The 102,431-nt window shown below is 56.1% G+C and carries 99 protein-coding genes, 4 tRNA genes and 1 pseudogene (1 of these 104 only partly in view); 64 read left to right on the top strand and 40 right to left on the bottom strand.

The genetic code is table 11. From position 1 onward, the window contains the following. Positions 1–304 precede the first annotated feature (304 nt). A tRNA-Phe gene (locus SPG90_RS17580) sits at positions 305–380 on the bottom strand. A gap of 169 nt (positions 381–549) precedes the next feature. On the opposite strand from SPG90_RS17580, the gene SPG90_RS17575 reads away from it, so the two are divergent. Then, entirely contained in the window at positions 550–1,395 is an 846-nt protein-coding gene (locus SPG90_RS17575; RefSeq protein WP_126303733.1) for an AraC family transcriptional regulator, read from the top strand. 36 nt (positions 1,396–1,431) lie between these two features. After that, positions 1,432–2,022: a LysE family translocator gene (locus tag SPG90_RS17570; protein ID WP_023310109.1), complete on the top strand. Its 591-nt coding sequence runs from the start codon at positions 1,432–1,434 to the stop codon at positions 2,020–2,022. Here SPG90_RS17570 and SPG90_RS17565 read toward each other — a convergent pair. The 5 genes from SPG90_RS17565 to aspA all read right to left on the bottom strand — a co-directional run bounded on the left by SPG90_RS17565 (position 2,019) and on the right by aspA (position 7,601). After that, positions 2,019–2,594, bottom strand: coding sequence for a transcriptional regulator (locus tag SPG90_RS17565; RefSeq protein ID WP_023310110.1), 576 nt, complete (start codon positions 2,592–2,594; stop codon positions 2,019–2,021). The two genes, SPG90_RS17570 and SPG90_RS17565, sit on opposite strands and share 4 nt — an antisense overlap. A gap of 49 nt (positions 2,595–2,643) precedes the next feature. Continuing rightward, complete coding sequence (locus SPG90_RS17560; RefSeq protein ID WP_126303731.1) at positions 2,644–4,335, bottom strand: protein-disulfide reductase DsbD; 1,692 nt, start codon at positions 4,333–4,335, stop codon at positions 2,644–2,646. Further along, positions 4,311–4,634, bottom strand: a complete 324-nt coding sequence (gene cutA, locus SPG90_RS17555; protein ID WP_014168278.1) for a divalent cation tolerance protein CutA — start codon at positions 4,632–4,634, stop codon at positions 4,311–4,313. Before cutA ends, SPG90_RS17560 begins: the two co-directional genes overlap by 25 nt. A gap of 113 nt (positions 4,635–4,747) precedes the next feature. Next, the gene (locus SPG90_RS17550) at positions 4,748–6,049 is read right to left on the bottom strand and encodes an anaerobic C4-dicarboxylate transporter (protein WP_023334226.1); all 1,302 of its coding nucleotides are present in this window, start codon (positions 6,047–6,049) and stop codon (positions 4,748–4,750) included. 115 nt (positions 6,050–6,164) lie between these two features. Further along, positions 6,165–7,601: an aspartate ammonia-lyase gene (aspA, locus tag SPG90_RS17545; protein WP_003855923.1), complete on the bottom strand. Its 1,437-nt coding sequence runs from the start codon at positions 7,599–7,601 to the stop codon at positions 6,165–6,167. A 335-nt stretch (positions 7,602–7,936) separates the two neighbouring features. On the opposite strand from aspA, the gene SPG90_RS17540 reads away from it, so the two are divergent. Next, positions 7,937–8,401 carry an FxsA family protein gene (locus tag SPG90_RS17540; protein ID WP_023616652.1) on the top strand — a complete coding sequence of 155 codons (465 nt, stop codon included), beginning with the start codon at positions 7,937–7,939 and terminating at the stop codon, positions 8,399–8,401. Between the two features lie 24 nt (positions 8,402–8,425). Here the strand turns inward: SPG90_RS17540 and yjeH are convergent, their stop codons facing one another. Then, complete coding sequence (gene yjeH / locus SPG90_RS17535; RefSeq protein WP_126303727.1) at positions 8,426–9,676, bottom strand: L-methionine/branched-chain amino acid transporter; 1,251 nt, start codon at positions 9,674–9,676, stop codon at positions 8,426–8,428. A 179-nt stretch (positions 9,677–9,855) separates the two neighbouring features. On the opposite strand from yjeH, the gene SPG90_RS17530 reads away from it, so the two are divergent. The 3 genes from SPG90_RS17530 to SPG90_RS17520 all read left to right on the top strand — a co-directional run bounded on the left by SPG90_RS17530 (position 9,856) and on the right by SPG90_RS17520 (position 12,312). After that, positions 9,856–10,149: a co-chaperone GroES gene (locus SPG90_RS17530; RefSeq protein WP_003855929.1), complete on the top strand. Its 294-nt coding sequence runs from the start codon at positions 9,856–9,858 to the stop codon at positions 10,147–10,149. Between the two features lie 31 nt (positions 10,150–10,180). After that, on the top strand, positions 10,181–11,824 hold the full coding sequence (gene groL, locus SPG90_RS17525; RefSeq protein WP_023310114.1) for a chaperonin GroEL: 1,644 nt from the start codon (positions 10,181–10,183) through the stop codon (positions 11,822–11,824). Between the two features lie 134 nt (positions 11,825–11,958). Beyond that, positions 11,959–12,312 carry a DUF4156 domain-containing protein gene (locus tag SPG90_RS17520; protein ID WP_023310115.1) on the top strand — a complete coding sequence of 118 codons (354 nt, stop codon included), beginning with the start codon at positions 11,959–11,961 and terminating at the stop codon, positions 12,310–12,312. Between the two features lie 47 nt (positions 12,313–12,359). Here SPG90_RS17520 and epmB read toward each other — a convergent pair whose 3' ends face one another. Continuing rightward, positions 12,360–13,388 carry an EF-P beta-lysylation protein EpmB gene (gene epmB / locus SPG90_RS17515; RefSeq protein ID WP_115876640.1) on the bottom strand — a complete coding sequence of 343 codons (1,029 nt, stop codon included), beginning with the start codon at positions 13,386–13,388 and terminating at the stop codon, positions 12,360–12,362. Between the two features lie 40 nt (positions 13,389–13,428). On the opposite strand from epmB, the gene efp reads away from it, so the two are divergent. The 3 genes from efp (at position 13,429) to ecnB (ending at position 14,440) form a co-directional block, all read left to right on the top strand. After that, on the top strand, positions 13,429–13,995 hold the full coding sequence (gene efp, locus SPG90_RS17510; RefSeq protein WP_008502940.1) for an elongation factor P: 567 nt from the start codon (positions 13,429–13,431) through the stop codon (positions 13,993–13,995). Positions 13,996–14,053: 58 nt separating this feature from the next. Further along, the gene (locus tag SPG90_RS17505) at positions 14,054–14,185 is read left to right on the top strand and encodes an entericidin A/B family lipoprotein (protein WP_024907352.1); all 132 of its coding nucleotides are present in this window, start codon (positions 14,054–14,056) and stop codon (positions 14,183–14,185) included. 108 nt (positions 14,186–14,293) lie between these two features. Further along, positions 14,294–14,440 carry a lipoprotein toxin entericidin B gene (ecnB, locus tag SPG90_RS17500; protein WP_003025482.1) on the top strand — a complete coding sequence of 49 codons (147 nt, stop codon included), beginning with the start codon at positions 14,294–14,296 and terminating at the stop codon, positions 14,438–14,440. A 36-nt stretch (positions 14,441–14,476) separates the two neighbouring features. Here the strand turns inward: ecnB and SPG90_RS17495 are convergent, their stop codons facing one another. Further along, positions 14,477–15,076, bottom strand: coding sequence for a helix-turn-helix transcriptional regulator (locus SPG90_RS17495; protein WP_023310118.1), 600 nt, complete (start codon positions 15,074–15,076; stop codon positions 14,477–14,479). 261 nt (positions 15,077–15,337) lie between these two features. Here SPG90_RS17495 and sugE point away from each other — a divergent pair, with 261 nt between their 5' ends. Beyond that, a complete protein-coding gene (gene sugE / locus SPG90_RS17490; RefSeq protein ID WP_213751745.1) occupies positions 15,338–15,655 on the top strand; it encodes a quaternary ammonium compound efflux SMR transporter SugE in 318 nt (105 codons plus the stop codon). Here sugE and SPG90_RS17485 read toward each other — a convergent pair. Together SPG90_RS17485 and blaACT are read right to left on the bottom strand one after the other, a co-directional pair. Further along, positions 15,652–16,182, bottom strand: coding sequence for a lipocalin family protein (locus SPG90_RS17485; protein ID WP_023310119.1), 531 nt, complete (start codon positions 16,180–16,182; stop codon positions 15,652–15,654). The two genes, sugE and SPG90_RS17485, sit on opposite strands and share 4 nt — an antisense overlap. 137 nt (positions 16,183–16,319) lie before the next feature. After that, positions 16,320–17,462, bottom strand: coding sequence for an ACT family cephalosporin-hydrolyzing class C beta-lactamase (gene blaACT / locus SPG90_RS17480; RefSeq protein WP_045404828.1), 1,143 nt, complete (start codon positions 17,460–17,462; stop codon positions 16,320–16,322). A 132-nt stretch (positions 17,463–17,594) separates the two neighbouring features. Between blaACT and ampR the strand changes: the two genes are divergently transcribed. After that, positions 17,595–18,470, top strand: coding sequence for a LysR family transcriptional regulator AmpR (gene ampR / locus SPG90_RS17475; protein WP_023310121.1), 876 nt, complete (start codon positions 17,595–17,597; stop codon positions 18,468–18,470). Between the two features lie 29 nt (positions 18,471–18,499). Here ampR and frdD read toward each other — a convergent pair whose 3' ends face one another. Genes frdD through frdA form a run of 4 tightly spaced genes read right to left on the bottom strand, consistent with a single transcriptional unit; the run spans position 18,500 to position 21,793 of the window. Continuing rightward, complete coding sequence (gene frdD / locus SPG90_RS17470) at positions 18,500–18,859, bottom strand: fumarate reductase subunit FrdD (protein WP_023310122.1); 360 nt, start codon at positions 18,857–18,859, stop codon at positions 18,500–18,502. A 10-nt stretch (positions 18,860–18,869) separates the two neighbouring features. Beyond that, complete coding sequence (gene frdC / locus SPG90_RS17465) at positions 18,870–19,265, bottom strand: fumarate reductase subunit FrdC (protein ID WP_023310123.1); 396 nt, start codon at positions 19,263–19,265, stop codon at positions 18,870–18,872. A 10-nt stretch (positions 19,266–19,275) separates the two neighbouring features. After that, complete coding sequence (locus SPG90_RS17460; RefSeq protein WP_023310124.1) at positions 19,276–20,010, bottom strand: succinate dehydrogenase/fumarate reductase iron-sulfur subunit; 735 nt, start codon at positions 20,008–20,010, stop codon at positions 19,276–19,278. Then, positions 20,003–21,793, bottom strand: coding sequence for a fumarate reductase (quinol) flavoprotein subunit (gene frdA / locus SPG90_RS17455; RefSeq protein WP_023310125.1), 1,791 nt, complete (start codon positions 21,791–21,793; stop codon positions 20,003–20,005). The genes SPG90_RS17460 and frdA overlap by 8 nt, the downstream gene beginning before the upstream one ends. 310 nt (positions 21,794–22,103) lie before the next feature. On the opposite strand from frdA, the gene epmA reads away from it, so the two are divergent. Beyond that, positions 22,104–23,081, top strand: coding sequence for an elongation factor P--(R)-beta-lysine ligase (gene epmA, locus SPG90_RS17450; protein WP_024907345.1), 978 nt, complete (start codon positions 22,104–22,106; stop codon positions 23,079–23,081). A gap of 44 nt (positions 23,082–23,125) precedes the next feature. Here the strand turns inward: epmA and mscM are convergent, their stop codons facing one another. The 3 genes from mscM to rsgA form a co-directional block, all read right to left on the bottom strand. Next, positions 23,126–26,449: a miniconductance mechanosensitive channel MscM gene (gene mscM / locus SPG90_RS17445; RefSeq protein WP_064791203.1), complete on the bottom strand. Its 3,324-nt coding sequence runs from the start codon at positions 26,447–26,449 to the stop codon at positions 23,126–23,128. A 19-nt stretch (positions 26,450–26,468) separates the two neighbouring features. Further along, positions 26,469–27,437, bottom strand: coding sequence for an archaetidylserine decarboxylase (gene asd, locus SPG90_RS17440; protein ID WP_029739893.1), 969 nt, complete (start codon positions 27,435–27,437; stop codon positions 26,469–26,471). Positions 27,438–27,534: 97 nt separating this feature from the next. Next, entirely contained in the window at positions 27,535–28,587 is a 1,053-nt protein-coding gene (rsgA, locus tag SPG90_RS17435) for a small ribosomal subunit biogenesis GTPase RsgA (RefSeq protein WP_023334242.1), read from the bottom strand. A gap of 107 nt (positions 28,588–28,694) precedes the next feature. On the opposite strand from rsgA, the gene orn reads away from it, so the two are divergent. The 4 genes from orn to SPG90_RS17415 all read left to right on the top strand — a co-directional run bounded on the left by orn (position 28,695) and on the right by SPG90_RS17415 (position 29,736). Then, positions 28,695–29,240 carry an oligoribonuclease gene (gene orn / locus SPG90_RS17430; protein ID WP_023310130.1) on the top strand — a complete coding sequence of 182 codons (546 nt, stop codon included), beginning with the start codon at positions 28,695–28,697 and terminating at the stop codon, positions 29,238–29,240. 196 nt (positions 29,241–29,436) lie between these two features. Next, positions 29,437–29,512, top strand: a tRNA-Gly gene (locus SPG90_RS17425). Positions 29,513–29,548: 36 nt separating this feature from the next. Next, positions 29,549–29,624 (top strand) — tRNA-Gly (locus tag SPG90_RS17420). A gap of 36 nt (positions 29,625–29,660) precedes the next feature. Further along, positions 29,661–29,736 (top strand) — tRNA-Gly (locus tag SPG90_RS17415). 270 nt (positions 29,737–30,006) lie between these two features. Here the strand turns inward: SPG90_RS17415 and queG are convergent. Then, positions 30,007–31,146 carry a tRNA epoxyqueuosine(34) reductase QueG gene (gene queG, locus SPG90_RS17410; protein ID WP_032662410.1) on the bottom strand — a complete coding sequence of 380 codons (1,140 nt, stop codon included), beginning with the start codon at positions 31,144–31,146 and terminating at the stop codon, positions 30,007–30,009. Between queG and nnr the strand changes: the two genes are divergently transcribed. From nnr to rlmB, 14 genes are all read left to right on the top strand, one after another. After that, a complete protein-coding gene (gene nnr / locus SPG90_RS17405) occupies positions 31,145–32,668 on the top strand; it encodes a bifunctional ADP-dependent NAD(P)H-hydrate dehydratase/NAD(P)H-hydrate epimerase (protein ID WP_064791202.1) in 1,524 nt (507 codons plus the stop codon). The two genes, queG and nnr, sit on opposite strands and share 2 nt — an antisense overlap. Next, positions 32,661–33,122, top strand: a complete 462-nt coding sequence (gene tsaE / locus SPG90_RS17400; protein WP_013095283.1) for a tRNA (adenosine(37)-N6)-threonylcarbamoyltransferase complex ATPase subunit type 1 TsaE — start codon at positions 32,661–32,663, stop codon at positions 33,120–33,122. Before nnr ends, tsaE begins: the two co-directional genes overlap by 8 nt. A gap of 16 nt (positions 33,123–33,138) precedes the next feature. Then, the gene (gene amiB / locus SPG90_RS17395; protein WP_032668030.1) at positions 33,139–34,479 is read left to right on the top strand and encodes an N-acetylmuramoyl-L-alanine amidase AmiB; all 1,341 of its coding nucleotides are present in this window, start codon (positions 33,139–33,141) and stop codon (positions 34,477–34,479) included. A 9-nt stretch (positions 34,480–34,488) separates the two neighbouring features. After that, complete coding sequence (gene mutL, locus SPG90_RS17390) at positions 34,489–36,333, top strand: DNA mismatch repair endonuclease MutL (protein ID WP_126303723.1); 1,845 nt, start codon at positions 34,489–34,491, stop codon at positions 36,331–36,333. Then, complete coding sequence (gene miaA, locus SPG90_RS17385; RefSeq protein WP_045402253.1) at positions 36,326–37,276, top strand: tRNA (adenosine(37)-N6)-dimethylallyltransferase MiaA; 951 nt, start codon at positions 36,326–36,328, stop codon at positions 37,274–37,276. The genes mutL and miaA overlap by 8 nt, the downstream gene beginning before the upstream one ends. Positions 37,277–37,361: 85 nt before the next feature. Further along, positions 37,362–37,673 carry an RNA chaperone Hfq gene (gene hfq, locus SPG90_RS17380; protein WP_008502919.1) on the top strand — a complete coding sequence of 104 codons (312 nt, stop codon included), beginning with the start codon at positions 37,362–37,364 and terminating at the stop codon, positions 37,671–37,673. A gap of 74 nt (positions 37,674–37,747) precedes the next feature. Beyond that, complete coding sequence (gene hflX / locus SPG90_RS17375) at positions 37,748–39,028, top strand: ribosome rescue GTPase HflX (RefSeq protein ID WP_023310136.1); 1,281 nt, start codon at positions 37,748–37,750, stop codon at positions 39,026–39,028. Between the two features lie 56 nt (positions 39,029–39,084). Continuing rightward, a complete protein-coding gene (gene hflK / locus SPG90_RS17370; RefSeq protein WP_045402256.1) occupies positions 39,085–40,344 on the top strand; it encodes an FtsH protease activity modulator HflK in 1,260 nt (419 codons plus the stop codon). A gap of 2 nt (positions 40,345–40,346) precedes the next feature. Beyond that, positions 40,347–41,351: a protease modulator HflC gene (hflC, locus tag SPG90_RS17365; protein ID WP_023334250.1), complete on the top strand. Its 1,005-nt coding sequence runs from the start codon at positions 40,347–40,349 to the stop codon at positions 41,349–41,351. 71 nt (positions 41,352–41,422) lie between these two features. Then, complete coding sequence (locus SPG90_RS17360; protein ID WP_003855996.1) at positions 41,423–41,620, top strand: DUF2065 domain-containing protein; 198 nt, start codon at positions 41,423–41,425, stop codon at positions 41,618–41,620. A gap of 104 nt (positions 41,621–41,724) precedes the next feature. Continuing rightward, a complete protein-coding gene (locus SPG90_RS17355) occupies positions 41,725–43,023 on the top strand; it encodes an adenylosuccinate synthase (protein ID WP_006178975.1) in 1,299 nt (432 codons plus the stop codon). Between the two features lie 192 nt (positions 43,024–43,215). Then, positions 43,216–43,641 carry a nitric oxide-sensing transcriptional repressor NsrR gene (gene nsrR, locus SPG90_RS17350; protein ID WP_126303721.1) on the top strand — a complete coding sequence of 142 codons (426 nt, stop codon included), beginning with the start codon at positions 43,216–43,218 and terminating at the stop codon, positions 43,639–43,641. 38 nt (positions 43,642–43,679) lie between these two features. Continuing rightward, entirely contained in the window at positions 43,680–46,124 is a 2,445-nt protein-coding gene (gene rnr / locus SPG90_RS17345) for a ribonuclease R (RefSeq protein WP_023310140.1), read from the top strand. Positions 46,125–46,190: 66 nt separating this feature from the next. Further along, positions 46,191–46,925 carry a 23S rRNA (guanosine(2251)-2'-O)-methyltransferase RlmB gene (gene rlmB, locus SPG90_RS17340; RefSeq protein ID WP_028015258.1) on the top strand — a complete coding sequence of 245 codons (735 nt, stop codon included), beginning with the start codon at positions 46,191–46,193 and terminating at the stop codon, positions 46,923–46,925. A gap of 78 nt (positions 46,926–47,003) precedes the next feature. Here the strand turns inward: rlmB and SPG90_RS17335 are convergent, their stop codons facing one another. Next, positions 47,004–48,278 (bottom strand): MFS transporter, encoded by a 1,275-nt coding sequence (locus SPG90_RS17335; protein ID WP_023310141.1) that lies wholly within the window; start codon positions 48,276–48,278, stop codon positions 47,004–47,006. Between the two features lie 192 nt (positions 48,279–48,470). Between SPG90_RS17335 and SPG90_RS17330 the strand changes: the two genes are divergently transcribed. Then, positions 48,471–50,093 carry an isovaleryl-CoA dehydrogenase gene (locus SPG90_RS17330; RefSeq protein WP_126303719.1) on the top strand — a complete coding sequence of 541 codons (1,623 nt, stop codon included), beginning with the start codon at positions 48,471–48,473 and terminating at the stop codon, positions 50,091–50,093. Here SPG90_RS17330 and SPG90_RS17325 read toward each other — a convergent pair. From SPG90_RS17325 to bsmA, 3 genes are all read right to left on the bottom strand, one after another. Further along, the gene (locus SPG90_RS17325; RefSeq protein WP_047173998.1) at positions 50,090–52,021 is read right to left on the bottom strand and encodes a methyl-accepting chemotaxis protein; all 1,932 of its coding nucleotides are present in this window, start codon (positions 52,019–52,021) and stop codon (positions 50,090–50,092) included. The genes SPG90_RS17330 and SPG90_RS17325 overlap by 4 nt on opposite strands. Positions 52,022–52,193: 172 nt before the next feature. After that, complete coding sequence (gene yjfN, locus SPG90_RS17320) at positions 52,194–52,481, bottom strand: DUF1471 family protease activator YjfN (protein WP_032645202.1); 288 nt, start codon at positions 52,479–52,481, stop codon at positions 52,194–52,196. 136 nt (positions 52,482–52,617) lie between these two features. Next, positions 52,618–52,947 carry a biofilm peroxide resistance protein BsmA gene (gene bsmA / locus SPG90_RS17315; RefSeq protein WP_029740376.1) on the bottom strand — a complete coding sequence of 110 codons (330 nt, stop codon included), beginning with the start codon at positions 52,945–52,947 and terminating at the stop codon, positions 52,618–52,620. 137 nt (positions 52,948–53,084) lie between these two features. Between bsmA and yjfP the strand changes: the two genes are divergently transcribed. Beyond that, the gene (yjfP, locus tag SPG90_RS17310; protein WP_045402266.1) at positions 53,085–53,807 is read left to right on the top strand and encodes an esterase; all 723 of its coding nucleotides are present in this window, start codon (positions 53,085–53,087) and stop codon (positions 53,805–53,807) included. 169 nt (positions 53,808–53,976) lie between these two features. Here the strand turns inward: yjfP and yjfY are convergent, their stop codons facing one another. After that, positions 53,977–54,252: a DUF1471 family protein YjfY gene (gene yjfY / locus SPG90_RS17305; protein WP_029740378.1), complete on the bottom strand. Its 276-nt coding sequence runs from the start codon at positions 54,250–54,252 to the stop codon at positions 53,977–53,979. Positions 54,253–54,593: 341 nt separating this feature from the next. Here yjfY and rpsF point away from each other — a divergent pair, with 341 nt between their 5' ends. Genes rpsF through rplI form a run of 4 tightly spaced genes read left to right on the top strand, consistent with a single transcriptional unit; the run spans position 54,594 to position 56,033 of the window. After that, a complete protein-coding gene (gene rpsF / locus SPG90_RS17300; protein WP_014068637.1) occupies positions 54,594–54,989 on the top strand; it encodes a 30S ribosomal protein S6 in 396 nt (131 codons plus the stop codon). Between the two features lie 6 nt (positions 54,990–54,995). Next, positions 54,996–55,310, top strand: coding sequence for a primosomal replication protein N (priB, locus tag SPG90_RS17295; RefSeq protein WP_008502895.1), 315 nt, complete (start codon positions 54,996–54,998; stop codon positions 55,308–55,310). Positions 55,311–55,314: 4 nt separating this feature from the next. Continuing rightward, positions 55,315–55,542, top strand: coding sequence for a 30S ribosomal protein S18 (gene rpsR, locus SPG90_RS17290; protein WP_000135199.1), 228 nt, complete (start codon positions 55,315–55,317; stop codon positions 55,540–55,542). A gap of 41 nt (positions 55,543–55,583) precedes the next feature. After that, positions 55,584–56,033: a 50S ribosomal protein L9 gene (gene rplI / locus SPG90_RS17285; RefSeq protein ID WP_023310148.1), complete on the top strand. Its 450-nt coding sequence runs from the start codon at positions 55,584–55,586 to the stop codon at positions 56,031–56,033. Positions 56,034–56,100: 67 nt separating this feature from the next. Here the strand turns inward: rplI and SPG90_RS17280 are convergent, their stop codons facing one another. Continuing rightward, a complete protein-coding gene (locus SPG90_RS17280; RefSeq protein WP_045402269.1) occupies positions 56,101–56,745 on the bottom strand; it encodes an OapA family protein in 645 nt (214 codons plus the stop codon). Positions 56,746–56,978: 233 nt separating this feature from the next. On the opposite strand from SPG90_RS17280, the gene fklB reads away from it, so the two are divergent. Further along, complete coding sequence (gene fklB / locus SPG90_RS17275; RefSeq protein ID WP_008502892.1) at positions 56,979–57,599, top strand: FKBP-type peptidyl-prolyl cis-trans isomerase; 621 nt, start codon at positions 56,979–56,981, stop codon at positions 57,597–57,599. A gap of 311 nt (positions 57,600–57,910) precedes the next feature. Further along, complete coding sequence (cycA, locus tag SPG90_RS17270) at positions 57,911–59,320, top strand: D-serine/D-alanine/glycine transporter (RefSeq protein WP_126303717.1); 1,410 nt, start codon at positions 57,911–57,913, stop codon at positions 59,318–59,320. 96 nt (positions 59,321–59,416) lie between these two features. Here cycA and ytfE read toward each other — a convergent pair whose 3' ends face one another. Further along, positions 59,417–60,079 carry an iron-sulfur cluster repair protein YtfE gene (gene ytfE, locus SPG90_RS17265; RefSeq protein WP_045402273.1) on the bottom strand — a complete coding sequence of 221 codons (663 nt, stop codon included), beginning with the start codon at positions 60,077–60,079 and terminating at the stop codon, positions 59,417–59,419. A 243-nt stretch (positions 60,080–60,322) separates the two neighbouring features. Here ytfE and SPG90_RS17260 point away from each other — a divergent pair, with 243 nt between their 5' ends. After that, positions 60,323–61,972 carry a methyl-accepting chemotaxis protein gene (locus SPG90_RS17260; RefSeq protein ID WP_045402276.1) on the top strand — a complete coding sequence of 550 codons (1,650 nt, stop codon included), beginning with the start codon at positions 60,323–60,325 and terminating at the stop codon, positions 61,970–61,972. 79 nt (positions 61,973–62,051) lie between these two features. On the opposite strand, the gene SPG90_RS17255 is transcribed toward SPG90_RS17260, so the two are convergent. The 3 genes from SPG90_RS17255 to SPG90_RS17245 form a co-directional block, all read right to left on the bottom strand. Next, positions 62,052–63,017: a DMT family transporter gene (locus tag SPG90_RS17255; protein ID WP_063409285.1), complete on the bottom strand. Its 966-nt coding sequence runs from the start codon at positions 63,015–63,017 to the stop codon at positions 62,052–62,054. A 75-nt stretch (positions 63,018–63,092) separates the two neighbouring features. Beyond that, complete coding sequence (locus tag SPG90_RS17250) at positions 63,093–63,917, bottom strand: AraC family transcriptional regulator (RefSeq protein ID WP_126303715.1); 825 nt, start codon at positions 63,915–63,917, stop codon at positions 63,093–63,095. Positions 63,918–63,965: 48 nt separating this feature from the next. Further along, complete coding sequence (locus SPG90_RS17245) at positions 63,966–65,009, bottom strand: GlxA family transcriptional regulator (protein ID WP_241238596.1); 1,044 nt, start codon at positions 65,007–65,009, stop codon at positions 63,966–63,968. Positions 65,010–65,629: 620 nt separating this feature from the next. Between SPG90_RS17245 and SPG90_RS17240 the strand changes: the two genes are divergently transcribed. Next, complete coding sequence (locus SPG90_RS17240) at positions 65,630–67,084, top strand: beta-ketoacyl synthase (RefSeq protein WP_274621483.1); 1,455 nt, start codon at positions 65,630–65,632, stop codon at positions 67,082–67,084. A 126-nt stretch (positions 67,085–67,210) separates the two neighbouring features. On the opposite strand, the gene SPG90_RS17235 is transcribed toward SPG90_RS17240, so the two are convergent. Then, the gene (locus SPG90_RS17235) at positions 67,211–68,059 is read right to left on the bottom strand and encodes an SDR family oxidoreductase (RefSeq protein WP_047743012.1); all 849 of its coding nucleotides are present in this window, start codon (positions 68,057–68,059) and stop codon (positions 67,211–67,213) included. Positions 68,060–68,143: 84 nt separating this feature from the next. Here SPG90_RS17235 and SPG90_RS17230 point away from each other — a divergent pair, with 84 nt between their 5' ends. Continuing rightward, on the top strand, positions 68,144–68,530 hold the full coding sequence (locus tag SPG90_RS17230; protein WP_322408256.1) for a helix-turn-helix domain-containing protein: 387 nt from the start codon (positions 68,144–68,146) through the stop codon (positions 68,528–68,530). A 98-nt stretch (positions 68,531–68,628) separates the two neighbouring features. Here SPG90_RS17230 and SPG90_RS17225 read toward each other — a convergent pair whose 3' ends face one another. Continuing rightward, a complete protein-coding gene (locus SPG90_RS17225; protein WP_248162511.1) occupies positions 68,629–70,572 on the bottom strand; it encodes a bifunctional 2',3'-cyclic-nucleotide 2'-phosphodiesterase/3'-nucleotidase in 1,944 nt (647 codons plus the stop codon). Positions 70,573–70,762: 190 nt separating this feature from the next. Here SPG90_RS17225 and cysQ point away from each other — a divergent pair, with 190 nt between their 5' ends. Next, entirely contained in the window at positions 70,763–71,503 is a 741-nt protein-coding gene (gene cysQ / locus SPG90_RS17220) for a 3'(2'),5'-bisphosphate nucleotidase CysQ (protein WP_045402298.1), read from the top strand. Here the strand turns inward: cysQ and SPG90_RS17215 are convergent. Beyond that, the gene (locus tag SPG90_RS17215) at positions 71,497–72,054 is read right to left on the bottom strand and encodes a YtfJ family protein (protein WP_023310161.1); all 558 of its coding nucleotides are present in this window, start codon (positions 72,052–72,054) and stop codon (positions 71,497–71,499) included. The two genes, cysQ and SPG90_RS17215, sit on opposite strands and share 7 nt — an antisense overlap. Positions 72,055–72,378: 324 nt before the next feature. Between SPG90_RS17215 and SPG90_RS17210 the strand changes: the two genes are divergently transcribed. After that, on the top strand, positions 72,379–72,585 hold the full coding sequence (locus SPG90_RS17210; protein ID WP_008501430.1) for a DUF1107 domain-containing protein: 207 nt from the start codon (positions 72,379–72,381) through the stop codon (positions 72,583–72,585). Between the two features lie 71 nt (positions 72,586–72,656). On the opposite strand, the gene SPG90_RS17205 is transcribed toward SPG90_RS17210, so the two are convergent. Beyond that, entirely contained in the window at positions 72,657–73,994 is a 1,338-nt protein-coding gene (locus SPG90_RS17205; protein WP_023310162.1) for a hemolysin family protein, read from the bottom strand. 253 nt (positions 73,995–74,247) lie between these two features. After that, on the bottom strand, positions 74,248–74,889 hold the full coding sequence (gene msrA, locus SPG90_RS17200; protein WP_023310171.1) for a peptide-methionine (S)-S-oxide reductase MsrA: 642 nt from the start codon (positions 74,887–74,889) through the stop codon (positions 74,248–74,250). A gap of 223 nt (positions 74,890–75,112) precedes the next feature. Between msrA and tamA the strand changes: the two genes are divergently transcribed. The 3 genes from tamA to SPG90_RS17185 are packed head-to-tail and all read left to right on the top strand — an operon-like array spanning position 75,113 to position 80,966. Then, complete coding sequence (gene tamA / locus SPG90_RS17195; RefSeq protein ID WP_126303708.1) at positions 75,113–76,846, top strand: autotransporter assembly complex protein TamA; 1,734 nt, start codon at positions 75,113–75,115, stop codon at positions 76,844–76,846. Further along, positions 76,843–80,619 (top strand): autotransporter assembly complex protein TamB, encoded by a 3,777-nt coding sequence (gene tamB / locus SPG90_RS17190; RefSeq protein WP_126303706.1) that lies wholly within the window; start codon positions 76,843–76,845, stop codon positions 80,617–80,619. Before tamA ends, tamB begins: the two co-directional genes overlap by 4 nt. A 2-nt stretch (positions 80,620–80,621) precedes the next feature. Next, on the top strand, positions 80,622–80,966 hold the full coding sequence (locus tag SPG90_RS17185; protein ID WP_014830431.1) for a gamma-glutamylcyclotransferase family protein: 345 nt from the start codon (positions 80,622–80,624) through the stop codon (positions 80,964–80,966). A 315-nt stretch (positions 80,967–81,281) separates the two neighbouring features. Here SPG90_RS17185 and SPG90_RS17180 read toward each other — a convergent pair whose 3' ends face one another. The 3 genes from SPG90_RS17180 to ppa all read right to left on the bottom strand — a co-directional run bounded on the left by SPG90_RS17180 (position 81,282) and on the right by ppa (position 83,086). Then, positions 81,282–81,752, bottom strand: coding sequence for a hypothetical protein (locus SPG90_RS17180; protein ID WP_045402308.1), 471 nt, complete (start codon positions 81,750–81,752; stop codon positions 81,282–81,284). Next, positions 81,749–82,333 carry a hypothetical protein gene (locus SPG90_RS17175; RefSeq protein WP_045402311.1) on the bottom strand — a complete coding sequence of 195 codons (585 nt, stop codon included), beginning with the start codon at positions 82,331–82,333 and terminating at the stop codon, positions 81,749–81,751. Before SPG90_RS17175 ends, SPG90_RS17180 begins: the two co-directional genes overlap by 4 nt. Before the next feature lie 222 nt (positions 82,334–82,555). Then, a complete protein-coding gene (gene ppa / locus SPG90_RS17170) occupies positions 82,556–83,086 on the bottom strand; it encodes an inorganic diphosphatase (protein WP_008501423.1) in 531 nt (176 codons plus the stop codon). A gap of 309 nt (positions 83,087–83,395) precedes the next feature. Here ppa and ytfQ point away from each other — a divergent pair, with 309 nt between their 5' ends. The 5 genes and pseudogenes from ytfQ to SPG90_RS17145 all read left to right on the top strand — a co-directional run bounded on the left by ytfQ (position 83,396) and on the right by SPG90_RS17145 (position 89,666). Further along, positions 83,396–84,352, top strand: a complete 957-nt coding sequence (gene ytfQ / locus SPG90_RS17165; RefSeq protein WP_045402315.1) for a galactofuranose ABC transporter substrate-binding protein YtfQ — start codon at positions 83,396–83,398, stop codon at positions 84,350–84,352. 57 nt (positions 84,353–84,409) lie between these two features. Next, on the top strand, positions 84,410–85,912 hold the full coding sequence (gene ytfR / locus SPG90_RS17160) for a galactofuranose ABC transporter, ATP-binding protein YtfR (protein WP_008501421.1): 1,503 nt from the start codon (positions 84,410–84,412) through the stop codon (positions 85,910–85,912). Positions 85,913–85,922: 10 nt separating this feature from the next. Then, positions 85,923–87,013: pseudogene (locus tag SPG90_RS17155) on the top strand (ABC transporter permease). Continuing rightward, positions 87,000–88,001 carry a galactofuranose ABC transporter, permease protein YjfF gene (gene yjfF, locus SPG90_RS17150; protein WP_023293434.1) on the top strand — a complete coding sequence of 334 codons (1,002 nt, stop codon included), beginning with the start codon at positions 87,000–87,002 and terminating at the stop codon, positions 87,999–88,001. The pseudogene SPG90_RS17155 and the gene yjfF overlap by 14 nt, the downstream one beginning before the upstream one ends. Before the next feature lie 93 nt (positions 88,002–88,094). After that, the gene (locus SPG90_RS17145; protein ID WP_048702586.1) at positions 88,095–89,666 is read left to right on the top strand and encodes a methyl-accepting chemotaxis protein; all 1,572 of its coding nucleotides are present in this window, start codon (positions 88,095–88,097) and stop codon (positions 89,664–89,666) included. On the opposite strand, the gene SPG90_RS17140 is transcribed toward SPG90_RS17145, so the two are convergent. Both SPG90_RS17140 and fbp read right to left on the bottom strand, forming a co-directional pair. Beyond that, a complete protein-coding gene (locus SPG90_RS17140) occupies positions 89,638–89,994 on the bottom strand; it encodes a helix-turn-helix domain-containing protein (protein ID WP_109845722.1) in 357 nt (118 codons plus the stop codon). The genes SPG90_RS17145 and SPG90_RS17140 overlap by 29 nt on opposite strands. 150 nt (positions 89,995–90,144) lie before the next feature. Continuing rightward, positions 90,145–91,143 carry a class 1 fructose-bisphosphatase gene (gene fbp / locus SPG90_RS17135; protein WP_023310178.1) on the bottom strand — a complete coding sequence of 333 codons (999 nt, stop codon included), beginning with the start codon at positions 91,141–91,143 and terminating at the stop codon, positions 90,145–90,147. A 197-nt stretch (positions 91,144–91,340) separates the two neighbouring features. On the opposite strand from fbp, the gene mpl reads away from it, so the two are divergent. Then, the gene (gene mpl, locus SPG90_RS17130; RefSeq protein ID WP_248162527.1) at positions 91,341–92,720 is read left to right on the top strand and encodes a UDP-N-acetylmuramate:L-alanyl-gamma-D-glutamyl-meso-diaminopimelate ligase; all 1,380 of its coding nucleotides are present in this window, start codon (positions 91,341–91,343) and stop codon (positions 92,718–92,720) included. Between the two features lie 76 nt (positions 92,721–92,796). Here the strand turns inward: mpl and yjgA are convergent, their stop codons facing one another. Further along, positions 92,797–93,348, bottom strand: a complete 552-nt coding sequence (gene yjgA, locus SPG90_RS17125) for a ribosome biogenesis factor YjgA (protein WP_008501414.1) — start codon at positions 93,346–93,348, stop codon at positions 92,797–92,799. 95 nt (positions 93,349–93,443) lie between these two features. On the opposite strand from yjgA, the gene pmbA reads away from it, so the two are divergent. The 12 genes from pmbA to SPG90_RS17065 all read left to right on the top strand — a co-directional run. Further along, positions 93,444–94,796, top strand: coding sequence for a metalloprotease PmbA (pmbA, locus tag SPG90_RS17120; RefSeq protein ID WP_008501413.1), 1,353 nt, complete (start codon positions 93,444–93,446; stop codon positions 94,794–94,796). Positions 94,797–94,837: 41 nt separating this feature from the next. Next, entirely contained in the window at positions 94,838–95,224 is a 387-nt protein-coding gene (gene cybC, locus SPG90_RS17115; RefSeq protein WP_008501412.1) for a cytochrome b562, read from the top strand. 315 nt (positions 95,225–95,539) lie between these two features. After that, on the top strand, positions 95,540–95,878 hold the full coding sequence (locus tag SPG90_RS17110) for a glycine dehydrogenase (protein ID WP_025911967.1): 339 nt from the start codon (positions 95,540–95,542) through the stop codon (positions 95,876–95,878). A 10-nt stretch (positions 95,879–95,888) separates the two neighbouring features. Then, positions 95,889–96,251, top strand: coding sequence for an SFCGS family glycine-rich protein (locus tag SPG90_RS17105; protein ID WP_045402325.1), 363 nt, complete (start codon positions 95,889–95,891; stop codon positions 96,249–96,251). Between the two features lie 2 nt (positions 96,252–96,253). Then, positions 96,254–96,553 (top strand): DUF4312 family protein, encoded by a 300-nt coding sequence (locus SPG90_RS17100; RefSeq protein ID WP_006810338.1) that lies wholly within the window; start codon positions 96,254–96,256, stop codon positions 96,551–96,553. A 22-nt stretch (positions 96,554–96,575) separates the two neighbouring features. After that, positions 96,576–97,352 carry a DUF4311 domain-containing protein gene (locus SPG90_RS17095; RefSeq protein WP_023310182.1) on the top strand — a complete coding sequence of 259 codons (777 nt, stop codon included), beginning with the start codon at positions 96,576–96,578 and terminating at the stop codon, positions 97,350–97,352. A gap of 13 nt (positions 97,353–97,365) precedes the next feature. Further along, on the top strand, positions 97,366–98,007 hold the full coding sequence (locus SPG90_RS17090) for a DUF4310 family protein (RefSeq protein WP_023310183.1): 642 nt from the start codon (positions 97,366–97,368) through the stop codon (positions 98,005–98,007). Between the two features lie 42 nt (positions 98,008–98,049). Beyond that, positions 98,050–99,183, top strand: a complete 1,134-nt coding sequence (locus tag SPG90_RS17085; RefSeq protein WP_126303704.1) for an amidohydrolase/deacetylase family metallohydrolase — start codon at positions 98,050–98,052, stop codon at positions 99,181–99,183. Continuing rightward, positions 99,167–100,285, top strand: coding sequence for a DgaE family pyridoxal phosphate-dependent ammonia lyase (locus SPG90_RS17080; protein ID WP_059445136.1), 1,119 nt, complete (start codon positions 99,167–99,169; stop codon positions 100,283–100,285). Before SPG90_RS17085 ends, SPG90_RS17080 begins: the two co-directional genes overlap by 17 nt. Beyond that, a complete protein-coding gene (gene dagF, locus SPG90_RS17075) occupies positions 100,282–101,022 on the top strand; it encodes a 2-dehydro-3-deoxy-phosphogluconate aldolase (RefSeq protein ID WP_126303702.1) in 741 nt (246 codons plus the stop codon). Before SPG90_RS17080 ends, dagF begins: the two co-directional genes overlap by 4 nt. 115 nt (positions 101,023–101,137) lie before the next feature. Next, positions 101,138–102,274, top strand: a complete 1,137-nt coding sequence (locus tag SPG90_RS17070) for a lactonase family protein (RefSeq protein WP_126303701.1) — start codon at positions 101,138–101,140, stop codon at positions 102,272–102,274. Positions 102,275–102,296: 22 nt separating this feature from the next. Beyond that, positions 102,297–102,431, top strand: partial view of a BglG family transcription antiterminator gene (locus SPG90_RS17065; RefSeq protein ID WP_126303698.1) — the start only. It continues 1,776 nt past the right edge of the window; the window shows 135 of its 1,911 coding nt (coding positions 1–135); it begins with the start codon at positions 102,297–102,299; its stop codon lies off the right edge, out of view.

Raw genomic sequence — 102,431 nt, 5'->3', positions numbered from 1 at the left:
CAGAAGTGAAACGCCGTAGCGCCGATGGTAGTGTGGGGTCTCCCCATGTGAGAGTAGGGAACTGCCAGGCATCAATTAGAAGAACCCCGTACCGAAAGGTACGGGGTTTTTTGCTTTGTGCGCAGAAAAGTCCGTTGGCGCTGTGCTTGCCGGGCCTGCGGGCTCAGTAGACCGAAAAAGGCAAAGCCGCCATCCGGCAATGCAGACCGCACGATCACACGGCAAAGAGAAACAGGAATACAAAGATGGGATGTATAAACGCAGAAAAGCAAAAACCCAGCCATAGGCTGGGTTCTTTAAATAGTGGTGCCCGGACTCGGAATCGAACCAAGGACACGGGGATTTTCAATCCCCTGCTCTACCGACTGAGCTATCCGGGCAACGGAGCGCATTAAACCGCAATCACGCTCGATCGTCAACATTATTTCGGGAAAAGCTGTTCAACTGCTTAAGTTTGCGGCAATCTGTCCGCTTTCGCCGTGAAAATGCACAAATCTTCCAGACATAACCAGTGTAATACGGCAATGCTGATAGCAAGAGGAGGGCAGTATGGCAAATGACTGGCTTGAACTGCGTCAGCATGCAGATACGGGTATTGAGACGATTAAAGCGCATTTCGAAGGGCATGCCTTTGATCCGCACTGGCACGATAGCTATCTGGTAGGGATAACCCTCTCCGGCACGCAGCAGTTTCACTGCCGGCGTGAGCGCCATCGTAGCCAGCCGGGCGACGCATTTCTCCTCGAGCCTGGCGAGATCCACGACGGTGATGCGCCTGTAGAGGGCGGCTTTACCTATTTGACCTTCTATCTTGATGAGCGCTGGCTTACCCGTGCGCTACAGGGACTTTACGAATCTACTCCAGGGAGTTATTCACCCCACTTTGCCCAAACGCTGACGCGGGAGCCGCAGCTGGTGCGCGCTATCGGTGAGACATTCTCCACCCTGCATAATGACGAGATGAAAATCGTTCAGCAAAGCACAATGGATAATCTGCTCTCCCGGATCACCGCCCACTGCCACTGGCGTAAGAAACTACCGTCGCAGTTACAAAGCGCTGCTGTGGCGCATCGGGCGCGCGACTATCTCTATGCCCATATCGGTGAGAACGTGGGGCTGTCAGATCTTGCGCGCGAGACGGGCACGGATCGCTTTACCCTGACGCGCTGTTTTAAGCGCGAGTTCAACCTGGCGCCCCACGCATGGCTTATTCAGCTTCGTCTGGCAAAGGCCCGACAGCTGCTGGCGCGTGGCGACCAGCCCGTTGATGTGGCTGCCGCAGTGGGATTTGCCGATCAAAGCCATCTGGGGCGTTGGTTTCAGCGTGCTTACCGCATCTCTCCTGCACACTACCGACGGTTGTGCACAAACCTTCCAGACGTTTCCAAAAAATAACGGCACATTCATGGCTCTAATAAAAAGGAGCCACCTGTGAGTTTGATACCCTTTCTGTTGTTCGCATTTGTCGCCTCCATTACGCCGGGGCCGACCAATATTCTCGTGCTGACGAACAGCCAGCACTTTGGCGTAAAAAATACCGTACCTGCTATTCTGGGCGGGTGTATCGCGGCCAGTGCGATCGTGCTGGTATCCGGCGCGGGCGCGGGGGAAGTGCTGCGTCAGTACCCTTTGATACGTCAGATAATGAGCTGGACAGGCGTGCTGTGGCTAAGCTGGATGAGCTGGCAGCTGTTTCGCGCCCCGGCTGCCCGTCTCTCCGCTGAGCACCGTATCCGATTCACCGCTCGGGCGGCGGCGCTGCTGCAGATCGTGAACCCGAAAACCTGGATGATGGCGCTGGCCGTCGTCAGCCTGTTTGCCCCAGCTGGTGACCATGCATTGCGCGATATTGCGCTAATGGCGCTATGGTTTCTGCTGATCTCGATAGCCTGTTTGATGTGCTGGGCGTGGTTGGGTAAAGCGGTGAACCGAATTTTTCGCACCACCGTGGCGATGGTGCGGTTTCAGCGCCTGATGGCGCTGTGTCTGCTCATCTCCGCCTGGGCGGGCATGCTGGCTTAGGTCAGCGCTCCACCCATTCTGCATTGGGCAAAGCGTAGAATATCTTCCGCCAGGCGGTGCGCCGTATCCACATCTGCCTGGCTACGGTTCACCAGCATGCGGCTTAGGCAACCTTCCAGCACCAGCTCCATCTGTTTAGCCACCATCGCAGGGTCATCGACTTCCAGCGTGGTCAGCAGCTCGTGGGTGAAGTCATGCGCCGCTCGTTTTTGCTGCTCCGCCAACTGGTGGATAGGATGGCCAGGGTCGGGAAAATAAGTGCAGGCGGCGATGAACAGACAACCCGGGTAGCGGTTGTTGCTGACGCATTCCGTCAGCGCGGTATAGCGCGCCAGCAGCTTTTGCTCCGCGGTCAGTTCTTCATTCAGCATCAGCTGTCTGCGCCAGATATCAACCTGCTGGCTGAGATAGCGCAGGGCATCATAGAGTAGCGCCTCTTTATCCGGCCAGAAGCGCTTAAGTTCATCCAGAGGATAATCGATACGGTCGGCTACCATCTCAAGCGTGGTGCTGGCGATCCCTTGAATCTCAAGTAGTTGCAGGGCTTGTCCCAGTACGTCTTCACGTTGCACGGTTATCTCCTCCGCTATTCCCAACGGTTTGTCCCGTTTAAAGTGTTGTTTACGGTTGGCGATTGCGCAAATGCGCGCTAAATGCGGCAGCATCCATAAACCCGGTTACACGCTGCTCAGGCTGCTCATGGCCCTGTTGATTGAAGAACAGAATGGTTGGCAGCCCGAGTACGTTAAGCTGCTTCAGCAGAGCCTTATCCTGTGCATTATTGGCGGTCACGTTAGCCTGGAGCAAAACGGTCTCTTTCAGGGCGCTTTGCACCTGTGGATCGCTAAAAGTATATTTTTCAAACTCTTTGCAGGCGACACACCAGTCGGCATAGAGATCGAGCATCACCGGTTTGCCTTTCGCCTCTGCCAGGGCGCTGTTAAGTTCATCCACGTTTTTAATCTGGGTGAAGTTCAGATGCGCTTGCATCTGACCCACCGGTGTGCCGAACGCCCAGTCCTGCAGAGGGCGTACGCTCACCAGCGCGGCAGCCAGCAGCAGGATTTGCACCAGGCGCATCCATGGCTTCTTCGCCCCCAGGCTGACGATAAACGCCCATGTAAAGAACGCTACGCCGAGCATCGCCCACAGGCGCAAACCCCAGGCGTCGCCGATGATACGCTCAAGGAGGAACACCGGCAGCGCGAGGATGACAAAGCCAAATGCGGTTTTCACCGTCTCCATCCACGGGCCGCTCTTCGGCAGAAGTCGATTACCGAAAACCGTGACCAGAATCAGCGGCAGGCCCATGCCCAGGGCATACAGGTACAACGTTCCGCCGCCGAGCCACATGTTACCGCTCTGGGCGATATAGAGCAGGATGGCGCTCAGCGGCGCGGTGGTGCAGGGAGAGCATATCAGCCCAGCAATGGCACCCATCGCGAACACGCCGCCTGCGGAGCCGCCCTGCTGACGGTTGCTCATCAGCGTTAAGCGAGTCTGCAAAGCCGACGGTAGCTGCAGGGTAAACAGGCCGAACATCGACAGTGCCAGCAGGATGAAGACCGCCGACAGGCCAATAAGGACGTAAGGATGCTGCAGTGCGGCCTGGAACTGTAACCCGGCAGCGGCAACCACGAGGCCGAGCGCCGTGTAGGTTAGCGCCATTCCCTGCACGTATATAAAAGCCAGCAGCAGCGCGCGGGCGGTAGAAAGACGCTGTTTGCCGCCCAGCACGATGCCAGAGATGAGCGGATACATCGGCAACACGCACGGCGTAAAGGCAATGCCGATACCAATCAGTAAAGCCCACAACGCTGAGAATGGAAGGTCAGCGCTGTCGTTGGTTTTCTCAACCGAGGGGACCGGCGTTACAGCAGCAGTCGCTTTCACTTCGCTAAGCGGCACGACTTTCGTTTCCGGCGGATAGCAGAATCCCGCGTCCGCGCACCCCTGGTAGGTCACCGTCAGCGTTGCACCTTTATCGGCCTGATTCACCGTCACGGGCACGCTTAAGCGCTGGCGGTAGATTTCACTCTTGCCGTAGAACTCGTCCTCGTGCCACTCGCCTGCGGGCAACTGTAATGCGCCTACGTTTGCCTTAGCAGGGGTAATGCTCACCTGCTTGCGGTAGAGGTAATAGCCCTCTTTCACCTGCCAGGTAAGATTGAGATCGTGCTGGTTTTGCTGAAAGTCGAAAACGAACGCCTGGTCGGCAGGAATAAAGTTCGAACGGCCGGGCGCGTCAAACAACCCGGCAAAAGCTGACGTGCTGCACAGCAGCAGGATCAGCGTAAGGAAGCGTTGAGCCATGAGAGATAGTCGTTATCGCCGTGGACCACTGGCAGCACCAGCAGTTCCGGAGTTTGGTAAGGATGATGAGATTTGAGGCAGTCCAGGAGAGCCTGCTGATTCGCCAGATTGGTTTTGAGCAACATCTGGACTTCGTACTCTTGCTCCAGCTTGCCTTCCCAGTAATAAAGGGAGGTGGCACCGGGGAGGAGCGTCACGCAGGCTGCCAGTTTTTCGGCCAGCACTTTGGCGGCGAGATCCTGGGCAGAGGCTTCATCAGGGGCGGTACACAGTACGACAACAGCATCAGGCGTGTTCACAAGTCGACCTCCTCATCACGAAAGGCCTCACTATATCACGCAAGGCGGTTGGTCATTAATGAAACGGGCCGCAGAGCGGCCCGATTTTAACTATTTTTACAACCACTCACCGTTTACAGCACCACGCCGCCAATGATAAAGCCGAGGATCACGCAAAGTGAAATGGCGACCACGCCCGGGATCAGGAACGCGTGGTTAAACACATACTTACCGATACGTGTTGAGCCGGTGTCGTCCATCTCCACCGCCGCCAGCAGGGTTGGGTAGGTTGGCAGAACGAACAGGGCGGAAACCGCCGCGAAAGAGGCAATCGCCGTCAGTGGCGTAACGCCCAGCATCAGTGCCGCAGGCATCAACGCTTTTGTGGTCGCCGCCTGGGAGTAAAGCAGGGTAGCGGCAAAGAACAGCACCACCGCCAGCAGCCACGGGTAGTTGTGCAGCAGGTCGCCTGCTACGGTCTGAATGTCGCTGATGTGCGCTTTCACGAAGGTATCACCAAGCCAGGCTACGCCGAGGACGCACACGCAGGCGCTCATACCGGATTTGAAGGTGCTGGCGTTCAGCACTTCGCTGGTATCAATTTTACAGGTGATGCTAATCAGCGTCGCGATGGTCAGCATAAACACCACAATCGCTTCGTTACGCGGCAGGACCGGGTTCTGGATCAGGCCCACGGTGTCGCTGATGGCGGTCGCGTAGAACATCACCGCGACAATACCGATCAGAAACAGCAGCACGGAACGTTTTGCGTGCGGCTTCAGCTCGAAGACCTGGCTGCCGCGCAGCCTCACTTCACCCTTGGCAAGGCGTTCCTGGTAAACCGGATCGTCTTTCAGTTCGGCGCCGAGGAAGTTACACAGCACGGCAGTGATCATCACCGCGATCAGCGTCACCGGGATACAGATCGCCAGCAGCGTCAGGTAGCTCACGCCCATCGGCTCAAGGATACCGGCGAAGAAGACCACCGCAGCGGAAATCGGCGAGGCGGTAATCGCAATCTGGGACGCCACGACGGCAATAGAGAGCGGACGAGACGGACGGATACCCTGCTCTTTCGCCACTTCGGTAATCACCGGCAGCGTAGAGAAGGCGGTGTGGCCCGTACCGGCGAGAATGGTCATAAACCAGGTCACCAGCGGGGCAAGGAAGGTAATGTATTTTGGATGGCGGCGCAGCATACGCTCCGCCAGGCTTACCAGGTAGTCCATACCGCCTGCCACCTGCATGGCGGCGATAGCGGCAATAACTGCCATGATGATTTCGATAACGTCGAACGGGATTGCGCCGGGTTTAATCTGAAAGATAAGGGTAAGAACGAGCACCCCGAGACCGCCGGCAAAACCGATGCCGATACCCCCGAGTCTTGCTCCCAAATAAATCGCCAACAAGACGATGACGAGTTCTGCTCCAAACATAAGGACCTGCCTTGCTTATTAACAAGTTGATATTGAATTGTTGTATTTAGGTAACGCCTAAAAAGAAAAAAGGCACGTCACAAGTGACGTGCCTTAAGAAGCCTAGCCAGAACGGTTACTGTTCGCTTTCATCGGTATATCGTTTCGCTTTATATGCCGGGTGCATCAGGTTTTGGGCCGAGAAGATATCGTCCAGCTCAGCTTCGGTCAACAGCCCGCGCTCCAGCACCACTTCACGTACGCTCTTACCGGTTTCGGCGCAAATCTTACCGACGATATCACCGTTGTGGTGACCGATGAACGGGTTGAGGTAGGTGACGATCCCGATGGAGTTGTAGACATAACCCTCACAGACTTCTTTATTCGCCGTGATGCCGTTAATGCATTTTTCCAGCAGGTTGTAGCAGGCGTTGGTCAGGATGTGGATGGATTCAAACATCGCCTGGCCAATCACTGGCTCCATCACGTTCAGCTGCAGCTGACCCGCTTCAGAGGCCATGGTCACGGTCGTATCGTTACCGATGACTTTGAAGCAAACCTGGTTCACCACTTCTGGCACCACCGGGTTCACCTTGGCTGGCATGATGGATGAACCGGCCTGCAGCTCTGGCAGGTTAATTTCATTCAGGCCAGCGCGCGGACCGGAAGAGAGCAGGCGCAGGTCGTTACAGATTTTGGACAGTTTCACCGCCAGACGTTTCAGGGCGCTGTGTACCATGACGTAGGCGCCGCAGTCGGAGGTGGCTTCAATCAGGTCTTCTGCAGGCACAACCGGCAGGTTAGAGACTTCGGCCAGCTTCTGTACCGCCAGCTGCTGATAGCCATCCGGGGTGTTCAGACGGGTACCGATGGCGGTGGCGCCCAGGTTCACTTCCAGCAGCAGCTCAGAGGTGCGCAGAAGGTTTTTGGTCTCTTCGTTCAGCAGTACGTTAAACGCGTGGAATTCCTGGCCGAGCGTCATCGGCACCGCGTCCTGCAGCTGGGTACGACCCATTTTCAGGATGTCCTGGAACTCAACCGCTTTACGCTGGAAGCCATCACCCAGCTGGTTGATCGCATCCACCAGTTTCACCACAGAGGCATACACCGCGATACGGAAGCCGGTAGGGTAGGCGTCGTTGGTAGACTGGCATTTGTTTACGTGATCGTTCGGGTTCAGGTACTGGTATTCACCTTTCTGGTGACCCATCAGCTCCAGGCCAATGTTTGCCAGTACTTCGTTGGTATTCATGTTGACGGAGGTACCCGCGCCGCCCTGATAGACGTCAACCGGGAACTGGTCCATACATTTGCCGTTGTTCAGCACTTCATCGCAGGCTGCGATAATCGCATTTGCCGCGCTTTTAGGAATGGTTTGCAGCTCTTTGTTGGCCAGTGCTGCGGCTTTCTTCACCATCACCATGCCACGGACAAACTCAGGGATGTCGCTGATTTTGCTGTTGCTGATGTAGAAGTTTTCAATCGCTCTCAGAGTGTGGACACCGTAGTAGGCATCCGCTGGAACTTCCCTGGTACCCAACAAGTCTTCTTCGATACGAATGTTGTTTAACATGTGAACCTTCTTTTCAAGCTGCCGATGGATTGTACTAAACACACAGTATTTATGTGGTTTTGAATATTTTCTGGCCGACGATTATTCCCTCAATCAGCCAGATGCTCGAGATCATATGCTGATGATAGCGAATTGCCGTAAGCTGGATCACTTATTATCGAGCCGATTCCATGATAATTATTAATCTGTGAAATGGGTCACCGCTTTATAATTTCCAAAAAAAATATCCGTGCAAACTGATTGAATTTTCGCTAACCGTCACCATTTCATACAAACGCGCGTCGCGAACACATTCAGACAGGGGCCCGATGGCCTCTGCCACACAGGAGATGCCAGTGCGCTGGATACCGTTTATTGCTTTCTTTCTCTATGTTTACATTGAGATTTCCATTTTCATCCAGGTTGCCCATGTGCTGGGCGTCCTGCTGACACTGATTCTGGTGATTTTCACCTCCGTCATCGGCATGTCGCTGGTGCGTAATCAGGGTTTCAAAAATTTCCTGATAATGCAGCAGAAGATGGCCGCAGGGGAAAGCCCGGCGGAAGAGATGATCAAAAGCGTGTCGTTGATTATTGCGGGGCTGCTGCTGATCCTGCCGGGGTTCTTCACTGACTTCCTCGGCCTGCTGCTGCTTCTGCCGCCGGTGCAAAAACACCTGACCATGAAGCTGCTGCCGCATCTGCGCTTTAGCCGTATGCCGGGCGGCGGGTTCAGCACCGGGCCGGGCGATACCTTTGAAGGGGAGTATCAGCGTAAGGATGAACAGCACGACCGTTTAGATCATAAAGACGATCGGTGATTTTGTTGCCCGGTGGCGCTTCGCCTACCGGGCCTCCGGGAGCGCACCGCGCTTCGGCAAAAACACCCACAGCCCTGCCAGCATGATAATCGCGTACAGACTCTTCCATCCCACCATCGCCAGCAACAGCAGGCAAAGCAACCCCCCGACGACCGCCAGAGCTTTATAGCGACCTTTCAGCAAACGACATCCCGCCAGCATGCACAGCAGGTAGATCATGATGAAAATGCCGTTGGCGTAGACGATCAGCGCGTCCAGATTAATCTTCAGTGCGTAAATACACAGCGTGCTCACCGCGCAGCAGCCCAGTACGGTATTCAGGGCATTCAGCGGAAGCTGGCGTTTAGACAGGCGCGCGAGGCGATTCTCAGGTTTGTCGAGCGCCTGCGACCACACCAGCCGAGCAAAGCTCTGGATATAAATATTGAGGCTGGCAAAACAGGCGAGATAGCCGATGACACAGGCGATCCATAGCGCCTTCACGCCGAACAGTTCCACCACGATACCCGGCAGCGATGCCGCGGCGGCGAGATCCGCTCCGAACGCGTGGAAGTGTAAGACCAGCACGGTACATGCCCAATAGACCGTACCTGCCAGCAGCAGGCCTATCATCAGCGCGCGGGGGAAATCGCGTTCAGGCTGCTTAAATTCAGAGGCCAGATGGGCAAAGGCTTCCAGGCCGACAAAACACCAGAACATGACGGAGAGCGCGGCGAAAAGCTCGGAATGGTCGACGTCTGTCACCGCAGGGAAGGGAATTTCCTTTATTGTGATATCGCCCGCCCACCAGATTGCGACAACGAGCGCGACAATCAGCACCGCAACCAGCGTCTGCAGGTTGGCGCTGGAGCTGGTGCCTCGAGAACCCACCCACCAGACGATCGCCAGCGTACCCAGTTCGGCCAGCAATAACTGCTCGTTATGCCAGCCAAACAGCGCCTGACCAAAGCCGGTCGCAATATGCAACGCCGCAGGTAGGCCAACCGGAATGACGGAGAGAAACAGCCAGCCGGTGACACGCTGCAGCCGCGGGCCAAAGGCCAGTCCGACAAAGTGCGCCACGCCGCCCGCGCTGGGGAAATGCCGCCCCAGGATGGCAAACACAATGGCTATCGGGAAAACCAATACAATCAGCGCTGGCCACGCCCACAGGCTATTATTTCCAGCCACCAGCGCCGCCAGTGAGGGTACGGCAAACACGCCCGTACCTAACAAGGAGGTTGAGAGCAGTCCGACGCCCTGCGCCAGCCCCAGCTCCTGCTTGAGTCCACTCATTCACATCGCCCTGCCAGTACCAAAAGAGAGGCGATGGTAACACTTTCGCAAATTTTTTTTTCGACTCCCCCTTGAAGGGGGAAAAAGCTATCCCCATCTCTCAGGGCACTAGTCGGAAAACCGCATGCGGGCCGGCGTCATCCATAACTGATAATGACTTTCTCAAAGGAGAGCTATCAATGAGTATTCGTCCGTTACATGATCGTGTGATCGTCAAACGTAAAGAAGTTGAAACCAAGTCTGCTGGCGGCATCGTTCTGACCGGTTCTGCAGCAGCCAAATCAACGCGTGGCGAAATCATCGCTGTCGGTAAGGGCCGCATCCTGGAAAACGGAACTGTGCAGCCACTGGACGTTAAAGTTGGTGACATCGTAATTTTCAACGATGGCTACGGCGTGAAATCCGAGAAGATCGACAATGAAGAAGTGTTGATCATGTCCGAGAGCGACATTCTGGCAATTGTTGAAGCGTAATTTACGCACGAGAATTTGAGGAAATAAGAACATGGCAGCTAAAGACGTAAAATTCGGTAACGACGCTCGTGTAAAAATGCTCCGCGGCGTAAACGTACTGGCAGATGCAGTTAAAGTGACTCTGGGCCCGAAAGGCCGCAACGTAGTGCTGGATAAATCCTTCGGCGCGCCAACCATCACCAAAGATGGTGTTTCTGTAGCACGTGAAATTGAGCTGGAAGACAAGTTCGAAAACATGGGCGCGCAGATGGTGAAAGAAGTTGCCTCTAAAGCAAACGACGCTGCTGGTGACGGTACCACCACCGCGACCGTACTGGCGCAGGCAATCATCACCGAAGGTCTGAAAGCCGTTGCTGCGGGCATGAACCCAATGGATCTGAAACGTGGTATCGACAAAGCTGTCGCCTCCGCTGTTGAAGAGCTGAAAGCACTGTCCGTACCATGCTCTGACTCTAAAGCCATTGCTCAGGTTGGTACTATCTCCGCTAACTCCGACGAAACCGTAGGTAAACTGATCGCTGAAGCGATGGACAAAGTCGGTAAAGAAGGTGTGATCACCGTTGAAGACGGTACCGGTCTGGAAGACGAACTGGACGTGGTTGAAGGTATGCAGTTCGACCGCGGTTACCTGTCCCCATACTTCATCAACAAGCCAGAAACGGGTGCTGTTGAGCTGGAAAGCCCGTTCATTCTGCTGGCTGACAAGAAAATCTCCAACATCCGCGAAATGCTGCCAGTACTGGAAGCCGTTGCGAAAGCAGGCAAGCCTCTGGTTATCATCGCTGAAGATGTTGAAGGCGAAGCGCTGGCGACCCTGGTGGTTAACACCATGCGCGGCATCGTGAAAGTGGCTGCTGTTAAAGCACCTGGCTTCGGCGATCGCCGTAAAGCGATGCTGCAGGATATCGCAACCCTGACCGGCGGTACCGTGATCTCTGAAGAGATCGGTATGGAGCTGGAAAAAGCGACCCTGGAAGACCTGGGCCAGGCGAAACGCGTTGTGATCAACAAAGACACCACCACCATCATCGACGGTGTGGGTGAAGAAGCCGCTATTCAGGGCCGCGTGGGTCAGATCCGTAAGCAGATCGAAGAAGCGACTTCCGATTACGACCGTGAAAAACTGCAGGAGCGCGTAGCGAAACTGGCTGGCGGCGTTGCGGTAATCAAAGTCGGTGCAGCTACCGAAGTTGAAATGAAAGAGAAAAAAGCACGCGTTGACGATGCCCTGCATGCGACCCGTGCAGCGGTAGAAGAAGGCGTGGTTGCTGGTGGTGGTGTTGCGCTGGTGCGTGTTGCCGCTAAACTGGCAGGCCTGACCGCACAGAACGAAGATCAGAACGTGGGTATCAAAGTTGCGCTGCGCGCAATGGAAGCCCCTCTGCGTCAGATCGTCTCTAACGCCGGTGAAGAGCCATCTGTGGTTGCGAACAACGTGAAAGCGGGCGAAGGTAACTACGGTTACAACGCAGCAACTGAAGAATACGGCAACATGATCGACTTCGGTATCCTGGACCCAACTAAAGTGACCCGTTCTGCTCTGCAGTACGCGGCATCTGTCGCTGGCCTGATGATCACCACCGAGTGCATGGTAACCGACCTGCCTAAAGGCGATGCACCTGACTTAGGTGCTGCCGGCATGGGCGGCATGGGCGGTATGGGCGGCATGATGTAATCGTGCGCTCTACGTCGTAGAATGTGAAAAACCCCCGGGCAGAAATGCTCGGGGGTTTTTCTTTTGGTCATCTTTTAGGTATAAGATTTACACACGGACAACTACTGTCCAGCTTATTGAAAACGAGGAATAACATGCGCGTAAAAGTCTGTGCAGGGATTGTAGGGGCAGCATTGCTGCTGGCGGGTTGTAGCTCCAGCAATGAGCTGTCGGCAGCGGGCCAGGGCGTTCGCTTTGTGGAAGATAAGCCTGGCAGTGAATGCCAGCTGTTAGGCACGGCAACCGGTGAGCAAAGTAACTGGATGTCAGGTCAGCATGGCGAGGAAGGTGGCTCGATGCGCGGTGCGGCGAATGCCTTGCGTAACCAGGCTGCGGCAATGGGCGGTAACGTGATTTACGGCGTGAGCAGCCCAACGCAGAGTATGCTGTCCAGCTTCGTGCCGACCGCCAGTCAGATGAACGGCCAGGTCTACAAGTGCCCGAACTGATGGCCTTTTTCCCTCTCCCTGTGGGAGAGGGTTAGGGTGAGGGGAAACTAGTGCTGCCGCAGCTGCAAGTCCAGCGGCGTCTTGCTCGGCTCTCCGCCAATCTCCCGTGCCAGCTTCGGCACCATATAGCCTGAAACCAGCGTTAACAGTTCGCGCATAATCTGCCGGGCTTCTTCATCCGTCACCATGAAATGGGCCGCGCCCTGAACGCGATCCAGCACGTGCAGGTAATAGGGCATCACGCCCGCATCAAACAGGGCATTGCTCAGGTCAGCCAGCACGCGGGCGCTGTCATTCACGCCGCGCAGCAGCACGCTCTGGTTCAGCAGCGTTACGCCCGCTTTACGCAGACGCGCCATCGCTGCGCGAAAATCATCGTCAATTTCGTTCCCGTGGTTGATATGGTTCACCAGCAACACCTGCAGGCGAGACTGCTCAAGGCGTGCCACCAGGCCGTCCGTGATACGTGCCGGAATAACAATCGGCAAACGGCTATGAATGCGCAGACGTTTGATGTGCGGGATGGCTTCCAGCTGTGTCAGCAGCCAGTCCAGCTCGTGATCTTTTGCCATCAGCGGATCGCCGCCGGAAAAAATAATCTCATCCAGCTCTGAATGGACGGCAATATAGTCCAGCGCGACCTGCCAGTTGCGTTTATTGCCCTGGTTTTCGGCATACGGGAAGTGCCGACGGAAGCAATAACGACAATTTACCGCGCAGCCGCCCTTTACCAGCAGCAGGGCACGGTTGAGATATTTGTGCAGTAAACCAGGCACCACGCTGTTCTGCTCTTCCAGCGGATCGGTGCTGTATCCCGGCGCGGTGATAAACTCATCCTGCGAAGTAAGTGTTTGTTTTAATAGCGGATCGTCGGGGTTGCCTTTCTCCATCCGCGCCACAAACGCACGGGGAACGCGCAGGGCGAAAAGGCGCTTTGCCTCGCGGCCAGCAAGCAACTCTGGGTGCTGATCGAGGTCTAAAAGACGCAGCAATTCATCAGGACTGGTGATTACATCGGCAAGTTGCGATAACCAATCTTCTCTGGACGGGGTGTTTAGGGTTACAATATGCGCCATTTTGTGGCTTAGCTACCAGTTAACAAATTTAGAGGGCCTTATGGCAACGTACTATAGCAACGATTTTCGTGCTGGTCTTAAAATCATGATGGACGGCGAACCGTACGCGGTTGAAGCCAGCGAATTCGTTAAACCAGGTAAAGGCCAGGCATTCGCACGCGTTAAGCTGCGCCGTCTGCTGACCGGTACCCGTGTTGAGAAAACCTTCAAGTCTACTGACTCCGCTGAAGGCGCTGATGTTGTTGATATGAACCTGACCTATCTGTACAACGACGGTGAGTTCTGGCATTTCATGAACAACTCCACTTTCGAACAGCTGTCTGCTGATGAGAAAGCGGTAGGTGATAGCGCTAAATGGCTGCTGGACCAGGCTGAGTGCATCGTAACCCTGTGGAACGGTCAGCCTATCGCTGTGACCCCACCAAACTTCGTAGAACTGGAAATCGTTGAAACCGATCCAGGTCTGAAAGGTGATACCGCAGGTACCGGCGGTAAACCAGCCAAACTGTCTACCGGCGCAGTGGTTAAAGTTCCACTGTTCGTACAGACTGGCGAAGTGATCAAAGTGGATACCCGCTCCGGCGAATACGTATCCCGCGTGAAGTAATTTACGTCATGATTGAAGGCGCAGCGCCCGCTGCGCCTGATTTTTGCAGACAGGGATGATGAAACGTACCGTTAAAATTCTGCTTCTGTTAGCGCTTTCCAGCGCATTGCTTTCCGGCTGTAACACCACCCGTGGGATGGGACAAGATATCCAGGATCTCGGTCATATCATTTCTCACGCCGCCAGCTAAGTTCGTCTAATTTTCCTAAAAATGCTTCCTTTTCCGTCAACCGGCGGGATCTTGTCTATTCTTAAGTTGCTATACACAAAATAACTTTGGCTATAAAAGGAAGATATTATGGTTAAGAAAACAATTGCAGCGATCTTTTCAGTCCTGGTACTTTCTTCAGTCTTAACAGCCTGTAATACCACGCGTGGCGTCGGTCAGGACATTTCTGAAGGTGGTAGCGCAATCTCTGGTGCGGCAACCAAAGCTCAGCAGTAATTAACATACGGTACGAGACCAGCGGGTTTCGTACCGTCAGCTTTCTGATTCCTGCAGGGATAAGAACGGAGAAAAACGCGTATCCATATGCAATTTCATGCGGATATTGCGTTTATAGGTATACACCGTTTTTCCGTTGATACTCAGGTGAGCGGCAATTTTTTGATTGCTCGCACCGTCCATCCACAATGTCAGCACTTTCTCTTCCTGTCGGGTCAGCAAGGGGGCCGCCGCCGTTGGCCTGTCAGCGCTGGCGCGTGAGATTAATGCGTCGTTGATCGTCGTTGCCACTTCTTCGAGACTGGCGTTTTTCAACAGCGACGACCACACCGGGAACTGTCCGAGCCAGTCGGTCATGCCGCGGTCCTCTCCCGATTGCAGCAAAATAAACGGTAATCGTTCACTGGCGCTCAGCAACGACGAGAGCTGCTGAAAATGATGAATATCCTGCCTGAAGCCGTAAAGATCGGCGATAACCAGCGTGGGTTTCCATTGCAGAATGTGCTCCCTGGCAAGGAACAGATTATTTAACCCGGTCACAACGTAGTGTCCCGGGAACAAACCGGAATGATTGAGCCATGCTTCAAACCCTGTGCGGGTGAAGTGACAACGGTCAATCAAAAGAATTTTGAACATATTTTATTCGCAGTCGGCTAGTGGTTTGGCTTCCTGCCATCAGAAAGCACATCATCATAGAGAAGTCGGATGAGTGCTAAATGCCGGAACTACGCGCCATACTGCGGCTATTTCTTGCCTTAACGTGTTCAGCAAAAAATGATTGAAAAAAAATAGCACGCTAACCACAATATGGGGCGTAATCTCTGCCTTACGGGACGACCCGTAAGCGTTTCTTTCACCGGGGACGGCCCCAACTTGTATTAAGTTAAGGAGCCTGAAATGTCCTGGATAATTCTTTTTATTGCTGGCCTGCTCGAAGTGGTATGGGCAATTGGTCTCAAGTACACCCACGGATTTACCCGCCTGACGCCCAGCGTCATAACCGTCACCGCGATGATCGTGAGTATTGTCCTGTTATCCTGGGCAATGCGCTCGCTGCCTGTGGGAACGGCTTATGCCGTCTGGACGGGCATTGGTGCGGTGGGGGCCGCCATCACCGGCATTCTGCTGCTGGGAGAGTCAGCGAGTCTGGCGCGTATCGTCAGCCTCGCCTTGATTGTGGCCGGGATCGTTGGGCTGAAGCTCAGTACCCATTAATGGGGTTGTTTTACCCAAATAAGTTTTGACACATCAAACCCTTGCCGGGTCGCGACGTCCAGCATCTGCTGTTTCATTTCTGACGAAATAGTTGGCGTGCGGGAAAGTATCCACAGATAGTCGCGATCCGGCCCGCAGACCAGCGCGTGACGGTACTCTCTGTCGAGCGCGATCACGTTATAGCCGCCATAAAACGGGCCGAAGAAAGAGACTTTGAGCGCGGCCCGTCGCGGGTCGCCCGTGAAGTACGCTTTTCCAATCGACTGCTGCCACATCTCCCGATCGGGATTATAGCCCCGGTTGATCACCTGAATACCGCCATCATCCATCGGGCTGTAATTCGCAGTGACCTTCTCTAAGCCCTGCTCAAACCGATGGTCGAGGCGCGCGATTTCATACCATGTTCCAAGGAAGCGTTGTGCATCAAAAGGCGAGACGACGGTAACGCCTGGAGGCGGGGTAGGGGAACTGCAGGCAACCACTAAAAACGCGGCTGTCACCGCGGCGATAACAGGCAGAATGCGCATAGGAGTTTCCTTACTGTTTTTTGTTAAGTGTAGATGACGGCAAGAAAAATGTGGTTTTTGTGCGGTGTGTTTCGCCGGGTGGCCACCCTGTGGATTTTGTAGGCCGGGTAAGCGTTAGCGCCACCCGGCAATGTTTACTACAGCGCGCTCAAAATACGGTATGCCGCCTCAACGCGTGCCGGGTTCGGATAGCTTTTATTTGCCAGCATCACAATACCGAGCTGCTTTTCAGGAATAAATGCCACGTAGCTGCCAAACCCGCCGGTAGAGCCTGTTTTATGGACCCAGGATGCGTTGACCGGGGGCGCTGGTGGATTCACTTCTCTCGCAGGCAGCGGTGCCAGTGCAACCTTATTGTCGCTACCTTCAACCACGGTTTTGGCATCGACCGGCCAGTTAAGCATTTCCCAGCCTAACCCCTGATACATGGCCCCCACGCGCCAGTAGCGAGACTGCGCCAGGGTAAGGCCTTTCCTGAGTGAATTATCCTGAAGGGAGTCCGGCTTCATGTTGACCATCACCCAGCTTGCCATATCCTGCACGTTGGTTTTTACGCCATAGGCTTCAGCGTCCAGCATTCCTGGCGAAACGTGTATCGCTTTACCGTCGCGGTATCCCCAGGCGTAATGCGCCTCTTCCGCTTTCGGAACGTTAATCCACGTATGGTCCAGCTTGAGCGGCTTAAAGACCCGCGTCGTTATGGCCTGCTCATAGCTCATGCCGGAAGGTTTGACCGCCAGCGCGCCAAAAAGACCGATGCTGGCATTGGCGTAAAGACGCGTGGTGCCCGGCTTCCACTGCGGCTGCCAGTTTTGATAAAAGCGCAACAGAGAGGCGTTATCCGTGACCTCATCCGGTACCTGTAACGGCAAACCTCCTGCGGTATAGGTTGCCAGATCCAGCATGCGGATCCCCTGCCACTGCTTGCCTGTCAGCTCAGGCCAGTATTTTGTCACCGGATCGCCCAGCGATATTTCACCGCGAGCAATGGCATCGCCACCGAGTACGCCGGTGAAGGTTTTACTTATAGAACCCAGTTCGAACAAGGTTTGTGGAGTGACAGGTTTGTTCGCCGCAACATCGGCTTTACCGAAGGTGAAGTAGTGCGGCTGACCCTCATAAATCACCGCCACCGCCATACCCGGAATGGCCTGCGCTTTCATCAGCGGCGTAACGGTCCGTTCCACCACCTCAGCCAGCTGTTTTTCTGACATCGGGGTAGCCAATACCGAGCAGGAGGTGCTGAGCAGCAGGGCGCAGCAAAGGGATTTAGTCATCATCATTTATCTTCCGTAATAGCAGTTCAAGGGAGTGTCCGGGCCCGTCAGACCGCTGTAGTCTGTTGGATTTGACTATGGCTGACAAACGGTTAAATTTAGCATTAGCTGTTAATTTTTCTAACGGACGAGACCATGACGCGCAGCTATCTCCCTCTTAATTCCCTGCGGGCGTTTGAAGCAGCCGCCAGGCATCTCAGTTTTACTCATGCCGCTATCGAGCTGAATGTCACCCATTCCGCGATTAGCCAGCACGTCAAGGCGCTGGAACAGCACCTTAATTGCCAGCTGTTTGTCCGCGTTTCGCGAGGGCTGATGTTGACCACCGAAGGCGAGAATTTGCTGCCGGTGCTGAATGACTCGTTCGATCGCATCGCCGGAATGCTGGATCGTTTTGCCAGCCAGCGCGCTCAGGAGAAGCTCAAAATAGGTGTGGTAGGGACTTTTGCCACGGGTGTTTTATTCTCGCTGCTCGCGGACTTTCGCCGCTGCTATCCGCATATTGATCTTCAGCTTTCCACCCATAACAATCGCGTCGATCCAGCGGCCGAAGGGCTTGATTACACTATTCGCTACGGTGGCGGCGCGTGGCATGGAACCGATGCCGAATTCCTTTGCCCTGCGCCGCTGTCTCCGCTCTGTACACCCGAGATTGCCTCAGTTCTCAAAAGCCCGGCAGATATCCTGAAGTTTACCCTGCTGCGCTCCTACCGGCGCGACGAGTGGGCTGCGTGGATGCAGGCAGCGGGCGAACACTCTCCCTCGCCGACGCACCGGGTGATGGTGTTTGATTCGTCCGTGACCATGCTGGAAGCTGCGCAGGCAGGCGTAGGGATTGCCATTGCGCCTGTCGACATGTTTACCCATTTACTCAGCAGCGAGCGCATCGTACAGCCGTTTGCAACGCAGATTGACCTCGGCAGCTACTGGCTGACAAGGCTACAGTCACGGTCAGAAACGCCCGCAATGCGCGAATTTGCCCAGTGGCTGGTGGGGAAGATGCAGAAATAAAAGGCCCGCCGGATGGCGGGCCAGAAGCGTCAGATGGTGACCACGGCAATCAGCGTCACCACGGTCAGGATGGTCGCCAGACCGTAGAACACCCATTTCCCGCTCGGTACATGAATTTTCAGGTCATGCATCGCATGGTGAATACGGTGCAGGCCACACCACAGCGGCAGGACGATCATCAGGAAGATGAACGCGCGGCCGATAAAGCTGCTCGCGAACGCCAGCACGCGCTCGTAGCTCAGCGCATCGCCCGGGAACAGCCCCAGCGGCAGCATAATGCCGACCAGCAGAATGATGACGGGGGCGATGATGGCACTCCACATGCCGCCTGCGCCAAACAGGCCCCAGAAGACCGGTTCGTCAGAACGTTTTGGATTTGGATTGATCACAGGTGTCTCCTTACCAGAACAATGCGACAAACAGAATGACCACAGTGACCAAAATCGTCACTGCCCAGAGCCCTTTAATCACCGGCTCTGGCCCCATTTTCTCGTCTTTTACGATGATGTTCGCCGCTTTTGGCGCCAGCTCAAACCAGGTTTTGGTGTGAAGCAGCGCGGCCGCGAGCACGATCAGGTTCAGAACAACAACGATCGGGTTTTGCAGGAAACCGACAAAGCTGGCCCAGGCTTCCGGGCCATGCTTGAGGGCAAAAACGCCGTACATCAGCTCAAGACTGAACCAGACCGCCGGTACCGCCGTGCCTTCACGCAGCATGTAGAAGCGATAAAACGGCAGGTTTTTCCACCAGGTGGACGGCACAGGCCGCACATAGGCTTTGCGTTTAGTCGTCATCATGCACTCCTTAGCGTGGTTTCAGGGTAGCGATAAGAAAGTCTTTCGAGCTTTCCACTTTACCCTGTTGAATTGCGGCGGCCGGGTCGACGTGCTTCGGACAAACTTCGGAGCAATAACCCACAAAGGTACAGCTCCAGACGCCGTTCTGGCTGTTAAGCTGCGCCATACGTTCTTTTTTGCCGTGGTCGCGGCTGTCTTCGTTATAGCGGTGCGCCAGGGTAATGGCGGCCGGGCCGATGAACTCCTTGTTCAGGCCAAACTGTGGACAGGCGGCGTAGCACAGGCCGCAGTTGATGCAGCCGGAGAACTGATGGTATTTCGCCATCTGCGCCGGCGTCTGGGTATTCGGCCCCTGATCCGGCGTGCGCGGATTACCGATGATGTACGGCTTAATGGCTTCCAGGCTTTCGATAAAGTGGGTCATATCGACCACCAGATCGCGTTCAATCGGGAAGTTGCCCAGCGCTTCGACCTTAATGCCTTTGGTGTACTCGCGCAGGAAGGTCTTACAGGCCAGCTTCGGCACCTTGTTGACCATCATGCCGCAGGAGCCGCAGATTGCCATACGGCAGGACCAGCGGTAGCTCAGGTCTGGCGCCAGGTTGTCTTTGATATAGCCGAGCGCATCCAGCAGGGAGGTTTGCTCGTCATAAGGGACTTCATAGAAAGCGCTGTGCGGTGCGGCGTCCACTTCCGGATTGTAGCGCACCACTTCAACTTTCATTTTTTGCATCTCAGCCATTCGCCTTCTCCTTCTTCTCGGCGGCTTCTGCTTCTGCACCGTACACGCGTTTAGCCGGCGGCAGCGTAGTGATTTTCACGTCGCTGTAGTCCAGACGTGTGGTGCCATCTGCATCGCGCCAGGCGAGAGTGTGTTTCAGGAAATTGACGTCGTCACGTTCGGTACAGCCTTCGTCCAGACGCTGGTGGGCCCCACGCGACTCTTTACGCGCCAGCGCAGAGTGCGCCATACATTCCGCGACGTTCAGGCCGTGGCCCAGCTCGATGGTGTAGAGCAGGTCGGTGTTGAATACGCTGGAGGTATCGGTGATGCGCACGCGCTTGAAGCGCTCCTGCAGTTCCGCCAGCTTGTCGACGGTTTTTTGCATCAGCTCTGGCGTACGGTAAATACCGCAGCCTTCTTCCATCGACAGGCCCATCTCGTCGCGGATCTTAGACCAGTTCTCGTTACCCTCCTGGTTCACCAGATCTTTCAGGCGTTTTTCAACGTCTGCGACCTGCGCATCCAGCGCGGCACCGTTGGCTTCGCCTGCTGTAGCCGCCCGCTCCATCGCGCGCTCGCCCGCCATGCGGCCAAAGACGACCAGCTCTGCCAGCGAGTTAGACCCGAGACGGTTGGCGCCGTGCAGACCCACGGAGGAACACTCGCCGACGGCGAACAGGCCTTTAATTCGGGTTTCGCACTGCTGGTCGGTTTCGATCCCGCCCATGGTGTAGTGCGCGGTTGGACGCACCGGAATCGGCTCTTTCACCGGGTCGACGCCGACGTAGGCTTTCGCCAGCTCGCAGATGAACGGCAGACGTTCCAGCAGTTTCTTCTCGCCAAGGTGACGCAGGTCGAGATAGACCACATCGCCGCGCGGCGTGGAGATGGTGTTGCCTTTGCGCCACTCGTGCCAGAAGGCCTGAGAGACTTTGTCGCGCGGGCCGAGTTCCATGTATTTGTTCTTCGGCTCGCCGAGCGGGGTTTCCGGGCCCATGCCGTAATCCTGCAGATAGCGATAGCCGTTTTTATTGACCAGAATACCGCCTTCACCGCGGCAGCCTTCCGTCATCAGAATGCCGGAGCCCGGCAGACCGGTTGGGTGATACTGCACGAACTCCATATCGCGCAGCGGTACGCCGTGGCCGAGCGCCATGCCCATGCCGTCACCGGTGACGATGCCGCCGTTGGTGTTGTAGCGATAAACGCGACCCGCACCGCCCGTCGCCATCACTACGGCGTTGGCGCGGATCTGGACGAGCGTGCCTTCCATCATGTTCATCGCCACCAGGCCACGCGCCTGCCCGTCATCAACCAGAATGTCGAGGACGAAATGTTCATCGAAGCGCTGAATTTGTGGGAACTGGAGGGAGGTCTGGAACAGGGTGTGCAGCATGTGGAAGCCGGTTTTATCGGCGGCGAACCAGGTGCGTTCAATCTTCATACCGCCAAAGCGGCGAACGTTGACGCTGCCGTCCGGACGGCGGCTCCACGGACATCCCCACTGTTCAAGCTGGGTCATTTCCGTGGGACAATGGTGCACAAAGTAGTCAACGACATCCTGTTCGCAAAGCCAGTCGCCCCCTGCAACCGTGTCGTGGAAATGGTATTCAAAGCTGTCATGATCCTGCGCAACGGCGGCGGACCCTCCTTCTGCTGCCACTGTGTGACTACGCATTGGATAGACTTTTGAAATCAATGCGATTTTAGCGTTGGGATTAGCTTGTGCTGCAGCAATCGCAGCACGTAATCCAGCCCCGCCAGCGCCTATTACGGCAAGATCGGCTTGAAAAGTTTGCACGACATTCCTCCAGATTTTTGTTATTTCGCAACGCGACAAACTAAAGGTAGTTCACCCGTCCAAAAGGACGATTGCGAAAGCGTTTCCACTGCTCCTTTATGGGTAAAACAGTATAACCGTGTAGATGTCAGGGAAATTTGACGTGTTCGATTTTTTTGCTGTTCTGTACGGCGATTTATCATGAAGATTGATGAAATACGTCACGAAAAAGTTCACCTAAATGAAATGCGCTTTTTTACTGCGCAAAATTTGTCTCTGCCCCTGCTAACGAGTAGACTTCGTGCCCTTGTCTGAAATCGGAGAACAACTCATGAGCGAAACGGCCACCTGGCAGCCGAGCGCATCCATCCCTAATCTGTTAAAACGCGCTGCAATTATGGCGGAGATCCGCCGTTTCTTTGCCGACCGCGGAGTCCTGGAGGTGGAAACGCCGTGCATGAGTCAGGCAACGGTAACGGATATTCATCTGGTGCCGTTTGAAACCCGTTTTGTTGGCCCCGGCCACTCTCAGGGCATGAATTTGTATCTGATGACCAGCCCGGAATACCACATGAAACGCCTGCTGGCGGCGGGATGTGGTCCGGTGTATCAGCTATGCCGCAGCTTCCGTAATGAAGAGATGGGGCGTCACCACAACCCGGAATTCACCATGCTGGAGTGGTACCGCCCGCATTATGATATGTACCGCCTGATGAATGAGGTGGACGATCTGCTGCAACAGGTGCTGGACTGCTCGGAAGCCGAAACGCTCTCCTATCAGCAGGCTTTCCAGCGCCATCTGGAAATCGATCCGCTATCGGCGGACAAAACCCAGCTGCGCGAAGTGGCGGCAAAACTGGATCTCAGCAACGTGGCGGATACCGAAGAGGATCGCGACACGCTGCTGCAGCTGCTGTTCACCTTCGGCGTAGAACCACAGATTGGCAAGGATCGTCCGACCTTTGTCTATCACTTCCCGGCAAGCCAGGCGTCGCTGGCGCAGATCAGTACCGAAGATCATCGTGTCGCAGAGCGTTTTGAGGTCTATTACAAAGGCATCGAGCTGGCGAACGGCTTCCACGAACTGACGGATGCCCGCGAGCAGCAGCAGCGCTTCGAGCAGGATAACCGCAAGCGCGCCGCGCGCGGTCTGCCGCAGCAGCCTATTGATGTGAATTTGCTTGAAGCATTAAAAGCGGGCCTGCCGGATTGCTCCGGCGTGGCGCTGGGTGTTGACCGTCTGGTGATGCTGGCCCTGGGCGCAGAGCAGCTTGGCGATGTGATTGCGTTTACCGTAGATCGCGCCTGACGGCAGTTTACCCTCTCCCGCGGGAGAGGGTTGCACCGCTTATCTTACAAACTTCCCGCCGGACGCGTACGCGCCGCTGACGTCAGCGTTCTTCCCGTTTTACGCCCGTCCAGGCTTTCCAGGCGCATCTGGAACGGTGGGAACGGCATATCAATACCGTGCTCGCGGAAGCCCGCCAGAATCAGCTGGTGAATCTCATGGCGCAGCGGCATACGGTGTCCCATTTCGGCGGCGTAGATACGCAGCTCGAAAATCTGGATCCCCTGCTGTAGATCCACAAGGAATACTTCCGGCGCCGGGTTGTCGATCACCAGCGAGCAGCGCTCAGCGGCGGTGTAGAGGATCTGGGTGACCTCTTCGCTGTTGGCGTCCGACGGCGCCGGTACCGTCAGCACCACGCGGGTAACGGAGTCTGACAGCGACCAGTTGATGAACTGCTCGGTGATAAACGCCTTGTTTGGCACGATGATCTCTTTCCGATCCCAGTCGCTGATCGTCGTCGCACGGGTATTGATCTTCGTGATGCTGCCGGTCAGATCGCGAATCGTTACGGTATCGCCAATACGGATCGGTTTTTCGAACAGAATGATCAGGCCAGAGATGAAGTTGGCGAAGATCTCCTGTAAGCCAAAACCTAACCCAACACCGAGTGCCGCCACCAGCCACTGCAGCTTCGACCACTCAATACCGATCATCGAGAAGCCAACCAGCCCGCCAAACAGCATGATCAGATATTTAGTTATGGTCGTAATCGCATATCCCGTCCCCGGGGTTAAATCCAGATGCTGCAGAAGCGCCAGCTCCAGCAGGGCAGGGAAGTTGCGCACCAGCTGCGTGGTAATGATCAGCACCAGAATGGCAATCAGCACCGCCCCTAAGGTGATCGGCTCCAGGCTTTCAACACCCTGCACCGTGGACGTCACGTCCCAAAGAGAGATGTTCTCCAGGAAGCCAAATGCGGAGTGGATCTCTGACCACAGGAAGATCACCGACAGGAGGGCAATCAGCATCAGTATGGAACGAACCAGCCGCAGGGACTGGGTACTGATGGCATCCAGATCCAGTTCGACCTCGTCCGCTTCGGTTGTGCCTTCCGTACTGTTGACATGGTTTGGCTCTTCCTCTCCCCGCGCACGCTGGGCAAGAATCTCTGCCCGGCGATGCTTGGCACGGTCAAACGCCAGACGCCGCCGCTGGATCAACATCCAGCGGCGGATCACGTGGTACACCACCAGAAGCAGGAACCAGATGGCCACCGAGGTTTCCAGTCGCGCCAGCAGCGCCTTCGAGGTCGCCAGATAACCTACTGCGGCTGCCAGCATCGCAACCAACGGTGCGCTAAGCAGCAGGTTCCAGAGCAGCCGGTTGAACATGTTGTCGCCGCTGCCGGATTTATCCAGATAGAGCGGAATGCCAGCGCGTTTCAGGCTGAGCGTAACGATGGCCAGCGCCCCACAAATCAGCATGAAGCAGAGGCGCCCCAGCGAGCCTGAGAACTCCCGGTCATTGAGATTATCAAACATGATCAGCGCCATAATCAGCGGCACAATCAGCCCGATGCTCATCAGGTAGTAACGCATGGCGCGTGCAACGCGGTTACGCGGCCAGCCAAAGTGGGTGATAAACAGGCCATTGGGGCGCGCGAAGGTGGCGCAAATCATGACCACCCACAGCAGCGGCACCGTGGCGGTGACGCCATCGCCAATCGCGACCGCGAGCGGATAGGGCCAGGCTTCCCGCAGGCCATACCCCAGCGTCATCCACAGCACCGGCAGCGGGGAGGCGACAAGAATCGACCAGAATACGGTGCGCAACGTCAGCCAGAAGTGATCCTGGGTGACTTTCCCGACCCTGGAGCTGGAACGCTCCAGGAAGCGGGTGAAATGTCTGCGCGAGTAAATGCTGAAGCCCACCAGAATCAACGCCCCGAGCAGCGGGAAAATGGTCTCTTTGCTGGTAAACATCATCACGCTGGCCTGTCCCAGCTGGCTGACGGTGTCCAGCGAAATCAGGCGGCGCAGGTCCTGGACAATCTCAATCGGCCACGAGAATGTCATCGGACGCACGTCGGACGTCCAGAAGAGATAACGGTGCGTAGCCTCGTTCACCTCTTTCAGCGCATCTTCCAGCTGGCTGTTGGAGACTTTTAGCTTGGTCAGCTCCAGAATCAGCGTATCCCCGCCCTGGAGCAGAGAGTTTAGCAGTTCACGCTGGGTACGCAGCTGGGCTTCCAGAATGCGGTTTTGCTCGCTGGTCAGGGGCTGGCCGTCAGCCTGACGGATCTGGCGGATTTGCGGCTGTTTATTGAGAAGATCTTCAAAGTGCAGTCGCTGAACGCGCAGCTGGGCCATCTCGGTATCCAGCTGCTGCGGCTTCGGCATTTCCGGCAGGCGCGCGACCTGGGCGCGTAACGCTTCGCCCAGCAGGTTTGATGATCCGAGCCACTGGGACTGCTCGCGCAGGGTGTTGAGCGCCTGGCGAACCTGAAGGGTTTGATTGGTCGCCTGACGCTGCTGCGAGGCAACCAGATCCATACGCTGCGCCTGCTGGTTCAGCGCGGCAGAAAGCTCGCGGTTGACCCTGAATTGTTCGTTGATACCGGCAGGCAGGTTTTCGCTGTTTTCCGCCAGCAGTTCGGTGCTTTCCAACGCGCGCTCCGCTTCACGCTGGCGCTGGCTGTTGAGCTGATTGCGCAGGGCCTGGAGATACGCATCCAGCTGCTCGCTTTGCTTCTGAGCGAGTTCAGAGCGCATCCGCGACAGCTCCTGGCGGTTATTGGCGGAAAGCTGCGCCAGCTCCAGCTCATCGACAAGGGCCTTCAGGCGAGCCGATTCTGCCTGCAGGCCCAGATTTTGAGCCTGAGCCTGTGGCGTATTGCCGGTTTGCGTACCCACGCGACGCTCAACTTCATTAAGCTGGCGGCGGGCATCGGTTTGCTGTTGCGGAAGCTGGCTGAGGGAGTCGGCGATTTCACGCGCTCGCTCCTGCTCCTGCTGGGCAAGGCGGCTCTTTTCCAGAAGCTGGCTGCTGACCTGCAGGATCTCCTGGTTCAGGGCGTCGGAGGTCATGCCTGCGGGCACGTCGCGCGGTTCGTCACGCAGATTATTGAGCTGCGCGCGCAGCGTCTGCGAGAGTTTGGGGAAGTTGTCGATAACCTGCTGATACTGCTGAGCGCGCTCAAGAGAGCCTTTCCGCTCCTCAAGCGCGTTCAGGGCAGCCTGGAGCGACTCAACGGTCTCTGGCTGAGCGGGTTTGGCCGCTTTTGCCTGCTCCAGTTCCTGGGTTATCTGTTTGGCGTCGGGGGCTGTCGCTGCGTACGCCCCCATGCTGAGGCACCAGGCCATCAGTAGAACGATAATCGGGCGCACGTCAGCGATCCTTCTGTTGTTAGCCTTCGTCTTTTTTGTCGTCAACCAGCGGGCTGGCGTCGTGCTCGGCGTTAATCTCTTCCTGTGACAGAGGAGCAGGTTCTGCATCCGGCGTCACGAAGGTTTCAGTAGAGACCGCCAGCGGCTGGCCCAGTTTGGTGACCGACAGGCTTTCGAGCTGTTCAGCCAGCTTCACTTTGCCCGGCGCAAACAGGTTGATTACGGTAGAGCCCAGCTTGAAGCGACCCATCTCCTGACCTTTCAGCAGGGCCACCGAGCCTTCCGCTTCACCGGCAGGCCAGGTCCAGCGTTTGATCACGCCTTCGCGCGGTGGGGTGATGGTGCCGGCCCAGACGGTTTCGATGCTGCCTACGATGGTCGCACCGACCAGAATCTGCGCCATAGGGCCAAATTCAGTATCGAACAGACAGATGACGCGCTCGTTACGGGCAAACAGGTTCGGCACGTTCTGCGCGGTCAGGTGGTTTACGGAGAACAGGTCGCCCGGGACGTAAATCATTTCACGCAGGATACCGTTACACGGCATATGCACGCGATGGTAGTCGCGCGGTGACAGATAGGTAGTGGCAAACGTACCGTTGCGGAACAGATCCGCCATCAGGTAGTTACCTGCCAGCAGCGCTTCCAGACTGTAATTATGGCCCTTCGCCTGCAGGATTTTGTCGTCTTCGATGTTACCCAACTGGCTGATCACGCCGTCTGCAGGCATCACCAGGACGTTAGGATCGGTGTTCAGCGGGCGCACTTCGTCACGCAATGGGCGTACGAAGAACTCGTTGAAGGTGCGGTAGCTGGCGGTATCCGGCTTTTGCGCCTCTTTCATATCGACCTTGTAATATTTTACGAAAAGGTCGATGACCAGTTTGGTCAGCCAGCCCGCGCGTTTGCTTGCGCCCCAGCCCGCCAGGCGAGTGAGCCACAGTTTTGGCAGAATGTATTGAAGCGAAAGTTTAAATGCGTTTAACAAGGTAGCCTCCAGGCCATTGTTTTGTCGTTCCTGATCCGGCGTTAAGCCGCCGGAACCTGAAAAAAGGGGACGATTTTAGCGATGCTTAGCTTAGTTGTCAGTTATCAGAATCAGAAAAGTTTTTACGCGTTTTTACGTCTTCCATGCTCTCAAGAATACGGTGGTAATTCTCGAAGCGGGTTTCCGCGATCTCGCCTTTCTCAACCGCTTCACGGATAGCGCAGCCAGGGTCGTTATCGTGTTTACAGTCGCGGTATTTACAAGCGCCTAAATAATCATGGAATTCGACAAATCCGTTAAAGATTTGTTCCGGCTCAAGGTGCCACAAACCGAACTCACGCACGCCCGGGGAGTCGATCACGTCGCCGCCGTGCGGGAAATGATACAGACGCGAGGCGGTGGTGGTGTGCTGGCCCAGGCCAGAGACGTTGGACACATCGTTGGTCAGGATCTCTTGCTGGAGGCCAAGCAGGTTGTTCAGCAGGCTCGATTTACCTACGCCGGACTGGCCAGCAAAGATGCTGATGCGGTCGGTCAGCGCCTCTTCCAGCGGTTTAAGGCCATCTTTGGTGTGGCTGGAGACCATCAGCACGCGGTAACCAATCTTGCGGTAGATATCCATCTGCTCATTCACGAAGGCCATGCCGTCGTCATCCAGCAGATCGATTTTGTTCAACACGATAATCGGTTCAACCTGCAGCGTTTCGCAGGCGACGAGGTATCGGTCGATAATGTTGAGAGAAAGCTCAGGTAAAATCGCCGAAACAATGACGATCTGGTTAATGTTAGCGGCAATGGGTTTGACCCCGTCGTAGAAATCGGGGCGGGTTAAAACGGACGTGCGCTCATGAACCGCTTCAACGATACCTTTTACCGTAACGCCTTCCGCCGCCTCTTTACCCGGTCGCCAGACCACGCGATCGCCGGTAACCAGTGAACGGATGGTGCGACGGATATTACAACGGTGGATATCCCCGTCGGCGGATTCGACATCGGCATGCATACCGAAACGGCTGATGACTACGCCTTCTGTCGCTTCACCAAACAGGTTGTCGTCATAATCCGGCTTCTCCGAAGTGGTTTTAAGACGGCGCTGGTGGTTGGCGTTTACGCGGCGCTGCTGCCCTTTGGAGAGTTTATTTTTACTCAATCGCGCTGGCTCCTGGTCGCCCGTAAGGGGCAAAACCTCTATGATACACTCTAATTAATACTAGTTAACCTGCTACTGCCGGTTATGCGAGAAGGGTGGAAAATAACATGAGCGCGGATGAAAACAACCTGATTTGGATCGATCTCGAAATGACCGGGCTGGATCCCGAGCGCGATCGCATCATTGAAATTGCAACGCTGGTGACGGACGCTAACCTGAATATCCTGGCTGAAGGGCCAACGATTGCGGTGCACCAGTCCGACGACCAGCTGGCTTTGATGGATGAATGGAACGTGCGCACCCACACCGGCAGTGGCCTGGTGGAGCGCGTGAAGGCGAGCACGTTCGGCGATCGCGAGGCGGAGCTGGCGACGCTTGAGTTCCTGAAACAGTGGGTTCCGGCAGGCAAATCGCCTATCTGTGGGAATAGCATCGGCCAGGATCGCCGTTTCCTGTTTAAGTACATGCCGGAGCTGGAGTCATATTTCCACTACCGCTATCTGGATGTCAGCACCCTGAAAGAGCTGGCGCGTCGCTGGAAGCCTGAAATCCTCGACGGCTTTAAAAAGCAGGGGACGCACCAGGCGATGGACGATATCCGTGAGTCCGTGGCGGAGCTTTCCTACTACCGCGAAAACTTTATTAAGCTGTGATTTTGCGATCCGGCGCCTTGCGTGGCCGGGTTTTTGTCGTTAAATTGTTCAGCTTGCCGATTAATTAAGCATTTGAACTTAATTTCGAAAAAATCGCTTTAAGGGGGGTTGCAGCTAAAAGGATTTCTCGTATAATGCGCCTCCCGTAACGACAGAGAATTACACGTTACGACAGCAACAAAAGCAGTGCAGATTTGCGGGAATAGCTCAGTTGGTAGAGCACGACCTTGCCAAGGTCGGGGTCGCGAGTTCGAGTCTCGTTTCCCGCTCCAAAATTTGAAAGTGCTTCCAAAGCACGGACCACCCAAGCGGGAATAGCTCAGTTGGTAGAGCACGACCTTGCCAAGGTCGGGGTCGCGAGTTCGAGTCTCGTTTCCCGCTCCAAAATTTGAAAGTGCTTCTAAAGCACGGACCACCCAAGCGGGAATAGCTCAGTTGGTAGAGCACGACCTTGCCAAGGTCGGGGTCGCGAGTTCGAGTCTCGTTTCCCGCTCCAAATTCTTCTTAATCTCTAAAATATCCACAGCGAAAAGAGTCGTTGGGGACGTTTTCTATTGTCTCTGAAATACTATTGTGAACAGAGTTATCCACAGAAACTACGCTTAACCGTAACAGGGTTAAAGCTTAGCAGGGTGAATAATATCTTTGTAACGTGCTGTATTTAGTGAATAAATTTTCATTTCAAAATGTTATTGAGATCACTTGACCTCTTCTCCAACCCAGATGGCGCTTGAGTTTGTAATTTTATTCACAGGCTGTGAATAGTTCAGGCATCCCGCGGAAGCCCTTTTTCAATCACCCGCACCAGACGCTGTTTCTTCGGTAGCTGCACCTCGATCGCGCAGGCATTACGCTTCTCTATTTGCTGCGCAATCGCCCATTCTATGTGCTCATCAAGAAGTGGGTGCTCACCTCTACGGCTTTCAAGCGCCCGTATATTGGCTTCATCCCACGGGGCATTACCCAGCGCGACGGCAACATTACGCAGCCAGCGCAGATGACCGATACGGCGAATGGCCGAACCTTCCGTCACTTTCAGGAACCAGGCTTCGGTCCAGGCGAATAGCTCAACGAGCTGAGGCGCATGCAGCGCCTTACGCGGGCTGAAATCCTCTTCGTCCGTGAGCTGCGAATAGCGGTTCCACGGGCAGATCAGCTGGCAGTCGTCGCAGCCGTAGATGCGGTTGCCAATAAGCGGTCGAAATTCCTCTGGAATGGCTCCTTCCAGTTCGATAGTGAGGTAGGAGATGCAGCGGCGCGCATCAACGGTGTAAGGCTCGACGATGGCACCCGTCGGACAGATGGTCATGCAGGCCACGCAGCGTCCGCAGCCTTCCTCTACCGGGCCGTCTACCGGCAGCGGTAAATCAATCAGCAGTTCACCCAGGAAGAAGAACGAACCGGCGTCGCGGCTGAGGATAAGTGAGTGCTTACCTGTCCAGCCAAGCCCGGCTTTTTCGGCGATCGGGCGCTCAAGAATAGGCGCAGAATCGACAAAGGGTCTAAAATTCAGCGAAACACAGTGCTGCTGAATAGTTTCCCCGAGTTTTTTTAAACGGTTACGCAAGAGCTTATGGTAATCACGTCCCAGGGCGTACCGGCTGACGTAACCCAGAGAGGGATTTTTTAGCGTGCGCGCAAAGGCCGCGTTGGCAGGCAGATAGTTCATGCGCACGCTGATGACGCGTAATGTGCCCGGCAAAAGCTCGTGAGGGCGGGCGCGCATCATGCCATGACGCGCCATCCACTCCATTTCGCCGTGGTATTGTTTGTCCAGCCATGCCTGCAGTTTTGGCTCGCTGGCGGAGAGGTCGGTATCGGTAATGCCCACCTTCTGGAAGCCAAGCTCAGCACCCCACTGTTTTATTTTTTGCGCTAATTCATTGAGATCGAGGGGCTGTGACATGACGGACCATACGGTGAAGAAAAACCCCGCAAGTATACCACATTCCATCTGGCATGCGGATGACCTCCGGCGCGCCGAAAAAGAGGCCGCAGACAGCCTCGGGATTACCCTTTATGAACTGATGCTGCGTGCGGGTGAGGCGGCGTTTAACGTTGCCCGCAGCGCGTACCCTCATGCCGCCCACTGGCTGATTCTGTGCGGTCACGGCAATAACGGCGGCGATGGCTACGTCGTTGCCCGTCTCGCGGTTGCGGCAGGTATCCGCGTGACGTTGCTGGCCCAGGAGAGTGATAAACCGCTGCCGGAAGAGGCCAGCGCGGCGCGGGAGGCGTGGCTTAACGCAGGCGGTGTGATTCATGCGCCTGATATCGTCTGGCCGGAAGAGGTGGATCTGATTGTTGACGGTCTGCTGGGTACCGGGCTACGCAGTGCGCCTCGCGAGAACATTGCCGCGCTTATTGAACACGCTAACAGACATTCCGCGCCGGTCGTCGCCCTGGATATTCCCTCAGGCCTGATTGCACAAACCGGCGCGACGCCGGGAGCGGTCATTGAGGCTGCACATACGGTGACCTTCATCGCCCTCAAGCCGGGGCTACTGACCGGTAAAGCGCGGGATGTGGTCGGCATGTTGCACCACCATGCGCTGGGGCTGGAGAGCTGGCTGGCCGGGCAGGAAACGCACCTCGCGCGTTTTGATGCATCCCAGCTTGCGGCGTGGCTCCCGCCGCGCCGGCCAACGTCCCATAAGGGCGATCACGGCAGGCTGGTGATTATTGGCGGCGATCGTGGTACAGCAGGTGCGATTCGCATGACCGGCGAAGCGGCTCTGCGCTGCGGTGCCGGATTAGTGCGAGTACTCACTCGCATTGAGAATATAGCGCCGATCGTTACAGCCCGACCGGAGCTGATGGTCCATGAGCTTACGCCTCAGTCGCTTGAAGAAAGCCTGGAATGGGCGGACGTGGTGGCGATCGGCCCCGGCCTTGGGCAGCAGGCATGGGGCAAACAGGCCCTGCAAAAGGTCGAGAATTTTCGTAAACCGATGCTGTGGGATGCCGACGCGCTTAACCTTCTGGCAATAAACCCCGATAAGCGTCACAATCGCATTCTGACGCCACACCCCGGCGAAGCCGCGCGACTGCTTAACTGCAGCGTGGCAGAAATTGAAAGCGATCGCTTACTTTCTGCTCAGCGTCTGGTAAAACGTTACGGAGGTGTTGCTGTTTTGAAAGGGGCAGGAACCGTTGTCGCCAGTGACGAGACGCAGGGCATTATTGATGCCGGAAATGCGGGCATGGCAAGCGGCGGCATGGGCGATGTGCTTTCCGGCATCATTGGCGCATTGCTTGGACAGAAACTTCCCCTTTATGATGCAGCCTGCGCGGGCTGCGTGGCCCACGGTGTCGCGGCGGATAAACTGGCCGCGCGTTACGGTACACGCGGCATGCTGGCCACCGATCTTTTTTGCACGCTGCGGCGTGTTGTTAACCCGGATGTGATTGACGTAGAAAATGACTAATCGAGCGATTCCTTTACCTGATGAACAAGCCACTTTAGAACTCGGCAAGCGTGTGGCGCAGGCCTGTCAGGGGGCAACCGTCATTTATCTGTATGGTGATTTAGGTGCGGGTAAAACCACCTTCAGCCGGGGTTTTTTGCAGGCGTTAGGGCATAACGGGAATGTGAAAAGCCCAACCTACACGCTGGTAGAACCGTACACCCTTGAAAATCTCATGGTGTATCACTTCGATTTATACCGCCTTGCGGATCCTGAGGAGCTGGAATTTATGGGGATCCGTGATTATTTTGCCAACGACGCCATTTGCCTGGTGGAGTGGCCGCAACAAGGTGCGGGTGTGCTGCCTGACCCGGATGTCGAAATTCACTTAGATTACCAGGCACAAGGGCGTGAGGCACGCATCAGTGCTGTTTCCTCATCAGGCAGTTCCTTACTGGCGCGACTGGCCGGTTAAGCGTAGGGATGACGGGATGATAAATCGCGTTAAAGGTTGGTTGTTGGCTGCCACCGTGCTGCTGTGCGCGCAGGCCGGGGCGGCAAACCTTTCAGATATTCAGGTATCAAACGGCGAAAGCCAGGCCCGGATCACGTTCAGCTTTATGGGCGATCCTGAATATGCGTTTTCACAGCCAGACAGCCACAGCGTGGCGCTGGATATCAAACAAACTGGCGTGATCCAGGGCCTACCGCTGCGGTTCAGCGGTAACAATCTGGTGAAAAGTATCCGTTCGGGAACGCCGCAGGATAGCCAGTCGTTACGCCTGGTGGTCGATCTGACCGAAAAGGGCAAAACGAAGGCGGTGAAGCAGCAAAACGGGGCGAACTATACGGTGGTGTTTACCATCAATGCCGACGCGCCGCCACCGCCTCCACCGCCGCCGGTCGTAGCGAAGCGCGTGGAAGAACCGGTGTATACGCCGCGTCCTTCTGAACCTGCACGTAATCCGTTTAAATCGCAGAACGACCGCATTACCGCGGCAACCAGCAGCAATACGGTGACGCGTCCGGTGGCCAGCGCGCGACGCGCGACGGTCAGCGGTGACAAAGTGATTATCGCCATTGATGCGGGTCACGGCGGGGAAGATCCGGGGGCGATTGGCCCTGGCGGCACGCGAGAAAAAAACGTGACTATCGCTATCGCGCGTAAACTGCGTTCGCTGCTCAATGACGACCCTATGTTTAAAGGCGTGTTGACCCGCGACGGGGACTACTTTATCTCCGTAATGGGACGCTCGGACGTGGCGCGTAAGCAAAACGCGAACTTCCTGGTCTCCATTCATGCGGACGCCGCACCGAATCGTAGCGCGACCGGCGCCTCGGTTTGGGTGCTGTCGAACCGTCGCGCTAACAGCGAAATGGCCAACTGGCTGGAAGAGCATGAGAAGCAGTCTGAACTGTTAGGCGGCGCGGGCGACGTGCTGGCGAACAGCCAGTCCGATCCGTACCTCAGCCAGGCGGTGCTGGATTTACAGTTCGGTCATTCTCAGCGCGTCGGGTATGATGTCGCCACTAACGTATTGAACCAGCTGCAAAGCGTTGGCGTGCTGCATAAACGCCGTCCGGAACATGCCAGCCTCGGCGTTCTGCGCTCGCCAGATATCCCGTCCATCCTTGTGGAGACGGGCTTTATCAGTAACAACGGTGAAGAGCGTCTGTTGGGAAGCGACAGTTACCAGCAGCAAATTGCCGAAGCGATTTATAACGGTTTACGCAAATATTTTGAGGCGCATCCTCTGCAGTCTGCGCCACAGAGCGGCTCTGCCCAGACGGCCAGCGCAGCGCTGCCGGGTGAGATGACCGCGACCAACTAAGGAGAATTCATGCCGATTCAGGTTCTACCGCCGCAGCTCGCGAACCAAATCGCCGCCGGTGAGGTGGTGGAACGCCCTGCGTCGGTGGTGAAGGAGCTGGTGGAAAACAGCCTCGATGCGGGCGCAACCCGCATCGATATTGATATCGAACGCGGTGGCGCGAAGCTTATCCGCATTCGCGACAACGGCTGTGGCATTAAAAAAGAGGAGCTGGCGCTGGCGCTGGCTCGTCACGCCACCAGTAAAATCGCCTCTCTGGACGATCTGGAAGCGATTATTAGCCTCGGTTTTCGCGGCGAAGCGCTGGCCAGTATCAGCTCCGTTTCGCGCTTAACGCTGACCTCCCGTACCGCTGAACAGCAGGAAGCCTGGCAGGCTTACGCCGAAGGGCGCGATATGGATGTGACGGTCAAACCCGCGGCGCACCCTGTCGGCACGACGCTGGAAGTCCTGGATCTGTTCTACAACACCCCCGCCCGACGCAAGTTTATGCGTACCGAGAAGACCGAGTTCGGCCATATCGACGAGATCATTCGCCGTATTGCGCTGGCCCGTTTCGATGTCACCATTAATCTCAGCCATAACGGCAAGGTGATGCGCCAGTACCGTGCGGTGGCTGAAGGCGGACAGAAAGAGCGTCGTTTGGGGGCGATCTGCGGTACGCCGTTCCTGGAACAGGCTCTGGCCATTGAGTGGCAGCACGGCGATCTGGCTTTACGCGGCTGGGTTGCCGATCCAAATGCGAGCAGTGCTGCGTTCTCTGAAATTCAGTATTGCTACGTGAACGGCCGCATGATGCGCGACCGTCTCATCAATCACGCGATTCGCCAGGCCTGCGAAGACAAACTCGGGGCCGATCAGCAGCCTGCTTTCGTCCTTTATCTGGAAATCGATCCCCATCAGGTGGATGTGAACGTTCATCCTGCCAAGCATGAGGTGCGGTTCCACCAGTCGCGTCTGGTTCACGACTTCATTTATCAGGGCGTGGCCGCCGTGTTGCAGCAGCAGGCAGAGCCAACGCTGCCGCTGGAGAACGACGCCCCTGCACCGCGTCCGCTGCCGGAAAACCGTGTCGCGGCAGGCCGCAACCATTTTGCGGAGCCTGCCGTCGCGCGTGAACCTGAGGCCCCGCGTTTCTCCCCGGCAGGGAGCGCACCGCGGCCAACGGGCGCGAACTACCCGAATGCACAGCCTGGCTATCAGAAGCAGCAGGGCGCGTTGTACCGCAAGCTGCTGGAAACACCTGCCGTGGAGCGTAAAGAGCACATTCCGCCCGCTCAGCCTTCTCTGGACGGCCATAGCCAGAGTTTTGGCCGGGTGCTGACGATTATCGCGCCGGATATGGCGCTGCTTGAACGTGACGGCAAACTGATGCTTCTGGCATTGCCGGTCGCCGAACGCTGGCTCAAGCAGGTGCAGCTTACGCCAGGCGAAAATGCAGCCTGCGCGCAGCCGCTCTTAATTCCGGTTCGGCTGAAAATATCCCCTGATGAAACAAGGGTATTGCAGCGCGCAGAGCCGCAGCTGGCGCAAATGGGTATTGAAACTGTGCTCGAACCACAACATGTGACAATTCGTGCAGTGCCTTTACCCTTACGCCAACAAAATTTACAAAACTTGATTCCTGAACTGATAGGCTACCTGGCGCAGCAAACATCGTTTGATGCCGCCAACACCGCGCAGTGGATCGCCCGCCATCTGGCAAGCGAACACGCGCCGTGGAGCATGGCACAGGCTATCAGCGTGCTGGCTGAGGTTGAACGCCTCTGTCCGCATCTGGTGAAAACGCCGCCGGGTGGGTTATTACAACCTGTTGATTTACAAACGGCGATGAACGCCCTGAAACATGATTGACGCAAGTAAGGCGAGCCTGCCTAAGGCAATTTTTTTAATGGGCCCAACGGCCTCCGGCAAAACGGCGCTAGCCATTGAGTTGCGTAAAGTTTTGCCTGTAGAGTTGATTAGCGTCGACTCCGCCCTCATCTACCGAGGGATGGACATCGGCACGGCGAAGCCTGACGCAGAAGAGCTGCGTGCGGCACCGCACCGTTTGCTGGATATTCTTGACCCGTCTCAGGCCTATTCCGCAGCGGATTTCCGCCGGGATGCCTTAGCCGAGATGGCCGAGATAACGGCGGCGGGACGTATACCGCTGTTGGTTGGCGGAACCATGCTCTATTTCAAGGCGTTGCTGGAGGGGTTGTCACCTCTGCCATCCGCGGATCCGGAAATAAGAGCGAAAATTGAGCAGCAGGCGGCAGAGCAGGGTTGGGACGTTTTGCATCAGCAACTGGCGGAGATTGACCCGGTTGCAGCAGCACGGATCCATCCAAATGATCCGCAAAGGCTTTCCCGGGCACTGGAAGTTTTTTTCATTTCGGGTAAAACTTTAACGGAACTGACGCAAACGTCAGGAGACGCTCTGCCGTATCAGGTGCATCAGTTCGCCATCGCCCCGGCGAGCCGTGAACTGCTCCATCAGCGAATTGAGCAGCGTTTTCATCAGATGTTAGCTTCAGATTTTGAAGCAGAAGTGCGGGCGCTATTTGCCCGTGGAGATTTGCATACGGACATGCCTTCCATTCGTTGTGTGGGATACCGCCAGATGTGGTCGTATCTTGAAGGTGAGATTTCATACGATGAAATGGTTTATAGAGGTGTTTGCGCCACGAGACAGTTAGCGAAGCGCCAGATCACCTGGTTGCGCGGTTGGGAGGGTGTTCACTGGTTAGACAGTGAAAAACCGCAACAGGCGTTAAACGAAGTGATTGAGGTTGTTGGTGATATCGCTCACTGAATGTGTACAATTGAGACGTATCGTGCGCAATTTTTCAGAATCGCAAGGTTCTAAGTACAAAACAAGCATATAAGGAAAAGATAGAATGGCTAAGGGGCAATCTTTACAAGATCCGTTCCTGAACGCATTGCGTCGGGAACGTGTTCCAGTTTCTATTTATTTGGTGAATGGTATTAAGCTGCAAGGTCAGATTGAGTCTTTCGATCAGTTTGTGATTCTGTTGAAAAACACGGTCAGTCAGATGGTCTACAAGCACGCTATTTCTACTGTTGTTCCGTCCCGTCCGGTATCTCATCACAGCAATAACGCTGGCGGCGGCACTGGTAGTAACTACCATCATGGCAGCAACGCGCAGGGTTCTTCAACGCCGGCGCAGGACAGCGACGAGACCGAATAAGGTTTCGCACTGTTATCCACACGGGGAGCCAGGGATCCTGCGTTCCCCGCTGATCTTTTTAGAGAGGTTTACGCTTGTTTGACCGTTATGATGCCGGTGAGCAGGCGGTGCTGGTACACATCTATTTTTCGCAAGACAAAGATATGGAAGACCTCCAGGAGTTTGAATCTCTGGTCTCTTCCGCCGGTGTCGAAGCAATGCAGGTGATTACCGGTAGCCGTAAAGCGCCGCACCCAAAGTATTTTGTTGGTGAAGGTAAAGCAGTCGAAATTGCGGATGCCGTAAAAGCAACCGGCGCGTCAGTCGTGTTGTTTGATCATGCGCTGTCTCCAGCCCAGGAGCGCAACCTGGAAGCCCTTTGCGAATGCCGTGTTATCGATCGCACGGGTTTGATTTTAGATATTTTTGCTCAGCGTGCACGTACCCACGAAGGGAAACTGCAGGTTGAGCTGGCGCAGCTGCGCCATCTGGCAACGCGTCTGGTGCGTGGCTGGACACACCTTGAAAGACAAAAAGGCGGGATTGGTTTGCGCGGCCCGGGTGAAACCCAGCTGGAAACCGACCGTCGTTTGCTGCGTGGCCGAATTACCCAGATCCTTTCACGTCTGGAACGTGTAGAGAAACAGCGCGAACAGGGGCGTCGGGCGCGAACCAAAGCCGACATCCCGACGGTGTCGCTGGTGGGCTATACCAACGCCGGTAAATCCACCCTGTTTAACCAGATAACCGAGGCCCAGGTTTATGCCGCAGACCAGCTGTTTGCGACCCTGGACCCTACGCTGCGCCGTATTGACGTTGCAGACGTCGGTGAAACGGTGCTGGCGGATACCGTAGGGTTTATCCGCCACCTGCCGCATGACCTGGTGGCGGCGTTTAAAGCCACCCTGCAGGAGACGCGACAGGCGACTCTGCTGCTGCACGTGATTGATGCGGCAGACGTGCGCGTGCAGGAGAACATCGACGCGGTGAACGTGGTGCTCGAAGAGATCGACGCCCACGAGATCCCAACGCTGTTGGTCATGAATAAGATCGATATGCTGGACGATTTCGAACCGCGTATCGACAGAGATGAAGAAAACAAACCGATTCGGGTCTGGCTTTCTGCCCAGACCGGTATTGGTGTGCCACTGCTTTTCCAGGCTTTGACAGAACGTCTTTCCGGTGAGGTAGCTCAGCACACGCTGCGACTGCCGCCACAGGAAGGCAGGCTGCGCAGCCGGTTTTATCAGCTTCAGGCGATAGAAAAAGAGTGGATGGAGGATGACGGCAGCGTGGGGATGCAGGTGCGTATGCCGATCGTTGACTGGCGTCGCCTCTGTAAACAAGAACCTGCGCTGGTCGACTATATCGTCTGATCAGAAAGGGGATGCCTGAATAATTCGCCCTTGCATAACAAATATGGAGCATATACATGGCGTGGAATCAGCCCGGTAATAACGGACAAGACCGCGACCCGTGGGGAAGCAGCAAACCTGGCGGCAACTCTGAGGGAAATGGCAACAAAGGTGGTCGCGAGCAGGGGCCGCCGGATCTGGATGATATCTTCCGCAAACTGAGCAAGAAGCTTGGTGGCCTTGGCGGAGGAAAAGGTTCTGGCTCGGGTGGCAACTCCACTCAGAGTTCGCGCCCGCCAATGGGTGGCCGCGTAGTGGGCATCGTGGCCGCTGCGGTAGTCATCATCTGGGCAGCCAGCGGGTTCTACACCATTAAAGAAGCAGAACGCGGCGTAGTCACCCGTTTCGGTAAGTTCAGCCATCTGGTTGAGCCGGGTCTGAACTGGAAGCCAACCTTCATTGATGACGTGACCGCGGTAAACGTGGAATCGGTCCGTGAACTGGCCGCCTCCGGCGTGATGCTGACCTCTGACGAAAACGTGGTGCGCGTTGAGATGAACGTGCAGTACCGCGTGACCGATCCTGAGCGTTACCTGTTTAGCGTGACCAGCGCCGATGACAGCCTGCGTCAGGCGACTGACAGCGCCCTGCGTGGTGTCATCGGAAAATACACCATGGACCGTATCCTGACCGAAGGTCGTACCGTTATTCGTAGCGATACCCAGCGCGAGCTGGAAGAGACCATTCGTCCGTACAACATGGGGATTACCCTGCTGGACGTCAACTTCCAGGCTGCGCGTCCGCCGGAAGAGGTGAAAGCCGCATTTGACGATGCGATTGCTGCCCGTGAAAACGAACAGCAGTACATCCGTGAAGCAGAAGCGTACACCAACGAAGTTCAGCCACGCGCTAACGGTCAGGCGCAGCGTATTCTGGAAGAAGCGCGCGCGTATAAAACGCAGACCATCCTGGAAGCTCAGGGTGAAGTGGCCCGCTTCGCGAAGATCCTGCCGGAATATAAAGCGGCACCGGAAATTACCCGTGAGCGTCTCTATATCGAGACCATGGAAAAAGTGCTGAGCCACACCCGCAAAGTGTTGGTTAACGACAACAAAGGCGGAAACCTGATGGTTCTGCCGCTGGATCAGATGCTGAAAGGCGGTTCTGCACCAGCAGCGAAAGGCGACACCAGCGGCGCGAACAATCTGCTGCGTTTGCCGCCAGCCTCAACAGGCAGCGCCAGCACGAACACAACGCCTTCTTCGAACGATGGTGACATTATGGACCAACGCCGTGCTAACGCGCAGCGTAACGACTACCAGCGTCAGGGGGAATAAGGATGCGTAAGTCAGTTATTGCGATCATCGTCATCGTACTGGTCGCGCTTTATACCTCGATTTTTGTGGTGAAAGAAGGCGAGCGTGGGATTAAGTTCCAGTTCAGCAGCGTCGTGCGTGATGGCGACAAACGCCCGGTGATTTACGAGCCGGGTCTGCACTTCAAGGTGCCGTTCATTCAGTCCGTGAAAACGCTGGATGCACGTATCCAGACCATGGATAACCAGGCCGACCGTTTCGTGACCAAAGAGAAGAAAGACCTGATCGTTGATTCCTATATCAAATGGCGCATCAGCGATTTCAGCCGTTACTTCCTGGCAACGGGCGGCGGCGACGTTTCTCAGGCAGAAGTGCTGCTGAAACGTAAGTTCTCTGACCGTCTGCGTTCCGAGATTGGTCGTCTGGATGTGAAAGACATCGTGACCGACTCCCGTGGTCGTCTGACCCTGGAAGTTCGCGATGCGCTGAACTCCGGTACAGCGGGCACTGAAGATGAAGTTTCAACGCCGGCAGCAGATGATGCGATTGCCAAAGCGGCTGAACGCGTTCAGGCGGAGACCAATGGTAAAGTGCCGGTGATCAACCCGAACAGTATGGCTGCGCTGGGTATCGAAGTGGTTGACGTGCGTATCAAGCAGATCAACCTGCCGGTGGAAGTGTCCGAGGCGATTTACAACCGTATGCGCGCCGAGCGTGAAGCGGTAGCCCGTCGTCACCGTTCACAGGGCCAGGAAGAGGCTGAGAAGCTGCGTGCAGCAGCGGACTATGAAGTCACCAAGACGCTGGCGGAATCTGAGCGTCAGGGCCGTATCCTGCGCGGTGAAGGCGATGCCGAAGCGGCGAAGCTGTTTGCTGATGCCTTCAGCCAGGATCCTGACTTCTACGCCTTTATCCGTAGCCTGCGCGCTTACGAGAATAGCTTCCAGAGCAACCAGGACGTGATGGTTCTCAGCCCGGACAGCGATTTCTTCCGTTATATGAAGACGCCGACTAACGCAACGCGATAAACTCAGGCTCGTTTGAGTATTCAAACCACCGCTCTCAACGGAGCGGTGGTTTTCTTTTATAAGGAATAAAAATGAATTCAACGATCTGGCTCGCACTGGCCCTGGTCCTGGTGCTGGAAGGTCTTGGACCGATGCTTTATCCGCGTGCCTGGCGCCGAATGATCGCCACTATGAGCCAGCTGCCGGATAATATTTTGCGTCGTTTTGGCGGCGGTCTTGTGGTTGCGGGCATCGTGATCTACTACATGTTGAGGAAAACGATTGGCTGATCAAAAAATAGGCACAATTGGCGTATTTTGAGGTCAAAAAGTGCTGTATATCTGAAAAAGCGATGGTAGAATCCATTTTTAAGCAAACGGTGATTTTGAAAAAAATGGGTAACAACGTCGTCGTACTGGGCACCCAATGGGGTGACGAAGGTAAAGGGAAGATTGTTGATCTTCTGACTGAACGGGCTAAATATGTTGTACGCTACCAGGGCGGTCACAACGCAGGCCATACTCTCGTAATCAACGGTGAAAAAACCGTCCTCCATCTTATTCCATCAGGCATTCTTCGCGAAAACGTCACCAGCATCATCGGTAACGGCGTTGTGCTGTCTCCTGCTGCGCTGATGAAAGAGATGAAAGGTCTGGAAGACCGTGGTATCCCTGTTCGTGAGCGTCTGCTGCTCTCCGAAGCCTGCCCGCTGATTCTGGACTATCACGTGGCGCTGGACGTAGCGCGTGAGAAAGCGCGCGGCGCGAAAGCGATCGGCACCACCGGTCGTGGTATCGGCCCGGCTTACGAAGATAAAGTTGCACGTCGCGGTCTGCGCGTGGGCGACCTCTTCGACAAAGCAACCTTCGCTGAAAAACTGAAAGAAGTGATGGAATATCACAACTTCCAGCTGGTGAACTTCTACAAAGCTGACGCTGTTGACTACCAGAAAGTGCTGGATGACGTCATGGCGATCGCTGACATTCTGACCGGTATGGTTGTTGATGTGTCCGATCTGCTGGACCAGGCGCGCAAGCGTGGCGATTTCGTCATGTTCGAAGGTGCGCAGGGTACGCTGCTGGACATCGACCACGGTACCTATCCGTACGTCACCTCCTCTAACACCACCGCGGGTGGCGTGGCGACCGGCTCTGGCCTGGGGCCACGTTATGTGGATTACGTACTGGGCATCATCAAAGCGTACTCCACTCGCGTGGGTGCGGGTCCATTCCCGACCGAACTGTTTGATGAAACCGGCGAGTTCCTGTGCAAGCAGGGTAACGAGTTTGGCGCGACCACCGGTCGCCGTCGTCGTACCGGCTGGCTGGATGCGGTTGCCGTGCGTCGTGCAGTGCAGATCAACTCCCTGTCTGGCTTCTGCCTGACCAAGCTTGACGTACTGGACGGCCTGAAAGAAGTGAAAATCTGCGTCGGCTACCGTATGCCAGATGGCCGCGAAGTGACCACCACTCCGCTGGCTGCTGACGACTGGGAAGGCATTGAGCCAATCTACGAAACCATGCCGGGCTGGTCTGAGACCACCTTCGGTGTGAAAGAGCGTAGCGGCCTGCCGCAGGCGGCGCTGGATTACATCAAGCGCATTGAAGAACTGACCGAAGTGCCGATCGATATTATTTCTACCGGCCCGGACCGTACTGAAACGATGATTCTGCGCGATCCGTTCGACGCATAATCTTCGTGACTGCTGGCCTGCGGGGAGACCCGTAGGCCGGATAAGCGTAGCGCCATCCGGCGACCGCTCTTGGATCTCCGCTTTTTCGCCCCGTCTGTCAAATAAATTAGCCGCTAACTATCTGGCTGGTTTATCATCATTAATGAATATCTCTGCGGTTTGTCCGCGATTTCCCTTTTTCCTGAGGTTGATGTGCAGTTAACAAGTTTCACCGATTACGGCTTACGTGCGCTGATTTACATGGCGTCGTTACCCGATGGGAAGATGACCAATATCTCTGAAGTTACAGAGGTCTACGGCGTATCCCGTAATCATATGGTCAAAATAATCAATCAACTTAGTCGTGCCGGATACGTTGCTGCCGTCCGCGGGAAGAATGGTGGGATCCGTCTCGGTAAACCGGCACAGAGTATTCGTGTTGGCGATGTGGTACGTGAACTGGAGCCGCTGTCTCTGGTGAACTGCAGCAGCGAGTTCTGCCACATCACGCCCGCTTGCCGCCTGAAAAAGGCGCTTTCAAAGGCCGTGCAAAGTTTTCTCATGGAACTGGATAACTACACGCTGGCCGATTTGGTTGAAGAGAATCAACCGCTTTATAAATTATTGCTGGTGGAATGAAGAAAATTTCCACCGGAGCTGACAACGGAGGAACCGACATGTCACATGATCCTTTCCAGGAACGCGAAGCCGAAAAATACGCGAATCCTATTCCCAGCCGCGAGTTCATCATTGAACACTTAACAAAACGCGAAAAACCCGCCAATCGTGAAGAACTTGCTGTTGAATTAAACATTGAAGGTGAAGAGCAAATTGAAGCCCTTCGCCGCCGCCTGCGCGCGATGGAGCGCGACGGGCAACTGGTCTTTACCCGCCGCCAGTGCTACGCGCTGCCAGAACGTCTCGATCTGCTGAAAGGGACCGTCATTGGTCACCGCGATGGCTTCGGCTTCCTGCGCGTGGAAGGCCGTAAAGACGATCTGTACCTCTCATCTGAGCAGATGAAGATGTGTATCCACGGCGATCAGATCCTGGCGCAGCCGCTGGGAGCTGACCGTAAAGGCCGCCGCGAAGCGCGCGTGGTACGCGTTCTGGTGCCCAAAACCAGCCAGATCGTCGGCCGCTACTTTACCGACGCCGGCGTGGGCTTCGTGGTGCCGGACGACAGCCGTCTGAGCTTCGACATTTTGATCCCACCTGAAGAGGTGATGGGGGCCCGCATGGGCTTTGTGGTGGTGGTGGAACTCACCCAGCGCCCAACCCGTCGCACCAAAGCGGTAGGTAAAATCGTCGAAGTACTGGGCGATAACATGGGCACCACGATGGCCGTTGATATGGCATTGCGCACCCATGAAATTCCGTACATCTGGCCGAAAGCGGTTGAAGATCAGATCGAAAGCCTGCGCGAAGAAGTGCCGGAAGAGTCCAAAGTGGGCCGCGTGGATCTGCGCTCCCTGCCGCTGGTCACTATTGATGGCGAAGACGCCCGCGACTTTGATGACGCCGTATACTGTGAGAAAAAACGCGGCGGTGGCTGGCGCCTGTGGGTCGCTATTGCAGACGTAAGCTATTACGTCCGTCCGCACACCCCGCTGGATAACGAAGCCCGCAGCCGCGGTACGTCGGTCTACTTCCCGTCCCAGGTCGTGCCGATGCTGCCGGAAGTGCTGTCTAACGGCCTGTGCTCCCTGAACCCGCAGGTTGACCGCCTCTGTATGGTTTGCGAGATGACCATCTCCACCAAAGGGCGCTTAACCGGCTACAAGTTCTACGAAGCGGTGATGAGCTCGCACGCGCGTCTGACCTATACCAAGGTCTGGCATATGCTGCAGGGCGACCAGGATCTGCGCGAACAGTACGCGCCGCTGGTCAAACATATCGAAGAGCTGCATAACCTCTACAAAACGCTGGATCAGGCGCGCGAAGAGCGCGGCGGGATCTCGTTTGAGAGCGAAGAAGCGAAATTCATCTTCAACGCCGAACGCCGCATTGAGCGTATCGAGCAGACCCAGCGTAACGACGCGCACAAGCTGATCGAAGAGTGTATGATCCTGGCGAATATCTCGGCGGCACGTTTCGTCGAGAAAGCCAAAGAGCCAGCGCTGTTCCGTATTCACGATAAGCCGACCACGGAAGCCATTACGTCGTTCCGCTCCGTGCTGGCTGAACTGGGTCTGGAACTGCCTGGAGGCAACAAGCCAGAGCCGCGCGATTACGCCGAGCTGCTGGAGTCCATTGGCGACCGTCCTGACGCAGAAATGCTGCAGACTATGCTGCTGCGCTCCATGAAGCAGGCGATTTACGATCCGGAAAACCGCGGACACTTCGGCCTGGCGCTGCAGTCTTACGCCCACTTCACCTCGCCGATCCGTCGTTATCCTGACCTCTCTCTACACCGTGCGATCAAGTATCTGCTGGCGCAGGAGCAGGGCCATAAAGGGAACACCACCGAAACCGGTGGCTACCACTATTCGATGGAAGAGATGCTGCAGCTGGGTCAGCACTGCTCCATGGCCGAACGTCGTGCCGATGAAGCAACACGCGACGTGGCGGACTGGCTGAAGTGTGACTTTATGCTCGATCAGGTCGGTAACGTCTTCAAAGGCGTGATTGCCAGCGTGACCGGCTTTGGTTTCTTCGTTCGTCTGGACGAGCTGTTCATCGACGGTCTGGTGCACGTCTCCAGCCTGGATAACGACTACTACCGCTTCGACCAGGTCGGCCAGCGCCTGATTGGCGAATCTGGCGGCCAGACGTATCGTCTGGGCGACCGTGTGGAAGTGAAGGTCGAAGCCGTGAATATGGACGACCGTAAGATCGACTTCAGCCTGATCTCCAGCGAGCGCGCGCCGCGTAACGTCGGTAAAACCGAGCGTGAAAGGGCGAAAAAAACCGGTAACGGTAAACCGGGCGGCGGTAAACGTCGTCAGGCGGGCAAGAAGGTAAACTTCGAGCCGGACAGCGCGTTCCGCGGCGAGAAGAAACAGAAGCCGAAGGCGGCGAAGAAAGAAGCCCGCTCAGCGAAAAAGCCTTCCGCGAAAACGCAGAAAATCGCTGCCGCCACCAAAGCGAAGCGCGCGGCCAAGAAAAAGCAGGCGGAGTAAATTCTCCCCTCAACCTGACCCTCTCCCCAACGGGGGGAGGGGAAATACTTATTACGAGAACCATCAATGAGTGAAATGATTTACGGCATCCACGCGGTGCAGGCCCTTCTCGAGCGCGCACCGGAGCGTTTTCAGGAAGTGTTTATTCTGAAAGGGCGTGAAGATAAGCGTCTGATGCCGCTGATCCACGCGCTGGAAGCGCAGGGCGTGGTGATTCAGCTGGCGAATCGCCAGTTCCTGGATGAGAAAAGCGAAGGCGCGGTCCACCAGGGGATCATTGCCCGCGTGAAGCCGGGTCGTCAGTATCAGGAAAACGATCTGCCGGATCTGATCGCCGAGCTGGAGAATCCGTTCTTCCTGATCCTCGACGGCGTAACCGATCCGCACAACCTCGGCGCGTGTCTGCGCAGCGCCGATGCGGCGGGCGTGCACGCGGTGATCGTGCCGAAAGATCGCTCCGCGCAGCTGAACGCGACGGCGAAGAAGGTGGCCTGCGGCGCGGCGGAAAACGTTCCGCTGATCCGCGTGACCAACCTCGCGCGCACCATGCGTCTGCTGCAGGAAGAGAACATCTGGATCGTTGGTACCGCCGGTGAAGCGGATCATACTCTGTACCAGAGCAAAATGACCGGCCGTCTGGCGCTGGTAATGGGGGCGGAAGGCGAAGGCATGCGTCGTCTGACCCGCGAGCACTGCGACGAGCTGATCAGCATCCCGATGGCGGGCAGCGTGTCGTCCCTGAACGTTTCCGTTGCAACGGGCATCTGCCTGTTTGAAGCGGTGCGTCAGCGCGGAGAATAAACAGCAAGGCCGTCCACAGGACGGCCTTTTGTGTTTTATCCCTCTCCCCGTGGGAGAGGGCACCAGACGTTGACAACCTCACTCCTCTAACGACCGCAAATGGTCATCCTTCCTCAGCGTCATCAGCGCGAAAATACTCACTACCGCCGTTGCCATCACGTAATACGCCGGAATATCCAGGTTGCCCGTCTGCTTAATCAGCCCGGTAATGATTAGCCCTGCGCATCCCGAGAAAATCGCGTTCGACAACGAGTAGGCCAGCCCCAGCCCCGTATAGCGCACGCGCGTCGGGAACATCTCAGACAGCATCGCCGGGCCCGGCCCCGCCAGCATGCCCACCAGACCGCCCGCAATCAACACCACACCAGCCTTCACCGCCAGCGTACTCGACTCCGCCTGCAGGATTTTCAGCAGCGGCAGGGCGAGGATCAGCAGCAGCGCGGTGGCGATAATCATCACCGTGCGGCGGCCGATCCGGTCGCTCAGGATCCCCGACGGAATGATGGTCAGCGCAAAACCAATATTCGAAATCACCGCTATCAACAGCGCCTGGTTAAACCCGGTGTGCAGCGCCGACTGAAGATAGGTCGGCATAATCACCAGGTAGGTGTACCCCGCCGCAGACCAGACCATTACGCGCCCAATCCCCATCACGATGGCCCGGAGCGTAGCGGCAGTATCCGCCTGAGCGACAGCCGGTTTATCCTGCTGCTGCACAAAGCTGGGCGTCTCCTCCATGCTGACGCGAAGCCACAGCGCCACAACGCCCATGGGCAGCGCCAGGAAGAACGGAATGCGCCAGCCCCACTCGTGCAGAGCTTCAGGCGTGAGAAGGGCGGAGAGCAGCGCCACGATGCCTGCGCCCGCTAACAGTCCCAGCGCCACGGTAAAGGACTGCCACGCGCCATAGAGCCCACGCTTGCCGCGCGGGGCGAACTCCGTCATCAGCGAGACCGCACCGCCGTACTCGCCGCCCGCGAACAGCCCCTGCAGGATGCGCAGCAGCGTAATAATCAGCGGCGCGGCAATTCCGATGCTGGCGTAGACCGGGACAATGCCGATGGCGGCGGTAGCGAGCGTCATCAGTACCAGCACGATGATTAGCGTCGGCTTACGGCCAATCCGGTCGCCGATGCGGCCAAACACCACCGCACCCAGCGGGCGGAAGAAGAAGGCGATGGCAAACGAGGCGTAGGTGAGGATCAGGCTGGTCAGCCCCGCCTCTCCTTCAAGCTGGAAGAAGTTTTTCGCAATCACGGTCGCCAGAAAACCGTAGACCGCAAACTCATACCACTCGATAAAGTTACCAATGGAGCCTGCAATTAATGCTCGCTTGTGCGCGTCCGGTTGCATAACGATCCTCACTTAAGGTGTGAGAATAAATTATTCAACAAAAGCGGATGTATGAAATAGTTTATTCTTATGTTCTGTGAGCTATTTCACGAATGATATCAGCGGGATCGTGAACGTGTGACTCCCCTCCCATGCAGCGCGTGCGCGGTCTGTCCATACTTATCGTCATTGCCACTGAAGGAGGGAGACAGCATGCACTGGCAGACCCACACCGTTTTCAATCAACCTGCACCGCTTTCCAACAGCAACCTTTTCCTCTCGGACTGCGCCCTGCGCGATGCGGTCGCGCGTGAAGGGGCCGAGTGGGATATCGAACTCCTCGCCAGCATTGGCCAGCAGCTGGGTACGGCGGAATCACTGGAGCTGGGCAGGCTGGCAAACGTTAATCCGCCCGAGCTGTTACGCTATGACGCCACGGGCGAGCGGCTGGACGACGTGCGTTTTCATCCGGCCTGGCATCTGCTGATGCAGGGGCTTTGCGCCAACCGCGTGCATAACCTGGCGTGGGAAGAGGAGGCGCGTAAAGGGGCGTTTGTCGCTCGGGCCGCGCGCTTTGTGCTGCATGCGCAGGTGGAGGCGGGCACGCTGTGCCCTGTCACCATGACGTTCGCCGCCACGCCGCTGCTGCAGCAGGCGCTCCCCAAAATATTTCACGACTGGCTGACACCGCTGCTCAGCGATCGCTACGATCCGCATCTGGCTCCCGGCGCGCAAAAGCGCGGCCTGCTGATCGGTATGGGGATGACGGAAAAGCAGGGCGGCTCGGACGTGCTCAGCAATACCACCAAAGCGGAAAAATGCAGCGACGGCAGCTACCGGCTGGTGGGGCATAAATGGTTTTTCTCCGTCCCGCAAAGCGATGCGCATCTGGTGCTGGCCCAGGCGAAGGGCGGACTATCCTGCTTTTTTGTGCCGCGCTTTTTGCCTGACGGACAGCGCAACGCCGTCCGGCTGGAGCGCCTCAAGGACAAGCTCGGGAACCGCTCCAACGCCAGCAGCGAGGTGGAGTTTCTTGATGCCTCCGGCTGGCTGCTGGGGGAAGAGGGCGAAGGGGTACGGCAGATCCTCAAAATGGGCGGTCTGACGCGCTTTGACTGCGTGCTGGGCAGCCACGGACTGATGCGTCGGGCGCTCTCGGTGGCGCTGTACCATGCCCATCAGCGTCAGACCTTCGGCAAAAACCTCATCGATCAGCCTTTAATGCGCGAGGTATTAAGCCGGATGGCGCTGGTGCTGGAGGGGCACACGGCGCTGCTGTTCCGCCTGGCCCGCGCGTGGGACAAGCGTGCCGATCCGCAAGAGGCCGCCTGGGCGCGGCTGTTTACCCCGGCGGCGAAATTTAGCGTCTGTAAAGCGGGCATCCCGTTTGTCGCGGAGGCGATGGAGGTGCTGGGCGGGATCGGATATTGCGAAGAGAGCGAACTTCCCCGCCTGTACCGCGAGATGCCGGTGAACAGCATCTGGGAAGGGTCAGGTAATATCATGTGTCTGGACGTGCTGCGCGTGCTGGCGAAGCAGCCGGGTATTCACGACCTGCTTGCCGACGAGTTTGCGCAGGTGAAAGGGCAGGACAGACACTTCGACCGCAGCTGGCGACAGCTTCAGCAAAAACTGCGTAAACCGCAGGAGGCGCAGGCGCGGGAGATCGCACAGCAGCTTTTCTTGCTGGGTGCCGGAAGCCAGATGCTGCGGCACGCATCGCCCCCGGTGGCGCAGGCGTGGTGCCGCATGATGCTGGATACCCGTGGCGGCACGCTGATGAGCGAGCAGGTGCAAAGCGACCTGCTGCTGCGTGCGACGGGCAGAGTCGGTTAGCCTTTTAGCTGGAACAGGCTCACCAGCTGAGTCAGGTGCGAACCCTTCTCGCGCAGCGTTTGGGCCGTTTGTTCGCTGCGTGAGATGCGATCGGCATTGATATGCGACGCTTCGCCAATATGGGTCATGGCGAGGTTCACCTGGCCGATCCCGGCGGACTGCTCGCGTGAGGCATGGTTAATCTCGGTGACCAGCTGGCTGATGTTATCGATATGAATGATGATGTCGTCCATCGCCAGGCGTGTTTGTTCAGACAGCGCATGACCCTCACTCACTTTTCTGAGCGTATCGCCAATCAGCTGTTCAATCTCCTTCACCGCGTTAGCGCTGCGTCCCGCCAGCGCGCGAACTTCCTGCGCGACTACCGCAAATCCTTTTCCGTGCTCGCCTGCGCGGGCGGCTTCCACTGCCGCATTCAGCGCCAGAATATTGGTCTGGAAAGCGATGGATTCGATCACGCGCGTGATGTCTTCGATGCGTTTTGACGCTTCGCGAATGTCGTCCATGGTCGACACCGCGTGGGTGACCGTCTCACCGCCCTGATGAACCGCAAGCGAGGTTTCACCCACCAGCTGCTGCGTTTGCTCCATGTTGGCGGCATTTTGCTGCACGGTGGCGGCCAGCTGCTCCATGCTGGCGGACGTCTCTTCCACGCTGCTGGCCTGCTTGTTGATCTGCTCTGAAATCTCGCCAGTGTCGGCGGCCAGCGCGTTGGTGCCCAAATGGATCTCGCCTGCGGCCTCACGAACCTGCAGCACAATTTTTTGCAGGCCGCCGCCGATGCCGTTGATAGCATCGATCAGCTGGCCGACTTCGTCCTGACGCGTCACGGGCAGGCTGGAGCGGAGATCCCCTGCGGCATATTGTCTGGCAAGATGGATTACGCTGCGCAGCGGTCGGGTCAGCACGCGGCGAATAATGACCACGAACAGGCCAGCAAAAAGGATGGATAAGACCACGCCGGCCAGCAGGAAGCGATCGCGCATGGCGGTAACGCTTGAGAGCAGCACCGATTTATCCACTTCGCCCACGATAGTCCAGTTCCAGCCCGGCAGCGGGGTATAGGCCATTTTCAGCGTCCGGCCGTCGTCGCTTGTACGCTCCAGCGTGCCGGGTTTGTCACTCAGAAGCTGTTGCTGCGTCGCTGCGTCCCACTTCGGCAGTTTTCCCTCTTCGCCGGCATGGAACAGGTATTGCCCGCGCGTTTTGCCGTTGCTGCGATCCAGCACGAAGAAGTGACCGCTCTCGCCCAGGCGGCGGTTGAGGATTTTCTCGCGCATGACGTTCCAGGAGTGGGTGATGTCCACCCCGACAAAGACGATCGCAATGACCTGCCCTTCGGCGTTTTTAACGGGCTGGTACTGGGTGATGTAGCGTTTGCCAAACAGCAGCGCCAGGCCGCGGTAGACTTCACCTTTGTTGACGGCAGCAAAGGCCGGGCTGGCGTTATCCAGAACGGTACCCATAGCGCGATCGCCATTCTCTTTGCGCAGGGAAGTGGCTACGCGCACAAAGTCGTTACCGCTGCGTACAAACAGCGTCGAAATGGCTCCCGTACGGTTCAGGAACTCGTCCGAAAGGGTGTTATTTTCATGCAGCCCGGTTTCTCCGCCTTTCAGAAGCGGAACGCTGAGCCCGTTAATCGTCTGGGGTTGGGAATTATCAATGTTCAGGGGCTGCGGTAAAAAGGTGGTGAACAGACGGGTATAGCTCTCAACCTCTTCACTCAGGCTGGTATTAAACATCTGCACCATGTCGACCATGCCGGTGGACTGATTATGCAGATCTTCGACCGCAAGGGCTTCAAGCTGCTGGCTCGCTTTTTGGCTGAGCAGAAAAGTGAATAGCAGAAACAGCGTGGCGACACTGACGCCAGTTAGCAGCGAGAGTTTCGACCCCAGGCCCGCACGGCGGAAAAAGTTGATCATAAATTGCTCATCATTGAAAAGTTATGGTTCTTCAACGGCAGAGCGGGGATTACGTTTACTGTTTTAATGTAACAAAATGTTATTAAATTGTTTTTTATTGGTTTTATACAAGATAAAAAATTTGCAAAAACGAAAAGCCACTAAAAGTAAGTGGCTTTTATCAGGAGGGAGTTTACACGTAGAGAATGGCCTGTACCCGCCAGTGGTCGATATGGTTATCTTCCTGCATCTGGATGATGCGATACCATGAAGCACCCTGCTCATCGGCCTTTAATGCCACGACACGTTCAACATCTTGCGGGCTCCCCGAGATATTATTCACGGAGATCTGGCCAATTTCATTCAGGCCAGTCACACAATCAGCACTGGCGAATTCTGCTGACTGCGCGGTGGTGCTCAGCAGGCCAGCTGAGAGCAACAGTGAGGTCAAAGCAAGAGTTCGTTTCATTGTCAGCTCCATTTCACATATATCCGGTATCCGCCGGGCAATCCTTCGCTAATAAACTCCCTTCCATTGTTGCGGGCGTGGAGTTTATTGTGGACAGGAAAATGTCTATGGACGCAAAGCAGTGTAAATCTCGTTCAAAGGAAAACCATTATTTACGGTACAAAATAGCCTGTGAATACCACTGTCCCGTTATGATGGTTTCGTCGATCATAATGATGACGTAATAATCTGCTTTGGCAGCGACGGCCTGCGCTTTTATTGCCGATTCTGCGTCATCCGGAGAGCCGCGAACCAGCGCGGAGATGGTGCCCATTCGTTGTAATCCTTCCGTCTGATTACGACGAATCTCCTGTGGATGATCGGCGACCGGTGGAGCGGGTTGCGGCGTTCCCTGCAGCGCGCTACAGCCACTCAGCAGAAAGACCAGCAATAAAGCAGCAAACCTGCGCATAACCATATCTCGTTTCCTGATAGCCATAGTGTAGTTGTCTGTGAATTTAGTTTTGGGGGAATGTTCCCGAAGTGTTATCTGGGACGTATATTTCGAATGAAAATGACGCGAAAGCGTAACCCAGTTCTCAACATTATGAATCATAGATTCGCACAGGGTCGACAATGATTGAAATTGAAATACGCCACCTCGGCGACCATGAAGTTTTACACGCGATGCCAGCGGGTAAACGTGATAAACCGCTGCCTGTTGTGGTTTTTTATCATGGGTTTACCTCATCGAAGCTGGTTTACAGTTATTTTGCGGTAGCGCTGGCGCAGGCGGGTTTTCGCGTGATGATGCCAGATGCACCCGACCACGGCGCACGCTTTACGGGTAATGAACAGGCGCGGCTGGGGCAGTTCTGGCACATTCTGCACGGGAGTCTGACCGAGTTTTCCGGGCTGCGCGATGCGCTTTATGAGGCAGGGCTGGTGGCCGACAATCGTCTGGCGGTAGCCGGGGCGTCGATGGGCGGTATGACGGCGCTGGGGATTATGACGCATCATCCTGAAGTGAAGTCTGTCGCCTGTCTGATGGGCTCGGGCTACTTTACTTCGCTGGCGAAGACCCTTTTTCCCCCTCAGGATTTAACGGAAATGACCGCGACGCTGGCAAAGTGGGAAGTGACCCGGGCATTGCCGCGCGTGGCCGATCGCCCGCTGTTGCTGTGGCACGGTGACGCGGATGATGTGGTCCCGCCTGAGGGAACCTTCCGTCTGCAGCAGGCGTTAATGAATGAAGGGCTGGACGGTAATCTGACCTGCCTGTGGGAACCGGGCGTCCGCCACCGCATCACGCCAACGGCGCTCGACGCCACGGTGGCGTTTTTCCGCCAGCACCTGTAAACGCGCAGGACTTTGATGTCCATATCTTCCCGCTTATGGAGGATCTCTGAGGGGTTATTTTACCGGTAGTATTCCGGAGCCATTCACAAAAAAAAGCCCCCGGGCAGGGGGCAACGTCATCTATGGCTATGTTCTCGTTGTTGGCTTTCCTGGTGCTAGCGTTAAAGCGTTATCGGTAAATATCTGCACTGGCGTGCATGTTGCCGTTGCTGCCGGGCTCACGGGTTAACATCACGTGGTAATAGGTTGCGCCCTGCGCATCGGTTTCTGCGTTTAATGCCTGATCTGCTTCACTTTCCGTGGCGAAATTATGATTGATGTAAATTACGCCCAAGCTTTGCACATCATCCATGTTTCTGGCCTGTCGGCTGTCTATCTTAATGGCTGCCATCGCGTTTGCACTGAGCAAAAGCGCCGCCATTATGGCTAATGCGATTTTTTTCATGATATGCGCTCCACGACTACGTGCTGCGAGAGGGGGGATGCTCCTTCTTTAATTCAGGCGATCTCTGATTAAAGTGTAATCACTCATCCGGCGGGGATGCGTGACCATTTCTGATGCAGTTGTTCAAAAAAACAACGCTTCCGGGTGTGACCAATTTTAAATCACCCACTTAGACCCGCTTCGCGCTTTGTGCGAATTATTTGTGCAATCAGCTTGAGTTTCCAGGGGCGCGCAAGTATTATGACGCGTCAATTTTTCAGCCGACCTTTAACACGTTCCTTGCCTCCCCGGGCCTCGGCTGACCCAGACAGGAGGCTGAATAATCCGTAAGGAGCAATTCGATGCGTCATTACGAAATCGTTTTTATGGTCCATCCTGACCAGAGCGAACAGGTTCCGGGTATGATCGAGCGTTACTCTGCTGCCATCACTGGTGCAGAAGGTACGATCCACCGTCTGGAAGACTGGGGCCGCCGTCAGCTGGCTTACCCGATCAACAAACTGCACAAAGCACACTACGTTCTGATGAACGTTGAAGCGCCGCAGGAAGTGATCGATGAGCTGGAAACTACCTTCCGCTTCAACGATGCCGTTATCCGCAGCATGGTTATGCGTACCAAAAACGCAGTTACCGAAGCATCTCCGATGGTTAAAGCGAAAGACGAGCGCCGTGAGCGTCGCGATGATTTCGCAAACGAAACCGCAGATGATTCTGATGCTGGGGATTCTGAAGAGTAATTTCTGATGACCAACCGTCTGGCGTTGTCCGGCATCGTATGCAGGGCTCCCCTTCGAAAGGTCAGTCCATCAGGAATTCCGCATTGCCAGTTCGTGCTTGAGCATCGTTCTGTGCAAGAGGAAGCCGGGTTTCACCGGCAGGCGTGGTGCCAAATGCCCGTTATTATTAGCGGACACGAAAACCAGGCCATTACTCACAGTTTAACGGTCGGTAGCGCAGTAATCGTTCAGGGGTTCATCTCTTGCCACAAGGCAAAGAACGGCCTGAGCAAAATGGTTCTGCATGCCGAGCAGATTGATTTGATAGATTCTGGAGACTAGCCATATGGCACGTTATTTCCGTCGTCGCAAGTTCTGCCGTTTCACCGCGGAAGGCGTTCAAGAGATCGACTATAAAGATATCGCAACGCTGAAAAACTACATCACCGAAAGCGGTAAGATTGTCCCAAGCCGTATCACCGGTACTCGTGCAAAATACCAGCGTCAGCTGGCTCGCGCTATCAAACGCGCTCGCTACCTGTCCCTGCTGCCGTACACTGATCGTCATCAGTAATCGGGCACGGTCCATTAATACGACTTTAAGAGGATAAGGTAATGCAAGTTATTCTGCTTGATAAAGTAGCAAACCTGGGCAGCCTGGGTGATCAGGTTAACGTTAAAGCGGGTTACGCACGTAACTTCCTGGTTCCACAGGGTAAAGCTGTTCCAGCTACCAAGAAAAACGTAGAGTTTTTCGAAGCACGTCGCGCTGAACTGGAAGCCAAACTGGCTGACGTTCTGGCGGCTGCTAACGCTCGCGCTGAAGCAATCAACGCACTGGGCACCGTTACCATCGCGTCTAAATCAGGCGACGAAGGTAAACTGTTCGGTTCCATCGGTACCCGCGATATCGCTGATGCAGTTTCTGCAGCAGGCGTGAAAGTGGCTAAGAGCGAAGTTCGTCTGCCGAACGGCGTTCTGCGTACCACTGGTGAGCACGAAGTTGACTTCCAGGTTCACAGCGAAGTGTTCGCTAAACTGGTTGTTAACGTTGTAGCTGAGTAATTTTTTACTCTGCTCACGTTGAAACGCCGGCCTTGTGCCGGCGTTTTGCTTTTTACAGATCCAGGTCTTAACGCGCCCTGATGAAACTGCCGTCTGGCTGGCGGGTAAACAGCACCTGTTGTCCATTTCCCGTATCAATTGTTAATCCTGTCACCACACCGCTGGCATTCTGGCGAACCTGTACCATCTGTCCATTCTGCAGGTTACTGAGCGGTTTACCCGCACCTTCCACCTTCGCCATAGCATACACGTCGGTTGGCGGCAGGTTGTGGTCGCGGAACAGCTGTGCCAGCGTTTTGCCCGGCTCTACGCGATAGGAACGCCACTGTTGCTCAATGCCGGTAGGCTGTTGCGTCTGAGGCTGAGACGGGGCGGCGGCTTGATCCTGCGGCTGTTCATCCTGAATGGGTTCTGGCTCAACCGGCGCGACCTGACCCGGATCGTTAGACGGGGTCACAAGCTGCGTTTGCATCGGCTGTGCGTCAGGCTGCGGCCGCGTCTGCGATTGAATGTCCAGTTGGGCATTGCGGGTGACGGGGGCGGTATCGACATCATCGCCCCCGGAAGGAAGCAGGAAGCCCACGATCACCATCAGCGCGCCAATGATGATCCCTCTGCGATGCAGAGGAGGCAGCGGGTCCATGATGCGAAAATTGTCCGGCGCCTGCCAGATTTTCGCCAGGGTAGGTTTCAGTTCAAATCGCCCGGGCATGGCACTCCTCCTGCTCCGCGTATTTTTTATCCTGTGCCCCGAAGTATAGTTTGCTAACTGCCTGAACGGCGTAGTAAACCCGACATCCGTGACATCAGTTCGGGATTAATCCTGGTTATCTCTATTGTTTCTGTTTCGTCGCGGTTTGTCACCTTAACTTCAGACAAAGTTTTACCCATAAGGGCATGGCTGATATGCTGCCCGCTACTTTAAATGTGATGGAAGGAAAACCCATGACCACCCCGACTTTTGACACTATCGAAGCGCAGGCAAGTTACGGTATCGGCTTGCAGGTAGGACAGCAGCTGAGCGAATCCGGCCTGGAAGGTCTGTTACCAGAAGCGCTGGTGGCGGGTATCGCTGACGCGCTGGAAGGCAAACAGCCTGCCGTTCCGGTAGACGTTGTGCACCGTGCGCTGCGTGAAATCCACGAACGTGCTGACGCCGTGCGTCGCGCGCGCTTCGAAGAGATGGCGGCCGAAGGTGTGAAATATCTGGAAGAGAACCGTGAGCGTGAAGGCGTGAACAGCACCGAATCCGGTCTGCAGTTCCGCGTGATCAATCAGGGCGACGGCGCAATCCCGGCGCGTACCGATCACGTTCGCGTGCATTACACCGGTAAGCTGATCGACGGTACCGTGTTCGACAGCTCCGTGGCGCGCGGCGAACCGGCTGAGTTCCCGGTTAACGGCGTGATCGCTGGCTGGATTGAAGCTCTGACCCTGATGCCAGTGGGTTCCAAATGGGAACTGACTATCCCGCATAACCTGGCCTACGGCGAGCGCGGCGCTGGCGCGTCCATTCCGCCATTCAGCACCCTGGTCTTTGAAGTCGAGCTGCTGGAAATTCTGTAATCGAATTTTCTTATTTCCTCTCCCCGTTTGGGGAGAGGAAAATAGTGCATAAACCTATAGTTACGGTGTTATCAACATTTTATCTTGCAAACGAAACTGTTGCGTGTATTTTTGTGAGCTGTTTCGCGCTGTATGAGTGATATGACACTCACTTTCAACATATTATTAACATAATATCTAAATCATAGTATTCATCCCGCCGATTCTTACCTAATATCGATAAACCCTTACAAAGGGACCGTCATTTTTTTGACGTTTTTAAAGGCCAGAAGAGCCTTAACAACACAGACAGGCATAAACAGGAAAATTACATGGTAGATCAGGTCAAAGTCGCCGCTACAGAAGAGGCGACGTCTGAACAGTCGCTACGGCGCAATCTTACAAACCGTCATATTCAGCTCATTGCGATTGGGGGTGCCATCGGTACCGGGTTGTTTATGGGGTCAGGCAAAACCATCAGTCTCGCCGGGCCGTCGATCATCTTCGTTTATATGATCATCGGTTTTATGCTCTTCTTCGTGATGCGTGCAATGGGTGAACTGCTGCTCTCGAACCTCGAATACAAATCCTTTAGCGACTTCGCTTCTGACCTGCTCGGGCCGTGGGCGGGCTATTTCACCGGCTGGACCTACTGGTTCTGCTGGGTCGTCACCGGTATGGCGGACGTCGTGGCGATTACCGCCTACGCGCAGTTCTGGTTCCCGGGGCTGTCGGACTGGGTCGCCTCGCTGGCGGTCATTGTTCTGCTGCTGAGTCTGAACCTCGCCACCGTTAAAATGTTCGGTGAGATGGAGTTCTGGTTCGCGATGATCAAAATCGTGGCGATTGTCGGGCTTATCGTCGTGGGTCTGGTGATGGTGCTCACCCACTTCCAGTCGCCAACGGGCGTTCAGGCGTCGTTTACCCATCTGTGGAATGACGGCGGCTGGTTCCCGAAAGGCATTAGCGGCTTCTTTGCCGGCTTCCAGATCGCGGTATTTGCGTTCGTGGGCATTGAGCTAGTGGGCACGACGGCAGCGGAGACCAAAGATCCCGAGAAGTCTCTCCCGCGCGCGATTAACTCTATTCCGCTGCGTATCATCATGTTCTACGTCTTCGCGCTGATCGTCATTATGTCCGTGACGCCGTGGAGCTCCGTGGTGCCAACCAAGAGCCCGTTCGTTGAGCTGTTCGTGCTGGTAGGCCTGCCTGCCGCCGCGAGCCTGATTAACTTCGTGGTGCTGACCTCTGCGGCGTCTTCCGCGAACAGCGGCGTGTTCTCCACCAGCCGTATGCTGTTTGGCCTGGCACAGGAAGGCGTGGCGCCGAGCGCGTTCGCCAAGCTGTCGAAGCGCGCGGTACCGGCAAAAGGGTTGACCTTCTCCTGCATGTGCCTGCTGGGCGGCGTGGTGATGCTCTACGTAAACCCAAGCGTGATTGGCGCGTTCACCATGATTACCACGGTCTCGGCGATCCTGTTTATGTTCGTCTGGACCATTATCCTCTGTTCCTATCTGATGTATCGCAAACAGCGTCCGCACCTGCATGAGAAGTCGATCTACAAGATGCCGCTGGGCAAGCTGATGTGCTGGGTGTGCATGGCGTTCTTCGTCTTCGTGCTGGTTCTGCTGACGCTGGAAGATGATACCCGTCAGGCACTCATCGTCACGCCGCTATGGTTTATCGCGCTGGGGCTGGGCTGGGTGTTTATCGGTAAGAAACGTATGGCAGGCGTAAGGTAAAAGCAAAACGGCAACTTCGGTTGCCGTTTTTAGTTTTTGCACCTTCTCCCCGTGGGAGAGGGGCGGGGTGAGGGCATCAGGCCGCAGCGGCCTTTTTTATTCCCCAGCTAATGCCCGCGGGAACAGAACGTTGTTCTCAAGACTGATGTGTTCCATCAGGTCGTCAATCAACTCGTTAATGCCGTTGTACATCGCTTTCCACGTTGTGCACGCTTCTGGCGGCGGCGTGACGTTGTGGGTGGTGTGTTTGATCACTTCCAGCAGTTCGCCTGCATCATCATGCTCGCTTTCCATCACGCTGATAGGCCCCATCGCCTGGCTTCCCATTCCCTGCTTAATCATCGGGAAGAGGATCTGCTCTTCTTTCATCATGTGGCTGGAAAGCTCTTCGTGCAGCAGGGTCAGGTATTTCGCCAGACCGCGCGGTACGGACGGTTTGTCGGCATGGACGCGCTCAACTTTGGTTGCCTGCAGGATCAGTTCCGGCAGCTGCTCACGGTGACGGTCATGGTAACGCACGATGATATGGTCGATGATTTCAGCGAGCGGGGCGGCTCGCCAGTCTTTGTCGACGGGCTGCTGGGCCAGCAGCGCCAGCTCTGATTCAATCACCTCAACGTCCAGCTCTTTTCGTGAGGCCGCACGCGCCAGGGTTTGCTTACCGCCGCAGCAGTAATCCATATCGTATTTACGAAACAGCGCAGAAGCGCGAGGAATGGAGAGCGCCAGCTCACCAAGGGGTTGTTCGCGAAAGGCCATAGCAGTTACCTCGTCATCAATAATATAAGGTGCATATTAAATGCATCTTTAAGCCAGCGCTATAACCCTTTAGAGGGAAGGGGGAAGTGAGATGTAGATCACAAAAAAATACCCCGTTTAACTCTCTGAATGGGCTCAGGAAAGTGGTTTAGAAACTTTTTAAAGGTGTAGAAACAGTAAACAACCCGCCGCGCCTGCCGATATATCCACGTCAGACAAACCTGCATATAACAAAGGCAACGCATGTTTAAACGTATAAAAGTCATTACCCTTCTGATTTCGGTGCTGCTTGTGCTCGGCATCATGCAAGTGATTTCCGCGGGTATCTTTATCAACGCGCTGAATAACGATAAAGACAATTTCACCGTGTCGCAGCTCTCCAGCAAGAACGTGGCGGAGTTTACCGATGCGTGGATCAGCCTGAACCAGGCGCGCGTGACGCTGAACCGCGGGATGCTGCGTCTGCAAAGCAGCATGGCCTCTCAGATTAACGGTGGGCAGCTCAATGAGCTGGTCAACACGGCGAAAAATCTGCTCGCCGATGCGCAGGTCCATTACGATAAATACTATGCCCTGCCAAATACGCCGGGCCTGGACGAGAACCTGGCCAAGCGTCTGGAGGAGCAGTACCGCATTTACTCCTCAACGCTGACGCAAATGAACGTCCTGCTGAGCCAGGGCAATCTGGAAGACATGTTCAAGCAGAACGCGGAGCAAAAGCAGACTGCGATGCAGGCGGTTTACCGTGAATGGCGTGAAGCGCAGGCAACGCTTACCGATAAAGGCATCCAGGACAATGAAAGCGACTACAAGCGCATCCTGTGGATCCTCTCTGCGGTTATGCTACTGGTGATTGTGGTGATTATCTCCAGCTGGGTAGCCATGCGCCGCGTGCTGCTGCTGCCTCTGGAAGAGGTGATTAACCATATTCGCGCCATTGCGGCAGGGGATTTAACCCAGCCGATTCAGGCTGAAGGTAAGAACGAAATGGCTATCCTGGCGCGCAACGTTCAGGAGATGCAGACCTCGCTGGCGAACACCGTGGGCGTGGTGCGTGAAGGCGCAGATACGATTTACACTGGTGCCGGTGAAATTTCTGCCGGCAGCAACGATCTCTCTTCCCGTACCGAGCAGCAGGCCGCGTCTCTGGAAGAGACGGCAGCCAGCATGGAACAGCTGACGGCAACCGTGAAGCAGAACGCCGATAACGCGCGTCAGGCGTCCCGTCTGGCGCTGGACGCCTCCTCAACGGCGAAGAAGGGCGGTAACGTGGTGGAAGGCGTGGTGCGTACAATGGACGAAATCGCCACCAGCTCCAGTAAAATCGCGCAAATTACTAACGTGATCGACGGTATTGCCTTCCAGACTAACATTCTGGCGCTGAACGCGGCGGTGGAAGCGGCGCGCGCGGGCGAGCAGGGCCGTGGTTTTGCGGTTGTGGCTGGGGAAGTGCGCACTCTCGCCCAGCGCAGCGCCCAGGCGGCGAAAGAGATCAAAGCGCTGATCGATGATTCCGGCGAGCGCGTGAACGCGGGCTCCCAGCTGGTTAACGAAGCCGGGGAGACGATGGCGGAGATCGTCAATGCGGTCACCCGCGTCACCGACATCATGGGTGAAATTGCCTCGGCCTCTGACGAGCAGAGCCGTGGTATCGATCAGGTGGGCCAGGCGGTAGCCGAAATGGACCGCGTGACCCAGCAGAACGCCTCGCTGGTGGAGGAGTCTGCGGCCGCGGCGGCGGCGCTGGAAGATCAGGCTGCACGCCTGAACGAAGCGGTGGCGGTGTTCAAAATCACCCGCAACCAGGCGGTCAAAGCGGCGCCGGTGAAAACCTATGTGCCCAAAGCGCAGCCCGTAGCGGCGGCGTCTGAAGGGAACTGGGAAACGTTTTAAGGACTTGCCCGGTGGCGGTTACGCCTTACCGGGCCTACGATTTTGTAGGCCCTGCAAGCGCAGCGCCGCTGGGCAATGCTTACACCTCCGACGCCGGAACGACCCTCGGTTTTTCCGGCTTCGCTCTTACCGCCATCACCACTCCCACCACCAGCAGCGCGATCCCGCAGGCCGTAAATAGCGGCGGCACGCTCTGACGCATCAGGAAGGTATAAAGCAGTCCGGCCAGGGTTTCGAAGACAATCAGCGGCCCTAAAATCACCGTTGGCAGCTTCTGGCTGGCAATGTTCCAGCACAGCGCGCCCACCCATGAGCACAGCACCGCAATCGCAACCATCAGACCGATAAACACCCAGGGTCTTGGCCCGAAGGGCTGGGCGAAGTCTGGCAGTTGATGGCCTAACCAGATGCACGCCCCGGCATAGCCCACCAGCGAGACGGGCAGCGTGACCAGCGCCTGCGCCGTCGCCCACATCATCGGATGCTTGTCCGGGTTCTCCCGCAGCCAGCGCGCGTTGCGCAGGGCATACCATGCCCAGCACGCCACGGAAATGAACGCCAGCACAATGCCAGAGCCGTAACGCCACAGGTCAACATCCGCCTGCCCGTGACGCAGCTCGGCAATATTGACGCACACCAGCCCCACGGCGGTGCATACCAGCGCCGGCGCCATTTTTGACCACGCCAGTTTGCCATCGCGGTGGCTGTAGAGCAGGTTAGCAAAGACGGGGATGACGACCGGCAGCGTGCCGATAATCATGGTAGATACCGGCGCACCGGTACGCTGAATGGCACTCGCAAGGCAAACGTAGTAGATAAGATTGCCCATCATGGTCAGCGCCAGCGCGGTGCCCCAGTCCTGACGGCTGAGCTGACGCAGGCGCGCGCGTCCCAGCCACGCCAGGGGCAGGGCAATCAGCCCCAGCGCCAGATAGCGTCCGGTCGACTGCAATATTGCCGGATACTCGGGCACGATCAGCGGGCCGACGAAAATCAGACCCCACATCATCCCGGCCAGCAGGGCATACAACACTCCACTAATCATTTTTCCATCCACAGGTATTTACGCTGTATGCAGTGTAGGAGGGAAAAATACGCGCGTATTGTATGAGATTGCGCATTAGCGCCGGATGACTTGCTTCTGGTAGCGCACGGGCGTAATGCCGTAGCGGCGGGTAAACGCGCGGGTGAGATGCGACTGATCGGTCAGCCCGGTTGCGGCGGCGACCTCTGCGGCGGGCATGCCGTGCGTGAGGAATGCTTTGGCGCGCCAGAGGCGAATGGCCATCAGCATCTGGTGCGGCGTAACGTGAAAATGGGCTTTGAACTGGCGCTGGAAATGGTACGGGCTGAGCGATACGACGCTGGCCAGTTCGTCCAGCGTCAGGGCGCGCATATAGTTGTCGTGCAGATACTCGCGCACGCGTTCGAAGCGGTGCGCGCCCTCCTGAATCACCGGCGCGTGATGGGCCAGCGGCCGGAAGGTCTCAATCAGATCCAGCAGTAATCCTTTTTGCGCAAGCGGATCGTCCGTGTGCCACAGGCCGTAAATCAGCCAGCCGATTTGCTGCGAGCGAAGCGGGTCATGACGCGTGACATCGCTAAACCACCAGTGCCGGAGGCCGGTCACCTCTTCCAGCAGGTCGGGTTCGATATAGACCATCCGGTAGCGCCAGCCGCCTTCGGTAGCGGATTCGCCGGTATGGATCTCGTCCGGGTTCATGGTGACGACGGATTTTTCCGCCGCGAGATGCTGAGTACCGCGATAGCGAAAGCGTTCGGCGCCGGTTTCAATCGTGCCGATCCCGAAGGCTTCATGGGTATGCGGCTCAAAGGCGTAGTCAGAAATATGCGCGTGATAAAGCTCCAGGCCCGGCAGCTGCGCCAGATGGCGAAAGCGCGCGCTGTCTCTTTCATCATTAAACTGTTCCGGTACGCCTTGCACGTTGAGCCTCCTCGTGGTCATCTTTTCATTATCAGAGATGACCGGCGTTTATGCACTAAACATCTTTGCCCGGACGGTCTTACGGTAATCCCCCGGTGACACCGTGGTTTTATGCTTAAACTGGCGATTAAAGTGCGCAATATCCTGATATCCAACCGCATTCGCGATTTCCTGAATGGAAAGATTGGTGGATTGCAGCATTGTCATGGCGGATTCAATTCTGGCGGTTAATAAATACTGCAGTGGGGATATGTCGGTGGCATTTTTAAAGCGGCGATTAAAGTTGCGCAAACTCATGCCAGCCATATCTGCAAGATTCTGCATGGATATATCCGAGGCACAGTTGGCTTTTATCCAGATTTGAATTTGAATAATATCTTCATCCGGATGGGGTTTGTTTTCTTCACTGTAACACTGACGTTCAAACTGGCTACGAATTTCATGGAAAAATGTCCGTTGAGTATGTGTGGCTACACGTTTCCCGTATATTGTTTCTATAAAATGGATCGTCAGATCTGACAGGGCCTTAACGCTTGCGGCGCAGAAAATATTATCGGCCTGAGTGAGAAAATGCTTTGTCTGTAATTTTACGCTGGGGTAGTCACGCGAGAATTGTTTGAAGTAGTGCCAGTGGGTGGTGGCGGGCTTTCCGTTGAGCAGTCCCGACTCCGCCAGAAAACAGCAGCCCGTTCCGACGGCGGCGATGCGGGTTCCTCGCGCGGCCTGCTCGGTCAGCCATTCCAGAAGTTCAGGCTGTTGTCTGACCACTGCGCGAGGATTGCGCCACAGGGCAGGAAGATAGATAACGTCATAGTGTCTGTCTTCGGCAAGGGTGGTATCGGCGGTAATGCTAAAGCCACTGTGCGTCAGGATGGGCTCGCTGTTTATGCCAATGGTATTCACCTTCAGAATATTCTCCGGGCGACAGAGCCTGAAGGGTGACTTCTCCGGTTTGTGCGTGCCTGCGTGGGATGTTGTTTTTTGCTCAGCTAAATAGCTACTGGCTGCCGCTTTCCACATTTCAATCGGAAGACTGAGACCGGAACTTAGTATGCGTTCACATAACACAAATCCTATTTGTGTATTTGTCATTTTTGATTAATACCTGTTTTAACTATTATTTTTGGTAGCTCATCGTTGCCGTGGCCAAAAAAGTCAGCGTTTTGGCTGGATTTTCATATTAGCTTTTGTCGGTGATTTGTAAACTAATATCTGAAATTATCGCACTTGCTTAATAAAATAAATGCACGACCACGAGAGGAAGAATTATGGTGAAATTACCCGTAATAACGGCTTTTGGCGGCTATGGTCCAGCTGGTCGTAGTTCTTCACATCATGCATTTCGTCGCATGATTATTGAGTCATTATCGGAAAAGGAAAGGCAGGAAACATTATTATCGTTAGCCATTCTGATGGGCATGCTTAAATATGATGAAGGTGGGTATTGCGATATTTCTGGTAAAAGATTCACACCTGCTCAGGCCGCCGCGAGGATAAAAGACGAGGTGCTTGAGGGAACCCTTATCAGAAAAATTACGCGCGACTATTTTGATGTCGATGCTATTGCCAGCCATGCAAAATTGAATATGGCTTCAGGCGAAGAGGGATTAAGTTTTAATATATCTGCCAGGCAATTACCTCAACCCTTACCGGCGGGATGGCACGTTGAAGAATTAGCGGATCGGCGTGTCCGTATTACCGTTCAGGGAGAGATGGACTGCAAAATTGAGGCGTTGCTGCGCACGGAGGTTCAGGCTGCAGGGCTGTTGCCGCAGGGATTCCGTCCGGGCGACCATTACAATTCGCAGTTCCATCCGCGGGCGTTACAGATGGCGATTGTCGGGGCGTCAGATGCCATCAACGCCCTGGGGATCCCGTGGCGAGAGATACAGGCCAAAATCACGCCGGATCAGCTCGGCGTCTATTCGGGCAATATCATGGGACAGCTCGACGATTATGGCTTTGGCGGTATGCTCCAGTCGCGCCTGAAAGGCCAGCGCGTCAGCGCCAAACAGTGTCCGCTGGGCCTGAACAGCATGTGCGCTGATTTCCTCAATGCCTATGTGCTGGGTAGCGTCGGTCATACCAGCGCCACGCTGGGGGCGTGCGCCACGTTTCTGTATAACCTGAATGCGGCAGTCGAAGATATCAAAGCGGGGCGCATTCGCGTAGCCGTCGTTGGCAGCGCCGAAGCGCCGGTTACCTCAGAAGTGATTGAAGGCTTCGATGCCATGGGCGCCCTGGCAACGGAGAGCAAGCTTAAGCACATTGATGAAACGGAAACGGCCGACTGGCGCAACAGCAGCCGCCCGTTTGGCAACAGCTGCGGTTTTGTTATCGCAGAATCCAGCCAGTATGTCGTGTTAATGGACGACGAGCTGGCGCTGCAGCTTGGCGCAGAGATCCACGGTTCGGTGGGAAATGTCTTCATCAACGCTGACGGCTATAAACGTTCTATTGCGTCGCCGGGGCCGGGGAACTACATCACCATGGCGAAAGCCGTAGCCTCTGCGGTATCGATGGCCGGGATAGAGACGGTGCAGAAGGGATCGTTTATTCAGGCGCACGGATCAAGCACGCCGAAGAATTGCGTCTCCGAGGCGGATATTTTTGACCGCGTTGCGCAAGCCTTTTCGATTCGCGACTGGCCGGTGACGGCGGTGAAATCGTATCTCGGCCACTCTCTGGGCCCCGCCAGCGGCGACCAGCTGATCGGCTGCCTCGGCGTATTCCGCTATGGTATTTTGCCGGGAATTAAAAGCGTGTCCCGCATCGCGCCGCAGGTGAACAACGCGCGCTTAACCATTCCTCTTCAGGACTGCAAATTAGAGGAAGACCAGGGACAAATCGCCTTTATTAATTCAAAAGGCTTTGGCGGTAATAATGCCACGGGGGTGGTTTACTCGCCAAAGCTTACCCATCAATGGTTGCGCAAACGCTATGGGGAAGCGGTGTTTGCGGATTATCAGCAGCGTAACCGCCAGGTGCGACGTCAGGCTAACGCGTACGACCAGGCGGCGTCACAGGGGGAACTGAATGTCATTTATCTGTTCGGACAGCAGGGAATAAATGAGGAAGATATTAAGATTGATATGAATGGCATCACCATTCCCGGATTTGAAAAGCCGATAACGTACGCGACGGATAAACAATACCCGGACTTTTAATCATTATCTCTGTTTTTATTATTAATAAATAAAGGTGCCTGTATTTTCTCAGGCACCTTATTTTTGCGCAGCATAGCGTGCCGGGTAAGATGAATGACCCGGCCGCAGGAAAAAACGCTCAGGCCGTTACAGAATAGCTTTAATGCTCTGCGCCAGCGGCGTCGTTGCGCGCCCGATCAGTTTGCTCAGCGTATGGCTATCGTCAAAGAGTCCCCCTTTGGACGCACCCACATCGGAGTCCGCCAGCATATCTGCCAGCCCGGCAGGCAGGCCGACGCTTTTCAGCGCGGCGGCAAAATCCGCTTCACTGAGATTCTGATAGGCTACCGGCTTCCCGCTCTGTTTGCTGAGTTCTGCCGCCAGTTCGCTCAGCGTCCAGCCGTGGTCGCCCGCCAGTTCATAGACCTTGCCCGCGTGGCCCTCTTCTGCGATCACTTTCGCTGCCGCCGCGGCATAGTCTGCACGGGTGGCAGAGGCAATTTTGCCTTCGCCTGCCGCACCAATAAATACGCCGTGTTCCAGCGCAGGCGGCGCGCTCGCCAGGTAGTTTTCGGTATACCAGCCGTTGCGCAGCAGGGCATAAGGAATGCCGGATGCCGCCAGCGCTTTTTCAGTGGCAACGTGTTCAACGTGCAGGCCCAGTGGGGAGTTGTCCGCATGCAGTAGGCTGGTGTAGGCGATAAATTTCACACCAGCCGTTTTGGCGGCGTTAATGACGTTCTGGTGCTGGGTCGCGCGCTGGCCGACTTCGCTGGAAGAGATCAGCAGCAGCTTATCCACGCCGCTCAGCGCGGCGGTGAATGCGGCTTCATCCGTGTAGTCCGCCTGACGAACCACAATTCCCTGCTGGCTTAAGGCCTGCGCTTTCGCCGGGTTACGTACGATGGCCACAATCTGGCTGGCCGGTACGGTTTTCAGCAGCTGTTCGATAACGAGATGGCCAAGCTGGCCGGTAGCGCCGGTAATCGCGATCATGATGAATCTCCTTCGTGTTTGTCTGGTGTTGTGGCACACTAGCACCATAGCTAACTTTTAGTAAGTACGTACAAAAAGGTAAGTATGAAAACAACGATACCGACGCTCAGCGAACTCTTGCGCGATGGCAATCTTTTCGCGGAACAGTGCCCTTCACGCGAAGTGCTCAAACACGTCACCAGCCGCTGGGGTGTCCTGATTCTGCTGGCCCTGCGCCAGGGTACGCATCGCTTTAGCGATCTGCGCCGTAAAATGGGCGGGGTGAGCGAAAAGATGCTGTCCCAGTCACTCCAGGCGCTGGAGCTGGACGGGTTTGTCGATCGCGTGTCGTATCCGGTGGTGCCGCCGCACGTAGAGTATAGTCTGACGCCGATGGGGATTGAGGTGAGCGAGAAGGTCGCCGCGCTGGCGGACTGGATTGAGGTGAATACGCCGAAGGTGATGGCGAATCGGGACGATCGTGCGGCTTAAACGCCGGATATATGCGGCCTGATGCCCTCACCCTGACCCTCTCCCACAGGGAGAGGGAACAAACACGAAAAACGGCAACGCATGTTGCCGTTTTGGTTTTACTTACTCAAATCCACCTGATAAATCGCGAACCCAATATCATCCGTTGCGACCTTCTTCATCGGATACTGGGCTTTATCCTTGATAAACGCGGCTGCCTTATCGGATGGCGACGTTTCGAAGCGGATATCCAGTTTCGTATCGCTGTGGATCGGCGCGAGACGCCAGTTGTTGTCCACTGCCGGATGAATTTCGCCCGCCTTCTTCGACTCCGCGCTGATCCACGCCGCCAGCACCGAGCGGTTCTCGTCCGGCGAGGCAAAGGCGATGTGGCTATCTCCCGTACCGGCAAACTTACCGCCGTAGGCGCGGTAGTTATTGGTCACGACCAGGAAGGTGGCATTCGGGTCAATCGCCTTGCCGTTGAAGGTCAGGTTTTTGATGCGCTCCGCCTGCGGGTTGATCGCCTGACACTCGCCGTCATATTTCGCCGGCTGGGTGACGTCAATCTGGTAGTTCACGCCGTCGATCACGTCGAAGTTATAGGTACGGAAGCCGTCCCAGTTAATCAGCGACTGCGGCTTACTGCTGTGCGGGTCAATCTGGTTAAACTGTCCGGCAGAGCACTCCAGCCACTCTTTCACCTCCTGGCCCGTCGCTTTTACCACCACCAGCGTGTTCGGGTAGAGGTAGAGATCGGCGGCGTTACGGAAGGTCAGCTGGCCCTTTTCGACTTCAACATAGCTTGCCGGGTCGTTCTTACGTCCGCCCACCTTGAATGGCGCAGCCGCTGACAGAACCGGCAGTTTTGCCAGATCCGGATCGCCCTGCACAAAGTGTTCGGCATAGGCTTTCTGCGCCATGTTGACGACCTGAACGGTCGGGTCATCCTGCACCAGCGCCAGGAAGCTGTACATGTTGTCGGCGGATTTGCCGATCGGCTTGCTGACGAATTCGCGCGTGGCGTCGTGATCGTGCTTCAGCACGTCGACCAGTTTTTTATCTTCCGCCGCCAGAGATTTTTTAGCCGTAGCGTCGTAAATCGGGCGCGCTTCGGCTTTTGACTGCGTCACCTTCCAGCTGCCGCCGTCGTTATTCAGCACCAGATCCACCACGCCAAGATGGTCGCCCCACATGCCCGGCATCACCGACGGCACGCCGTTGAGCGTCCCTTTCTCAATGTCCGCCCCTTTGATGCTGGCGAAATCTTTGCCCGGGAAGACCGCGTGGGCGTGGCCGAACAGGATCGCGTCTACGCCTGGAACTTCACTCAGATAGTAAACGGAGTTTTCTGCCATGGCCTGATACGGATCGGCGGAGAGACCCGAGTGGGCGACAACGACTACCAGATCGGCGCCTTTTTCGCGCATTTCCGGCACGTATTTCCGCGCGGTTTCGGTGATGTCGTTAACGGTCACTTTGCCGTCGAGGTTAGCTTTATCCCACGTCATGATCTGCGGCGGCACAAAGCCGATATAGCCGATTTTCAGCGTCTGTTTTTTACCGTCCTGGTCGACGACGTTTGTCTCTTTAATCAGATAAGGAGTAAAGAGCGGCTTTTGGGTCTTAACATCGATGATATTGGCGTTAACGTACGGGAATTTGGCACCAGCGAGCGCATCGTGCAGGTATGTCAGACCGTAGTTGAATTCGTGGTTACCGAGGTTGCCGACGGTATAGTCCAGGGTGTTCATCGCTTTATAAACAGGATGGATCTCGCCTTTTTTCAGCCCCCTGGTCGCCATGTAATCCCCGAGCGGACTGCCCTGAATCAGATCGCCATTGTCGACCAGCACGCTGTTTTTCACTTCGCCACGCGCCGCATCGATCAGGCTTGCCGTGCGTACCAGGCCGAATTTTTCCGTCGGGGTATCTTTGTAATAGTCGAAGTCCATCATGTTGCTGTGCAGATCGGTCGTTTCCAGAATACGCAGATCTACCGTCGCCGCCTGCGCGCTCGCTGCAATCAGCGTCGCCAGAAGCGTTGCACTAAACTTAATCATCAGAGGAGTCCTTTTTTCGATGCAGAGCACAAAAGAGTATGTATCTATAGCTTGTTGCTTACAGAAATGTGAATCCTGACAGAAAAAAGTAACCTGAAACCGGAATTGCTTCACAGATAGCGGAATTGTTCACATTACGATATAACTAAAACAAAGAGTTAACCTCACTGCGTTAACAAAGAGGTGGAAAATGCTAGATAAAATTTGTCAGCTCGCACGGGATGCGGGAGATGCCATCATGCAGGTATATGACGGCAGTAAACCTATGGAGGTGGTCAGCAAAGCCGACGACTCTCCGGTCACGGCGGCGGATATCGCGGCGCATAAGGTGATCCTGAAAGGGTTACAGGCCTTAACGCCGGACATCCCCGTTCTGTCAGAAGAAGCGCCGCAAAGCTGGGACGAGCGCCAGCACTGGCAGCGCTACTGGCTGGTCGATCCGCTGGACGGGACAAAAGAGTTCATCAAGCGCAACGGTGAATTCACCGTCAATATCGCCCTGATTGAGAAGGGCAAAGCGGTGCTGGGCGTGGTCTACGCGCCGGTAATGAAGGTGATGTACAGCGCTGCAGAAGGGAAGGCGTGGAAGGAAGAGTGCGGCGTGCGCAAGCAGATCCAGGTGCGCGATGCGCGTCCGCCGCTGGTGGTGATTAGCCGCTCGCACAGCGACAACGAACTGCAGGAGTACCTGCAGCAGCTGGGTGAACACCAGACCACCTCGATTGGCTCATCGCTGAAATTCTGCCTGGTGGCGGAAGGCCATGCGCAGCTCTACCCTCGCTTTGGGCCAACCAACGTCTGGGATACCGCGGCAGGTCATGCCGTTGCCGCGGCCGCCGGGGCGCATGTTCATGACTGGCAGGGCAAGCCGCTTGACTATACCCCGCGTGAATCCTTCCTCAACCCCGGCTTCCGCGTCTCTATCTACTGAGCCAGCAGCTTATGCAGCAGGTCGACAACCTGCTGCACCTCTTCCTGGGTTAACGCGCCGTCTTTCGCCCACTGTACGCGGCCCTCTTTATCCAGCACGATAATCGCGGAGCTCTCTTCCTCCAGCTGCCAGGCCTTACGGGTTACGCCGTTGCTGTCGACGATAAACTGCGACCACGGGTAGAGCTTTTTATTGCTCTCAAGACTGGAGCGCACAAACATTCCGGAGCCCGGAATGGCGTCGTCGGTGTTAACAATGGTGGTCGTCTGGTAGCGGTCGTGAGGGAATTTTGCGGCCTTGATCGCTTCCACCAGGTTGGCATTTTTCTCTTTTGCGGATGTACGACCGGCAATATGTTGTACAACTCTCACTTTGCCCGCGAGCTGCGCGCTATTCCAGGGTTTGTAGCTAAACTTATCATTGTCGAGAATCAATTCTCCCCGGTCAGCAATGCCGACTGGCGGTACTCGTTGTCCTTTTTCAATGTTGTGAGCGGAAGCCCACAGGGGCAGCAGCAGGCAGGCTGCTGCAAGGATATTACGTAGGGTCATGGCGTTTCCTTATTGTTTGCAGGTGATCCGACCACTTGGTCTTGCGCTTTTAATCATAAGTGCGATCAATGTGGTTTTCCCGCAATCCGGATGCCAGTTTGCGGGCGAACGCACATATCCATGAAAAAACGACGGCTTATACTGCGCCCGGTCACGCTTTGCAAAGATTATTCTGAATAATTGTAATCAAACGGTAAATAAACTTATGCACACTGGGTAACACCGTAGTTCTGGTCTATAGTCATTGGGCATTAAAATTTGCGCTCAGGACAGTCGGGCCGATTGTGGCACCGCAAGAGCGTATGATTCGCAGGAGATACAAGAATGAAAATTTTCCAACGCTACAACCCGCTTCAGGTGGCGAAGTACGTGAAGATCCTGTTCCGTGGACGGTTGTATATCAAGGATGTTGGCGCTTTTGAGTTTGATAAGGGCAAGATCCTTGTCCCAAAAGTGAAGGACAAACAGCACCTGTCTGTGATGTCCGAAGTCAACCGTCAGGTTATGCGTCTGCAGACTGAGATGGCTTAACCAACGTGCTATGCAGTAGTTAAAAAAAACGGCTCCCAATGGGAGCCGTTGATGTTTGTGGGGCCAGAATTTTACGCCGACACCTTCTCTTCCGCGTCCGGCAGCTTTGGCACCAGTACGGTCGGTTTGTTGTCGATGCGCGTCACCAGCAGCTGGTCGATGCGGTAGTTATCAATATCCACCACCTCAAACTTGTAGCCGGAGAACTTCACCGAGTCGGTACGTTTCGGGATTTTACGCAGCATAAACATCATAAAGCCGCCAATGGTCTCGTAGTTACCGGACTGCGGGAACTCGTCGATATCCAGCACGCGCATCACGTCTTCAATCGGCGTGCCGCCATCAATCAGCCATGAATTATCGTCACGCTGAACAATCTGCTCTTCCAGCCCCTGGCCAACCAGGTCGCCCATCAGCGTGGTCATCACGTCGTTCAGGGTGATAATACCCACCACCAGCGCGTATTCGTTCATGATAACCGCGAAGTCTTCCCCGGCGGTTTTGAAACTTTCCAGCGCTTCTGAGAGCGTCAGGGTGTCCGGCACAATCAGGGTGTTGCGGATCTGCACGCCGCTGTTAAGCGCCAGGCTCTGGTTTGCCAGCACGCGGTTCAGCAGGTCTTTGGAGTCGACGTAACCGATGATGTGGTCAATATCTTCATTACAGACCAGGAACTTAGAGTGCGGATGCTGCGCCACTTTGTTCTTCAGGCTCTGCTCATCTTCATGTAAATCGAACCAGATAATGCTTTCACGGCCCGTCATGGAAGACGGCACGGTACGGGATTCCAGTTCGAATACGTTCTCAATCAGCTCGTGCTCTTGCTTGCGCAGCACCCCGGCCAGCGCGCCGGCTTCTACTACCGCATAGATGTCGTCAGAGGTGATGTCGTCTTTACGCACCATAGGCAGCTTAAAGATGCGGAAAATCACGTTCGCCAGGCCGTTAAAGAACCACACCAGCGGACGAAACACGTACAGACAGAAGCGCATCGGGTTGATGATACGCAAAGCCACAGCTTCTGGCGCAATCATACCGATGCGTTTCGGGGTCAGGTCTGCAAAGAGGATGAACAGGCCGGTTACCAGCGAGAAGGAGAGGATAAAGCTGAGCTGTTCGGCCAGTTCAACGGACATGTACTTAACAAACAGACTATAAAACGCCGGGGAAAACGCCGCATCACCCACGATACCGCCGAGAATGGCGACCGCGTTGAGGCCAATCTGCACCACGGTGAAGAACATCCCGGGGTTTTCCTGCATTTTCAGGATGCGGGTGGCATTGATGTTGCCTTCATCGGCAAGCAGCTTCAGTTTGATTTTACGGGACGCGGCCAGCGAGATCTCAGATATCGAGAAAAACGCGCTGACGGCAATCAGACAAAGTATTACTAAAATACTGTTTAACATAGTTTATCCGGCTTATCGCCAGATCCTCAGAAGGGGAGTTGATACCATTTGTGTGAAAACACATTGAAAATCAGCTCGTAGCGTTGAGCCGATTATTTCAGCGGGTAGTATAGCGTAAAGAGATGTAAATCTGCCAGAGGTCACAATTTGGCGAAGATGGCTGGCGGGGGCGGCTGGTGGATGGATGTTAAGCTATGAGACAACGCTGTCGCTTCTTTGAGCGCCACGCGGCTCGCGTGGCGCTGGGTAGGTATCAGGCCAGCTGTGGCGGCAGGCAGACGCCGATGCCTCCGATGCCGCAGTAGCCGTACGGGTTTTTATGCAGATACTGCTGGTGATCGTCCTCGGCATAGTAGAACGGTTTCGCGGTGGTGATTTCGGTCGTCACCTCGCGCGTATCGCCCGCTTCACGCATGGCCTGCTGGAAACGCTCAAGGCTGGCGCGCGCGGCGGCATCCTGTTCGGGCGTGAGCGGATAAATAGCCGAACGGTACTGTGTGCCGTGGTCGTTGCCCTGACGCATGCCCTGCGCCGGGTCGTGGTTCTCCCAGAAGACCTGCAGCAGCTGTTCGTAGCTGATTACCGCAGGGTCATAGACCACGCGCACCGCTTCCGCATGCCCGGTTTCGCCGGAGCAGACTTCGCGATAGGTAGGATTCGGCGTGTAACCGCCCGTGTAGCCAGCCGCCGTGCTGTAAACGCCGGGGAGTTGCCAGAAGAGGCGCTCAACGCCCCAGAAACAGCCCATGGCGAACAGGGCGATTTCCATTCCCTCCGGCACGTTGGTCATGGAGTGGTTATTGACGGCGTGTAAGGTCGCCACAGGCATAGGGGTGTTGCGTCCCGGTAATGCATCAGCTTGTGAAACCAGATGCTTTTTGTCGAATAAACTCACGATGGGGCCTCCCGGGGTGCGATGTTTCAGTTAAGGTTGTCACGAAGCGTTTAATTGAACACAATAAATGCGCTGAATCAGTCTAGATTTAATCATAAGAAATATTTGGGTGTTACACCCATTTTCAACCCGCGATTCGGGTTTTTGGCCACAGGCCGTATTTTGCCGCGGAGCGGCACTTCATTTGCTTCCAGGGTGGAAACAGGGATATTCAGGAGAAAACGTGACAAAAATCCGCCAGTTATGTTTAGTCAGTGTGTTGCTGACAAGCGGGATTGCCAGCGCGGCGAATGTCCGTTTGCAGGTTGAGGGGTTATCCGGGGCGCTACAAAAAAACGTGCGTGCGCAGTTGTCGACCATCCAGAGTGATGAGGTGACGCCGGACCGGCGTTTTCGCGCGCGCGTGGATGACGCCATCCGTGAAGGGCTGAAAGCGCTGGGGTATTACGAACCCACCATTGATTTCGATCTCCGCCCGCCGCCAAAGAAGGGGCGCCAGGTCCTTATTGCCCGCGTTTCGCCGGGTGAGCCGGTACTGATTGGCGGTACGAACGTCATCCTCCGCGGCGGGGCGCGTACCGACCGGGATTATCTGGACCTGCTCAGCACGCGGCCGAAAATCGGTACCGTGCTTAACCACGGTGACTACGACCATTTCAAAAAAGAGCTGACGAACGTTTCCCTGCGTAAGGGCTACTTCGACAGCCAGTTCAATAAAAGCCAGCTGGGGATTGCGCTGGATCGGCGTCAGGCCTTCTGGGATATCGACTACGACAGCGGAGAACGCTACCGTTTTGGCGATGTCACGTTTGAAGGTTCGCAAATTCGTGAAGAGTATCTGCAAAACCTCGTGCCGTTCAAAAAAGGGGATTACTACCAGTCGAGGGACCTGGCGGAACTGAACCGTCGTCTTTCCGCTACCGGCTGGTTTAACTCCGTGGTTGTCGCACCGGAATTTGATAAGTCTCGCAAAACGAAGGTGTTGCCGCTGCATGGCGTTGTTTCGCCGCGCACCGAGAACACCATTGAGACCGGTGTTGGCTACTCGACGGATGTTGGACCACGCGTGAGAACCTCGTGGAAAAAACCGTGGATGAACTCGTACGGTCACAGCCTGACCACCAGCCTGAGCCTCTCTGCGCCCGAGCAGCAGCTGGATTTCAGCTACAAAATGCCGCTGCTGAAAAATCCGCTTGAGCAATATTACCTTCTGCAGGGCGGTTTTAAGCGCACCGACTTGAACGACACCAAGCAGGACTCTACGACGCTTGCGGTCTCACGCTTCTGGGATCTCTCCAGCGGCTGGCAGCGCGCCATTAACCTGCGCTGGAGCCTGGACCACTTTACCCAGGCCAACGTCACCAATACCACCATGCTGCTTTATCCGGGCGTGATGATCAGCCGTACCCGCTCGCGCGGGGGCCTGATGCCGACCTGGGGCGACTCACAGCGCTACTCGATCGATTATTCCAACTCCGCCTGGGGCTCCGACGTGGACTTCTCCGTCCTGCAGGCGCAAAACGTCTGGATCCGCACGCTGTATGACAAACACCGCTTTGTGATGCGCGGCAATCTCGGCTGGATTGAAACGGGAGACTTCGAGCGCGTTCCGCCGGATCTGCGCTTCTTCGCCGGGGGCGACCGCAGCATTCGTGGGTATAAGTACAAATCGATCTCACCTGAGAACGAAAAGGGCCAGCTGACCGGTGCGTCAAAACTGGCGACGGGATCGCTGGAGTATCAGTACAACGTCAGCGGAAAGTGGTGGGGCGCCATGTTTGTTGACGGCGGTGAAGCGGTGAACGATATCCGCCGCAGCGACTTTAAAACCGGCGCGGGCGTGGGCGTACGCTGGCAGTCTCCAGTCGGACCCATCAAGCTCGACTTCGCCGTGCCTGTCGGCGACAAAGATGAACACGGATTACAGTTTTACATCGGTCTGGGGCCTGAATTATGAGTTTATGGAAGAAAATAAGCCTCGGGGTGCTGATTTTTATCGTGCTGCTGCTCGGTACGGTGGCGTTTCTGGTGGGAACGACGACCGGGCTGCATCTGCTGTTTAACGCTGCGAACCGCTGGGTGCCGGGGCTGGAGATTGGCCAGGTTACGGGCGGCTGGCGCGATCTGCGTCTGAAGAACATCCGCTACGAGCAGCCGGGCGTGGCGGTGAACGCCGGGGAGTTCCACCTGGCGGTGAAGCTGGGCTGCCTGCGTGACAGCAAGCTCTGCGTCAACGATCTGGCGCTAAAAGACGTCAACGTGGCGATAGATTCGAAAAAAATGCCGAAGTCTGCGCCGGTCGAGGAGGAGGACAGCGGCCCGCTGAATCTCTCCACGCCGTACCCGATCGCGCTCTATCGGGTCGCGCTCGATAACGTCAATATCAAAATCGACGACACTACCGTGTCCGTGATGGATTTCACCTCCGGCCTGCGCTGGCAGGAGAAAAACCTCACCCTGACGCCGACGTCCCTGCAGGGATTGCTGATCGCGCTGCCGAAGGTGGCCGACGTGGCGCAGGAAGAGATCGTCGAGCCGAAGATCCAGAATCCGCAGCCGGAAGAAAAGCCGCTGGGCGAAACGCTGAAAGATCTCTTCTCGAAGCCTGTGCTGCCGGAAATGACCGACGTTCATCTGCCACTAAATCTCAACATCGAGGAGTTCAAAGGCGAGCAGCTGCGCCTGACCGGCGATACCGATCTGACGGTCTATAACATGCTGCTGAAAGTCAGCAGCATTGACGGCAACATGAAGCTCGACGCGCTGGATATCGACACCAATCAGGGCTCGGTGAATGCGTCGGGGAATGCCCTGCTGCGCGACAACTGGCCGGTGGACATTACGCTTAACAGTGCCCTCAACATCGATCCGCTGAAAGGCGAAAAGGTGAAGGTCAAAGTGGGCGGGGCGCTGCGCGATAAGCTGGACGTCGGGGTGAATCTCTCCGGCCCGGTGGACATGGTCCTGCGCGCACAAACGCAGCTGGCGGAAGCCGGGCTGCCGCTCAATCTTGAGGTTGTCAGCAAGCAGCTTTACTGGCCCTTCACCGGCGAAAAGCAGTTCCAGGCCGATGACCTGAAGCTGAAGCTGAGCGGCAAGATGACCGACTACACGCTCTCGTTCCGCACCGCCGTGAAGGGGCAGGGCGTGCCGCCCGCGAACATCGCGCTGGATGCGAAGGGCAACGAACAGCAGGTCAACCTCGACAAGCTGACCGTCGCGGCGCTGGAAGGTAAAACCGAGCTGACCGCGCTGCTTGACTGGCAGCAGGCGATCAGCTGGCGCGGCGAGCTGAAGCTGACGGGCATTAACACCGCCAAAGAGGTGCCGGACTGGCCGTCGAAGCTGGATGGCCTGATTAAAACCCGCGGCAGCCTGTACGGCGGTACGTGGCAGATGGACGTGCCGGAAATCAAGCTCACCGGGAACGTGAAGCAGAACAAGGTTAACGTTGAAGGCTCGGTAAAAGGCAACAGCTATCTGCAGTGGGTTATCCCGGGGCTGCACGTGGCGCTGGGCCGCAACACGGCGGATATCAAAGGCGAGCTGGGGGTGAAGGATCTCAACCTGGACGCCACCATCGACGCGCCGAATATCGACAACGCCCTGCCGGGTCTGGGCGGCACGGCGAAAGGTCTCGTGAAAGTGCGCGGTACGGTGGAGGCACCGCAGCTGCTGGCGGACATTACCGCCAATAACCTGCGCTGGCAGGAGCTGAGCGTTGCCCGCGTCCGCGTGGAAGGGGATGTGAAATCCACCGATCAGATCGGCGGTAGCCTGAACCTGCGCGTGGAGCGCATTTCTCAGCCGGACGTGAACATTAGCCTGGTCACCCTGGACGCCAAAGGGAACGAGAAGCAGCACGACCTCCAGCTGCGCGTGCAGGGCGAGCCGGTCTCCGGCCAGCTTCACCTCACCGGCAGCTTCGACCGCAAGGAAGAACGCTGGAAAGGGACGCTGGACAACACCCGCTTCAATACGCCGGTCGGGCCGCTGGCGCTCTCGCGATCCATTGCCCTCGACTACCGCAATGCCGAGCAGAAGATCAGCATTGGGCCACACTGCTGGACCAACCCGAATGCGGAGCTGTGCGTGCCGCAGACCATCGATGCGGGTGCGGAAGGGCGTGCGCAGATCAACCTCAATCGCTTCGATCTGGCGATGCTGAAGCCGTTTATGCCGGACACAACCCAGGCCAGCGGCGTCTTCAGCGGGAAAGCCGATGTGGCCTGGGACACTACCAAAGAGGGGCTGCCGCAGGGCAGCGTCACGCTGTCAGGGCGTAACGTGAAGGTGACGCAGGAGGTCAACGACGCGCCGCTGCCGGTGGCTTTCGACACCCTGAACCTGAGTGCCGATCTGCATAACAATCGCGCACAGCTGGGGTGGACGATCCGCCTGACCAACAACGGTCAGCTGGACGGGCAGGTCCAGATTACCGATCCGCAGGGACGACGTAATCTGGGCGGCAACGTCAACGTCCGTAACTTCAACCTGGCGATGGTGAACCCGATTTTCGCGCGCGGGGAAAAAGCGGAGGGTATGCTGAACGCTAACCTGCGGCTGGCCGGTAACGTGCAAAACCCGCAGCTGTTCGGTCAGATGCGGCTCAGCGGCGTGGATATCGACGGCAACTTCATGCCGTTTGACATGCAGCCCAGCCAGATAGCGATGAACTTCAACGGCATGAGCTCGACGCTGAGCGGCTCGGTATTGACGCAGCAAGGGCAAATCAACCTGAGCGGCGACGCGGACTGGAGCCAGCTAGACAACTGGCGCGCCCGTATTGCCGCGAAGGGCAGCAAGGTGCGCATCACCGTACCGCCGATGGTGCGCCTGGACGTCTCGCCTGATGTGGTCTTTGAAGCCACGCCAAGCCTCTTCACGCTTGACGGACGCGTCGACGTGCCGTGGGCGCGCATCGTGGTTCACGACGTGCCGGAAAGCGCGGTCGGCGTCTCAAGTGATGAAGTTATGCTCAATGAAAATCTGAGACCTATAGAACAGAAGAGCGCGGGCATACCGATTAATAGCAACCTTATCGTGCACGTGGGGAATAACGTGCGGTTGGATGCGTTTGGGCTGAAGGCGAGGCTCACGGGCGATCTGAAAGTGGCGCAGGATAAACAGGGGCTTGGCCTGAACGGGCAGATCAATATTCCTGAAGGGCGTTTCCACGCCTATGGTCAGGATCTGATTGTGCGCAAAGGCGAGCTGCTGTTCTCCGGTCCACCGGATCAGCCCCTGTTGAACATCGAAGCGATTCGTAACCCGGAAGCGACGGAAAACGACGTCATTGCTGGCGTTCGCGTCACCGGTTCTGCCGACGAGCCGAAGGCGGAGATCTTCTCTGACCCGGCGATGTCGCAGCAGGAAGCTCTCTCTTATCTGCTGCGTGGACAAGGTCTGGACAGCGGACAAAGCGACAGTGCGGCGATGACCTCGATGTTAGTGGGTCTGGGGGTTGCACAAAGTGGGCAGGTTGTGGGTAAAATCGGCGAGACGTTCGGCGTAAGCAATCTGGCGCTGGACACCCAGGGCGTGGGTGACTCCTCGCAGGTGGTGGTCAGCGGCTATGTACTGCCGGGTCTGCAGGTAAAATATGGTGTGGGGATCTTTGACTCACTGGCAACTCTCACGTTACGCTATCGCCTGATGCCCAAGCTATATCTGGAAGCAGTGTCCGGCGTAGACCAGGCACTTGATCTGCTCTATCAGTTTGAGTTTTAGCAATGCGAATATTTGTCTACGGCAGTTTACGAACCAAGCAAGGCAACAGTCACTGGATGACCAATGCCCTGCTGCTGGGGAATTACAATATCGAGAACTACCAGTTGTACAGCCTGGGCCACTATCCAGGCGCGGTTCCGGGCGAAGGAACAGTACAGGGTGAAGTCTATCGTATTGATAACGCGACGCTTGCCGAACTTGATGCCTTGCGCACCAGGGGCGGTGAATACGCACGCCAGTTGATCCAGACGCCGTACGGAAGTGCGTGGATGTACGTCTACCAGCGTCCGGTCGAAGGGTTAACGCGGATTGTAAGCGGTAACTGGTTAGACAGAGACCAGTACTGAAAAAAAACAACGCCACCGTGAGGTGGCGTTGTTTTTTTATTCTTTCAATTCTCTTCTGTATCCCGGCGTCGGGTTAAAAACAGAGGAACGAACAGCATGATGTACGGGGCAATAAGCCATAAAAAACACAAGGCTCGTGAACGGCCATAGTAGTTTATGCACCGTGTATTGCTTGAAATGACGGGCAGAAAAAACAGTAAAAACAGCAGAATCACATAATCGCTTCGATAAGGGATCCATAAGTAAAACAAAAACCAGGCAAGCTGGAATGTCATGATGCAGAGATACTGCCATTTGCTGTCTTTGCCGTAACAGTCAAACGCCTTTATGTAGCCCATCTTTATGCTTTGAAGAAAGAAACTTAGCATGTATAACGCTCACGATCGCGACGGTCAGGAGTGTGCTCGTCAGCAACGCCCCTAAAAAATAGCCGTGGGTGATATCAGTAGCACCCGAGCCTAACGTATGCAACTTACTATATCCTCTATCTACTGCAACAAAAAGCGTATATAGCCCGATGTTAATACAGAACTGCAGCAGACAAGAAACGACGATATTTCTGGGAATTCTTTTTAATAGAGTGAGTAACGCATAAATAATGCTTGATGATAGAGCGAAGTAAAGTCCGTTAAATAAACTGGATAGTAAGGAGCTATTTATTTCGCTGAATATTAAATTATCGCTTCCATAGTACCATGCGAGGTATTCATTATACGTGCTTCTGCCAAAGATAAAGGCGGCAATAATAAGGACGAATAGACTCACGATATGTCTTTTCTTACTCATAATTTTGCTCCCTTAGATAGCAGTTCCTTCATCGTTTTACTGGCTTCTAGCTGATCTTTGATTATGGCAAGATCACGAGTGTTGTGATTATATTTTGCAATAGCAGTTGGCGTACCTTTACCACCATTGTCCATAAAGAAGACAATATCCTTACGACCATAAAGAAGAACTTGTGGGATGGGATCACGCCCATAACTCACCGCCTGCGGAAGAGAGTGGATAGACTCTGTCGTGAGGAAGCGAGGAATATTTTCATGCTCAATATTACCTAAAGGCGTTGTGGCAACAAGGGAGCCGATAAAATCGGTCGTATACACTAACGCATCTGTATCTTTGGTCGTTACTTTTGAACCTGTAATATATTTTATCTGTTGCCAAAGGGTAATATCTTTAGGGATAACCTTAACACCATCCATAAACATATCTTGCTTGCGTTTTAGCTGAATGACGGTACGGTGCACCTGTGTCAAAGAGGGGCTGATTTCCCCAACAGAAGGCATAAGGCCATCGCGGGAATACAGTCGTTCAATGATAAAATAAATTCCAGTTGGGCGGGCAACATCAATGTTAATGGATGACATATGAATCCTAAAATGAATGGGGATTAATGTTCATCATGACAGTATGTTATTAACAGCCAGGCTATTCAACCACTCCCACCATAAATGATAGGGTGTCTTTTTTGTTTTTAATACCCTGACCAAAAGGAATGGGATTCTTCTTAAAAAATCCGTTTATACTGCTTTTAACCAGGGAAATAAAAAAGCCCCGACTCGCGGGGCCTTCATTAACAGCAGTAAGAATTACTTCTTAGCAGCGCGTTCGAAAGAGGCGATGATTTCTGCTTTCGCCGCTTCTGCGTTGTCCCAGCCGTCAACTTTAACCCACTTGCCTTTTTCGAGATCTTTGTAGTGCTCGAAGAAGTGAGTGATCTGCGCTTTCAGCAGTTCTGGCAGGTCGTTCACATCTTTGATGTGATCGTATTCTTTGCTCAGCTTGGTGTGCGGTACCGCAACCAGCTTCGCATCTTCACCGGATTCGTCGGTCATTTTCAGCACGCCAACGGGACGGCAGCGAATCACTGCGCCTGGCTGCAGTGGGTATGGCGTTGGGACCAGCACGTCAACCGGGTCACCGTCCAGAGACAGGGTGTGGTTGATGTAACCGTAGTTGCACGGATAGAACATCGCGGTAGACATGAAACGGTCTACGAACAGGGCGCCGCTCTCTTTGTCCACTTCGTATTTGATCGGATCTGCGTTAGCCGGGATTTCGATAACTACGTAGATGTCTTCTGGCAGTTCTTTACCTGCTGGGACGTTGAGTAAGCTCATGTCGGTGTCCTTTAAAATGGATGGTAAACAAGTGGCAGGTATTATAGCCAACTCGCGCTGAATGTCTCCGCCTGTTTTCGCCTTCTCTCCACGTTCTTCCCACTTTTCAGACCGTTTCCATGACAGAAAAATCCATAAACTCAGCCGCATTTTTCATGGAGAAATGAAAGCGATTACAAACTTGTGATTAACGTTTTATTCACTTTTCTGAAGTGTGATGTAACGCAATTCGTTACATATTTCATGGGCTATAGTCATTCCGCAGAACATCTTTTAACCAACAATAACTCACCCTACGAGGACGTTCATATGTGGAAGCGCTTACTCCTGGTCACAGCCGTTTCGGCAGCCATGTCGTCTATGGCGATGGCCGCTCCCTTAACCGTAGGTTTTTCGCAAGTCGGCTCTGAATCTGGCTGGCGAGCGGCAGAAACCAACGTGGCGAAAAGCGAAGCTCAGAAACGCGGTATTACCCTGAAAATCGCCGATGGTCAGCAAAAACAAGAGAATCAGATCAAAGCCGTGCGCTCCTTTATCGCCCAGGGCGTGGATGCCATCTTTATTGCACCCGTCGTGGCGACCGGCTGGGAACCCGTCCTGAAGGAAGCGAAAGACGCTGAGATCCCGGTCTTCCTGCTCGACCGTTCCATCGACGTCAAAGACAAATCCCTCTATATGACCACCGTGACCGCCAACAACGTGCTTGAAGGGCAATTGATTGGCGACTGGCTGGTGAAACAGGTCGACGGCAAGCCGTGTAACGTCGTTGAACTGCAGGGCACTGTCGGCGCGAGCGTGGCCATCGACCGTAAAAAAGGCTTTGCTGAGGCCATTGCTAAAGCGCCAAACATCAAGATTATCCGCTCTCAGTCCGGCGACTTTACGCGCAGTAAAGGTAAAGAGGTCATGGAGAGCTTCATTAAGGCTGAAAACAACGGCAAGAACATCTGCATGGTTTACGCCCACAACGATGACATGGCGATCGGTGCGATTCAGGCCATTAAAGAAGCGGGCCTGAAGCCGGGCAAAGATATCCTCACCGGCTCTATCGACGGCGTGCCGGACATCTATAAAGCAATGATCGACGGCGAAGCCAACGCCAGCGTGGAGCTGACGCCAAACATGGCGGGCCCGGCATTCGACGCGCTGGAGAAATTCAAGAAAGACGGCACGATGCCTGAGAAGGTGACGGTCACCAAGTCCACGCTCTACCTGCCTGACACGGCGAAAGAAGAGTTAGAGAAGAAGAAAAATATGGGCTACTAAGCCTGTCTGAACATGCCGGGTGGCGCTGCGCCATCCGGCTTGATGCAGGGGGAAACCATGACCACTGAACAACACCAGGAAATCCTCCGCACAGAGGGCTTGAGCAAATTCTTCCCCGGCGTAAAAGCGCTGGATAACGTTGATTTTAGCCTGCGGCGTGGGGAGATCATGGCGCTGCTGGGCGAGAACGGCGCGGGAAAATCGACGCTGATTAAATCCCTCACCGGCGTTTATCACGCCGATCGCGGCACCATCTGGCTGGAAGGCAACGCCATTTCGCCGAAAAATACCGCCCATGCCCAGCAGCTGGGGATCGGGACGGTGTACCAGGAAGTAAACCTGCTGCCGAATATGTCGGTGGCGGATAATCTGTTTATTGGCCGTGAGCCGCGACGTTTTGGCCTGCTGCGCCGCAAAGAGATGGAGGCGCGGGCGACAAAGCTGATGGAATCGTACGGCTTCTCCCTCGACGTCCGCGAGCCGCTGAACCGCTTTTCCGTGGCGATGCAGCAGATCGTCGCCATCTGTCGCGCGATCGATCTCTCCGCGAAGGTACTCATCCTCGACGAACCCACCGCCAGCCTCGATACCCAGGAGGTGGAGATGCTCTTTACCCTGATGCGCCAGCTGCGCGATCAGGGCGTCAGCCTGATCTTCGTTACCCACTTCCTCGATCAGGTATATGAGGTAAGCGATCGCATCACGGTGCTGCGCAACGGCAGCTTTGTCGGCTGCCGCGAAACCCGCGAGCTGCCGCAGATCGAACTGGTGAAAATGATGCTGGGCCGCGAGCTGGAAACCAATGCCCTTCAGCGCGCCGGGCGCACGCTGCTGAGCGAGAAACCGGTCGCCGCGTTCAGCGATTACGGCAAGAAAGGCGTGATATCGCCGTTTAATCTGGAAGTCCGCCCGGGCGAAATTGTCGGGCTGGCGGGCCTGCTGGGCTCCGGTCGGACCGAAACCGCCGAGGTGATCTTCGGGATCAAACCGGCCGACAGCGGCAGCGCGCTGATCAAGGGCAAACCGCAAACCTTACGATCGCCGCATCAGGCCTCCTGCCTGGGCGTCGGCTTCTGCCCGGAAGACCGAAAAACGGACGGTATTATTGCCGCGGCCTCGGTGCGGGAAAATATCATCCTGGCGCTGCAGGCCCAGCGCGGCTGGCTGCGCCCGATCCCCCGTAAAGAGCAAAACGCCATCGCCGAGCGCTTTATCCGTCAGCTGGGTATTCGTACCCCGAGCGCGGAACAGCCTATTGAGTTCCTCTCCGGCGGTAACCAGCAGAAGGTGCTGCTGTCACGCTGGCTGCTGACCAAACCCCAGTTCCTGATCCTCGATGAACCAACCCGCGGCATTGACGTGGGGGCGCACGCCGAAATTATCCGGCTTATCGAAACCCTGTGCGCGGACGGTCTGGCGTTGCTGGTTATTTCGTCCGAGCTGGAAGAGCTGGTGGGCTATGCCGATCGCGTCATCATCATGCGCGATCGCAAACAGGTGGCTGAGATCCCGCTGGATAAGCTGTCCGTTCCGGCGATTATGAATGCCATCGCGGCATAAGGAGTAAATCGTGATGCCCCGTTCGCTTTCGCAAACCGGTGAGTCAAAGCGCCGATTCAGCTGGCCAACCGGCACGCCGCAAATCGCAGCGCTGCTGGTTGTTCTGCTGGTTGATAGCCTGGTCGCGCCGCATTTCTTCCAGATTATCGTGCAGGATGGTCGCCTGTTTGGCAGCCCGATAGACATTCTAAACCNCATTTCTTCCAGATTATCGTGCAGGATGGTCGCCTGTTTGGCAGCCCGATAGACATTCTAAACCGTGCCGCGCCGGTGGCGCTGCTGGCCATCGGGATGACGCTGGTCATCGCCACCGGCGGGATTGACCTTTCCGTCGGCGCGGTGATGGCCATCGCCGGGGCCACGGCAGCCTCCATGACCGTATCCGGACACAGCCTGCCGGTGGTACTGCTGGCGGCCTTAGGCACCGGCGTGCTGGCCGGATTATGGAACGGCATTCTGGTGGCGGTGCTGAAAATTCAGCCCTTTGTCGCCACCCTTATCTTAATGGTGGCCGGGCGCGGCGTGGCGCAGCTGATTACCTCCGGACAGATTGTCACCTTTAACTCGCCGAGCCTGGCGTGGATCGGGAGCGGCAACCTGCTGTTCTTCCCGACGCCGGTGATTATTGCCCTGGCCACGCTCGTTGTCTTCTGGCTTTTCACCCGCAAAACGGCGCTGGGCATGTTCATTGAAGCCGTCGGGATCAACATCCGCGCCGCGCGCAACGCCGGGGTCAACACCCGCCTGATGGTGATGCTGACCTACGTGCTGAGCGGCGTCTGCGCCGCCATCGCCGGGGTCATCGTCGCGGCGGATATTCGCGGGGCCGATGCCAATAACGCGGGACTCTGGCTGGAGCTGGACGCGATCCTCGCGGTAGTGATCGGCGGTGGATCGCTGATGGGCGGGCGCTTTAACCTGCTGCTCTCGGTAATTGGCGCGCTGATCATTCAGGGAATGAACACCGGGATCCTGCTTTCGGGGTTCCAGCCGGAACTCAACCAGGTGGTGAAAGCGGTGGTCGTGCTTTGCGTGCTGATCGTCCAGTCGCCGCGCTTTGTCAGCATCATTAAGGGGATCCGTGGCCATGATAAAACGTAATTTACCGTTGATGATCACGCTGGGCGTGTTTGTGCTGGGGTACCTCTACTGCCTCACCCAATTCCCCGGTTTTGCGTCGACGCGCGTGATTTGCAATATCCTGACCGATAACGCCTTTTTAGGCATCATCGCCGTCGGGATGACCTTTGTGATCCTCTCCGGCGGGATCGATCTCTCCGTCGGGTCGGTGATCGCGTTTACGGGCGTGTTCCTCGCGAAGGCGATCGGCTTCTGGGGGATCTCTCCGCTGGTGGCGTTTCCGCTGGTGCTGGCGATGGGCTGTGCGTTTGGCGCCTTTATGGGGCTGCTGATCGACGCGTTAAAAATTCCGGCGTTTATCATTACCCTCGCGGGAATGTTCTTCCTCCGTGGAGTGAGCTATCTGGTGTCGGAAGAGTCGATTCCGATTAACCATCCGGTGTACGACACGCTCTCCAGCCTGGCCTGGAAAATTCCCGGCGGCGGCCGCCTGAGCGCGATGGGGCTGCTGATGCTGGGCGTGGTGGTGATTGGCATCTTCCTCGCCCACCGTACCCGGTTTGGCAATCAGGTTTACGCCATCGGCGGTAACGCCACGTCGGCAAACCTGATGGGGATCTCCACCCGCAGTACCACCATCCGCATCTATATGCTCTCGACCGGCCTGGCGACGCTGGCGGGTATCGTCTTCTCGGTGTATACCCAGGCGGGCTATGCCCTTGCAGGCGTGGGCGTGGAGCTGGATGCGATTGCTTCTGTGGTTATCGGCGGCACGCTGCTGAGCGGTGGGGTCGGTACCGTGCTTGGAACGCTGTTCGGCGTGGCTATCCAGGGGCTGATACAAACCTATATCAACTTTGACGGCACGCTCAGCTCCTGGTGGACGAAGATCGCCATCGGCATTCTGTTGTTTATTTTTATTGCCCTGCAGCGCGGTCTTACGGTGCTCTGGGAGAACCGCCAAAGCTCACCTGTTACCCGCGTAAACACATCGGTAACAGAGCGATAACACGCTGAATTTGCTTAAAGTCTAAACATTTTCCGGTAGCGGCCGATACTCTTTTTTTATGCCCAGAAATATCTCGCTACCGGAAATAATATCATGCTTAAAACGCTATCGATTCGTACCGGCTTGCTCTCTTTACTGGCCGTTATGACCCTTCTGCTGCTGATTGTCAGCGGCATTGGCATTTATGCCCTCACACAGAGTTCTTCTTCACTGCAGCGTATTAATCACCTTCAGGGTGAGCAGATGGTGCAGCTTAATTCAGGCTATACGCTGATCCTGCGCGCGCGCAATGAGGCGGGCCAGGCCGTCCGCATGATGGAAATCGGCATGCTGGACGATGCGGCCAAAGCGGTAAAAAACATCAATCAGGAAGTTGCCCTGGCCCAGAAAACGCTGAAAGGCGTGATCGACGGCGGCGTGGCTGACGAGCAGGGGCAACAGCTGCTCGATAAAGTGGCGGCCAGCCTGGCGACCTATAGCCAGCAGGGGATCAACCCGATGCTGAAAACCCTGAATGACCAGAGCGCGGACGGGTATTACGATCTGCTGGAGAAGACGCTGATTCCGGTGGCGAAGCAGTTTGATAACGATATGCAGGCGTTTCAGAAATGGAGCGAAGCGCGTGGTCAGGCGGAAGTGAGCGCCGTGCAGGCGAGCAAAACCCGCGTCCTGATCCTGATTATCGTCGCCGCGCTGCTGACGGCGGGCATTATCGTGCTCGCGTGGCTGGCGCTGCGCCATATGCTGCTCAAGCCGCTTTCGGCCTCGATCGCTCAGCTGGAGAACGTGGCGGCGGGGGATTTAACCCATACGCTGAATGCCCCCGCGAGCCAGGAATTTAACCGCCTCAACGCGGTGATAGAGCAGATGCGACAGTCGCTAATGAACTCGGTTATGCGAGTACGCGATGCCAGCGCGCAGATTGACACCGGTAGCCGCGAGCTGACGCTGGGGAACCGCGATCTTGCCGAGCGTACGGAATCCACCGCCACGTCGCTGGAGCAGACGGCGGCCAGCATGGAACAGATCACCGCGACGGTGAAGCTCAACGCCGATAACGCCGAGCAGGCGCACCAGCTGGCGAAGTCGGTGTCCGACACGGCCGATCACGGTAGCGAAATGGTCTGCTACGTAATTGAAAAAATGCGCGATATCTCGGGCAGCTCGGCGCGCATCGCCGACATCCTGAGCGTGATCGACGGTATTGCCTTCCAGACCAATATTCTGGCGCTTAACGCCTCCGTGGAAGCGGCGCGCGCGGGCGAGCAGGGGCGCGGGTTTGCCGTCGTCGCGGGCGAAGTGCGAAACCTTGCCAGCCGCAGCGCCGACGCGGCGAAAGAGATCCGATCGCTTATCAGCGATTCGCAGACCCACGTTAACGAGGGCAGCGAGCTGGCCCAGCAGGCTGGCGAAACCATGGACGAAATCGCAACAGAAGTGCTGCGCATGACCAAACTGATGCGTGAGATTGCGACCGCGTCTCAGGAGCAGAGCCGTGGTATTGAGCAGGTGAATATTGCGGTGAATCAGATGGACGAAACCGCGCAGCAGAATGCGGCGCTGGTGCAGCAATCCTCCGCCGCGACCCGCTCCCTTGAGGAGCAGTCGCGTCAGCTGATGGAAGCCATGTCATCATTCAAAGTGACGACTCAGACCGCTGCATAATATTACCCAGCCCCGGTACGTTCTGTGCCGGGGTTTTATTTTTTCCGGAATTAACTGCCGCAATATTATCGTGAATATCACCCATTAATATTTCCAGCGAACTGGTTAAGGCTAACGCTTTTTCCGTCGGTTCAAGGTATAAACCTTTGCGGAAAAATAACGGTTCATCAAAGAGTTGATTAAAACGCTTTAAGGCCAGGCTCACCGCCGGACGTGACATCTCCAGACGCAAAGAGGCTTTTGCCATGCTGCCGCAGCGGACGACTTCAATAAATACAGGGATAAGATTTAAATCAATGCCGGTATTAGCACGGGAATAATTTTTCATTACGTTTCTGCTCCACGAAATATCTGTCAAACTGTTATGGAAATAATGCAGGAGCAGTGGTGAATATTAAAGCATGTTTTTTATAAACACTTATACGGTAAAATATATAAATGACCAGGGGAGCCAGAACGGCTCCCCTGTAGAGAGGCATTACGCGTCCGGGTACTCGCGGATAAAACGTTCAACGTCTTCAACCATGTGGTTGTTGCCGACGAAGAATGAACGGCGCTGGTGAAGGCTTTCCGGCACGATATCCAGAATACGCTCTTTACCGTCGCTCGCCTTGCCGCCCGCCTGTTCGGCGAGGAACGCCATCGGGTTGCACTCGTACAGCAGACGCAGCTTCCCGTCCGGGTGGCTGGCGGTGCTTGGGTAGAGGTAGATACCACCTTTCAGCAGGTTACGGTGGAAATCCGCGACCAGAGAGCCAATATAGCGGGACGTGTACGGGCGCTGGGTCGCTTTATCTTCTTCCTGGCAGAATTTAATGTACTTCTTCACGCCGTTCGGGAAGCGGATGTAGTTGCCTTCGTTGATGGAGTAGGTGTTGCCCTTCTCCGGGAAGCGCATGCGTTCCTGGCTCAGGCAGAAAACGCCGAGTGAAGGATCGTACGTAAAGGCGTGAACTCCGCAACCGGTGGTGTACACCAGCATGGTGGAGGAGCCATAAACGACGTAACCGGCAGCAACCTGGTTAATGCCCGGCTGCAGGAAATCTTCTTCGGTTACCGGCGTGCCGACAGGCGTGACGCGGCGGTAGATGGAGAAAATGGTACCGACAGAAACGTTAACGTCGATGTTTGAGGAACCGTCGAGCGGATCCATCAGAACAACGTATTTCGCGTGTTCACACCCTTCGAAAACAACAATTTCATCTTCTTCTTCGGAGGCGATACCCGCAACGATGTCGCGCGCGCGCAGTGCAGCTTTCAGTTTTTCATTTGCGAACAGATCGAGTTTCTGCTGAACCTCGCCCTGAACGTTCTCGGCACCGCTGGCACCCAGGATATCGACCAGACCGGCCTTGTTGATATCGCGGTGGATGATCTTAGCGCCCAGCTTTATTGCCGACAGCAAAGCAGTGAGTTCACCGGTAGCATGAGAGAACTCGTGCTGCTTTTCGACAATAAATTCACCTAACGTTTTCATAACACTTTCCCTGCATCTTTGTGAGTAGAGCGATTGTATGTTCACTAAAACGACTAAAGCCCAACAATCTTAACAAACATTCAAATATTAGCGCAGAGGTGAATCGCGCCAGCAGGATACGGATTTTCCTGAAATGCGTTTCACACCCGCTAACATGTGAGTAAAATGTGCGCCACATTGAAGAAGGATAGTGACGTATGCGCATTCATATATTGGGGATTTGTGGCACTTTCATGGGCGGACTGGCAATGCTGGCGCGCTCGCTGGGCCATGAAGTGACGGGTTCGGACGCCAATGTGTATCCGCCAATGAGCACACTTCTGGAGAAACAGGGCATCTCGTTAATTCAGGGCTACGATGCCAGCCAGCTGGATCCCGAGCCGGACCTGGTGATCATCGGCAACGCCATGACCCGCGGCAATCCGTGCGTCGAGGCGGTTCTGGAACGCAATATTCCGTTCATGTCCGGTCCGCAGTGGCTGCATGACTTCGTCCTGCGCGACCGCTGGGTGGTTGCCGTTGCCGGTACCCATGGCAAAACCACGACCGCAGGGATGGCGACCTGGATCCTCGAAGCCTGCGGCTACAAGCCGGGCTTCGTGATTGGCGGCGTACCGGGTAATTTCGACGTTTCTGCGCGTCTGGGCGACAGCCCGTTCTTCGTGATCGAAGCCGACGAATACGACTGCGCGTTCTTCGACAAGCGCTCCAAGTTCGTGCACTACTGCCCGCGCACGCTGATCCTCAACAACCTTGAGTTCGACCACGCGGATATTTTTGACGACCTGAAAGCGATCCAGAAACAGTTCCACCACCTGGTGCGCATTGTTCCGGGCCAGGGGCGCATCATCCTGCCGGAAAACGACATCAACCTGAAGCAGACGATGGCGATGGGCTGCTGGAGCGAGCAGGAGCTGGTGGGCGAGCAGGGCCACTGGCAGGCGAAGAAGCTCAACGCCGATGCTTCCGAGTGGGAAGTGCTGCTCGACGGTGAAAAAGTGGGTGAGGTGAAGTGGGGCCTGGTGGGCGAGCACAACATGCACAACGGCCTGATGGCCATTGCTGCGGCGCGTCACGTGGGCGTTCAGCCTGCGGATGCGGCCAATGCGCTAGGTTCGTTTATCAATGCCCGTCGCCGCCTGGAGCTGCGCGGTGAAGCCCACGGCGTTAGCGTGTATGACGATTTCGCGCACCACCCAACGGCCATTCTGGCGACGCTTGCCGCCCTGCGCGGCAAGGTCGGCGGGACGGCCCGCATTCTGGCGGTGCTGGAACCGCGCTCGAACACCATGAAGATGGGCATCTGCAAAGACGATCTCGCGCCGTCATTAGGACGCGCCGATGAGGTCTTCCTGCTGCAGCCGCAGCATATTCCATGGCAGGTGGCTGAAGTAGCCGATGCCTGCATTCAGCCTGCGCACTGGAGTGCGGACGTGGATGCGCTCGCGGATATGGTGGTGAAAGCCGCTCAGCCCGGCGACCATATTCTGGTGATGAGCAACGGCGGGTTCGGTGGGATCCATCAGAAGCTGCTGGACGGTCTGGCGAAGAAAGCGGAAGCGGCAGCCGACGCGTAAAAAAAGCCCGGTGGCGCTCGCGCTTACCGGGCCTACGTTCTTTTCTCCCTCGCCCCTTCGGGGTGAGGGGAACGAATTACTCTTCGTTCTCAGACAGCTCGCGCAGATACTGGAAAATCAGGCGCGCGGACTTCGGCGGCTTATTCCCTTCTTTCTCTTTCTTCGCGTTGCGGATCAAGGAACGCAGCTGCTGGCGGTCGGCATCCGGCCACAGGTTTAGCACTTCCGGCACGGCGTCATCACCCTGTTCAATCAGACGATCGCGGATCTGCTCCAGCTTATGGAACAGCGCAACCTGCTGGTTGTGGCGGTTTTTCAGCTTGTCCAGCGCCTGGCGGATCGGATCGACGTCGCGCTGACGCAGCATTTTCCCGATAAGCTGAAGCTGGCGACGACGGCCTTCTTTCTTGATTTTCTGTGCCAGTTCAATGGCATCGCGCAGATCCTGGTCGAGCGGGATCTTGTCCAGCGCGTTTTTACCCAGTTCTACCATTTCCGCGCCAAGCTGTTTTAACTCTTCGGCGTCACGTTTAATTTCACTTTTACTGACCCAGATGATCTCATCATCTTCGTCTTCGATGTCATCACCGGGAACGTCGTCGAGCCAGTCTTCGGGCTGCTTAGTCATGTCAGGCTCCTTAAAAAAAGAGGCTAATGTTACCAGTTAAGACGCGCACTGAAAAACGGTTCTCTGTTAGACTTCAGTTAACTCTCTCTTACAGTATGGCATTTGCGATGAAAGTAACCTCACAAGTTGAAGCGCAGCGTAAGATTCTGGAAGAAGCCGTCTCCACCGCGCTGATGCTTGCTTCAGAAAAATCAGATGGCGCCGAAGTGGCGGTCAGCAAAACCACCGGCATCAGCGTAAGTACCCGCTATGGTGAAGTGGAGAACGTAGAATTCAACAGCGATGGCGCGCTTGGGATCACGGTGTATCACCAGAACCGCAAAGGCAGCGCGTCATCCACCGATCTCAGCCCGGATGCCATTGCCCGCACGGTGCAGGCGGCGCTGGATATCGCCCGTTATACCTCCCCGGATCCTTACGCAGGCGTGGCGGATAAAGACCTGCTGGCGTTTGACGCGCCGGATCTCGATCTTTTCCACCCGGCGGAAGTGACCCCGGACGAAGCGATCGAACTGGCCGCGCGCGCCGAGCAGGCTTCGCTGCAGGCCGATAAGCGCATCACCAATACCGAAGGCGGCAGCTTTAACAGCCACTACGGCATCAAAGTCTTCGGCAATAGCCACGGCATGCTGCAGGGCTACTGCTCCACCCGTCATTCGCTCTCCAGCTGCGTCATCGCCGAAGAGAACGGTGACATGGAGCGTGACTACGCCTACACCATTGGCCGCGCGCTGGGGGATTTGCAGTCTCCTGAGTGGGTGGGTAAAGAGTGTGCCGAACGCACGCTGTCACGCCTGTCGCCGCGTAAACTCTCCACCATGAAGGCCCCGGTCATTTTTGCCAACGAAGTGGCAACCGGTCTGTTTGGCCATCTGGTGGGCGCTATCGCGGGCGGCTCGGTTTACCGTAAATCGACCTTCCTGCTCGACTCGCTGGGCAAGCAGATCCTGCCGGAATGGCTCACCATTGAAGAACATCCGCACCTGCTGAAAGGGCTGGCCTCCACGCCGTTCGACAGCGAAGGCGTGCGCACCGAACGTCGCGATATCGTCAAAGACGGTATTCTGACCCAGTGGCTGCTGACCAACTACTCCGCGCGCAAGCTGGGGCTGAAAAGCACCGGACACGCTGGCGGCATCCACAACTGGCGCATTGCCGGACAGGGCCTGAACTTTGAGCAGATGCTGAAAGAGATGGGCACCGGTCTGGTAGTCACCGAGCTGATGGGTCAGGGCGTAAGCGGCATCACTGGAGACTACTCGCGCGGCGCGGCGGGCTTCTGGGTGGAAAACGGCGAAATCCAGTATCCGGTGAGCGAAATTACCATCGCCGGTAACCTTAAGGACATGTGGCGCAATATCGTTACGGTCGGTAACGATATTGAAACACGTAGCAATATACAGTGTGGTTCTGTACTTCTGCCGGAAATGAAAATCGCCGGTCAGTAATATCCGTAAAGGCGTTTTAATAATAAAAAAGGAAGTGAGCAATGCGTAAACATCTGTTAGCGATCGTCGCGGCTTCAACGCTGGTTCTTGGCTCTTCTGCGTTTGCTGCCGATCTTGAAGACGACATGGGCATCCTCGGTCAAAACCTGAAGGTGGTGCAGAAAACCGACAATGCGGCTGAAATGAAAGACGCGCTGACCAAAATGCGTGAAGCGGCGCTGGACGCACAAAAAGCGACGCCTCCTAAGCTGGAAAGCAAAGCGGCAGACAGCGCAGAGATGAAAGACTACCGCCACGGCTTTGACGTGCTGGTCGGCCAGATCGACGGCGCGCTGAAGCTGGCTAACGAAGGCAAAGTGAAGGAAGCCCAGGCGGCGGCCGAGCAGTTTGTGACGACCCGTAACACGTATCACAAGAAATACCGTTAACCGATCGCGCATCTGACAAACAACCAGCGGGGGCCAGCGGCTCCCGTTTTTTTTACGCGGTAATAAGTAAACCCTATCGCCATCACATTTTTGCGTCACCACGCCTGAACGTTTCGTTTCCCTTGCGCGCGTTTTGCCGCTGGAATACGTGATATTCATCACGCAAATACCGGGATTAATTCAGATTCACCGCATTTATGTGGCACAGATCACTGCTGCGGCTCGCCTTTCCACTTCGAAGTGGAAAACAACTCGCTACAAACAATTCCCCCCCAACGTTAGTTTTATTCCAGAGCCATTAACGGGGTAAGACCAGTGATTAACGGAGCGGTAATGAACGACGTTGGGGAACAGGCGGAGCAAACAGAACAGCTCGCGAACACCATGCTGCAGCAGGTTTATGCCCTGCTGGCCCGGAACAACATCATCCCCAATGCGGTACAGGAGCAGATGCTCACCTCCCACGTGCGCGCCATGGCGCACCGGTCCGTGACCGGCGAGCCGCTGCCGGAGGTTGAAGCAGAGCTGTTTGACGAAATTTCACCGGATTCAATGCGGCTCGCCCGTGAAGTGGTCGCGCAGTTTGGCAACCTTCCTGATGAAGAAGCCTGGCTGCTCTCCGTTCACTTTGAAGTCGCGAAAGACAACCTTTAAGGAGCAACACATGGAACAGATTACAGTCGTGATTGGCGATCGCCTGGGTAAAGGTCAGAAAGTGGCTGCCGGTGTGGAAAAAGCAGGTGGACGCGCGGTGGTCGTACCGGGCATGGCGGCGGACATGAAGCTCGGCGACGTGATGAAAGCGGAAAACGCCACCTTCGGCATCTCCTTCTGCGGCAGCGGCGGCGCGGGTGCCATCACTGCCCAAACCAAATATGGCTACAAGGCCAAATACGGCATGCGTTCCGTGGAAGAGGGCATGACCGCCATTAACGAAGGCTGCAACGTGCTGGGCTTCGGCTTTATGGATAAAGAAGAGCTGGGCGAGCGTCTGGTGCAGGCGTGGCAGAAGAAATACGGCGCATAAGCATGAAAGAACAGTTCACAACCACGGTGAGAGTGAAGGGCAAAGGCGACGCCAAAGCGCGCGCCTTTGCCGACGCGCTCAACCACGTTCAGGCCGCGGTGATGAAAGCCTCACCGCATATCTTACTGCGTATTGAGCCACAGGATGTGCAGGTCGTTCAGGCGCAAGAAGCGGTGCGAAAAGAAGCGTTTCTGTTCTTCTTTCTGCGCCGGGAAAGACGCACCTACAGCGTGGAGCTGGATGTGACCGTCAACGTGACCGCCATCAATCTTGACCAGGTGGATTTCGTCACGCAACGCTGATTATTCATAAAAGGGCAGACTGATGTTCTTAATTATATTAATAAAATCGCTCATCATTGGCGGCCTGGTTGGCGTCGGTGTGGGTGCCGGGGCTGCACGCATGTTTCATGCGCCTACCACTCAGGGTATGGGCGCGTTTCGTACGTTGGGGGAACTGAACTCCTGTGAAGGGGATCCGGCGTCCCACTTCTCCTTTGGGTTAGGTTTCTTCTTTAACGCCTGGGCCTCTTCCGTGGCCGCAGGGGCTTTCACACAGGACGTTGACCACCGCATCATCCCGAACTGGGGTGCTGCTGCACTGATGATCAAAAACCGTAACGTCGGCGAAACGCTGCACGATCCCCGCAAAATGGCGATTGCCTGCGGCGTGATTGGCATGCTCGTCGTCACCTTCCTGAACCTGACCGCCTCCTCCGTTCCGGCAGCGCTTCAGGTCACCGCCGTGAAGGTGCTGGTACCGGCGGCAAACCTGCTGGTGAACACCGTGATGCCGGTGATCTTCTGGCTGGCGGCCATCGACGCGGGTAAAAAATCGGGCTTCTGGGCCACCATCTTCGGCGGCGCGGCGCAGCTGATCATGGGCAACGCCGTACCGGGCCTGGTGCTGGGGATCCTGATCGGGAAAGGCGTGGAAGAGAGCGGCTGGAACCACGTCACCAAAGTGATGATGGCGGCTATCGTTCTGCTCTTCGTGCTGAGCGGCTTCTTCCGCGGCTTCGACATGAAGATGATCGAATCCTTCCATCTGACCGTGCCGAACTGGCTCGACATGATCCACAACTCGCTCAGCGGTAAATAACAGGAGCCTCTAAATGGAACAGAATAAAGGTTTTTGGTATGCCGACTGGTCGTTCCCGATCTTCGTTGGCCTGCTCTCCTCCGGCGTTTTCGCCGGGACGCACATGTACTACCTCTACGGCATCGGCGCGTTTAACGAAGTGGCCTTCGTAGCGATGCTAAAAGCGGGGATCGATACCGGCGTCTACGGCGCGGTGGCGGCGTTCGGCGCGAGCTTCCTGTTCGCCCGTATTATCGAAGGGTCGCTGGTCGGTATTCTCGACATCGGCGGGGCGATCCAGACCGGCGTAGGCCTCGGCGTTCCGGCGCTGCTGCTGGGAGCGGGCATCATGTTCCCGGTGACCAACTTCATTGCCGCGCTGATTACCGGCCTGGTGATTGGTCTGGCGATTGGCTACGTCATCATCCTGGCGCGTAAGTTCACCATCAACCAGAGCAACTCCACCTACGGCGCAGACGTGATGATGGGCGCGGGCAACGCCTCCGGCCGCTTCCTCGGGCCGTTGATTATCCTCAGCGCCATGACCGCCTCCATTCCTATCGGCGTAGGTTCCCTGCTGGGTGCGCTGGTGTTCTACATCTGGCAGAAGCCGATCACCGGTGGCGCCATTCTCGGCGCGATGCTGTTGGGCTGGCTGTTCCCGGTCGCCCTTTAATACCCGCGGGCGCTAAGGCGCCCGCCTTATCAGGAGATCCTCATGTTTGATTTACTCCTGCGCCGTGCGCGCCTTGCCGACGATACCCTGACCGATATCGCCATTCAGGACGGGAAGATCGCGGCGCTGGGCGACATTGACGCCCCCGCGCATAAAACGGTTGAGCTGAACGGCGACGTGTTCGTCAGCGCAGGCTGGATTGACTCTCACGTTCACTGTTACCCGAACTCCCCGATTTACCACGACGAGCCGGACAGCGTGGGTATTGCCACCGGCGTCACCTCCGTAGTGGACGCGGGCAGTACCGGTGCCGACGACGTGGATGATTTCTATAAAATCACCCGCAGCGCCTCCACCGAGGTATTTGCCCTGCTGAATATCTCCCGCGTGGGGCTGATTGCCCAGAACGAGCTGGCCAACATGGCGAATATCGACGCTGACGCGGTGAAGCAGGCGGTGAAGCGCCACCCTGATTTCATCGTCGGCCTGAAGGCGCGCATGAGCAGCAGCGTGGTCGGTGAAAACGGCATCACGCCGCTGGAGCGCGCCAAAGCCATCCAGAAAGAGAACGGCGACCTGCCGCTGATGGTGCACATCGGCAACAACCCGCCGAACCTCGACGAAATTGCCGAGCTGCTGAGCTCCGGAGACATCATCACCCACTGCTACAACGGCAAGCCCAACCGCATTCTGACGCCCTCCGGCGAGCTGCGCGCCTCCATCACCTCCGCTCTGAAGCGCGGCGTACGTCTGGACGTGGGGCACGGCACGGCGAGCTTTAGCTTTGAGGTGGCAAAACGCGCCATCGCGATGGGCATTCTGCCGCACACCATCAGCTCGGACATCTACTGCCGCAACCGCATCAACGGCCCGGTCGGCTCGCTGGCAAGCGTGATGTCGAAGTTTCTCGCCATCGGCATGTCGCTGCCGCAGGTGATTGACTGCGTGACTGCGAACGCCGCCGACGGCCTGCGCCTGGCGCGCAAGGGGCGCATCCAGCCGGGTCTCGACGCCGACCTGACGCTGTTTACGCTTAAGCGCCAGCCGACGGTGCTGACGGATGCCGAAAACGACAGCCTGCAGGCTGAACACATTCTGGTGCCGCTTGCCGCGATCCGCGCGGGCAAGGGCTACATGACCGAACAAGGGAGCACGGAACATGCCTTCGATTTATGAGAAGTACAACTTAAAGCAGGTGATCAATACCTCCGGCCGCATGACGGCGCTGGGCGTCTCCACGCCGCGCCCGGAAGTGGTGCAGGCGGCGATGGACGGCATGAATCACTATTTCGAGATGAAGGATCTGGTCAATAAAACCGGGGAATACATCGCGAAGCTGCTGGATGTGGAAGGCGCGACGGTGGTTTCCTGCGCGTCGGCGGGCATAGCCCAGTCGGTGGCGGCGGTGCTGGTCAAAGACAGCGACTGGCTGCTGGAAAACCTGCACGTGACCCCGATTGAGAACAACGAAATCGTCCTGCCGAAAGGCCACAACGTAAACTTTGGCGCGCCGGTGGGCACCATGGTGGCGCTGGGCGGCGGCAAGCTGGTGGAGGCGGGCTACGCCAACGAATGCTCTGCCGATCAGCTGGCGGCGGCGATCACCCCGCGCACGGCGGCGATCCTCTACATCAAATCGCACCACTGCGTGCAGAAAAGCATGCTCAGCGTCGGGCAGGCGGCGGTGGTGGCGCGCAAGCACGATCTCCCGCTGATCGTCGATGCGGCGGCGGAAGAAGATCTGCACGCGTACTACCGATCCGGCGCCGATCTGGTGATCTACAGCGGCGCGAAGGCGATTGAAGGCCCAACCAGCGGGCTGGTGATCGGCAAAACCCAGTACGTTGAGTGGGTGAAGCGTCAGACCGCGGGCATAGGCCGCGCGATGAAGGTGGGGAAAGAGGGCATTCTTGGCCTGACCTGCGCCATCGAACACTACCTTACCGCGACCAAAGAGAGCGGGGCCGAGATGGTGGCGAAGATGACGCCGTTTATCGAGGCGCTCAACACCCTGAACGGCGTGACCGCGCGCGTGGTCTGGGACAGCGCCGGTCGCGATATCGCCCGTACCGAGATTAAGTTCGACGAAGCCACGACCGGCGTCGGCACGGGCGATCTGGTGGCGAAGCTCAAGCAGGGCGAATACGCCATTTACTTCCGTGGCTACAAGGCCAATGAAGGGATTATCGAGGCGGACGTGCGCAGCGTGAACGCTGATCAGCTGAACATCGTCTACCGCCGCATTAGCGAAGTATTAGGACAGGAGAAAAACGCATGAAACTGACCCCCAACTTTTACCGTGACCGCGTCTGCCTGAACGTGCTGGCAGGATCGAAAGCCAACGCCAGCGCCATTTACGAGGCGGCAGAAGGTCACGTGCTGGTGGGCGTGCTCTCCAAAAATTACCCGGACGTGGCGAGCGCCGTTGCCGATATGCGTGAATACGCCGAGCTGATTGAGAACGCCCTCTCCGTTGGGCTGGGCGCGGGCGATCCGAACCAGTCTGCTATGGTGAGTGAAATCTCCCGTCAGGTGCAGCCGCAGCATGTTAACCAGGTCTTTACCGGCGTGGCCACCAGCCGCGCGCTGCTGGGGCAGAATGAGTCGGTGGTCAACGGTCTGGTCTCTCCAACCGGCACCGTCGGGATGGTCAAAATCTCCACCGGACCGCTGAGCAGCAACGCTCCGGACGGCATTGTGCCAGTTGAAACCGCGATTGCCCTGCTGAAGGATTTCGGCGGCAGCTCCATCAAATACTTCCCGATGGGCGGCCTGAAGTGCCGTGACGAGTACAAAGCGGTGGCGGAAGCCTGCGCCCGTCACGACTTCTGGCTGGAGCCGACCGGAGGTATCGATCTGGAAAACTATGAGGAGATCCTGCAGATCGCCCTCGACGCGGGCGTGAGCAAAATCATCCCGCATATCTACAGCTCGATTATCGACAAAGCCAGCGGCGACACGCGCCCGGAAGACGTGCGTACGCTGCTGGAAATGACGAAAAAGCTGGTGAAGTAGTATCTGCCCTCATCCTAACCCTCTCCCAAAGGGAGAGGGAAACTTTACCCCCCTCTCCCTTTGGGAGAGGGCCGGGGTGAGGGAAAACAAACCGCACAAACCTGAAGGAGCCACCATGCATACCCGTACCCTGCTTGTTGCTTCACTCTCAATGTTCGCCAACGCCGCTATCGCCCAGACGCAGTACGCCTGGGTGGGCACCTACACCCCTAACGGCGAAGGGCTGTACCGCTTTACCGTTGACCCGCAAAGCGGCGCGCTGGCGAATAAAACGCTGGTGAGCAAGCTGCCGAACGCCGCGCAGCTGGCCGTCTCGCACGACGGCAAAACGCTGTATCTGGCAAGCGAAGTGGAGCAGGGCGTGGTGCAGGCGCTGCGGGTGGGGGATAACGGCCAGCTGAGCGAGCTGAATCAGGTGGCCTCCGGCGGCGCGGGGCCGGTTTACCTGTCGCTGACGCCGAACGGTCGCCATCTTCTGGTGGCGAACTACGTCAGCGGATCTATCGCAGTGCTGCCCGTTAAAGCAGACGGCAGCCTGGGTGAGGCTACGGATAAGCATCAGGATCAGGGCGAGCCGGGCGCGGCGAAGCCGGAAGCGGCAGCGGAGGGCAGCTTTGCCATCAGCGATCATAACGGCCCACACGCGCACATGATCGCCGCCGATCCGAGCGGGAAATACGTCTTTTCCACCGATCTTGGGCTGGATCGCCTCTACCAGTACCGTTTTGACGATCGAACAGGGAAGCTGACGCCGAACGATCCGCCGTTTATCAACGCCTCCTCAAAAGGCGCCGGGCCGCGCCACTTTGTCTTTACGCCAAAAGGCGATGCCCTGTGGCTGATTAACGAAGAGGCGTCTACGCTCACCCATTATACCGTGAGCGCCAACGGCACCTTAAAAGAGGGCAAAACGCTTTCAGCCCTGCCGGAAGGCTACAAAGGCACCAGCTTTGCTGCCGGGCTCGCATTAAGCGCCGACGGTAAACAGCTGTATGTGGCTAACCGTTTGCATAACAGCATCGGGCACTTTACCGTAACAGCGGAGGGAACGCTGACGCATCAGGACGACGTCTGGACGCGCGGCGACTACCCGCGCACCCTGACGCTCGATAAGCAGGGGCGCTGGCTGTACGTCATGAACCAGCGCAGCGACAACATCACCCGTTTCCGCGTGGCGCAGGACGGGAAATTGAGCTTCGAGCCAGACTATACCCCGGTCGGCAGCCCATCCCAGATGGTCATTTCACCTTAAGCTGTAATAAGAGGACAAGCCCGTGCGATTTCCGAACCAACGTTTAGCGCAACTGTTCGATCTGTTGCAAAACGAGACGCTGCCGCAGGACGAGCTGGCGCAGCGGCTGTCGGTCTCCACGCGAACCGTCCGTGCCGATATCACCGCCCTGAACGCG

Source organism: Enterobacter sp. D2 (assembly GCF_034427575.1).
GTDB lineage: Bacteria > Pseudomonadota > Gammaproteobacteria > Enterobacterales > Enterobacteriaceae > Enterobacter > Enterobacter cloacae_M.
The sequence above is the reverse complement of the archived record's forward strand: the minus strand, read 5'-3'. Positions and strand labels throughout refer to the sequence as shown.

What these genes read in the sequence shown, in the direction of transcription:
- SPG90_RS17575 (WP_126303733.1), top strand. Translation starts at nt 550, where the DNA reads ATGGCAAATGACTGGCTTGAACTGCGTCAGCATGCAGATACGGGTATT.
- SPG90_RS17560 (WP_126303731.1), bottom strand. Translation starts at nt 4,335, where the DNA reads ATGGCTCAACGCTTCCTTACGCTGATCCTGCTGCTGTGCAGCACGTCA.
- SPG90_RS17550 (WP_023334226.1), bottom strand. Translation starts at nt 6,049, where the DNA reads ATGTTTGGAGCAGAACTCGTCATCGTCTTGTTGGCGATTTATTTGGGA.
- aspA (WP_003855923.1), bottom strand. Translation starts at nt 7,601, where the DNA reads ATGTTAAACAACATTCGTATCGAAGAAGACTTGTTGGGTACCAGGGAA.
- yjeH (WP_126303727.1), bottom strand. Translation starts at nt 9,676, where the DNA reads ATGAGTGGACTCAAGCAGGAGCTGGGGCTGGCGCAGGGCGTCGGACTG.
- SPG90_RS17530 (WP_003855929.1), top strand. Translation starts at nt 9,856, where the DNA reads ATGAGTATTCGTCCGTTACATGATCGTGTGATCGTCAAACGTAAAGAA.
- groL (WP_023310114.1), top strand. Translation starts at nt 10,181, where the DNA reads ATGGCAGCTAAAGACGTAAAATTCGGTAACGACGCTCGTGTAAAAATG.
- SPG90_RS17520 (WP_023310115.1), top strand. Translation starts at nt 11,959, where the DNA reads ATGCGCGTAAAAGTCTGTGCAGGGATTGTAGGGGCAGCATTGCTGCTG.
- epmB (WP_115876640.1), bottom strand. Translation starts at nt 13,388, where the DNA reads ATGGCGCATATTGTAACCCTAAACACCCCGTCCAGAGAAGATTGGTTA.
- efp (WP_008502940.1), top strand. Translation starts at nt 13,429, where the DNA reads ATGGCAACGTACTATAGCAACGATTTTCGTGCTGGTCTTAAAATCATG.
- SPG90_RS17505 (WP_024907352.1), top strand. Translation starts at nt 14,054, where the DNA reads ATGAAACGTACCGTTAAAATTCTGCTTCTGTTAGCGCTTTCCAGCGCA.
- ecnB (WP_003025482.1), top strand. Translation starts at nt 14,294, where the DNA reads ATGGTTAAGAAAACAATTGCAGCGATCTTTTCAGTCCTGGTACTTTCT.
- SPG90_RS17495 (WP_023310118.1), bottom strand. Translation starts at nt 15,076, where the DNA reads ATGTTCAAAATTCTTTTGATTGACCGTTGTCACTTCACCCGCACAGGG.
- sugE (WP_213751745.1), top strand. Translation starts at nt 15,338, where the DNA reads ATGTCCTGGATAATTCTTTTTATTGCTGGCCTGCTCGAAGTGGTATGG.
- SPG90_RS17485 (WP_023310119.1), bottom strand. Translation starts at nt 16,182, where the DNA reads ATGCGCATTCTGCCTGTTATCGCCGCGGTGACAGCCGCGTTTTTAGTG.
- blaACT (WP_045404828.1), bottom strand. Translation starts at nt 17,462, where the DNA reads ATGATGACTAAATCCCTTTGCTGCGCCCTGCTGCTCAGCACCTCCTGC.
- ampR (WP_023310121.1), top strand. Translation starts at nt 17,595, where the DNA reads ATGACGCGCAGCTATCTCCCTCTTAATTCCCTGCGGGCGTTTGAAGCA.
- frdC (WP_023310123.1), bottom strand. Translation starts at nt 19,265, where the DNA reads ATGACGACTAAACGCAAAGCCTATGTGCGGCCTGTGCCGTCCACCTGG.
- SPG90_RS17460 (WP_023310124.1), bottom strand. Translation starts at nt 20,010, where the DNA reads ATGGCTGAGATGCAAAAAATGAAAGTTGAAGTGGTGCGCTACAATCCG.
- epmA (WP_024907345.1), top strand. Translation starts at nt 22,104, where the DNA reads ATGAGCGAAACGGCCACCTGGCAGCCGAGCGCATCCATCCCTAATCTG.
- orn (WP_023310130.1), top strand. Translation starts at nt 28,695, where the DNA reads ATGAGCGCGGATGAAAACAACCTGATTTGGATCGATCTCGAAATGACC.
- nnr (WP_064791202.1), top strand. Translation starts at nt 31,145, where the DNA reads ATGACGGACCATACGGTGAAGAAAAACCCCGCAAGTATACCACATTCC.
- queG (WP_032662410.1), bottom strand. Translation starts at nt 31,146, where the DNA reads ATGTCACAGCCCCTCGATCTCAATGAATTAGCGCAAAAAATAAAACAG.
- tsaE (WP_013095283.1), top strand. Translation starts at nt 32,661, where the DNA reads ATGACTAATCGAGCGATTCCTTTACCTGATGAACAAGCCACTTTAGAA.
- amiB (WP_032668030.1), top strand. Translation starts at nt 33,139, where the DNA reads ATGATAAATCGCGTTAAAGGTTGGTTGTTGGCTGCCACCGTGCTGCTG.
- mutL (WP_126303723.1), top strand. Translation starts at nt 34,489, where the DNA reads ATGCCGATTCAGGTTCTACCGCCGCAGCTCGCGAACCAAATCGCCGCC.
- miaA (WP_045402253.1), top strand. Translation starts at nt 36,326, where the DNA reads ATGATTGACGCAAGTAAGGCGAGCCTGCCTAAGGCAATTTTTTTAATG.
- hfq (WP_008502919.1), top strand. Translation starts at nt 37,362, where the DNA reads ATGGCTAAGGGGCAATCTTTACAAGATCCGTTCCTGAACGCATTGCGT.
- hflK (WP_045402256.1), top strand. Translation starts at nt 39,085, where the DNA reads ATGGCGTGGAATCAGCCCGGTAATAACGGACAAGACCGCGACCCGTGG.
- hflC (WP_023334250.1), top strand. Translation starts at nt 40,347, where the DNA reads ATGCGTAAGTCAGTTATTGCGATCATCGTCATCGTACTGGTCGCGCTT.
- SPG90_RS17360 (WP_003855996.1), top strand. Translation starts at nt 41,423, where the DNA reads ATGAATTCAACGATCTGGCTCGCACTGGCCCTGGTCCTGGTGCTGGAA.
- SPG90_RS17355 (WP_006178975.1), top strand. Translation starts at nt 41,725, where the DNA reads ATGGGTAACAACGTCGTCGTACTGGGCACCCAATGGGGTGACGAAGGT.
- rnr (WP_023310140.1), top strand. Translation starts at nt 43,680, where the DNA reads ATGTCACATGATCCTTTCCAGGAACGCGAAGCCGAAAAATACGCGAAT.
- rlmB (WP_028015258.1), top strand. Translation starts at nt 46,191, where the DNA reads ATGAGTGAAATGATTTACGGCATCCACGCGGTGCAGGCCCTTCTCGAG.
- SPG90_RS17335 (WP_023310141.1), bottom strand. Translation starts at nt 48,278, where the DNA reads ATGCAACCGGACGCGCACAAGCGAGCATTAATTGCAGGCTCCATTGGT.
- SPG90_RS17330 (WP_126303719.1), top strand. Translation starts at nt 48,471, where the DNA reads ATGCACTGGCAGACCCACACCGTTTTCAATCAACCTGCACCGCTTTCC.
- SPG90_RS17325 (WP_047173998.1), bottom strand. Translation starts at nt 52,021, where the DNA reads ATGATCAACTTTTTCCGCCGTGCGGGCCTGGGGTCGAAACTCTCGCTG.
- yjfN (WP_032645202.1), bottom strand. Translation starts at nt 52,481, where the DNA reads ATGGAGCTGACAATGAAACGAACTCTTGCTTTGACCTCACTGTTGCTC.
- bsmA (WP_029740376.1), bottom strand. Translation starts at nt 52,947, where the DNA reads ATGGCTATCAGGAAACGAGATATGGTTATGCGCAGGTTTGCTGCTTTA.
- yjfP (WP_045402266.1), top strand. Translation starts at nt 53,085, where the DNA reads ATGATTGAAATTGAAATACGCCACCTCGGCGACCATGAAGTTTTACAC.
- yjfY (WP_029740378.1), bottom strand. Translation starts at nt 54,252, where the DNA reads ATGAAAAAAATCGCATTAGCCATAATGGCGGCGCTTTTGCTCAGTGCA.
- rpsF (WP_014068637.1), top strand. Translation starts at nt 54,594, where the DNA reads ATGCGTCATTACGAAATCGTTTTTATGGTCCATCCTGACCAGAGCGAA.
- priB (WP_008502895.1), top strand. Translation starts at nt 54,996, where the DNA reads ATGACCAACCGTCTGGCGTTGTCCGGCATCGTATGCAGGGCTCCCCTT.
- rpsR (WP_000135199.1), top strand. Translation starts at nt 55,315, where the DNA reads ATGGCACGTTATTTCCGTCGTCGCAAGTTCTGCCGTTTCACCGCGGAA.
- rplI (WP_023310148.1), top strand. Translation starts at nt 55,584, where the DNA reads ATGCAAGTTATTCTGCTTGATAAAGTAGCAAACCTGGGCAGCCTGGGT.
- SPG90_RS17280 (WP_045402269.1), bottom strand. Translation starts at nt 56,745, where the DNA reads ATGCCCGGGCGATTTGAACTGAAACCTACCCTGGCGAAAATCTGGCAG.
- fklB (WP_008502892.1), top strand. Translation starts at nt 56,979, where the DNA reads ATGACCACCCCGACTTTTGACACTATCGAAGCGCAGGCAAGTTACGGT.
- cycA (WP_126303717.1), top strand. Translation starts at nt 57,911, where the DNA reads ATGGTAGATCAGGTCAAAGTCGCCGCTACAGAAGAGGCGACGTCTGAA.
- ytfE (WP_045402273.1), bottom strand. Translation starts at nt 60,079, where the DNA reads ATGGCCTTTCGCGAACAACCCCTTGGTGAGCTGGCGCTCTCCATTCCT.
- SPG90_RS17260 (WP_045402276.1), top strand. Translation starts at nt 60,323, where the DNA reads ATGTTTAAACGTATAAAAGTCATTACCCTTCTGATTTCGGTGCTGCTT.
- SPG90_RS17255 (WP_063409285.1), bottom strand. Translation starts at nt 63,017, where the DNA reads ATGATTAGTGGAGTGTTGTATGCCCTGCTGGCCGGGATGATGTGGGGT.
- SPG90_RS17245 (WP_241238596.1), bottom strand. Translation starts at nt 65,009, where the DNA reads ATGACAAATACACAAATAGGATTTGTGTTATGTGAACGCATACTAAGT.
- SPG90_RS17240 (WP_274621483.1), top strand. Translation starts at nt 65,630, where the DNA reads ATGGACTGCAAAATTGAGGCGTTGCTGCGCACGGAGGTTCAGGCTGCA.
- SPG90_RS17235 (WP_047743012.1), bottom strand. Translation starts at nt 68,059, where the DNA reads ATGATCGCGATTACCGGCGCTACCGGCCAGCTTGGCCATCTCGTTATC.
- SPG90_RS17230 (WP_322408256.1), top strand. Translation starts at nt 68,144, where the DNA reads ATGAAAACAACGATACCGACGCTCAGCGAACTCTTGCGCGATGGCAAT.
- SPG90_RS17225 (WP_248162511.1), bottom strand. Translation starts at nt 70,572, where the DNA reads ATGATTAAGTTTAGTGCAACGCTTCTGGCGACGCTGATTGCAGCGAGC.
- cysQ (WP_045402298.1), top strand. Translation starts at nt 70,763, where the DNA reads ATGCTAGATAAAATTTGTCAGCTCGCACGGGATGCGGGAGATGCCATC.
- SPG90_RS17215 (WP_023310161.1), bottom strand. Translation starts at nt 72,054, where the DNA reads ATGACCCTACGTAATATCCTTGCAGCAGCCTGCCTGCTGCTGCCCCTG.
- SPG90_RS17210 (WP_008501430.1), top strand. Translation starts at nt 72,379, where the DNA reads ATGAAAATTTTCCAACGCTACAACCCGCTTCAGGTGGCGAAGTACGTG.
- SPG90_RS17205 (WP_023310162.1), bottom strand. Translation starts at nt 73,994, where the DNA reads ATGTTAAACAGTATTTTAGTAATACTTTGTCTGATTGCCGTCAGCGCG.
- tamB (WP_126303706.1), top strand. Translation starts at nt 76,843, where the DNA reads ATGAGTTTATGGAAGAAAATAAGCCTCGGGGTGCTGATTTTTATCGTG.
- SPG90_RS17185 (WP_014830431.1), top strand. Translation starts at nt 80,622, where the DNA reads ATGCGAATATTTGTCTACGGCAGTTTACGAACCAAGCAAGGCAACAGT.
- SPG90_RS17180 (WP_045402308.1), bottom strand. Translation starts at nt 81,752, where the DNA reads ATGAGTAAGAAAAGACATATCGTGAGTCTATTCGTCCTTATTATTGCC.
- SPG90_RS17175 (WP_045402311.1), bottom strand. Translation starts at nt 82,333, where the DNA reads ATGTCATCCATTAACATTGATGTTGCCCGCCCAACTGGAATTTATTTT.
- ppa (WP_008501423.1), bottom strand. Translation starts at nt 83,086, where the DNA reads ATGAGCTTACTCAACGTCCCAGCAGGTAAAGAACTGCCAGAAGACATC.
- ytfQ (WP_045402315.1), top strand. Translation starts at nt 83,396, where the DNA reads ATGTGGAAGCGCTTACTCCTGGTCACAGCCGTTTCGGCAGCCATGTCG.
- ytfR (WP_008501421.1), top strand. Translation starts at nt 84,410, where the DNA reads ATGACCACTGAACAACACCAGGAAATCCTCCGCACAGAGGGCTTGAGC.
- yjfF (WP_023293434.1), top strand. Translation starts at nt 87,000, where the DNA reads ATGATAAAACGTAATTTACCGTTGATGATCACGCTGGGCGTGTTTGTG.
- SPG90_RS17145 (WP_048702586.1), top strand. Translation starts at nt 88,095, where the DNA reads ATGCTTAAAACGCTATCGATTCGTACCGGCTTGCTCTCTTTACTGGCC.
- SPG90_RS17140 (WP_109845722.1), bottom strand. Translation starts at nt 89,994, where the DNA reads ATGAAAAATTATTCCCGTGCTAATACCGGCATTGATTTAAATCTTATC.
- fbp (WP_023310178.1), bottom strand. Translation starts at nt 91,143, where the DNA reads ATGAAAACGTTAGGTGAATTTATTGTCGAAAAGCAGCACGAGTTCTCT.
- mpl (WP_248162527.1), top strand. Translation starts at nt 91,341, where the DNA reads ATGCGCATTCATATATTGGGGATTTGTGGCACTTTCATGGGCGGACTG.
- yjgA (WP_008501414.1), bottom strand. Translation starts at nt 93,348, where the DNA reads ATGACTAAGCAGCCCGAAGACTGGCTCGACGACGTTCCCGGTGATGAC.
- pmbA (WP_008501413.1), top strand. Translation starts at nt 93,444, where the DNA reads ATGGCATTTGCGATGAAAGTAACCTCACAAGTTGAAGCGCAGCGTAAG.
- cybC (WP_008501412.1), top strand. Translation starts at nt 94,838, where the DNA reads ATGCGTAAACATCTGTTAGCGATCGTCGCGGCTTCAACGCTGGTTCTT.
- SPG90_RS17105 (WP_045402325.1), top strand. Translation starts at nt 95,889, where the DNA reads ATGGAACAGATTACAGTCGTGATTGGCGATCGCCTGGGTAAAGGTCAG.
- SPG90_RS17100 (WP_006810338.1), top strand. Translation starts at nt 96,254, where the DNA reads ATGAAAGAACAGTTCACAACCACGGTGAGAGTGAAGGGCAAAGGCGAC.
- SPG90_RS17095 (WP_023310182.1), top strand. Translation starts at nt 96,576, where the DNA reads ATGTTCTTAATTATATTAATAAAATCGCTCATCATTGGCGGCCTGGTT.
- SPG90_RS17090 (WP_023310183.1), top strand. Translation starts at nt 97,366, where the DNA reads ATGGAACAGAATAAAGGTTTTTGGTATGCCGACTGGTCGTTCCCGATC.
- SPG90_RS17085 (WP_126303704.1), top strand. Translation starts at nt 98,050, where the DNA reads ATGTTTGATTTACTCCTGCGCCGTGCGCGCCTTGCCGACGATACCCTG.
- SPG90_RS17080 (WP_059445136.1), top strand. Translation starts at nt 99,167, where the DNA reads ATGCCTTCGATTTATGAGAAGTACAACTTAAAGCAGGTGATCAATACC.
- dagF (WP_126303702.1), top strand. Translation starts at nt 100,282, where the DNA reads ATGAAACTGACCCCCAACTTTTACCGTGACCGCGTCTGCCTGAACGTG.
- SPG90_RS17070 (WP_126303701.1), top strand. Translation starts at nt 101,138, where the DNA reads ATGCATACCCGTACCCTGCTTGTTGCTTCACTCTCAATGTTCGCCAAC.